Raw genomic sequence first — 115,343 nt, 5'->3', positions numbered from 1 at the left:
GAGGAGACTACGGAATAACGACAACTGCACAGGTTGAAAAGGCTCAGGCTCTTCTTGCTGAGGCTGGATATCCAAACGGAGAGGGATTCCCAAAAATCAAGTTCGTATACAACACTAACGAAAACCACAAGAAGGTGGCGGAAGCTATAAGCGAAATGTGGAAGCAAAACCTTGGCGTGGAAGTAGAGCTTGTAAATCAGGAGTGGCAGGTATTCCAGAACACAAGAAACGAAGGAGATTTTGTAATAGCAAGGGATGGATGGGTAGGAGACTATGTTGACCCAATGACATTCATAGACATGTTCATATCTACAAGCGGAAACAACCACCCTCACTGGAACAGCGAAGAATTCGACAACATTGTAAGGGAAGCGAAGCTTACTTCAGATGAGACAAAGAGATTTGAAATGATGCACAAGGCTGAGGACATGATTATGGCAGACATGATAGTAATGCCTGTATACTACTACACAAATCCAAAGATGTTCAAAGAGTATGTCAAGGGTGCAAGAGTATCTCCTCTTGGATTTGTTTACTTTGACAACGCTTATATAGAGCAATAAGAATACAATTTAAAATTATAGACTTTAATAAAAATCCCGCAAAACCACAAGCTTTGCGGGATTTTTTTATTTTTTAATTTAAATTTTTATTTTAAATTTGAATAAATTTCAGGGGAATGGGGACATAAATAATAGGGAGAATCGTATTATTTAGTGTAAGACAGGAATCAAGCGGTTCAAAAATCAAAAACACAAAAGAGAAAGCCAATAGGGAGGTATTTAGAATGAAAAAGAGAAAAATGCTGGCGGTGGCAGTGGCGGGTTTTATGATGGCAGGAAGTTTTAATGCAGGGGCTTATGCTGCAAAGCCGTTTAAAAACAACAGGAACAATTTCAAGGGAAACGGAAAGCTTGTAGTGCAGATTCAAAACAACATTGAAATTGACGACTTTGACGACATCGACGAATATCCATGGGCGAAAGGCGCAATAAACAAAATGGCGAAAAAAGGAATAGTAAAGGGATATGGAAACAGAGTATTTCAGCCTAACAAGCCTGTGACAAATGTCGAGGCCATAGTCATGGCTCTTAGGGTGCTTGGGGAAGAAGACGAGGCAAAAGAGCAAATGGAGCTTATAAGCAAGGGCCTTAAAAATGGGAAGATAAAGGGCAATGTGCAAAGCTGGGCCTATGGATACGTGTCAATTGCAGAGGATGAGGGAATAATAGAAGAGGGCGACTTTATAAACCTAAAGGCACCTGCAAAGAGACAGGATGTTGCAAAATATATTGTAAGGGCCCTTGGATACGAAGACGAGGCGCAAAAGCACATGGACGAAGACCTCGACTATTTGGATGCTGAAAACATAGGCGACGGGTATGTAGGATATGTATACATGGCCGGAGAGCTTGGCATAATGAAGGGCTCTGCAAATGGACTGTTCCAGCCTAACAAGCCTATAACAAGGGCGGAAATGGCCGTATTGATATACAGAGTGGACGAAGACATTGAAATAGACGAAGATATTGTTAAGGGAGAAGTAACGGATATAGATACAGAAGACGAAGACGACATGAGAATAAAAATCGACGGAAAGTGGTATGACGTAGACGAAGACGAAGTAGACAAAGACGAAATAGAAGACGCAGAAGGTAAAGAAGTAAAGGTGGAATTGAATGAAGATGAAGAGGTAATAGACATAGATGTTGTAGAAGATGATGAGAAGGACGAGTACAGAGGAGAAGTAGTACGTATAGATGTAGATGACAGTGAAAATATGGAAATAAGGATAAGAGAGAACGATGGAAGCAGGCATACGTTTGACATTGATGAGGATGTCGAAGTGGAAAAAGAAGACAAGGAAATTGATGTAGACGATATCGAAGAGGGAGATATTGTGGAGATCGAGCTGGACAATGACGGAAAAGTAATAAAAATAGAGGTTGAGGAAGACCAAGATAGGGAATATGAAGGAACAGTAGTCAGCATAAAAACTGACGACAAGCAGATTACAATAGAAGAAGAGGATGGAGACAGATACACACTAGACATAGACCGTGATGTTGAAGTAGAAATAGACGGAGAGGACGCAGAGCTTGAAGATGTTGAAGAAGGAGACTATGTAGAGCTAAAGGTAGACGAGGACGAGGATGTAATAGAGATAGATGTTGAAGAGAAATAAATGCAGTTGAATTTGAATACGTGTCAATAAGAAGCAGAGCCTGATTCTCATGGCTCAAATCAGGACAATTAACTCTGAAATACAAAAAAGCCACTGGTTAATGATATATAAAAACCAGTGGCTTTTTGGGTTATACAAATGTTACGGTTGCAGTTTATATTATTTTAAATTTAGAGACAGCTTTTTCAAGACCGAGAGACAGGTTTTCTAGATTTTGAGAGTGAGATGAAAGTTCTTCCATGGACGCAAGCTGCTCCTCGGTAGCTGCGGAAACCTGTTGTGAGGCCGCAGAAGTTTGCTGGGTTGCGGAAGCTATATTTTCTACGATAATAACCATTTCATCTTTTGAACTAAGCATTTCATTGCTGTCATTTTGTATGTCGGCAATATTTTCGCCCAATATATCTATTGAACTGGATATCTCCTTAAATATAGAGTTGGTTTCTTCTACCGCTCTACTTTGTTCTTGCACGACTTCATTTGATTTTTCCATGGCATTTACAGCTGAGACTGTCTTGCTTTGAACCTCGTCTATTATTTTTTTTATAGTTCCAGCTGATTTTGCAGATTCTTCAGCAAGCTTTCTCACTTCATCCGCTACTACGGCAAACCCTTTTCCATGCTCTCCGGCTCTTGCAGCTTCAATGTTTGCATTTAGTGCAAGCAGGTTTGTTTGATCCGATATAGCCATTATCGTCTCGAGTATAGTTCCTATACCATTTACGCTTTCAGCAACTTCGGTTACTATGGAACTTACTTTTTGAGACATTTCCCTATTCTCAATGCTTTTTTCATCCAGCTTTTTAACTATGCCAAAGCCTTTTTCTGCAAGTGCGTTAGTTTCGTCAGAAACCGACTTCATGCATTTTGAGTCGCTCGAAACTTTTTCGATTATTAGTGCGATATCATCCATTTTAGATGTCCCGTTTTTTGTATCGGCGGCCTGCGACTCTGCTCCCTTAGAAACGTCTTCGATTGCCCTTGCAACTTCACTGGCTGCTTCCGTGGACTGCACTGATATCTCTGAGAGAGTAACTGCCGATGCATTTACAGTATGTGCGGATATTTGGATCTCTTTTAGTAAGCTATTCAAATTTGTTTGGAGCACTCCAATCGCTTTTGCAAGCTTTCCGAATTCATCTTTTCTTTCAAGATATGCTTCTGGTATTGGATTTGTGAAGTCCCCCGTAGATATGGTTTCAAGGTGACTCACACCTGCATCAAGCGGCTTGGATATCATTTTAGCTATAAAAAGAGCCAGTATTACAGCTATTGCAGACCCGATTAAAATACTTATGATTACAGACTTCTTTATGACATTCGTATCTTCCAGCAGCTCTTCTTTTTCCATGGTCGCAAGCAGCTTCCATCCAGTTTTTTCATTTGTTACGAATGTAAGAAATTTCTCGTGGCCATCATATACATACCTGGAAAATCCACTTTCATTTGACTTTACATCTTCCCAAAAGCCTAGATTTGTAGCCATGTCCGTACCGATCAGAGAAGAATCCCTATGCGCCAATGTGATTCCGTTGGAATCAAGTACATTTATAGTTCCCTGCCTGCCCACGGTAGTTTGTGATAGTTGACCTGATAGTGATGTCAGGTCTATGTCCACGGCCACAACACCTACTATATTTCCGCTACTGCCGACCACAGCCTTTGCTGCTGTAACTATCAACTTGCCACTAAATGCATCATGGTAGGCATCTGTCCATACCACGCCGCTTGAATTAGAAACGGCATCTTTATACCAAGGCCTTTGAGTAGGGTCGTATCCTTCTGGGATTTCTTCTTCCGGGGACAGGTACATTCTTCCATCTGCCAAGCCCACATATGTAGATATAAAATTTGAATTGCTATTTTGAATGCTTTTTATAATTTCAGCTGCTGAATGCTCATCGAAATTTTTCAGACTTGAGTTTTCAGCAGTTGAGGCAAGTTGAACTTCAGCTGTGTAAAAAAACTGGTCTATATATTTTTCGGTCTCAGATATGGTTTGCAAAGATGTCATGGACAGTTTATCTTCCAATATATTAAACGATGCCTTATGTGAAAAATAGCCGAACGAACACAGCTGGAGGACTATTGAAGCCAGTATTGCTGCCATGATTTTGTTTTTTATGCTTTGCATACCCGTTTTAGTTTTAAATTTTTTTGTCATAATTCCTCCCGGTTTTTAGATATAGGTGTCTTGATATTGAAAACTTTTAAATGATACAGGCTATGCTTAATTCACTACGATTTATTATATATCCAGCATTGCACCTCCTTTTTGACATATAGTTTTGAATCTATTGATTTTATGATTTGTATTCAAGCCTGCGCACAGTTAAATATAGGTTTAATAACAAAGCGTTATTTATTTTAATGAATAAGCGTAGTACGAAAACAAGTGTAGTCTTTAAAAATACAGTCAATACACATGTACAGGCATGTCTATCACAAAATATCACATTCGACAAATTCGGTCAATGGGTCGCGTGAATGTATTTTGTGATAAAATTAAAATATATTTTCCGGACATTCAATGGGCTGTAAAGAGCAGATATATACAATGTACATTTCAATAGGAAATTTTGAATGCACAAATCATATAAAATATGTTATTGTGGGGTAATAAAAATATTAAACTCTACGTATTATTTAGCATAAAGGTGGTGAAACCTTGAAGAAGTTTTTAAATATTTTCAATAAGGACAAAAGGACTCTGGAGGAGAGGGTTCTTGAAATAAAGTCCGGGGATGCTAGAGGCAGGGAAGACCTCATAGAAGAGTATATACCGTTTGTAATAAAGTCAATATCACAAATTACAAACAGGTATATTGAAACTGAAAATGATGAGGAATACAGCATAGGGCTTGAAGCGTTCAATGAGGCTATAGACAGGTATGAACAAAAGCGCGGGGCGTTCATAAGCTTTGCGAGGCTGATAATAAAAAGCAGGCTTATAGACAACGGCCGAAAGAGGAAACTGGATACGGTAGCTATTGAAAGCGAAGATGGAGACGACAATATAATTGACAATGTAGCAAGGGTTGAGGACTTTACAAATGATATAGAGGCAAGAGAAGAGATAGACGGATTTGAAAAAAAGCTTTTGGAGTTTGGAGTGAGTCTTCAGGATCTTGTAGAGCAGTCGCCAAAGCATTTGGACGCAAGGCTCAGGGCTATAGAAGCAGCGAGGTTTATAGTGGAAAATGAAGCGCTGAAAAATGATTTCTACAGGAAAAAAGCCATCCCGGCAAACAGGATTTCAGCCCATATGAAAATAAGCACACGGACACTAAAGCGAAACCGCAAATTCATAATTGCAGCGGCGATAGCACTGGACAGCGATGAAGGTATAATAAGAAACTATGTGGTTTTGGTAGAAGGAGGTGTCAATATTGGTATACAAGGGGAAAGTGCTCAAGGTTGAAAAAGACCATGTCATGGTAGTTACTGAAGACATGATGTATCTCAAGCTGCATCCTAGGAAATGCAAGCAGGGCAAATCCATAATGTTTGTGGAAGACGACATATTGAATGAAAAAAATATGACTATTCATAAAAGCAGGCTTATGGCCGCGGCTATTGCCATTTTGATTTTGTCGGTTTCTATAATATCGGGAGTGGCTGTGTGGGACAATTACTCGTATGCTGCAATAGTTGGCCTTGATATAAATCCGGGCATAGAATTCATGGTTGACGAAAATGACATCGTAAAAAGGGTAAGGCCCACAAGCGAATATGGGAACGAGATAATACGCAGTGAAATGAAGGGCATGAAAATAGAAGAGGCAATCCCAGTGGCGCTCGATATCGCGGCAAAAAAGGACTATATAACAATGGATACTGAAAAAATAGTGGTTTCAAGGGTGGAAAAAGATGGAACGGCAGGAAATGTAGACGAAATAATAAAAAGCATTGAAGAGTGGACTAGTGAGAACGAAATACTAAAGGGCAAGGATGCAATATATATACAGCAGGGTGTTGAAAAGCACAATAAATCCAATGGAAAAGACTCTAAAACTGCGGGTTCTGAAAATGAAAGCGCAGATGATTCTTTAAAACAAGAAAACAAAACTGAGCAAAAACAAGAATCCAAAGGGGAAATGCAAAGCACAGGTGAAGCCAAAGAGCAAAAAAAAGAGTCTGCTCCAGCTAAAAATAAAGAAATCAATAAAAATAATAAGCCTGGCGGCAATGAGCCCAAAAATGAAAATATAGATAAAAATGCGGCTAAGAAAAATACGGAAAAAACAAAAGAGGAAAAGCTGGAAAATTCAGAATCCCAAGCACTTCAAAATAGAGCGGATAAAAGCTTTAATGGAAGCGAAGAGGATTCAAAAATGAATATAAAAGAAGCAACAGAAAAGGAAAAAGAGAAAAAAGAAAGTAGCAACAGTAAAACGAAGAACAAATAAGTTAAAGGCAGGGAATCATACCCTGTCTTTTTCTTATTTATTGGCACTATTAAAACAGGGTATATATGTTAAAATAAATCATATGAATAAGTATTGTCATATGAGACAGAAACGGAGGAACAGGTATTGAAAAAAAACGATAAGAATATAGAGATTTGCAGCGTGAGCTGCATTCACGAGGATATAGTAAGGCATGTGGACGAAAGCATGCCCGCGGATGAAACCTTTTATGACCTTGCAGAATTTTTCAAAGTTTTTGGAGACACAACCAGGATAAAAATACTCTATGCACTCTCAAGCGCGGAGATGTGCGTATGCGATATGGCCGCCCTTTTAGGGATGAGCCACTCTGCAATATCGCATCAGCTCAGGATATTAAAGCAGACAAGGCTTGTGAAGTACAGAAAAGAGGGCAAGGTGGTTTATTATTCATTGGATGACGACCATATAAAGAGCATATTCGACTGCGGGATAGCTCATGTAAATGAATAGATTTTAATACTGACATTGTAGGGGGTAGTGACCGTGGAAATAGGAAAGCTAACATCGCAGCAGCTCAAAGAGATAATATTCGATAAACTCAAAAACAACAGAAAAGAAGTGATTGCAAGGCCTGGAATAGGGGAAGACTGCGCTGTTATAGACTACGGGGAGAATGTGTGCGTAATGAGCAGCGACCCAATAACAGGAACGGCAAAGAATATAGGAAAGCTTGCCGTGCACATAACCTGTAACGACATAGCCTCTGAAGGGGTTGCGCCGCTTGGTATAATGCTTACAATAATGCTTCCGCCCCATTCAACTGAAGAGGATATAAAAAGTATAATGGAAGATGCGATAGAAGAGGCTCAAAAGCTCGATGTCGACATACTCGGAGGACATACAGAGGTTACAGACGCCGTAAACAGGATAGTCATATCGTCTACGGGAATAGGCTTAAAGCCCAAAGCGGATGTATACAAGGCTGAAAAGATTATGGAGGGTGACCTTTTGATTCTTACAAAGGGAGCGGGAATAGAAGGCACAGGAATAATATGCTTTGAAAGGGAAGATGAGCTTAAAAAGGCATTCGGAGAGGAAACCGTTGAAGAGGGAAAGGCTCTCATGGATTATATAAGCGTAATAACTGAAGGTGTCATAGGGGGGCAAAGCGGCGCAAAGGTGATGCACGATGTCACGGAGGGCGGAGTGCTTGGAGGCGTGTGGGAGCTTTGCGAGCTTGCAGGTCTTGGCTGCAGCATCTGGATGGATAAGATACACATTCACAGATCAACAAGCCTTGTATGCAAACACTACAACATAGACCCTCTGAGGCTAATATCAAGCGGCTCAATGCTAATGGTGGCAGGCAAAGACAAGGCGCAGGAAATAATAGGAAGGCTTGAAGAGAAGGGGATAGGCTGCAGCATAATAGGAAGGCTTGAAAAATGCTGCGACAAAAAACTTGTTGACGGCGGTAAGGTGATTGACATAGACCCGCCTGCAAGCGATGAGCTCTACAAGGTGGTATAGAGTCGTAATATAAAAGCTTTAAATTTATGATACAAAAGCTTTTCATTTAAGTCACAAAAATTTTGCATTAAATTAAGATTACAAAACAGCTACATGCATTGACTTCATGTTTTTGTTGATGATATGCTATATTTATATAAATCAGAGGCGTATGAGCCTGATAGGGGGGATATAATGACCAGATGTAAATTGAGTTTTATATTTGTTTTACTGACTGCAATAATGATATCATTTGGAATATCATATGCAGCAGAAGATGTCGAAATGAAGACATTCATAATAGACGAGAAGGAAAAGAGGGTTCCAATTGTCAATGTAGAGCTTGAAGGTAAAAAGGTAAAATCCGATGTCCCGCCTATAATATTAAATGACAGGACGCTTCTTCCCGTAAGGGCCGTAGCAGAGAGCATGGGATGCAATGTAAGGTGGAATCCCGATACATATGAAGTCACACTGGAAAAGGAATACAAGGTTATAAAGCTCAAAATAGACAGCGCAAAGGTTGAGGTGAACGGCGAGATAAAGACTCTTCCGGACAATGTGCCTGCAAAGATAGTTACATATGAGGATGCAGGAAGAACTATGGTTCCGGCAAGGTTCATACTTGAAGAGCTAGGAGCACAGGTTGATTGGGATGCAGGCAGAAGGACCGTGATGCTCAAAAAGCCTAAGAGTTATTTTGTTAAAGAGCAAGAGGCGTGTGTAACACTTGAAGACATAATCTGGACAAACAACAGCATAAAGATAAAAACTTCCGCAGAGCCTAAGTTTAATGACAAGATGATCTCTGGACCTGACAGGCTTGTTGTAGACCTTGAAAATACGAGATTCGATCTTTTGTATGAGACGCTTGAAGTGGGCAGCGACAGCGTATCGAAGATAAGGGCTTCACAGTTTGAGACGGAGCCCATGGTTTCAAGGGTCGTATTCGACCTTGAAGACTATGTGGACTACGACATATCTACTGAAGAGGATGGGATTCTCGTAAGCTTTGCAAGTGAAGACAAACAGGATGAAATCTCTCAAGCTCAGGAGGAGATGGACATTTTGGAGGCATACAAAAAATCGTACGGAGACTTCAGCTCATCCGATGATGGAGACGGTGAGAATGAAAATGCCCAGACAGACAGCAAGGAAGAGGCACATGACAATCCTTTAGGTGTCGAAATTGAAGGAACTCAGAGTGACCAGACGTTCCTGCTTTCGGCTACAAATGACATAAAGACAAATGTAATATTCCTTGATTCGCCCGAGAGGATAGCAATTGATATCGTAGGAGCGAAAATAGCAGACAAGCAGTACGAGGACAAGCAATTGAGCGGCAGCTATGTAAAGGGCATAAGGTCTTACTACTACAAAGATGAGGACAGGACAAGAATAGTGTTTACAATGGCTGAAGGCATATACAACAGCGAACTTCTGGTTCTTAAGGACTCGTCAGAGGTAAAACTATTGAAGGTGAAGCCCCCTGTAAAAGAAGGAGCTGGAAATGGCGTGAAGACCATAGTGCTGGATGCAGGGCATGGAGGGCATGACCCTGGAGCTACAGGAATGGACACCAAGGTTACTGAAAAGAGCATCGCTCTTGACATGGTGAAAAGGCTAAGGCCAATGCTTCAGGCGGAAGGCTACAATGTTGTGCTCACAAGGGACAGCGACGAATTCATAGATCTTTACAGAAGGCCTGCAATCGCAAATGAAATAGGGGCGGACCTGTTTATAAGCGTACATGTAAACGCAACAGACAGCAGGCAGGCTTCCGGAATTGAGGTGCTGTATTACCCGGAGACAAAAAGAGTCAGCAGGGAGATAGACGTCCAGGGCATGAGCGCCGAACAAGTGCAAAAGGCCATAAGCGCCCAGCAGTCCCAAACGACTAGAAACAACAAGCAGCTTGCCCAGATAATGCAAAAGAGCCTTGTTGATGCGACGGGGGCGGTAAGCCGGGGCATTGTGGAAAGACCTCGCCTTGTGGTAATAAGGGAGACGGCGATGCCGGCAATACTTGCCGAGATAGGATTTGCATCAAACCCGAATGAGGAAAGGCTTCTTCAGACTGATGAATACAAGGACAAGCTTGCAAGGGCTATGGTAAATGGAGTAAAAGGATATTTTGAAAAACAATAAAACATGGAGATATAACGAGAACCCCAAAACAGAATTTTGGGGTTCTTGAAATTTTTGAAAGCAAAACAACAAATTAACATTTCAGTAATAGTGGTGTATAATCTATTCTGAGGGATAAATTAATGGCGGCATTAAGCGGGGTAGATAGCATGAAAAATTTCAAGGCAAGTTTTTGCAGGTACATAGGAACTGTTTATATACCCAAACACCTCAGGGAACTGGATGAAGACATAATACTGCATGTATCTGACACCACGACGAACTTCTTTCCGGACATGAAAAAGCTTTTAAAGGTTTTAAAGCCAAAGTATATAGTTCATACCGGAGATCTGGTGGACAATATAAAGCTCCAGTTTGTAAAGGCATCTGCGGCAAGATATGAAATGAGGGTTAGAACTCTCATTGAAATGATGGAAGGTTCAAGCGCTAAGGAAATATATATATCGGTGGGAAACCACGACAGTTATCCTATAATTAAAAAGATTGCAAAAAGAAGCACCATAATAAAAGACATAAACTGCATAGACATAGAGGGGATGGACATTGTAATAAGCCATTTCCCCAAAAAGATAATTGACTACGAGGGAGACTGCAGGTATTTTCTCTTTGGGCACAGTCTCGATCTTCATACTCAAAAGATAGACGAGAAGATTTATCTAAACGGCATATCGAGCATAAACATAATAACTTTAAAAAGCAAAAAAATATATAAGCTGCCTTATCCGTATGTTGTCGACGACTGGAGACAGAGAAGGGGAAAGCTGGGGCTGTAGCAGGGGGAGAATAGATATGATTTCGATAGTGAGGAAGGGACCCAAGCTGCTCTTGTTTGAAACGGACAAGAAGCAGGAGCTTAAAGAATATCTTTGTGAAAGGTTTTCTGCAAGGGAGAGCAGATTCAACGATGCGTTTGAAAAGACGGAAGAGGGCTATACAATAGCGTTTTTTACAGACAAGCACAATGAAAACATAAAAAACATAGGGAGCATATCTGACTCGATACTCGTAGTGAGATCCGATACAGATTCCATACTTGCCGGCATTATAAACGACGGCAAGTGCGAACTTGTAAAGTCCCTGAAATCCGGCCCAAAGATAATAATAATGAGGGTGTTTGGGAATGTAGAAAAGGTAGTGGACCTTATACAGGGAGAATATAGCGCATCCAGATCGAAAATATGCAAATTGCTTGTAGACTTTGAAAAATCGGAACCGGTAGTAGTATTTACAAAACAGCCCCTGAATGAAAAGGTGACATTTGAGGACCTTTTCAAATACGGACTCAGCATAGACGAGAACTATTTTACACTTTATAAAAGGTTTAGGATAGATGCCCTTAAATATATAAACGAAGGCCTTGAAAAAAGAGACTGGTATGAAATGGAAATAAGGATATACGACAGGTATAGCGCATATGAATTCCACTATCAAAAGCTTTTGAATGTGCTTGAGAACCTCGAACTTGGTCTTATACTGGGAGAAGCCTGGGCGAAGGACTATCCGAGGCTGTTCATGGCTGTAGGAGTATACAGGCTCAGGTTCTTTTCGTTCTATGAGCCGAAATACATCAAAAAGATACTGATGGGCCTTGAGTATTCAAGTGAAGGCAAGAGGATAGTCGACTATGACCTTTACTACAAGAGAAGGCACATACACTGGTCAGACGTCATAGAGGATAACATAAGGGTCAGGGACAGGCTGGGCGCAAGGTTCAGGGAATATGTGTTTTCGAGTCTCAAGCCATTTGCAAAGAATAAAGTGGAAGAGCTTGACGCAAAGATACTGCAAACCAGGATTGATGACATTTAAAGCGAACTGTATATCACAGGCATGTGAGGTATGAACTTTTCGAACGTTCATACCTGCACATGCCTATTGTTAAATTTACATACTATACTGAAGCTATACAATTGCCGCAATATCTATTTTGTTTTGGAAGGTGTATAATGTAGTGTGAGGGGTTTTGACAATATTAACATTGGATGGGGGATGGGTATGGAGTCAGTAAAAAAGAGGGCGCAGGCCCCACAGGGCGACGTTGGAGCCATAAAATATCTAATGGTGATGGCTGCTGTATTTTGGGCGGGGGCTTTCATAGCAGGCAAGTTTTCAGTTGCGGAGTTTCCTCCGTTTTCGCTTACATTTTTCAGATTTGCAATTGCAAGTGCAATAATATTTACAATGCTTGTGAAAAAAGAGGCTGACTGGAGTATAAAAAGAGAGGATTGGGGAGTGTTCCTGGCACTTGGAGTGGTGGGAATGATAGGATACCACATATTCTTTTTTATAGCACTAAAGTACACTTCGCCTGTAAATGCAGCTCTTATAGCGGCTACTAATCCAATAATAACCACTATACTTTCGGTGACATTCCTCAAAGAGAAGATAAAGCCCGTAAACATAATGGCCATAGGGATTTCATTTTTCGGAGTCGTGCTCATAGTGACAAACGGAAGTTTTTCTGTTCTCATGGACATGAAATTCAACATGGGGGACCTGCTGATGATAATTGCGGTGGCATGTTGGGCTTCATATGCCATAATATCAAAAAAAGTCCTTGTAAAATATAGTCCGCTAAAAGTCACAAGCTATGCGTTTTTGGTGTGCGCTGTGCTTTTGGTGCCGTTTGTAATACTTGAAAATCCAGCTTCGTACATGCCGCTTACGACTTCAAGAGGATGGATTTCGGTTGTGTACATGGCCATATTTCCTTCGGTTGTAGGATACTTGATACAGCAGATGGCCATAAAGAAGATAGGGGCTAGCAGGTCAGCTCTTTATGTGAACCTTGTGCCTGTGTTTTCAATGGTTCTGGCGTTCTTGATACTTCACGAGGCAATAAGCCCCGTAAAGGTCATTGCGGCATGCTTTATAATAACAGGGGTGTACGTAAACATGAAATTCAGATAGACTGAAATAGAACATTAAAAAAGCAGAGTGAAAGAGTTTTATGAGGTGATTTTTTGACTAAAAGATACAGGGTCTATTCAGACTTTTTAAAGGAAAAATACGGAGAAAAGGTGTACAGGATTCCAATAAGCCTTCCGCTTACATGCCCTAACAGGGACGGGGAGATAGGAAGCGGAGGCTGCACATTTTGCGCGGATGTAGGAGCGGGCTTTGAGTCGTTTGAGGGCTGCGTGCCCATAAAAGACCAGATAGGCAGCAACAAGGAGTATATAGGAAGACGCTTCAACGCCAAAAAGTTCATAGCGTATTTTCAAAACTACACAAACACATACACATCGCCGGAGAGTCTGAGGGAGTATTTGAGCGAGGCTTTAGGCGACGACATAGTGGAAATAGCAATATCGACAAGGCCGGACGCCATAAGCGATGAATACCTTCAGATAATAGACGAGGTCAGGAAAAAGGGAGTTCAAATATCTATAGAGCTGGGCCTTCAGACTGTGAACTACCACACTCTAAAAAGGGTGAACAGGGGCCATAGCCTTGCGGAGTTCATAGATGCGGTTCTCAGGATTAAAAGGTACGGATTTGAAGTGTGCGCCCACATGATACTAAACCTCCCTGGAGATGACATGGATGATGTCTTAGAGGGAGCAAAGATACTTTCAGCTCTTGGAGTGGACGGGGTAAAGCTTCACTCGCTATATATAGCCACGGGAAGCATAATGGCGGATGAATACGAAAAGGGCGATGTGGACATAGTTGGTCTTGAAGAGTACGTAAAACGTGTATGTGAATTCTTGAGGCACGCATCAAAGGACATGGTAGTGCAAAGGATAATAGGCAGGGCGCCTGAGGAAAACACCCTGTTTTGCAACTGGAACACATCATGGTGGAAGATAAAAGACATGATAGAGAGCTACCTTGAAGAAAACGACATACACCAGGGTGACAAGTGCGACTATTTGAACGGCAAGGCCCTTGGAAAATGGAAATAAAAAAGCAGCGCGAAATTCGCGCTGCTTTTTTATTTCAGATAATCTTCGCCGAGATACCTCTTTATAAGTTCTCTGTCGCTGTCGGGCGTTATAAGCACTTCTCTGCCGGTCTCCTCGAAGTGGACAAGTATCTCACAGTCTCCCTCAAGAAAAAATTTTTTTATTGTAAAATCCTTTACCTGTCTTACCTTGTTTGAGTGCTTTTTCTTTTTTTCAAATTCCTTTATGAAATAGTGGCCCCCAAAGTTGACCATTTTTACATATCTGTTCAATTTAAATCCTCCAATAGAAATTATTTTTACTTACTTTTTAGAGCCAGCCTTCTTTATAAGGAACATTACCAGAAGAGCAAGGAAATAAACAAGAACCATAATGAATATGGCGTTTACTATTATGCTTGAGAGAGGGCTTCCCCAAAACTCCCTTGAAAGCATTTTTGAAATGTCTTTGAGAAAGCCAATGTCGAACTTTTCGCCAAAATAATTGGCGGCATATACAAAAGGAATAAAAAGTATGGCAAACCATATGAGAGGCATCATGGGCGATATTATCGCAAGAAGAGCCTTTTCGGTTTGTCCCTCTTTTTTAAGCTTTTCCGTTTTTTTTCTTTTTTCAAGCCTTTCCTTTCTGCGGGCTTCCTTGTCTGCAGAGCCTTTTTTCATGTGGATCTCCCCTTTAAACAGTATTTATTAGTGCATATACAATATATCCATTTTAAGCAGGTGAAAATCTCTAATAATTTGCCTGTATATCATTATACCAAAAATTATGCCTTTTATAAACGATTCGCATACTCTAAAGGTGAAGCGGCAAATAAGATTCTGTTAAATGTGTAAATTTTTGAGCAGCAGAGTGAAATCACAAGGGATTTTCGATATAATATATCTTGGAAGACATGCTTGCAAAATACATAGTATAAGGGGTGGGATCTTTGAATATGGAAAAAATAGCGGGACACAGCTATTACATACGGGGCGGGACCAACACGGGAGTCTATCTTTTCAAGGACAAGTACGCCCTCATAGTGGATCCTGGGCTTACAAACTCAAAAGGGCACAGGATAATAAAGCATTTTGAGGAAAATGGAATAAGGGCAAGGGCAATAGTGCTAACACACGAGCATTACGACCACTACGGCGCAAGCTGTGTAATAACAGACCATTTTACGGGTGCGCTTACATATTCGTCAAATCAGGCGAAGATTTTCATAGAAAACCCCCATATATTTTCAAGCTATGTATACGGAGGAAGGACCAACAATGTGCTTGAAAAGAGCTTCAGCCAAAAGGGGGCAGGGATGCTTGTGGACGATACCCTCAGCGAGGGGCAGCTTAAAATAGGGGAAAAGAAATTTGAAATACACTCCCTTCCAGGTCACAGCCCGGGCCATATAGGCATAAGCACTGAGGACAAGGTGCTTTATCTGGGGGATTCGCTTTTCAACGAGAGCATACTGAGAAAATACAAGCTGCCATTCCTGTTTGACATAGGAGCACAGCTGGAGTCGCTTGAAAAGATGAAAACTATTGACTTCGAGCACTGCGTGCTGGCGCATGAAAAGGCGCTACTGCAAAGAGAAGAGGCGCTAAAGCTCATCGACATAAATAAAAGTGAAATACTCTCATACCTTGGCCAGGCAGTCGAGTTTTTAAATTCCCCCATGACGAGGGAAGACCTTGTAAAGGACATCATAGAATACAACGACATGGAAATTGAATATAAGCAGTACTATTTCACAAGCGCCACAGTGGGCTCGATGATATCATACCTTCTTGACAGGGATGTTATAGGATATGAAATTGAAGGCGGAGGAATGTACTACTACAAAAAGTAAAATTTGCGCATAAAGTTCACAAAAATTTATCAAAAGACACATTTTAGTGATAAAATATATTTGTATGCGTTTTATGAGGAGGGGGAGCAATGGAGCTTAGAGAATGGAAAACTATACTTACACCGTATGAGTTTGCTGTTGAAGAGCTTAAGGTTAAGTTCAAAAATATAAGAAAAGAGCTTAAGGCAAACGGGGAGTATTCTCCTATAGAATTTGTAACCGGAAGGGTAAAAAAGATATCTTCCATAATATCAAAGGCGGAAAAGCTGGGTGTAAGCCTTGATGAAGTTGAAGAGAAGATAGAGGACATAGCCGGCATAAGGATAATGTGCCAGTTTGTAGAAGACATATACACTGTTGTAAGCCTTATAAAGAGCAGGGAGGACATGAAAATAGTCTATGAAAAGGACTACATAAAAAACTACAAGGCAAGTGGATACAGAAGCTACCATGTAATACTGGAATATCCTTTTCAAACTGCAAAGGGGCTCAAGACTGTAATTGCCGAAGTACAGATAAGAACTCTTGCCATGAACTTTTGGGCTACAATAGAGCATTCCCTAAAGTACAAATATGACCAGGGCGTTCCAAAGGACCTTGCATCGAGGCTTTCAAGGGCAGGCGATGCGGCTTTCCTTCTGGACCAGGAGATGAGCGAGATAAGGGACATAATTGTAAGGGCACAGGTAATGTTTGAGATGAAGTCCATAGCGATAAAGGACATACTAGACGGCATACAGGAACTCAACAGCCTGGGATACTCACATGAGGCGGTTACATTCCAGGAAAAGTTCGATAAAATAAGTGACTTTGAGGACATAGACAAGATGTTCCTTTTCAAAAGGGAGCTTGACGAATTGCTGAACAAGTATAGAAAAAACAGCTGTTAAAACAAAATGCTCCTGTAAAAAGGAGCATTTCCTATTGTTTTGGAGGTATTTATGAAAAAGTATTTAAACAGGCTGATTCTCAACGACATGAGAAGGGCCATAGAGGATTTTAGGCTTATAGAAGACGGAGACAGAGTGGCTGTCGGCCTTTCAGGGGGGAAGGATTCGATAACGCTGCTTTACGCCCTCAGGCTTCTTAGAGACTATTCAAACATGAAATTCACCCTTTTGGGGATTCACATAGATAATGGAATGGCAAACGGATTTGACGAAATAGAGAAGTTCTGCGGTGAGCAAAACATAGACATTCACATAGAAAAGACAAACATAAGGGAGCAGCTTGACTTTGAAAGTTCAAAGAGCGCATGCTACATGTGCGCAAGGCTTAGAAAAGGGGCTCTCAAAAGAGTTTGCAAAGACAAGGGATACAACAAGATAGCCCTTGGGCACCATATGGACGATGCGGTAGAGACGTTTTTTATGAATATGGTGTATACTGGAAAGCTGGGATCTTTCGCGCCTATAATAACAGAAGGAACCACTAGCCTCATAAGACCCATGGTATATGTCAAAGAAGAAAGCATAATAAAGATATCAGAAATAGAAAAGCTTCCGGTAGCCGGCTCGAGCTGCCCACTAAACGGAGAGACTAAAAGGGACGAGGTATCGGATCTTATAATGGACATTCAGAAAAAATACCCGGACATAAAGGAAAAGGTTATATCAAGCCTTTCAAATGTTAGAAAAGAAGGGATTTGGGAAAACTTGAAAGGTGAGTGGTAAAATGGCGCTTTACGCTATAGGGGATTTACATTTTGGAAAGGCCGTGGACAAGCCAATGGACATATTCGGTCCTGACTGGGAAAACCATAGGGAAAGGACTATTGAAAACTGGAAAAATACAGTATCCGAAGAAGACACTGTCATAGTCGCAGGTGATATTTCCTGGGCAATAGACATGGACGAGGCCATGCCTGATCTTGAAGACATAAGCGCATTGCCGGGAAGAAAGATACTTGTAAGGGGGAACCATGACTACTGGTGGAGCGCAATAGGAAGGCTCAACAAGTTGTTTGAAAACATGGATTTCATACAAAACAACCACTTCGAATACGACGGCTGGGCGGTATGCGGAAGCAGGGGCTGGCTTTGCCCAAACGACTACTATTTTGGGGAAAAGGACGAGCGGATATACAAAAGGGAGATACACAGGCTCAGACTTTCCATAGAAAGCGCTCTTAAAAAGGGACATGAGGACATAATAGTCGCAACACACTACCCTCCCACGAACGACAAGCTGGAAGGTTCTGATTTTACAAGGCTGTATGAAAAATACGGCGTAAAAAAGGTGGTGTACGGCCATCTCCACGGCAAAGAGGCTTTCAAGGGGGCGCTGAGGGGAGAGCGAAACGGGGTTGAGTATATATTTGCATCGTGCGACTACACAGGATTTATGCCTGTAAAAATAAAATGATTAAATGCATATCAAAATGGATTTATATAAAAGGAGAATAATTTTAAATGAAAAAACAAAACCTTACAAAGCTTGAATTCCTTGTAACAGGACTAAAGCAGAGAAACATTGAAAACGAGAATTTCTTCATGGGAATGAACATAAATTTCAAGTCGGGAAGAAAGGACTTTCCAGCCCAGGTTGTATACAAGAAGGAAGAATACCAGCTCAGATACAAGGGAAGAAAGGACAGCCTGGATTTTGACGGCATATGCAGCCTCATAGTAAAGGAAGCTGCGGAGTACGACTCTCTTACAATAGAATATGTAGAGAGGGGAACAATAATAATGATAGATGCCGACAACAAGGGCGTGAACATAAAATATGCCGACAACATAGACCAGAAGGAGCCGGCATTTGAAAAATACAACACATCCCAGCTTAAAAACAGGGAGTACCTCATAAAGGTGGGCCCGGCATCAAAGCTTTTAAAGGAAATAGGCATACTGACCGCTGATGGCAAGCTTAAAAACGACAAGATAAGAAAGTACAACCAGATAGACCATTTCGTGGAGCTTGTGGACGGAATAATAAAGGACATGATGCATAAGGACAGCATTACAGTTGTAGACTGCGCATGCGGAAAATCATACCTGAGCTTCGTTTTGAACTACTATATAAAGGACGTACTGAAGAAAAACTGCCACTTCATAGGGATAGACAATGCACAAGGCGTTATAGACTCTTCAAGGAAAATGGCCAAAAGCCTTGGATACAACAACATGGAATTTGTAAACGAGGACCTTGCGTCATACGAGCCAGAGGTTCACGCAGACATTGTTATGAGCCTTCATGCCTGCGACATAGCAACTGACATGGCGATAGCCCTTGGGATAAGGGCAAAGGCCGATGCCATAGTAGCGGTTCCCTGCTGCCACAAGGAGCTTTTGGACCAGTACTCGTTCGAGGAAATGGCGCCGGTTCTAAAGCACGGTGTTTTCAAGGCGAGATTTGCTGACCTTCTGACTGACGGCCTCAGGTCGGCGCTGCTTGAAGGATACGGGTACGACGTTTCAGCCATAGAGTATATATCTCCCCTTGACACGCCTAAAAACCTCATGATAAGGGCCATAAAAAAAGAAGATGGCGAGCAGAACCTTGAAAGCTACAACAGCCTCAAGAGGATGTTCAAAGTGGACCCTATTATCGACAAGCTTGTGTATTAACGGCGGGACTTTATAACCATCATTGTTGGTTTTTAAAAAATGCAATTTAAAATATTGTTGATTTTTGACATTAAGTATACAATAATAATATAGGGAGAGGGGAAAGGTCATGAAAAAACTCAACATATGCGTGGACATAGATGGAACTGTAACCGACCCTTACTGTTATCTCGGTCATTTCAACACTTACTTCGAAAAAGAGGTTATGCCGGAGGATTTTATGCACTACAGGCTTGATTTAGTGTATAATGTATCGAGGGACGAGATGGTTGAGTTTTATAAGACCAACGGGAGGCAGATGCATCTTGACGCCACGGTTCAAAAGGATGCGCACGACATACTTTGGGAGTTTTATAAAAAGCACAACGTATATTTCGTAACTGCGAGATACAAGGAAATGGAGGATACCACAATCGAGTGGATGGAGAGCAACTCCCTTCCGCCTGTGAAGGTATACTCACTTGGAAGTCACTACAAGGTGGATGCAGCAAAAGAACTGGAATGCGACGTGTTTCTCGAGGACAATCCCCAAAACGCCATGCAGCTTGCAGGCGAAGGGATAAATGTGCTGCTTGTGGACACCAATTACAATAGAGGTGTCGATATGGAGAATATAATAAGGGTGCACAGCTGGGAAGAGATAAAAAGCGTGGTCAATACACTAGCAAACAGTTGAATTTTAGGAGGATATAGATGATAGAAGTCACTTTTGTCAACAAAAAGGGTCAAAAAGTGCTTAACAGCGTAGAGGTTGAACACGACCTTAAAATAAATGCCGATTTTGAATATGTAAACGACATATCGAGCTCAATAACCCAAAAGAACATAATGGTCTTTGACTGCAAGCTTGACCACAGGGTTTTCAATTTTGAAGACATTGAAGAGGAGTTTTACGAAGAGCTTGGGATTGACGAGGAATACCTTCAGGTTTTCTTTGAGGACATAACAAATTATGTCAAAGACATAAGCGAAGATGTGGAGCAGGAGCTAAGGGATGAATACAAGTTTGACGGCATAAAGGTGCATGCACAGGTCTATGACCTTGATGAAAACTTTACTGACGTTAAATTCGTTTTTATAATATCGTTCAAGGACATACCAAGAAAGCAGCTTGTCGACCTTACAAGGGTAGTTGCAAAGAGGCAGCTTGAAGGCTCGTCAAAGTATTTCAATTAAAACTAAGAAGTATGCAATATAGTGCATAAAAAGGAATCTTTTACTTGTGAAAAGGTTCTTTTTTTATTTTTTGAAATAAAAAATCCAGAGTGGGTATAAAAAAAATGAGGAATGTTAAAAAAAAATTTAAAAACGGGTTATATTTCGAAGGGCTGGAAAAGTAATTGGGAGGCAGACGCGTGCCGGCTTAAGCATACGAATCCAGTATGCCAATGTGCTTAAAAGCGACAATCCGCATATTGAATCGAAGGGAGTGGTAATAATGTCTAGAAAAACAAGAGAGTTATTCATATTTACACTGATTGCCATTATGGTTTTTACAGCATGCGCAGCATCCCCATGGGAATACGAGATGCTAATAGAAGAGCCCATAACGGTAAAGTCGGACCAGGAAAAGGTCAAAATGGGAGACCTTGAAAAAGACAAGACTGAAGTGGTGCTTGATGCTGGAGCTTTCGATAAAGCAACAGAAGTCACTCTAAAGACGCCTGAAGGCGTGCCGGACTATGCCAGCGAGGTGATGACACCACTGGGAAGTCCCATAGAAATAGTTGCGGACAGCGGCACTCAAAGACTCAACAAGCCTGCTGTAATAACAATGAAGCTTGAAGACGATGAAATACAAGGGCTTAAAAAAGGTGACGCATATGCAATATACCACGATGGAGGAAACTGGCAGCCCATAAAGCCTCATGTGGATTTGGATAAAAAGACTTTGACATTTAAAACATATCATGTAAGCATATTTGGAAAGGCAAAGGTTACTTTGGACGGAATGATAATGATGTATGCATCAGACAAGGCGATTGAATCATGGCTGCAGGAGCAGTATGGCGAAACAGAGGATCCAGCCCAGATAGCAAAGTGGGTTTCACTCTGGAAAAATGAAGAGGTCAAGGGCGCGTATAACGCCTATAAAAACGGAGCAAGCGGCGAATGGGGATATAATGTTAAAAAAGGGGATTTTGAAGAGGTTTGGAAGCAGATGAAAGGCGCTGCAAGGCAGCTTGAGCTTCAGGAGATAAAAGCCCAGGAAAAAGCCGAATTTGGCATAGGCTTTGGAGATTTTACGGGAACTCTTGCAGACGAACAAAAAGAGGACATAAGGGCACTTGTAAAACCGGACCTGCAGAGCCAATTCGAACAGAGGCTTAATTCGGAAGAGTCTATACAAAAGAATGAAGATCAAATCAAAATGGTGCTTGGAATGTACAAGGATGCAGGCTTTATTGAAAAAGGCCAGCTTGGTTGGGGCGAATCCCATGAACTTGAGCAAAGGCTTGACCAGCTAGTAGCCTTTTCGCAAAAAGTCCTAAGGGATACTGGACGAGAAGAATTCGTTGACGGAAGCATGCACAGCAAAGAAAAAGTCTCACTTGAAGAGCTGAAGATTATTTCACTAGATTGGTTTGCAGATGAACAGGCTCAGGAAAGATGGAAAAAATACACCGCAAAAGTGGAAGAAATATACGGACTAAAGATTATGCCGCAGATGAGTGATATTGTCGGGGATTGGAACACATGCACTCTTTATATAACTGAATTTATTCTTCCGGAGTTTACACCGGAAGAGCTTGAAGCGCAAGGGTGCGATCTTGAAGGTGTGGATATAGAGCAGGTAATAGAAGAGGCGCTTGCAGAAATTAAAAGAACTCCAACCATGGGAACAATGACAATAACTCTTGATGAAAACGGCCAGGGGACAATGAATGTAATTACAGAAGGGGATGAACTCCCAATGAACGCAGTCTATAAGGATGGAACAATAAGGGCTGAGCATAGTAGTGAGGAAGACGGGGACGTGCTGTTTATGGGTGATTTCTCAAAGAGAGGCGATAAAATAGCTGCAGAGGGAACATGGCAAATAACGGTTCCGGAAGAAAAAGAAATGGTAATAAAGGGAACCTGGTTTGCAGTAAAATAGCAGAGAGCATATTAATTTCATAGGACAGATAGCTTGGAAGTGTTAAAGCCTGCACGGATATCTTTTCCGTGCAGGCTTTTTGGAGGGATGCATATGAGGCCTATGCTGTTTGAGCGGCAGATATGGAATAGTCACATTACAATAAGGGCATATTCGTTTTTTTTCGCATTGGGGGTTTTGGCGGCGGCATTAATCTTCATTATCATTGCAAATAGGAGAAATTTGCCTGCTGCAAAAGTTTTTAAATTCTTTATTGCAGTTGCTATGCTTTTTATAGTGGGCGCAAGGATTATGAACGTACTCACAAACTGGAAATTTTACGCATACGACATGTCGAAAGCATTCCAGATGAAGGCGGCGGGATTTTCGCTCATGGGGGGAATAATTGCAGCCTCAATAGGCGGGTTATTGATGTCCAGAAAAATGAATCTGCCGCCTTGGGAAATGGCCGACATTTCAGTGCTGCCGCTTGGAATGGGAATAGCACTTATGAGGATGGGCTGCTTTTTAAACGGGTGCTGCTTTGGGAAACAGACCGAAATGGCCTGGGGGGTGAGCTTTCCGCGGGAAAGCCCAGCATTTCGCTACTACTGCAAGCCGCAGGAGATAAAGGAGCTGAAAGACCTGTTTGTAATGATGGGTTCTCCAACCGTCCATCCCACACAGATTTACGAAATGGCAGCCGCTGTAATATGCACTGCACTGGCGATTTCAATATTCAGGAAGTCATTTGGAAAAGGGCATGCATTTTTGGTTTTCATAATCACATTTTCTGCGGCCAGGCTTTTGAATGGGGAACTCAGGGCAATGCCTTCAACGTTTGGAGTGGGGGATTTGTTTTACAGGGGGCTATACATTATAATAATTGTAGTTTCGACAGAAGTGATCCTTTATAAGAGGAGAGAGCATAAAAAATGGAGCAGATGAGAATTTCCCGTCTGCTCCATTTTTATGTTTCTATAAGAATGTATTATATGCTGTCTGAAGAACCGAATACGTCTTTTATCTTGTGCTGAACAACTTCCTTTATGGCATCTCTTGCAGGTCCAAGGTATTTTCTTGGGTCGAAAACAGAAGGGTTTTCTATAAGGAACTTTCTAACTGCGGCAGTCATTGCAAGTCTAAGGTCAGTGTCCACGTTTATCTTGCAAACTCCAAGCTTTGCAGCCCTTGCAAGCATTTCCTCTGGGACTCCCTTTGCACCAGGTATGCTTCCGCCGTATTCGTTGCACATTTGAACATACTCCTGCATAACAGAAGATGCTCCGTGAAGAACTAGAGGATATCCTGGAAGAAGGCTGCTTATCTTTTCAAGTCTTTCGAAGTCAAGCTGTGGCTCCCCCTTGAACTTGTATGCTCCGTGGCTTGTGCCTATAGCTATTGCAAGAGAGTCAACCCCAGTTCTTTCAACGAATTCAACCGCCTGGGCAGGGTCTGTGTATGTAGCGTCCTCGGCTTTCACGTTAACGTCGTCTTCAACGCCTGCAAGCTTTCCAAGCTCTGCTTCGACAGTCACGTTTCTTGCGTGTGCGTATTCTACAACCTGCTTAGTTATCCTTATATTCTCCTCGAAAGAAAGGGCAGATCCGTCGAACATTACAGAAGTGAACCCGTCGTCTATGCACTGCTTGCATATCTCGAAGCTTTCGCCATGGTCAAGGTGAAGTGCTATATCAATGTCCTTGTCCTCGATTGCAGCCTCGACAAGCTTTCTAAGGTATATAGGGTTTGCATATTTTCTGGCTCCTGCAGAAACCTGAAGTATAAGTCCGGACTTTTCCTCAGCTGCTGCGTCAACTATTCCCTGTATTATCTCCATGTTGTTTACGTTGAATGCTCCTATGGCGTATTTTCCTTCATATGCCTTCTTGAACATTTCTCTTGTGTTAACTAATGGCATTGTACGACCTCCTTGATATTTTATATGTAATTCCTACTTGTAATTTATACCCATGCAAAGGGGATATATAGAGTGGGCATAAACACGAGTTTAAATTTTATTTACTGTATAAACTCCAAATATAACACAACATTTAACTGTTTCCCTAATATATTATATATCATTGAGTGTATTTTGCATACTATTAAAATGGTTTAATATTTCACTTTGCAAGCCTTCTTGTAAACCAGCCTGAATATAAAGTATAATAGTAGTTGCAAAAGGAGCGGAATGATGGGAGGTAGAGATATGCCGCAGATAATAGTAAGGGGAATAAAGCCGGAGGACATGTGCAAAGTAAGCCAGGACATGATAGACAGGCTTGTGGAAAAGGTGAAGTGCCCGAGAGATTATTTTGAAATAGAGTGCGTAAACTCCGTGAAGGTTACAAACGGAGTCTTAGAGCAGCCATATCCGTTTGTTGAGGTTGCCTGGTTTGACAGGGGCCAGGAGGTTCAGGACGATGTTGCGAGAATAATAACAGATTCAATAAGGGAAGGGCTCGGGGTGCGAGACATGGACCTTGCATTCACTCTTTTTGAAAAAAACAGGTACTATGAAAACGGGGAGCATTTTTAATGGCCAACAAAATGAGACTAGACAAGATGCTTTCGAACATAGGATACGGAAGCAGAAGGGACATAAAGGAAGCCCTCAAAAGGGGACTTGTGAAAGTCAACGGGAGTGTTGAAAAAAGCAATTCAAGGCATGTGGATACCGACTCGGATGTCGTGGAGTTTGACGGCGAAAAGGTAAGCTACAGGGAATTCGTGTATATAATGCTAAACAAGCCTGACGGGTATATAAGCGCCACTGAGGACAACCGGGACAGGACAGTTCTTGAACTGATAGACCCTGTATACCTTGCGTTCAAGCCGTTTCCCGTAGGAAGGCTTGACAAGGATACGGAAGGCCTTTTAGTGCTTACGAATGACGGGGCGCTTGCGCACAGGGTGCTATCGCCTAAAAAGCACGTAAAGAAGAGGTACTACGCCAAGATAGACGGCAGGGTGACAAAAGAGGACATAGAGGCTTTCAAGACAGGAGTACAGCTTGACGACGGATACAACACTCTGCCGGCAGAGCTTGAGATACTCCAAAGCGGAGAATGCTCGGAGATAGAGCTTACAATAGTCGAGGGTAAATTCCACCAGGTAAAGAGGATGTTTGAAGCAGTTGGCAAAAAGGTAACATATCTTAAAAGGCTTTCAATGGGAGAGCTGAGACTCGACAATGCACTTGAGCTTGGAGAGTACAGGGAGCTTACAGACGAGGAGCTTTTAATGCTGGAGGAAAGGTAGGCGTATAATATGAAATTTGTTTTGGACGTTCACTGCCACACAATAGCAAGCGGCCACTCATACAGCACTGTCCACGACATTGCCAGAGAGGCAAAAAACAACGGAATAGATCTTTTTGCGCTGACTGATCACGGGCCTGAGATGCCCGGCGCGCCGCATCTATACCACATAAAAAACCAAAGGGTCATACCGAGGGTAATAGACGGGGTGATAGTGCTAAGGGGTGTAGAGGTAAACATAATGGACTACGAAGGAGAGCTCGACATGAGGGATGCGGACCTTGCAGAGCTTGACATTGTAATAGCGAGCCTTCACCACGTGTGCATAAACCCGGGAACAATGGAGCAAAACACAAACGCCCTCATAAAGGCCATGGAGAACAAGCATGTGGACATAGTGGGACACATAGGAAACCCGCTTTTTCCGATAGACAGCGAAAAAGTTGTAAAGGCGGCAAAGGAGCACAACGTGCTGATAGAGATAAACAACAGCTCGTTCAGCGTTTCAAGAGATGGGAGCAAGGAAAACTGCTCGCACATAGCAAGGCTTGCCAAGGAAAACGGGAACATGGTAGTGCTTGGAAGCGACTGCCACATAGCCTTTGACGTTGGAAACTTCGAAAGTGCGGGAAAGCTGCTTGAAGTCGTTGGAATACCTGAGGAAAACATAATGAACACCAGCGTTCAAAAGCTGATAGACTTTTTGGAGAGCAAGGGCAAGACAGGTCTTGAAGAGATACGGGAAATAATCAAAAAGAGTTTCATATAATTAATTAATAAAATAAGACAAAGTGCAATTGCCGCCGTAATGGCGGCATATTCACGGTTTGGGAGGAAAATTTTAAGTGAGAAAAAAAGAAGTTTTGGAAATCAAGATAGAGGGAATGGAGTTTGGCGGAAAGTCATACTCGTTTGTTGAAGACAAAAAGGTGGAAATGAAGGGCGGAATAACAGGCCAAAGCGTAAAGGCAAGGGTTAAAAAAAGCAGGAAAAACAAGGCCCAGGCTAACATAATCGAAGTGGTTGAAAAGTCGCCTATTGAAACGGCGCAGGTTTGTCCTCACTTTGGAATGTGTGGAGGATGCATGTACCTTTCTGTGCCTTACAAGGAGCAGTTAAAGCTTAAGGAGGATATGGTCTATGAGCTGTTTGAAAAGGCGGGGCTTAAAGGGTTTGAAAAGCTTCCTATAAAGGGAAGTCCGGTAGAATACGGATATAGGAACAAAATGGAATATACATTCGGAGACTGCGAAAAGGACGGCCCTACAATGCTTGGAATGCACAAAAAGGGCAGATCGTTCGACATAGTGACTGTCGACCACTGCAAGATAGTCCATGACGATTTCAACAAGATACTTTCGCTTACGCTTGAATACTTCAAGGGAAAAGGGATTCCTCACTACAACAAGAAAAACCACGAGGGGTACTTGAGGCATTTCGTGGTGAGAAGGGGAGTCCACACAGGGGAGCTCATGGTAAACCTTGTTACGTCTTCGCAGATGGACATTGACCTTGCAAATTACAAGGAAATGCTGCTTTCGCTTGAACTTGAAAGTGAGATTGTAAGCATTCTTCATACTTTAAACGACAACCTAGCGGACGCGGTCAAGTGCGACGAACTGAGGGTTCTTCACGGAAGGGACCACATATTCGAGGAAGTTCTTGGGCTTAGATTCAAGATATCTCCTTTCTCGTTCTTCCAGACGAATACAAAGGGAGCTGAAGAGCTCTACTCTGTCACAAGGGAGTTTGCGGGAGAGTCTGACGGAAAGACTATATTCGACCTTTACAGCGGAACCGGGACGATAGGCCAGATACTTTCCAGGAACGCCAAGAAGATAATAGGAATAGAGCTTATAGAAGAGGCGGTTGACGCCGCAAATGAAAACACAGGGCTTAACGGAATAGAAAACTGCACATTCATAGCGGGAGACGTTTCGCAAAAGGTCTCTGAGATTGAAGAAAAGCCCGACACTATAGTTATAGACCCGCCAAGATCGGGAGTGATGCCAAAGGCGGTTTCAGACATAATATCATTCGGGGCGAAGGAGCTTGTGTACGTTTCATGCAATCCTAAGAGCCTTGTTGAAAACCTTCAGGACTTCCGGGAGGCGGGATACGTGATTGAAAAGGTCATGCCTGTTGACATGTTTCCTCATACTCCTCACTGCGAGACGGTAGTTTCGCTTAAAAGAAAACTTGAAAAATAAATAGAACAATCGGGGGAAGAATCCTGGGTAAAACCATGAATCTTCCCCCTTTTTTCTTTCGAGATTTAAGGGGAATGGGATTAGGGATTAAGAACAGAAATCCATTGAAACCTTGGAAATAGAGAAGCTTAAATAGAAAAAGAGAATAGAAAAAGAGAGAGCTTGAAGAGGGAAGATGATATAATGATTTTAAATATTGTGTTAGGATGGAATTGATCTTCGTGGAATTTTGTTGCAAACAAAAGGCAATTACTTTATTAGATAAGGAGTGTATCGGGTTATGGTAAATGAAAAAATGAAAAAAACATCACCATCTATCGATGAATGGCTCAAAGAAGCAAAAGCGGATCCAATGGCTTTGCAGGAAGGAATGTTTTTAGTCCATAATGGTGTTGTGCGCCAAACGCCAAAAGCCAAGGTCCGTCAAGGACTTGATGACGGTTCTTTGGTAAAAGGGATGGAATTTGCGTATGATGCAGTAAAAGTTGATGCGGCGGTTGCTGAAACCTATAAGAAGGAAGGTATATTCCATGTCAGGGTTTGGCTTAATGAAGGTCAGCTTGAGGTTGGCGATGACATAATGTATGTTCTGATAGGCGGCGACATCAGATCACATGTTATAGATGCACTGCAATCCCTGGTTGAAAAGATTAAAAGCGAATGTGTTATTGAAATCGAACAAAAGATGTAATAAACATTAGCTTGTCTATCGGATATGCAAATTAAGATGAAATATTTTTTGTCAGAAGCAACAGTTACAGATAGGCACGGAAAATTGAAAATTAAAAATAAAACATTGGGATAAATTAACAATAACAAGATATCAATTTAAAGTTTTGTAAGATAAATAGACTAAGGAATGGGAATAAAAACTGAAAAGTAGATAGAACAATCGGGGGAAGAATCATGGGTAAAACCATGAATCTTCCCCCGTTTTATTTATCTATCACCGAAATTGAAATAAAAAAAAACAGATTAAGGATAGATATCATGAAAGACTTGAAAATAGCAAAATTCAGAATGAAGGAACTTGAAAGGAATTGATGCAAAACTTTATTTTCAGGATGCATTTATTTTGTAAACGCATCTTCTACCTTCAGGAGGTGTGAGAACTCCAAATCCCTGGACTATGCCATCGGGGTCTATAAGAAAGCGTCCTCTTGTATCGACGCCTGCCTCGTTGTCATATATTCCATAAAGGGTTCCAAGCCTTACGCCGGCATCTGTAAGCATTGGGAAAGGAACGCCTCCGTTTTTTGACATAAACGGTATGCTTTAAGTTCAATGTTTTATGCATTCCATGCGGCATTCTCGGGTTTTATTTTTGAAGATGTTGACAATCGTATTTTCGGCATATAGAATATATTATGAAATCGAATAATTCGGTTTCGAAATAAAAAGGAGGCCGCTATGAACAGTATAGATGAAAGGGATTTGGATGTAAGGAGCAGGGCAATAAGACAGATTTTCAATATTCGTAAAAACATGATGAAAAAAATGGTAGATGCCATGGGGAAAGACAACTTCTCAAAAACCGAGATAATGATTATTATAATGGTAAAAACACAGCCCTATAAGGCTACGGACTTGGCAAAGGAAATAGGCATTCCGGCCAGCACGCTTACAGGCGTTGTCGACAGGTTGGTAGAAAAGGGATATGTAGAGAGAGTCAGGGACGAAAATGACAGAAGGATTGTGCTTGTAAAGCCGGGCAGGGCAGTTATTGAAAAAGCTAAAGCAGCCCGGGAAATATCGAAGGAGGTATTTGAAAATTCGAAAGAGCTTTCATCTGAAAAGTGGTGGGAGGAGCTAAGCGAAAGACTGGAAGAGCTGGAAAAAGCTTTAGAAGAAAAAAGTCAAGAATAGAGGTAGAAAAGAATGATAGGAAACGGGAGAATTTTGATGTTGGGAATGAGCGCCATATTGCTGTTTACAGGCTGTACCGCAAATGAGTATCCGAAAGCAGAATACAAAAAAGAAGAGGGCAAGCCTGCATACATAATGGCTGGGAGGGTAAGTTCAACAGCGGACTCGGACATATCCACAAAGATTTCAGGAAAAGTGGCGAAAGTCTTTGTAAAGGAAGGTGATACAGTAGAGAAAGGCACGCCGCTTTTAAGGCTTGAGACTGCAGAACTGTATGCCCAGCTGGCTCAGGCGCAGGCAGGAGTCGCTTTGGCGCAGGCAAACTACGAAAAGATGAAAACAGGGGCGAGACCGGAGCAAAAAGTCCAGGCACAGGCGGCGCTGGACAATGCAAAGAAGTCGAAGGAAATAGCAGAGGCAAACTATTATAGAAATAACGAATTGTATAAATCAGGGGCACTCTCAAAGCAACAGCTGGAAGCCGTGGAGGTCCAACTTCAAGCTGCAGTGTCCCAGGAAACATCGGCTAGTGCTCAGGTGGAACTGCTGAGGGGCGAATCCGGTGAAAACTTGAAAATTGCACAGTTGCAAGTGGCACAAGCACAAGCCGTATTGGAAAGCGTAAAGGCGCAGGTGGACAATGGCGTAATTGCCGCACCTTATGAAGGGACAATTGTCGGCAGCTACGTGGAGGCTGGTGAATTGGCAAGCCCGGGAATTAAGCTGTTTACTATACAAGGAGTAGGAAGTCTGAAAATAGAGGGACTCTATTGGGCAAAATTAAAGAGGGAGACGAGGTCATTGTGAAAATCCCTGATATTTCAAATGAAGCCTGCGAAGGTGTTGTTACACTGATAGGCCCGAGTCTGGATGAAAGTGGCAATGGAACGAATGTAGAAATAGCAGTAATTTCAGATAACAAGAGCATAAAACCGGGATTGTTTGCCGAAATAGGACTGAAGAAATAGGAGAGATATAAATCTATGAAGGAAAAGAGAAAACAGATACTTATAGGGCTGCTGTGCATAATAGCGGCTTCGATATAAATGTACCGATAGGAATAGTAGGGGTGGTTTTGGCGTGGATTCTCCTGAAGGACTCGCCTGTGAAAAAGATAAAGAATTTTGACTACCTTGGATTTTTGTCGTCAGCTCTGGGGATAGTGGCGATTTTATATGTTTTAGGAGAAGGATCGACCATAGACTGGTCTGATCCTAAAAACGCAATATTGATGACTACGGGGATACTGTCACTAGTGTTTTTCGTAGTCAATGAGCTTACGCATGAAAACCCTCTTTTAGACCTGCGAGTGCTAAAAATACCTGAGTTTTCATTAAGCCAGGGGATTTCCTGCGTACTTACATTTGCCCTCATGGGGGGGACTTATGTGCTTCCGCTGTTTCTTCAAAACCTGAGGGGGTACACTCCCATGGAAACCGGGCTGATTCTGTTTCCTTCAGCCATTGCAGTGGGATTTATGATGCCGGTGAGCGGAGCGCTGTTTGACAGGATAGGGGCAAAGCCCGTGGTGCTTCCAGGTATGGCATTGCTCGGGATAGCGTCATATCTTCTGGTAGGCAAGATAAACATGGACGCCAGCGCTGACTCCATAACGTGGCTTTTGAGCATAAGGGGAATAGGGCTGGGGTTGGCCATGATGCCTATAAGCACGGCGGGAATGAATGCGGTGCCTGCGATTCTGGTGAGCAGGGCATCGGCCTTGTCGAACACAATAAGGCAGATTTCTGGAGCTCTAAGCATAACCATTATGACAACGCTGATTCAAAACCAGCTGAATTTTGGATACGCCTACAAGGCGGAGCAGATAACGCCTTTTAACAGTATGGTTGGGGACAACCTGAGCACTATACTGGGAATAATACAAAAAGATGCATACATGGAAGCAATGAGACATGCCATAGAGGTTTCTATAATTGCAGTAGTGATATCTTCGCTGATGATATTTTTTATGAGAGATAAAAGGCGAAGCAAGACGTGTTAAATTGTGGATATAAAAAGAAAGGCACAGAGTTTCTTACCAAAATTAAGGTTAAGAAACTCTGTGCCTTTCTTTTTGAACATGCCACAAGATCAGAATGCTAAAAGGGATTGCTAAAATCGGAAACAGCGTTTTGTAAAAATAAATTTCTGAATGCTAAAAATTACTTGCTAAAAATATTTGGCATAGTAAAATCGAGGTATATATAAGATAAAATGCGGACCTATTACTCATTTTCACATTCAAACACTGCATTATAATAAAAAACTGTAATAGGCAAAATACTAATTAATAAAAACGGAGAGTTGAATATGTCGAATAAAATTGGATTAAAGACTTTTGAGGGGGTTTATACTCCAACGCTTCTAACAATTTTGGGAGTTGTTTTGTATTTAAGACTAGGATGGGTTGTTGGAAATGTTGGATTAGTAGGGACAATTATAATTATTGCTCTGGCACATGCAATTACGATTTCAACAGCATTGTCAATGTCATCCATGCTGACAAATATTAGAATAGGATCAGGAGGAGCGTATGCAATTATCACCCGATCTTTAGGTCATGAGATGGGAGGTGCTATTGGCCTGCCTTTGTACATATCTCAAGCAATTTCAATTGCATTTTATATTACTGGATTCAGCGAGTTATGGGTTTCTTTTTTTTCAAACCATTCAATTACAGCGGTTGGCGTAATAACGTGGCTTGTTTTGTCGGGTATTTCATTAGCAAGCGCTAAACTGGCATTTAGATTGCAATATGGAATTCTTGCGGCAGTCGCATTATCACTGGTATCATTTCTTACCGGCCCCAATTTAAACAGCGAAGGAATTATTATGAGCAGAGCGCTTCAAAACGGCAGTTTTTGGACCACATTTGCAATTTTTTTCCCTGCTGTAACGGGTGTCCTTACAGGTGCGACGATGTCTGGTGATTTGGAGAATCCAAGGGAGAGTATTATTAAAGGCACATTAGCAGCCATATTTACGGGACTTGCCGTTTATATATTTGTAGCTTACTGGTTTGCCCATCAAGCTACACAGGAAATTCTGATATCTGACATGTCTATCATTTTCAAGCTTTCCAGCATAAAGATTTTTGTGATAGCAGGAGTTATGGGAGCTGTGTTATCTTCAGCATTGTCGACTTTAGTGAGCGCGCCTAGAACGCTTTTGGCACTTGCTGAAAATAGAGTAGTTCCTTTTGGAAAAATAATTGCCAGACAAAATGAAAAAGGAGAGCCGATTTTTGCAATTTTTGTCTCGTCGGCAATTTCATTGATTGTAATACTAGCGGGCAATCTTAATAGCTTGGCTGAACTATTAACAATGTTTTTTCTAACAACTTATGGGATGATTAATTTAGTGGTTTTTCTTGAACAGGTTACTGGAATTATAAGTTATAGGCCAAGTATGAAAATGACAATATTTGTGCCGATTTTTGGAGCGTTAGGCTGCTTGTCTGTCATGGTACTTATTAATATAGTATTTACAGCTGTAACATTTGTAACTATTGCTATAATTTATTCTGTCCTCAAAAAGCGCAACTTGACTTCTCCGTGGGGGGATGTCAGAGGTGGAGTATTTGTTTCTATAGCGGAATGGGCAGCTCAAAAATCAGCATCCATTCCCTACCATCCAAGGCTATGGAAACCGTCTGTGGCAATACCAGTTGAAAAGCCGGAAGATTTTAAACGAGTTTCAAGATTCATTCAAAATCTAGTTTATCCGTCAGGTAGGATTTATTACCTGACTTCCGGTGAAGGAATACCGGCTGAAAACGAAAAGCAAATTGACGAGGTTTTAAAACCGCTGCAGGAGCTTCAGATTTTCACCCAGAAGACCACTGTTACTTCACCAAGTTTCGAGTCCATTCTCCTGCCGGCTATGCAGTGCTTGAACAGTACTTTCTTGCCGCCGAATATTATTCTTTTCACCGTCAGTGATGAGGAAGAAAAAAGAGAAAAGCTCAAAGGCATTCTTAAGTCTGTAAGACCGCTTAAAATATCTGTTGGGTGCTTATGGATGCATTCGAAATACGGATTGGGGCTTGAAAGGAGAATCAACCTCTGGCTAAGGGATCAGAGCCCTAATAACGATTTGGCAAGTTTGTGCGCGCTTCAATTTTCAAGAAATTTCGGAGCGGAACTCAATTTGTGCAGAGTGGTTGACGATGAGAATATTAAAAAGCAGACGGTCAAAGACATGATGGATTTTATTGAAGAGGCCAGGCTTCCGGCAAACACTAAAGTGAGAATATTTTCCGGAGATTTTAAGGATTGCCTGCACGAAAATAATGCAGACTTGAACATCATTGGCATGCCTATGGAATATGAAGCGATGATTGAAATGATTGACAACTCGCCGAGCAGCATTTTGTTTGTCGCATCAGGCGGGCTTGAGAACGCACTTATTTAGATCCAGTTAATATAGAAAAGCTCATTTGAGCGAGGAGAAAAACGCCAAATATTCTTAAAAAAGATTTATGAAGAAGATTCTGTGACTGGCCTTAGCACAAGGAAGTATATTATCAAGAAACTAAACGCCAAAGCAAACGACCCAAACTCGGGTGCAAACATGCTTCTAATAAAGCTAGAGAACTCAGGCGGAATCGAAGCCGAGCATGGAGAACAGGTTTTGGACTCAATAATAAAACAATATAGCAGAATTTTAAAGCGTTTGTTTTCAGGTAAGGCAGACCTATGCCATTCAGGGAAAGGAAACTTTATTCTGTTGTTCAACCGCATGGAAGACGACATAGAAAATATAATCAAAAGGCATTTGGATGAACTTGCTTTTTTTGAATTTTCACTTGAAGGCGAACACATACAAGCCCATCTATTTTTGACTTTAGCAGCGACGACATTAGGGACATTGACAAAACTTTTCCGGACGTAGAAGAAACGGTCAGAAACCTAAAGCGGGACAAAGAAAAATTTATCCATCAGAGTGAAAATATAACCCATTTCTTATTGTTTTTCTCTGCATTGATTGTCTGCTAGCATGAAGATAATAGGTAGAATATAATAATAGCGAGAACTGTGATAAGTATACGCCACAATGAATTTTGACGGATATCCATATTAGCACCTCCGATGAAGTAGATTTGAAAATTATTGTATATTGTATATATAATATATACCAAATAGGGTCTAAATATTAACATGAAAATCGAAATGAACATGTAAAAATATCATTTGATTTCGGTTGATTTCTACTTTAGAGCTGTGCTAATATTGATGATAATTATTTTTATTTTGATTTTTGTATCAACGGATGTGGAGGGAAGCAGTTGCTATATTACAGAAAGAAGGATAATGGAAATAAAGACTGGATTGTATTTATACATCCGCTGGGTGGAAGCTCTATAACCTACTATAAGCAAATAAAGGACATGCAGAAGAGATTCAACCTTCTGCTTGTTGATTTGCACGGGCACGGCAAATCGGACAAGGGCATAGGCGGCCTGACAATAAGAGATATTCCAAAGGATATTTTGGCGGTTATGGACCAAGAAAACATACAGTCCGCTCATTTTGTAGGAATGTGCCTTGGGAATGTCATGGTGGACCTTATTTATGAGTACTATCCCCACCGGATAAAATCAATTGTATATGGAGCTGCTGCAAAACAGATCAATTTCATTAACAGCATGCTGCTGAAAATTGGAAACATATTCAAACACATTATGCCGCACTCCACGCTTTATAATTTGTTTGCTTTAATTATGATGCCAAATAAAAATCACAAGGAGTCCAGAAGGCTTTTTGTGAGGGAAGCTAAGAAAATGAAAAGGAATGATTTTATGGACTGGTATAATTTGATAATTAGGAATCAGAAATTTTATGCCAATAGAGAGGTTAAAAATGACGCCATCAAGAAACTCTATATATTCGGAAGTGAAGACCATCTGTTCATTTCAAAGGCGAAGGGATATGTGGAAAAGGACAGTAATTCAAGACTTCACATTATAGCTGGAGCAGGACATATGTGCAATATCGATGGACATAGAGCGTTTAACAAAACGGCTATGCAATTCTTCACACATACAAACAGGGGATGGATTCATGAATAAAAAAATGAATCCATCCCCTGTTTGTATGTGTGAAGAACTAATTGAAACAATATGTATTGAGGATGGAGTGCATTTATGTGCATGCATTGGCATTGGAATAAAACACCTGGTTATTGCCGCTCTGCTTTGCCCTGTAAAGTGCGATGTCGGCCTCCTTAAGCCTTGCCGCTTTGACAATGACAACGAGAAGGTAAACAAAACAGGTTAGCAGCACAAGTTCAAAAGGCACAAGTAATATGTCGAATACACGTGAGGAAGAATTACTGTGGAAACTACTGCGATGGAAGTACTTGCCACCATAAGTTTTTTGACGTATGTATGATTGAATGTAGAAAACGTGCGCTGTACGAAAAGCACAATTGAAACGGCAGTTATGTAAAATGTAATATAAGCAAGTTTCATAAACAATTCCCATGGAATATCCGGAAATATTTCATATACAAAGCGGTCGCCAACCATCAGGGTTCGTCCGGCATAAGAGAAGCACAGCAGGCTGAAAAACAAAGAAGCGCTGTCGCGGCGCCTGAGAATGTAAATCATAAAATGATAGAGCCCCATTATGAAAATACTGCCAAATGCTATCAGGTCCATGGCAAGCCTGTTGTTTTTATGATTTGAAATGGCGGATTCACTGCCGATATAGAAGTCTTTTATGACGAAGCGCCTGTGGTTGAAATTTGAAAAGTGAATAACCAACTGAATTTTCCCGTTATTCTCGCCTATTGTTCCCACCACAGGATGCCACATGGCCCTCACGCTGTTGGGGGTCTCGCCTATATTGCCGTTTGACGCAATGAGTGTGCCATTGGCATACATGTCGAATGCGGATGTTATGTATGTGCTTTTAACGGCTAGTGATACAGGCTCTATCCCCGTATCTATATCTAGCACCAGCGTTCCAAATCCCTGATTTCCAATGGAAGTATCATCAAGCTGAAGCCTAGACCAAGTATGAGGTACAACGACGCAGGTATCAAGGTCTTTTATTTTCTGGAGGTCCTTGACTGGGTCGAGAAACTGGTTCCATGCTATCTTCCATTCTCCGCGCATCTTATATACCGTGTTGTCATCGAAAGTTTGGCCTGACAAATCAAGAGTCCCGTCGTGGGCATTATATATATTCACTTTTGTGCATCCCGTCATTAGAATAATAATGTAAAAGGTGATATACAGAAATAAGCGTTTCATAGTCTATTGGACCTCTAAGTGGATAATAAACTCAGTCAATTCACTTGATGAAATATGTCCGTTAAAAAGGATCAGGCCATAAGTTTTCAGCGGTGTATGTATTTCACTATAGCTTGTTTTTTAAAATTCCATAATATCCCTCCGGTTCAAATTTGTTTATTTTATGTAATAAAAAGTAGAAAGGCTATAATTGTCATTATACCCCAAAATATATTGGAAAAGTCGGTTTGACTGATAAAAAGGGCATATTAAAAGGGTATGAAATACCTCTGGCATGTGAAGAAATAATAAAAGTGATGACATCGCGCAGGCAAAGTGCGATGTCATCACTTATTTAACAAGAATTTTGCAAAAATCCCCCACATCTAAACTGCCTTGGTCGCCATACTCCCCAAATCCCCTCTTTAGACCTAAATGGGAGCGAAGCTCAGCTGGCGTCATGACCTGCCTGCCGTTGGCCTTTCCGATAGAATGCACTCTTTGTACAAGGTCGATGTTAGAGGCGAGCCTTGTCCTTGAGCTGTCGTACCATATGTTGTCTTCGAGCCCCACCCTCACTCCGTATCCCATTGAAATTGCAAGAGAGTTCATGGGAAGCTGGAAGCCGCCTATCCCGCCTATTGAAAACACCGACTGCTCGGGAAGGTCTCTGACCATAAGGCCCACATGGGCCAGGTCGGCCTGGGCGCATGCTATGTTTCCAATTATGAGATTGAAATAATACGGCGGTTTGATCAAATTCTTTTTCATAATGTATTTGGCGTAGTTGATCATACCAGCGTCGAAGGCTTCAAGTTCGGGCTTTATGCCTCGATGCAGCATCTCCTGAGCAAGGCGGATTATCATTGGAGGTTCGTTTATGCTTGCCTGAGTGTTGAAGTTTAGAGAGCTGAGCGTAAGGCTTGCCATGTCAGGCCTTAAATCGCCATCAAGCTGCAGGACATCGGCTCTTTTCTCAAATTCATTGAAGCTGCGTCCGCTGGTTGAAACGCATATTACCAGATCGGGAGCGAATTCCCTTATGCCGCTTATTATCTCTTTGTATGTCTCCTTCTTGTAGCACGGTTTGTGCGTGATCTGGTCTCTTACATGAAGGTGTACCGATGTTATGCCTATTTGACAGGCTTTTTTCACATCCGCTATGATTTCGCGGCAGTATATGGGCACGTGGGGAGTTTGGCTCTTTTGAGGCAGCATGCCCGTAGGCGTGAAATTGACAACGAATTTACTATTCATGTACGCTCATCACCATCCCTTCCTCTTTGTGATATGCTATTATGCGGCCCGGGTTTCCAACGTTTTTAGAATACGGCTCTGTGTTCCTTATTACGACGCAGCCGGCACCTACAAGAGTCTCCTCTTCAATTCTTGTGTTGTTCACTATTGTGCTTCCGAGGCCTATGTAGCAGTTGTTTTTAAACTCACAATCGCCGCCTATTGAGCAGCCTGCGGTGATGACGTTGTTGTCTCCAAGTTTGAAGCCATGCCCTAGGTATACGTTTTGCCTTATGAGGTTGTTGTTTCCCATGACACCTTCAATTCCAATGTGAGACTGGCCTATTACTATGTTGTTGTCGCCCATGGAGATATTGGGAGGCGCGTCGGCCTTTGAGCTTATGTAGTTTCTCAGGGTATATCCCTTGTTTTTTGCATCCAGGTACTTTTTCTCCCTGTCCCTAATGCAGTCGTAGCCGTCGAAAAGGGCCACCATGTCATATTTGTCGGGAGGGTAAAGTACTTGAATTTCATCCATACATACAAGGGGCAGTCCCAGCATTTGACTTCTTCCACGCATATGGTCTGCATCAACAGCAAAGCAGGCGATCTCAAAATTCTCATTGCCCAGTGAGTCGTAGTAGAGCATCTTGCTAAGTATATTCATTCCATACACTACAACCTTTTTCATTCTATGCCATCCTTTCGTCTCAATGCCGATATTTATATTCATATTTTCAATGCCTAATTCTCCTTGGATAATTATTACCCTGTCATAGAAAGTTAAACACAAACATGTGGAATTTTGACTTGCCGTATATTAAATCGCTAAGGCTCGCAGTCTGATTACATTTTGGTTGAGGTGCATGTAAACAGGTAAATATATAATATATTAAAATGTCATTTGATAAAAATCATAAAGTGCTGAAAATTTAAGATACTCATGGGAGGAAGCCATGGATAATAGCGACTACGACAAACTTGTATTCAGGAAGCAGTTCCTTATGACTGCTAAAAAAATAGAAGGGCTGTTGGGCTGGAAAAGATACAATGTGTGCTTTGGGCAAAAAATGCTTTATGTCCATCCCGATCTTGAAGTCACAGTTGAAGAGGAGCAAGGGAAAAGGGTGATGCTCCTTGGATATATGCTAGACTGGAAAAGGCCTCAGCAGGGCAATGGCGACATTATAAGGCGGATGCTGGCGCAGAGCAATAGTTTCATGGATTTTGTGGAATCGACATATGATATAGGCGGAAGGTTTGCCTTAATGTATGAGGACGAGAATGAGTGCAATATGTTCCATGATGCTGGCGGGCAGCGGGAGGTATATTACCACATTGGAGAGCACGGGGTTTCGTGCGCAGCGCAGCTGCCAATACTGGCAAGCTTTTTGGATGTCGCAGAGAATACCGACATAGGCATACAGGAGCTCTACCATTCTGATATTTTTTTGGATTTCAAGAAGCAGTGGGTTGGAGAAGATACGATATACAAGGCCACTAAAAGCCTCAAGCCCAACCACTATATAAGCATGGAAACCGGGGCTGTTAAGAGGTACTGGCCTTTAAAGCCCCTTGAAAGAGTTGGGATTGAATATGCTGTAGACACCGCATCGGAAATGCTGAAGGGGTTTTTGAAGGCGGCGGCCCTGCGAGGGGAGCTGCTGATTCCTGTGACAGCTGGCTGGGACAGTAGGATACTGCTTGCAGCCTCGAGGGAAATCTGTGACAAGGTGATGTACTACGTCATAAAATTCCCGCACATGGAATATTCACACATGGACATAGAGATACCGCGAAAGCTGCTTGGAAAGCTGGGAGTGGAGTTTCATGTGATTGAAGCTCCCGAACATGTGGACGAAAGGTTTGCTGAAATATTCCGGGCAAATACGGCGTACTTCAAGGAAGACAACCTTGCCGGGATATACAACGTGTTTTTCAAGAAGTTTCCAGAAAAGGTCAACGTGTCGAGCCATGTGAGCGAAGTAATAAGAAGCTACAGGGGAAACACCAAAAAGTACAGGGATGAATTTTACAGCACATGCGTAGCATACGGCGGAAGGGATGAATACTACAATAACGAATATGTGAAAAGAACTAGCGGCAAATGGATAGAAAACAACATGGGGTTTTCGCAGGACATGAATGTGGATCCGTTCTCACTCTTCTGCTGGGAGGAGTGGCTTGGATGGGAGGCTTCGCAAAGGAGCGAGACTGATATTGCAATAGAGGAATATACGCCTTTTAGCTGCAGGAGCCTTATGGCGATACTGCTATCGGTAAGGCCTTCATACAGGAACAAGTACAGCTGCAGCCTCTACAAAAGGCTTATGGAGAAAATGTGGCCGCAGGTTCTCTCGGAGCCCATAAACCCATCGTTCAAGAGAAACATAAAGGGAATGCTTGTTGCTCTGGACATGCTGTACCCGACAAGAAAGGCGTTTAGGAGAATGAAAAGGTGAGCAATTTATTTTGTTCAAAACATATAGGAACGCTAATGCATAGAACTGATTTTGCAGTCACAGCATAATAAGTGTGATATAATCAGAAGGTGCGCAGTGCACAGAAGAAGTATGGATAATTGAATGGAGGAGTAATATGATTACAGCTTATTTAGCAGGAATTTCAAGTTGTTTCGAGGGCGAGGACATAGAAATCAGATATAGCATATATGAAAATGAGGATCAGGTTTGCAGGGAGAGCATATTTAAGGAGTACAAGAAACCAGCGGTTGTAGGGCTTGTTGCACTTATGGATTTGCTCAAAGAGCTTGAAAAATACGAGGGCCGTGACATAACTATCCTTATCAACGATGCGGCTTTAAACGAGCAAATAAGAGGGACTACGACGACTAAGAATGGGCATGTCCTTAAAATGGCGGAAAAGGCCAGAGCGATGATAGACGAATTCAAAAGCCCTGTTACAATAAGAGATACAAGCGGTGACAGCGTGGAAAGAGAGCAATGGAATGAGGTATTAAAGCGTTAATAATACATGAGAGAACGTCGGAATTACAGAGTTGTAGTATAAATGCATATTAATAAATGGAGAAAAAATGCGCATGCGAACCGGACATTCCGGCCCGCATGCGCATTTTCGATTATAATCAATTGGAATTATATAGCTGAAATATATAGTAAGGATGAATTTGAACATTATATTCAACAGAGTCAGTAAGTATGGTGTATTCTGTTTCGCGTTTTGTGAAACTGGTATAATTCTAATGTGAAGGCATATTGGATTTGTTAAACATATCGTATATGTTATAGAATTGTTTATTATAAGGAATATGGCGGAGGACATGTGATGGATAAGAATAAAATTAAAGATTTTAAGAATATATTGAAAATGTACATAGCAATTGCTGTTCCTGTGATTATACTGCTCACTAGCTTTTACAACTATGTTTATGAAAATGAAGTTGAAAAGACTGCAGAGCTAATAATGGTAGAAGAAAAGAAAAAGGCAAGCATAATAAAATATGTCATTGAAGACATTTATGAAAATATGATTGATGACTTATTTGTAGTGGAAAATTCAAATGAAATGAAAGCATATTCGAGCAAACCGGACGAATATACGGAAAAAGAATTAGAGAAGATGTTTTCGAGGTTTTTATCAAATAAAACAGAGATTGATCAAATACGTTTTTTGGATGCAACAGGCAGGGAGATCGTCAGGGCTGAAAATGACAACGGGGAAGTTGTATTGATTCCCAAGGGAGAACTGCAGGATAAAAGCGACAGGTACTATTTTAAATACGCCTGCGGCTTAAATGATGGGCAGGTCTATATATCGCCTATGGATTTAAATGTTGAAAATGGAAAGGTCCAAGTTCCTTATGAACCCATGATAAGATTCGCTACCCCCTTATATTCTAAAAATGGTGAATGTAAAGGCGTACTGGTGATTAATTACAAAGGGCAGGATTTTCTAAATGTTTTCAAAGAGCACTTTGCAAAAGATGAAGAGGGTATTGTGGAGGCGATGCTGTCAGATAGCAAGGGATATTACCTTTTTAATAAACAGGAGGATAAGAATTTCGGATTTATGTTTAAAGGCAGGGAAAGAGTTTCCTTGGCGCATGAAAATAAAGAATTATGGCAAGAAATCATAAAAAATGAAAATGGAGTTTTTGAGTCAGGCAGCGAAATATACTACTATAGCCATATTCACCCTGAATCAAACATAAGCAGGGGCCATAATGACAATAACTGGGTAATAGTGTCCTCGTTTGATTTTGCAAATATACCACTAATAAATGGAGAATCCGTTTTTAATATTAAAAGGACATGGATTATTTCATTAATACTGATGGGTTTGTTTATACTGGTAATTGTTATAGTGACTTACTATTTCAAAAAAGATAAAAATCAATTGAAACTTACAAAAGATATTGCAGACAGCACTAATGATGCAGTGATTATTACAGATTCCAATACGAACATCCTCTATGCGAACAAGGCATTTGAAAAATATACAGGATACAGACGTGAAGAAGTCATGGGTTTAAAGCCGAGCAATTTCAAATCAGACAAGCAGAGCCGGGACTTTTACAAAAAAATGTGGAAAGAAATAAATGAAAAAGGACTGTGGCAAGGAAACCTTTGGGATAGGAAGAAAAATGGAGTAATATATCCCAAGCATCTAACCATAATTGCAGTGAAAAACAAATCCAAAGGCAGGACTGTAAATTATATCGGAATATTTAAGGATTTAACGAATGAAAAGGAAACAGAAAGATATGTTTCAAAATTAAAGAACTATAACTTAAGTACAAATCTGCCCAATGAGAATCTGTTGGTCGAGCTCGTAGAAAACAGCATAAAAAGCGACAAGGATTTGTTTGCAATTATATATTTTTCGATTGAGAATTATAATAAAATGATTGTAAAATTCGGAAGTGGTCATTACAAGCAGTTGATCAGGGAAATGACAAACAGCATTGAAAGTATAATGGAAAAAGAGGATTTTGTAGCCCAAACCAGTGCAAGTGAATTTGTAATAGTATTGAAGTCAAAAGAGAGTCTTCATATGATCAAAGACTTTATGGATGAATTTGTTGAAAGAACAAAAAGATCTGTTAGATTAAATGAAAAAGAGATATGCTTAGACATTAAAAGCGGCATAGCGGTTTATCCTAATGACGGGGAAAATGCAAACGAACTTATTTCAAATGCAAATATAGCTCTGGAGATACTGCTTGGAGAGAAAGGAGAGAACTATAAATTCTACAAGCAGGAATTCAAGGAGCATCTGAGCAAGGAAAGTGAACTGGAACTGCTTTTAAGCAAGGCGATTTTCAACAACGAGCTAGATATTCATTATCAGCCACAAATTGAAACCTGCGAAGAAAAAATTGTAGGTGCAGAGGCCTTATTAAGATGGAAAAATGAAAAACTGGGTTATGTATCACCGGCAAAATTTATTCCAATAGCTGAAAAGACAGGTCTTATAGTTGAAATTGGAAATTGGATAATAGACAGGGTGTGTGGCGATGTTAAATTATTTGAAGATTTACAATGTGACGATTTTAAGATAGCAATTAATATATCAGCGGTGCAGTTTAAGGATAGCGATGTATTGAACCAGCTGAGAAAATCGATTGAAAAGCATGGGGTCAATCCCAAAAACATTGAAATAGAAATAACGGAAAGCCTATTGATAGAAGACTTGGACAGCATAAATGAAAAATTAAAAATGTTTAAGTCTTTGGGCACATCTGTAGCTATAGATGATTTTGGAACAGGGTTTTCATCACTGAGCTATTTGAAAAAACTAAATATCGACAAGCTTAAAATTGATAGAATCTTTATAAAAGATTATCCTGAGGACGATAACGGAGAGATGGCAGAGATTATAACGGAAATGGGAAAAAAATTAAATTTGAAGGTGATAACAGAAGGAGCGGAAACAAAAGAACAGGTAGAATATTTAAAAAGTATAGGTTGTAACCTTATTCAAGGTTATTACTACAGCAAACCTTTGCCGAAGGAAAGTTTTGAAGAATTTTATAGAAGCCAAAATCAGAGAAAGGTCTCTGAATAATAAATGAAATGCGGCAGAGTAGTCAAAATTTATTTATAAGTAATATTTTTAGTGAAAAATTGCAGGATTCTTGTATGAGTATTGCTGTCTCCACAGATCAAGACAGGCGTATAGGAAAAGGTTGAAAATGAGCATTTGATGTTTAATTATACAATCTTATTGCTTTCAACAAAAAACTTGTTTTGATTTGCAGCCGGCTCGCTGTCTGAATTTTTATCAACCAGAAGGTTGTAGCCTAGCCCTACAAGAACAAGGATTCCTCCGATTATTTTACCTGATGATATCTCGCCCAGAGTAAAATAGTCTATGGCCATGCCGGTGAAAAGCTGGCCTATGAATACGAGCAGAGTAAGGTAGAATGCGGATATTTTAGGAGTGATATAGTTTGAAAGAACAATCGTCAATACTCCTGCAGCTCCTCCTGAAAATACCCATAGAGGCACCGATTCCATTTTTGACATTGGCAGGGCCACGCTGCTGCCGCTTAAAAACAGGAAAACATATGAGCATATTAGCCCTAATATAAAATTGAAAAAGGTTCCCTGTAGAATGCCTATTTTCTCGGCAAGGTTGGAGTTTATTATCCTGGAAACCACAACAGACACGCCGGCAAGTATTGATATTAATATATAAACAAAAAGCATTGTAGTCCTCCTTTAATAAGCGGCCATTACAAATATCCCGAGTGATATTAGAAGCAGACCGATGTATTTTTTACTTTTGAATTTCACAGTATCCATTCCAAGAAGCCCGAAGTGGTCTATTACAATCGAAGATATGGACTGTCCAAGCAGTCCTAGTGCAAGGGTGAGAGATACTCCAAGTTGCGTAAAGCTCAAATTGCTGAAAAGGACAGTGAAAACGCCAAGAGCTCCTGCGCTGTACATATATAGAGGGATTCCCTTTTGAATACTTATTTTAGATCTGCATGCTGCAAGCACTATTAATACTGAAACCAGCCCTACAAGGTGGATTATAACACTTGAAGAGTAGTTTCCTATGCTGTCTGAGAGTATGCCATTTACCAGAATCATGAAAGATATCAAAGCACCTATAAAGGTTGAAATCAAATTATTCATAATGTTGCCTCCTTAAAGACTTAATCCTTGAGTATAAGATACCATGTAAAAGTTGAAAATGGTTATGACATATGTCATACTGAGAGGAAATAAATTATATGGAGATGGAATGCAAAGCCATGGTGAAAATAAATGATATCAAGAGAATGGAAAAATATATTTTAAAATATGGAATAGATGAGATTTTTTCGAAAGACATGAGGCCTTTTATGGAGCTCTTCTCGTTTAAAAAGGGGGAGTATATCTGCATGGATGGCGAAAATGTAGGGCATCTTCTTTTTCTGGTAGAAGGGAAGGCGAAGGTGTATGTAACTCTTAGCAATGGAAAATCTCTTCTGCTCTGTTTTTACAAGGGATTCAAGGTGCTTGGGGATCTTGAGATAATCAACGGGCAAAGCGCGTCTACGAATGTGCAGGCAATAGAGGATGTATACTGCATAGGGATTTCAATTGAAAATGCAATAAAACATCTTCTGGGCGATGCCAAATTTTTGAGGTTTGTATGCAGTTCACTAGGTGAAAAGCTTAGCATGTGTTCTAAAAACAGCTCCATAAACCTGCTTTACCCGCTTGAAAACAGGCTTGCAAGCTATATAATTGCCACTGAGGAAATAATGGACTATGGCGGCAGAAAGGTGATTGTATTTAATGAAAACCTGACAGAAATAGCAGAGCTTTTGGGATCAAGCTATAGGCATCTTCTGAGGACTTTAAACTCACTTTGTGAAAAGGGGGTGCTTATAAAGAAGGACAGGCATTTTGAAGTGACTGACGAGAAGAGCCTCAAAGAGTTTGCAGCAGACCTATATAGATAGTTTTGGATTTGGGACGAAAAACACATTCAATGCAAAATGAGTAAAACTTGTAAGTGTTTTGCATTGAGCGTTTGGGATAGTGAGGCAATAGTGCAAAGTTGAATAGTGACTGTCATAAGTGAGAGCAGGTGCCTTTGGCACCTGCTTTTTAAAATATAAGGCTTAAATTCACGCCGATTTTCACTGTTTTAAAACCCATGAAAAATAGCATTATATAAAGTGTTTGATTGTAAAACTGTAGACTAGGGGAATATATTAAATAGTTGAATAAAAGCTTGTGAAGTTGCTGGACATAAATGGCAGATGGAAGGGGTGGTCAATAGTGAATGAAAGAGAAAAGCTTTTGGAAACAGTGAGGGAGTCGGAAGTGGAGTTTATACATCTTCAGTTTACTGATATTCTTGGAGTAATGAAAAACATATCAATTACAGTGGATCAGCTGGACAAGGCGCTTAACAACGAAATAATGTTTGACGGTTCGTCTATAGACGGTTTTGTCAGGATAGAGGAGTCTGACATGTATTTAAGGCCTGACCTGTCCACATTTGTGGTACTGCCCTGGAGCAGCTATCCAAAAGAGGCGAGGCTGATATGCGATGTGTTCATGGCAGACGGCACGCCTTTTGAAGGCTGTCCTAGGAACACGTTAAAAAAGGTGCTAAAGGAAGCTTACGATATGGGATACATATTAAATGTGGGACCGGAATGTGAATTTTTCCTGTTCCACACAAATGAAAGGGGACAGCCTACCATAGAAACCCATGACGATGCGGGGTATTTTGACCTGGCGCCTGCCGATTTGGGGGGGAGTGCGCGCAAGGAGATGACATTGGTGTTAAAGCAGATGGGCTTTGAGATAGAGGCGTCGCACCATGAATGTGCACCCGGCCAGCATGAAATAGACTTCAAATATGCCGATGCGCTGACTACTGCCGACAACATAATGACTTTCAAAATGGCCGTAAGGATTATCGCCCAAAGACACGGACTGCATGCAACGTTCATGCCAAAACCAAAATTCGGACTCAGCGGATCAGGGATGCACGTAAACATGTCGCTACAGACACTGGATGGAAAAAATGCGTTCTACGATGAGACAGATGAAATGCAGCTTTCAAAGACGGCGTATCATTTCCTTGGCGGAGTCATGGAGCATGCAAAGGGATTTACTGCAATCACCAATCCAACAGTGAATTCATACAAGAGGCTGACACCGGGATATGAAGCTCCTACTATCATTGCGTGGTCGTCAGGCAACAGGAGTCCGCTTATAAGGGTGCCTTCGAAAAGAGAAAAGTCAACCAGGATAGAACTTAGAAGCCCAGATCCATCGGCAAATCCATATATAGGGCTGGCAGCTGTGTTAAAGTCGGGACTAGACGGAATTAAAAACAATATAGAACCCCCAAAACCGGTAAACAGAAATGTCTATAAAATGGATGAAAGCGAAATGGCGGAGAGGGGGATTGAAAGGCTTCCGGCAAACTTATATGAAGCAGTCCAAGAGCTGCTAAAGGACAGCGTTGTGCAGGAGGCCCTTGGCAGGCATGCCCTGAAAAAGTTCATTGACGCGGCGCTGTACGAGTGGGGGGAATATTCAAAATACGTATCCCAGTGGGAGCTGGACAGATACTTGAGAAAATTTTAGGCCGGCTGGAAATGCGAGAAGTATGCCAACAATTACCGCAGCAAATGGACTTGTAATGAATTTTCAAGTGAGTATAAATGAGAAAACAGGTATCAACCACTTGAATTTATGGTATATTATTTATGAGGAAATTTTCAAATTGCCAACAGGCAGTTGATTTCAAAACAAGAGCGGGTGGACTTCACCTGCTTTTATATTGCAAACGATTATTGTATTAAAAGGAGCTAAAATCAACAGGCATGGAGCCAAAGGCAGTGCCTGTGAATAATTATTATGGAGAGGTAGTTATGATAAAAAGAGCGATAGTTATAATTATGGACAGCGTGGGAGTAGGGGCGCTGCCAGACAGTGACAAGTATGGAGATGTAGGCGTAAATACGCTGAACAATATTGCAAAAAACCATGAAGGATTCAACATCCCGAACCTTAAAAAGCTCGGAATAGGAAACATAGAGGGAACAGGTGCGGTCGGAGGAGAGAAATCCGCCTTTGGAGCCTATGCGAGAATGGCAGAGGTTTCAAGCGGAAAAGACACTACGATAGGCCACTGGGAGCTTACGGGCATTCATACGTTCGAGCCGTTCAACACCTATCCTGAAGGCTTCCCGCCGGAGGTGGTAGAAGCGTTTGAAGAGGCCGTTGGAAGAAATATTATTTGCAACAAGCCGGCTTCCGGAACTGCGGTTATTGAAGAGCTTGGCGAGGAGCATATGGAAACTGGAAAGCCTATAGTATACACGTCTGCGGACAGCGTATTCCAGATAGCTGCGCACGAAGATATAATACCTCTTGAGGAGCTTTACAGAATGTGCGAGGCTGCAAGAAATATATGCACGGGAAAGCATTCCGTTGCCAGGGTAATAGCGAGGCCTTTCACAGGGCAGCCGGGAAGCTTTGAAAGAACTTCGAACAGAAGGGATTATTCTGTAAGCCCGCCTTCAGATACACTTTTAGACTACATCAAATCGGCAGGCAAGGACGTAATAGCGGTAGGGAAAATTGTGGACATATTCAACGGGCAGGGTATAACGGAGGACATCCACACTAAAAGCAACATGGACGGAGTGGACCAGACCATAAGATACATCAAGTCTCAAAACGAGGGAATAATAATGACAAACCTTGTTGACTTTGATGCGAAGTACGGACACAGAAGAAATGCCACGGGCTATGCTAAGGCTCTCGAGGAGTTTGACGAGAGAATACCTGAAATACTGGCCGCCATGAGTGAAGACGACGTAGTATTCTTCACAGCAGACCACGGAAACGACCCGACGTACAAGGGTACTGACCACACGAGGGAGTATGTTCCACTTATTGTGTACGGAAAAGGAATACAGCCTAATGTGGACATGGGAACCAGAAAAAGCTTTGCCGACATGGCTGCAACCATTGCTGACATGCTAGGAGTGGAGTATGGTGGCAATGGAGAGAGCTTTTACAGCAGCATAAAAAGATAATATTAAATTTTTTTGAGGTGATATTATTTCAGTAATGTGTAAAATTTGTGGGGGGAGTACCCGCATTATTAAAGATGATCAGTTTGACATATCATATTACCACTGTCAAACTTGTGAATTCATTCAAAAGGATGATTCAAAGAGAGTGTCTTTCGACAAGGAAAAAGAGATTTACGATTTGCATGAAAACTCAATTGAATGCGAAGGCTATGTGAAAATGTTTCAAAATTTTTTAAGCTCAGCCGTAATGCCATTCAAGAGCAGCGGACTGGCGCTTGATTTTGGAAGCGGGCCTGAACCGGTTTTGACCCAGCTCATAAAAAGGGACTATGACTTTCAAATAGACAATTATGATCTCCACTATCAGCCGGAAAAAGTGTATATTGGCAAGAAGTACGATGTCATAGTGTCTACGGAGGTCGTGGAGCACATTCCAAATCCAATGGAGGTATTCAGGCTTTTTCACGAGCAGCTCAAAGACAGCGGTATTTTAGCCTTCATGACGCTTTTTCATGAAAACGACGAGGATGCATTTCTCGAGTGGTGGTACAGAAGGGATAAAACCCACATATCGTTTTTTACGATTAAGACGCTTGAGCATATTGCAAAATCAATAGGATTTGAAGTCGTATATACAGATGACAAGAGAATGTGCACTTTCAGGAAACTAGGCATATAAATTTATATGGCTGAATTATAGCTTTTAAGCTTCGTTAGAGGCTGAATGCAGGAGATTTATAAGCACTTAAAACTAATCATATGATCAAAAAAGTATAATTTATGACTGTAAGAGGATATGTAGTAAAGACTATGTATCCTTTTTTTTCAAAATTCAGCGAAAATTCCCCATGATTCCCAAAAAGCTTAAGTGGACATGAATTCATGCTAACTATGACATCAGGCGACAGGGCATCAGTAAGGCAGATTCACATTATATTAGTGCTTGACTAAAACCCCGAAAGGGTATAATATTAAAATGACATATGAACAACTATTCATGTATTGTGAAAATAGAAATGCACGGGAGGACTAATTATGGGTGAAAAACATACGCACAGCCAAGGTTGCTGCTGTCATGGACAGGAAGTCAAACTTACAACATCTGTGATTTCAGCGGCAAAGGGATACGAGGTGAAGGAATTTTTAATAAATGGACTTCACTGCGCTTCTTGTGCAGCAAAAATAGAGAGCAATGTGGCAGACTTAAGTTTTATAAAGGGTTCAGTCATGAATTTTGCAACGTCTACGCTTACAGTAGAGGTAAGCGAAAGTAATGCGGATACAGTAATTGATGCGGTTCAAAAAATAGCGGACCAGGTGGAACCTGGCGCTATAGTTGAGGAGAAAAGCAAATCATCTAAAAAAAATCCAGACAAAGAGGCAAAAAAGAGGCGGCTCGACAGGTCAAGACTCCACAGGATAGGCGCAGGGATAGCTGTATTCCTGGGCGCATTATACTTAAAGGAGCAGCCTTTTGGCATATTCCTTTTTTTGATCAGTTATTTTGCCATAGGGAAAGACATAATAATAAAGTCAGCAAGAAATATACTGCGTGGAGAACTTTTTGACGAGAATTTCCTTATGACCATAGCCACTATGGCCGCATTTGGAATAGGGGAGTATCCGGAAGCTATAATGGTAGTTCTGCTTTATGAAATAGGGGAGTATTTCCAGGGGAGGGCGGTTGAATCGTCTAGAAAGTCAATAGCGGAGCTTATGGACATAAGGCCCGAATATGCAAACCTCAAAGTCGGAGACGATTTCAAAAGGGTTTCTCCGGGTGACGTAAGCAGGGGGGACGTAATAATTGTAAAGCCGGGAGAAAAAGTTCCTCTAGACGGCAAGATAATAGAAGGCGCGTCTTCTGTGGACACGGCAGCCCTTACAGGGGAATCGGCTCTTAGGGACGTATCCAAGGGAGATGAAATAACAAGCGGATTCATAAACATAAACGGAGTATTGACTATAGAAGTGACAAAGAGCTTCAATGAGTCTGCAGTGTCGAAGATACTACATCTCGTTGAAAATGCAAGCAGCAAAAAAGCCGAAACGGAGAAAAGGATAACCAAATTCGCAAAGTATTACACGCCAGCTGTAGTTGCTGCGGCTGTGATGACCGCACTGATTCCGCCACTTATAATGGAAGGGCAGAGCTTTGAAACCTGGATTTACAAGGCGGCGATATTCCTTGTAATATCTTGTCCATGCGCGCTTGTAATATCGGTGCCTATGGGATATTTTGCGGGGCTTGGAGCAGCTTCCAAAAACGGAATACTTGTAAAGGGAGGCAATTATCTTGAGGCACTTACCCAGATAGACACAGTGGTTTTCGACAAGACGGGGACTCTTACAAAGGGGAGCTTCAAGGTGGACGACATAAAGGGCATGGGAGGGATATCGGACAATGTGCTCTTAAGATATACCGCCTTTGCTGAAAGCTTTTCAAACCATCCCATAGCACTTTCAATAACTGAAGAATACGACGGGCATTTAGACAAAAAGCTGGTAAAGGAGTACAGGGACATAGCGGGAAAAGGCGTAACGGCCCTTGTCGATGGAGTTTCTGTCGCAAGCGGAAACAAAAAACTCATGGATCAATTCGGGATAAAGTGCGAACCAGTAGAAGCTGTTGGAACAGTAATATACACTGCACTGGACGGAAAATACGCAGGCCATATGATAATAAAAGACGAAGTGAAGATAGATTCCAAAGACGCAATAAGAAGTCTCAAAGATGTTGGAATACAAAATATAGCAATGCTTACCGGAGACAAAAAGGAAGTTGCAGACATTGTTGGAAAAGACCTTGGAATAGACAGGGTGTATTCTGAGCTTCTTCCGCAGGACAAGGTTGAAAAAGTCGAAGAGCTTTACAATGAAAACATCAGAGGGCTTGCGTTTGTGGGAGACGGAATAAATGACGCTCCGGTGCTTGCAAGGGCAAATGTAGGAGTGGCGATGGGAGGAGTCGGCTCTGACGCGGCTATAGAGGCAGCGGACGTTGTCATAATGAGCGACGAGCCTTCAAAGCTGGCCAAGGCCATAGAAATAGCAAAAAGAACCAAGAGCATAGTCAATATGAACATAGGAATGTCTGTGGGCATAAAGGGGATGGTTTTCGTGCTTGCATTCATGAACCTTGGAAGCATGTGGCTTGCGATATTTGCAGATGTGGGAGTGTCCATAATAGCCGTTATGAACTCCATGAGAATACTCAAAAAATAAATTGAAAGCTTAAAATGTCAAACCTCATTTTTAAAATATGAACGCTCCCCATGGATGAATAGACTTTATTAAAAGTTTACACATCCATGGGGAGCGTTCATATTTGTTGTGGTTACGGGTGCGTTGGAAATGAGTTTATGAATTGGAATAAAAAATTTTGATATCATTAAAGTTATAGTATAATATGTGAATAAAGATTTGGAAAATTGCAAAGTCAAAGGTAAACTTTTGCAAAAGGTTTACAAATCAGACTGTTTGAGAGGTGAATAATGTCGAGTATATTCATAGTTGAAGACGACGAGAAGATAAGAAAAGAGCTGGCCATATTTCTTGAAAGATATGGATATGAATGCGATTTTAGCGATGACTTTAAAAACATAATAGACATAGCGCTTGATTCCAAGCCGGATATAATACTTCTGGACATAAACCTTCCCTATTTTGACGGGCATCACATATGCAGGGAGATAAGGAAGGTTTCTAACGTCCCGATAATTGTAGTGACAAGCAGGGACACTGACATGGACGAGCTTATGAGCATAAACCTGGGTGCTGACGACTTCGTGACGAAGCCCTACAATTCTCAGATACTTCTTGCAAGGATAAACTCGGTGCTGGGCAGGTGTAGCGAGAGTTCAGGATCACAAAAACTTGAGCACGTGGGAGTTGCTCTTGACAGGTCAAAGGGCACTGTAGGCTTTGAAGGCAGGGAGGAGGAGCTCACTAAAAACGAACTGAGGATACTCAATGTGCTGATAAAAAACAAAGGGAGCATTGTATCGAGAAATGACATAATGGACGAGCTTTGGCAAAGCGACCAGTTTGTGGACGACAACACTCTCACTGTAAACATATCGAGGCTCAGGGAAAAGCTAAAGTCAATAGGGGTGGACGATTTCATAAAGACCAAAAGAGGGCAGGGGTACATAGTGATATGAAGACAACTGATTTTTTAAGGGACAAAGCCTTTTTTACAGTGATTATGCTATTCACGGTTATTTTTGAATCAGCAGTGCTTTTGGCTTTTAATATAAGCACTTATTTGGTGTCAATGCTCTTTTCACTGCATGTTATGGGTATGTGCGGCGCGCTGGCATACGAGTACATGAAAAAATGCCGTTTTTACAGCAATGTGGTTGAAAGGAGCGAGGCCATTGACAAGAAACACCTTATATCCGAGATGGTATTTAGACCCACTTTCATGGAGGGAGAGATATTTTATGATGTGCTTCAGATGGCAAACAAGTCCATGAACGACGAGATATCAAGATACAAGACATTGTCGGAGGAATACAAGGAGTACATAGAGACATGGGTGCACGAGGTGAAGACCCCCATATCTTCGAGCAGGCTCATAATTGAAAACAATAGGAATGATGTAACGTCGAGCCTGCTTGAGGAGCTGGACAGGATAGACCGGTTTGTGGAACAGGCCCTTTACTACTCAAAGATAAGCAATATGGAAAACGACTACATAATAAAGAGGCTGAATCTTGAGCAGATGGTTAACGACTCGATAAGGAGGCACTCAAAGGTTCTCATTGAAAACAGGGCGGGGATTTCGAAGGAGAATCTAAGCGGCTTACATGTGTATGCAGACATAAAATGGATAAGGTTTGTACTGGGTCAGATCATAGAAAATGCCGTAAAATACAAGGGAGAGGATTTTAAAATCCGCTTCTGTGCAAGAGAGGAAGAGGCGGGGACGGTCCTTTCAATAAAGGACAACGGAATGGGGATAACTCAAAAGGACATCGGCAAGGTGTTTGAGAAGGGTTTTACGGGAGAAAACGGAAGGATTTCCCGAAAGTCGACTGGAATAGGGCTGTATCTTTGCAGGAAGCTGTGCAGGAAGATGGGGCTTAAAATAGACATAGAGTCGAGCGTGGGCGAGGGGACTACGGTAGACATATATTTTCCACAAAATAAAATGCTGCAATTTGAAGAATCGTAACTATGCGGTTCTTTTTGCTTTTCAGGCAAAACAGACTGAAACCTTTCAAAACCGTAAGAAAGCGTAAGGCAAATCGATGTAAAAAAACATATTGGGGCTGTATAATGGATTCATAAGAACGTAAAAACAATGAAGGTAGCGGGAGGTTTTATGATGGGAAATCTGCTTAATGTTGAAAATATAGAAAAATACTATGGCAGTAAAAAGTATGTGACAAGGGCGCTGAACAACGTAAGCTTTTCTGTATGCTCGGGAGAATATGTCGCTATAATGGGGGCGAGTGGAAGCGGAAAGACCACGCTCTTAAACTGCATATCCACTATAGACAGCGTGACCTCGGGGAGAATATATATAGACGGGGACGAGATAACAGGACTCAAGGGCAAAAAGCTTTCAAAATTCAGAAGGGAGCAGCTGGGATTCATATTCCAGGACTACAACCTTTTGGACACGCTCACCGCATATGAAAATATAGCGATAGCCCTTACGATAATGAACCACCTGGCAAAAGACATAGATTCAAGCATCAGGGAAATTGCAAGAAAGCTTTGTATAGAGGATGTCCTTGAAAAGTACCCCTACCAGATGTCAGGGGGGCAAAAGCAAAGGGTAGCATCGGCAAGGGCGATAATAACGAGTCCAAAGCTCATATTCGCAGACGAGCCGACCGGCGCGCTCGACTCGAAGTCATCGAAGGTGCTTCTTGAAAGCATTGGAAAGCTCAACGCAGAGGATGGAGCCACAATCCTCATGGTAACCCACGATGCATTTGCGGCGAGCTATTCAAAGCGGATACTCTTTTTGAAGGACGGCAAAATATTCACGGAGCTTATTCGCGGAGAGGATTCCAGAAAGGAATTTTTCGACAGGATAATTGACGTGGTGACTCTTCTTGGAGGCGATAACGATGATGCTTTTTAAAATTGCCGCTGGAAACGTAAAAAAGAGCATAAGAGATTTTGCAATATATTTCATGACGCTTGCTTTTGCGGTGTGCATATTCTACATGTTCAATTCCATAGAGGCACAGGAGGAGCTCATGAGTGTCACAAAGATGAAGCACGCCGCAATGCAGACCCTTTCAAGTACTCTTGGGTACATGTCGGTGTTCGTTTCCGTAGTGCTGGGACTTTTGATTGTATATGCCAACAATTTTCTTGTAAGGCGAAGGAAGAAAGAGCTTGGAATATACATGACCCTGGGAATGGAAAAGGGAAAAATATCGCTCATACTAATGATGGAAACTCTTATGATAGGAATATTCGCGCTTATTACAGGGCTTGTGGCGGGAATTTTCATGTCCCAGCTAATGTCCATATTCACGGCCAAGCTGTTTGAGGCTGACATGACTAGCTTCAAGTTCATATTCTCGCCAAAAGCGGCCGCGAAGTCCATAATGTATTTCGGGCTCATATTCGCAGTTGTAATGTCGTTCAATTTTGTGTCCATAGCAAAGTGTAGTCTGATAAAGCTTTTGTATGCGGATAGCAAAAATGAGGAGTTCAAGACAAGAAGCGTTAAGCTTTCAATTGCACTGTTTGCTATGTCCATAATAAGCCTGGGGTTTTCGTACTATTTCATAATAAAAAACGGAATGATGGACTTGAACATGGACTTTACTATGAGCATAGTGCTTGGAAGTCTTGGAACGCTGCTGTTTTTCATGTCTCTTTCGGGCATTGCCCTGAGGCTTTTACAAAAGAATAAATCTGTTTACTTCAGAGGCCTCAACATTTTTGTGATGAGGCAGATAGCCAGCAAGGTCAACACCGCATACGTGTCCATGAGCATAATATGCATAATACTTCTTCTCGCCATAGGGACATTTTCGAGCGGAATGAGCGTCAATGAAGTGGCGAACCAAAAGCTGGAAAAAGGGACGGTGTTTGACAACAGCTTCATACACTTCAATTCTGACGGAGAATTGCAGGGTGAAAATGACATCTACGCTCAAATAGACGGGATATATCCTTTGGACGGCAAGACTGAAGAGTACGAGCAGTATACGGTATACAAAGCCAATGTCTGGCTAAGGGACATCCTTTCGCCTGAATACAGTGAAGGCGTATACAAATGGATGGGAGACAGGGAGATAAGCATAATTTCGCTTTCGGATTACAATAATGCCCTTTATCTTCAGGGAAAAAAGGGAATAGGCCTTGCAAAAGGCGAATTTGCAATAAACTGCACGAAAGAGGAAGTCGTAAACTACGTAAAGTACATTGCAGAATCGGGAAAAGCTTTTTCAATCGGCGGGAAAGAGTTGAGGCCTGGATTCAATATGATTTTCAATGAGAGCATAGTCAATGACGAAGACTTTTTTGTCGAGCCGATGTTCATTGTAAATGACGAGCTTGTCAAAGGGCTTGACATGGAGTATATTGTGCTCAATGTAAAATACAATGAATTTGCAGATGGAGTGAAAATCGATGAAGATATTGACATGATTCTGAATGAATACCGGGGTGAAAGCGAAGCATCGAATACACCTTTCGACATAGCCCTTTCAAAAACGAGAATTCATATGGAGTCCATATCCGCAAGTACAATAGCTACATTTCTTGCAATATACCTTGGATTCGTTTTCCTTGTGGCATGCGTTGCGATACTGGCGCTCCAGCAGCTTTCGGAGGCGGCTGACAACAAGAAAAGGTATGACCTTCTCCAAAAAATAGGGGCTGAAAAAGACCTGGTCAAAAGGGCTCTTTTCGTACAGGTCCTCGTGTACTTCATGATGCCCCTTTTACTTGCGATAGTACATTCCATAGTGGGACTTTCAGTTGCAAACAATGTGATTGCAAGCATAGGTAAAATAAACGCTGGGAAGAGCATTTTCATAACGGCCGCATTCTTTACGGCAATATACGGAGGCTATTTTGCGGCGACATGTGCAGGCTGCAAAAGCATAATACTTAGGGATTAATATCACTGCCGATTGGCATGGATAACCAGAAGACTGAGCGGTAAATGCCTAGAGGTGATATGAAAGTAAATATGATTCAGATGGAAACAGGCGTCTGCTGTGTTGTGGTAGACGCTTTTTTAGCTTCATTATAACCTTTCGAAACCGTAAGGAAGCGTAATGTAAATCGATTTTTAAAATTCAGTAAAGGCTATAAAATAGTATTTAGAAGAAGGGCAAGGTTCTACATGAATATTCTAAATAAAAACAGGAGGACGATTAATATGAAAAAAAGGATAATATCGATGATTATGGCGGTGGTTCTCATGGCAATGACTGCGGGATGCACTGCGGCGGTAAAGATCGACGAGTACAACGAGGTGAAAAAGCTTGAGGATAGCCTTGGCAAAAAGGTGAAAGAGTATGCAAGATCCGGTTTTGGAACTGAAATAAACCTGAAGGATTTTGACACTGCGATGGGAGTGGAATTTTTACAGCCGGGATGTATCGGCATGGGATTTTGAAAGGGGACAAGATTGTGAACAGTTTTCAGCTTAAAATATTTGCAATGATACTTATGGCTTTTGATCACTTGGCGTCGTATATTCCGGGAATGCCGATCTGGTTTAATTTTATTGGAAGGATAGTCGCACCTATATTTTTCTTCTTTTTGGTGGAGGGATTTTTCAATACAAGGAGCAAGAAAAAGTACGCACTTAGGCTTTTTGCATGGTCTCTAGTGATGTTTGCGGGAAGCAAGTTTGTAATGATGGCTTTCAGCAGAGATTACGGGATACACAACAACATATTCCTCTCGCTTGCAATGTCGGTGCTGATAATGGCAATGATGGATTGGACAAGGGACAATAGCAGGAGCAAGGCCGCAATGGCAGGCGGGATCGTAGGAGTGATTGTACTTGTTATTGCATCCGTGTTTACAGAGGCGACAATATACGGTATGTCAATGACTTTGGTATTTTACTTCCTAAGGGGCAGTAAAGCGAAGATGGCTGCAGTATACATAGCGGTGTCGCTCATCACTACGATGGGCTTTTCAATCCCGGGCTTCATAACAAATCCGGATTTCGGATGGTATGGGCTGCTGATGTTCGACGTCCAGTGGATGCAGGTTTTCGCCGTACCGTTCATACTTATGTACAACGGCGAGCGCGGAGCAAGTTCCAAGCCTGCAAAGTACATGTTTTACGTGTTCTACCCGGTTCACATATGGATAATATATGCGATAGGATACTATGTGGAAAGGGACAATTCAGCTACTGTAGAGACTATAAGCTGGGTTTTGAAAGAATATTTTAGCAGGCTTATTTAATCAAGTGCTTGCATATTATTTGCAGGTGTTTTTGAGTGATGTGCTTGGAGGACTATGCCTGATGCATTAAACTTGTAAGATCTCGCAAATGGCATAAAAAGGAATATTAAGGGAAAGACTGGAGGGAGCGCCTATTCTTTCCTTTGTTTTTTTTGGAATGCTTATTTTCCTTTCTTTTATTCCCTTCGGCTAAAACCCGTGGTGAAAAAAACATCAAAGTACAAACAAAAAATAAGATTACTTTCTTTTTCATTGTTATTCTCCTTTTCTATATAATCAGCTCAACATATAATACGAGAAAGTACTGAAATTTAAGGGCATAAAAATAAAAGAATAAATCTTTTACATCTTACCTGTCGCATCGGCGGGTGTTTTTTTTTAAAAAAATGCAAATGAAAATCCAAAATTCAAGGGATAAGAGTGAATTCAAGCTATAAATTAGCAGATTGAGCGAAATCGAATGGATAATTTGGTATAATATTGGTAAAACTGGTCTTTTGTGAAAGCATACGTATTTTAGACATGGACATTATACATCGGCCGATTTAGTTAAAAAATTTTGAGAAGGAGGATTTTATGAAAAGACTATTTGCGATCATAGTGATGCTGGTACTGGCTGTAAGCATCTCTACAGGATGTGGTTCGAAAGAAGAGAGCAATGCTGGAAATGAGCAGACAGTCCAAAATGAGGAAGCTGAAAAGGATAAGGGTGAGCAGGTAAAAGAAGAAGACTCTGAAAAAGACAGCAAAGAAGAGAAAATAGAAAAGCTTTCTCAAAAACAACTCAAAGAGAGATTCAATGAGTATGAGGGCGAGCTGTATGAAATTCAAAAGAAGTACTTCAAGGGGGGATTTTACACAGCTGATCCGAAAGAATCCGAGTTTTACAAGGACATTCCGGAGTTCAGAAAGTACGTGGACAAAGTGCTTGGAATGGGATATGGAATAAGTCAAGGTGAGGGCATGTATTATCTGTATATGGGGGAAGAGCCACAGTATACTGACGGAGAAGTCGAAGAGCCTTCTGCTGAAAAAGGAGAAGATAAAACTTTTTCAGGCCTGATATATACAAACGACAAAAACTACTGGGAATACAAGCCGGATTCAACAGTTTATTCAGACCTTGACGGCGACGGCAAAGATGAGGAGATACTGTTTGACAGCAGCACGGGCAAGCTGCTTGTAAACGGATACTTCAGGGAAGCTGGCAACATGCAAAGCACTGACTACTCAAGCTTTGCTATAATTGCATTCAATGACAAGTTCGGAGCTGATATTGGAAAGATCATAGGCATAAAGGATTTCGGGCCAAGCATGGACTATACTACGACATTTTATGTGTACTGGACCGAAGTGAACGGGCAAAAGTCAAAAAACCCAATAATCTCAGTGGGGACAACGGGCGGGCTCATATCGAGGAGCGACACTTTCGACAGAAGCAATTCAGAGGACTTCAACACAAAGGCGATACTTACTGACGAAGGAATAGAGGCTCCAGTAAGGCTCGAGAAAATACACACTTGGTGGGGCAGAAACATTTTTACATACTATGGAACCTATAAAAGCCTTATAAACAACATACACAAATACGACCAGGACTATGATACAAGCCTTGGGAACAACGTGCTATACCAAAAGGAAAGCAGCACATACTACAGTGAGAAGGACGAGAATTCGCCGTCTGTAATATCAAGCGGCGGCCAGAACATAAGGATGACAAAGACTGACGACAATGAATGGGTTTACATGGTGGCTGACGATGGAACCCAGGGATGGGCCAGGATTGAAACCGTAAAATCTTCGGGATATGATGGATTCCAGTTTTACGACTAAATTAAGTTACGTATAATAAAAGGACTCCACTTTAAAGTGGAGTCCTTTTATTATACGTAACTTCCAAAATCTATTGCAGCTTTAAGCATGGCATAAAGATTCAGTGGAGGAGTCTGGACAGGCAAGTCGCAGGAGGGCATTAGAATAAATCCTCCAGCGTGATATTTCATTTTTTGCACTATATTTTTTGAGGCATTAAAAACTTCCCTTTGGGTTCCGCAAATAAGCAGGTTGGTTGGGATGTTTCCTCCGATAATATAATTGTTTCCGAATATTTTTGCTGCATGTTCTATATCCATTTTCTCACTTACACTTATAATACTTTTTTCTGGAAGTGAAATTTCCTTGAAATATTCCAAATTCAACTTGTGGTCTCCGCATAGGTGTATCCCGAAACTTTCAACTCCCTTTTGTTTGAGTTTTTCATGGATTTCAAATATGTAAGGAAAGCTGAAGTCTTTAAAGATACGGGGTGAGACTACGGTGTTTGATTCCAAAGGATAGCATGAAAATGCCGAGCAGTTTTGAGCACCGAATTCAATTATATAGCAATCAGCAATACTTAATATATAGTTGGTTGCAAGTCTCAGCAGCCTGTGAACAAGTTCGGGTTTTTTATAAAACCAGCGCATTAATGTGGAAGTATCCATTATATGGCCCACCACCTCAAGGGGAGAACCTGCGGGTATGGATGCGGAAAGGCCATTTTCCCTGGAAATTCGTTGAAATTCAAGCCTTTTTTGAAAGCCGGCGCATTTGCTTAAATCCGGCATATCCAGGGTTTCTGCATCATAAATGCTTTCTACTGCTTTTTTTTTGAATTTTGGAATTTCAATTTTTCCATTGCCTGAAAATGAAAGCTCTCCCCCGAAATCCCATCCCGTCCATCCAGGAAGGTCAAAGCTAGGAGAGCCATCGCAGACATGAAGCTGTGCGCAAAGGACTTGTGCGTCGAAAGAAGCCTGTGGGCTTAGAAAAAAATTTTCAGAGGACAATCCAGCCAAATGACCTGCATACATTGTTGCCAATGACATAAATGGAACTCTGTCCAAATAGGTACCGTTTAAAAGCCCTTTCATTCTCTCGTAAGATGTCAATTGATATTTGTCCATTATTACCTCCATTTGATAAACATGTCAGAAATTATAGCATCAAATGAAGCAGTTGTGAATCTGATTGCATAAATATAAAAAAACCCAATAGACTGCCATAGTAGTATAAGATTTATCAATTTAACAAAATAAAGTTATATATGTATAATCATATAGGGCATACAAAGCTTTACAAAATAATTATGGAAGGAGGAACCAGTATAAAAAATACATTTGCAAATGGAGAGATGGACAGGCTGTATTCCTGTCTTAATATGGATAGAAGAATAGTAGGCGTTAAGTTTCTATTTTCAGAGGAGGAATTCAACTCATTTGATGTAAATACGGCTAAAGCTAAGCTTTCATACTGCATGATGGTGAAAATTGCATCGAGCGGGAAGGGAATAAAGGTCAGAAGCGAACACTTCAAGTGCAATTCATCTGCAAGGGCTTTGGGAATAAAAGAGAGCGACTCCAGTGTCAAATCAGGCAGGAAATACTACTCATACGGCCTTTATGACAGCTTGGGGACGGCCAAGAATGTGCAAAGCGCAGTTACATATGTGGAAGATCCTATTTACGGGGCAGTGCTTCAGCCTGTCGAGATGTTTAAGGTTGATCCGGACGTGGCAATAATAGTCTCTAATCCCTACAATATCATGAGGGTTGTCCAGGGATATACATACAAATATGGAATGGCTGAAAACATAAAATTTGCGGGCAATCAGGGAGTGTGCTCCGAGCTTACCGCAAGGCCTTATGAGAATAACGATATCAATATTTCACTGCTCTGTTCAAACACCAGGTTTTCGTGCAAATGGGAAGACGGCGAAATGGGAGTCGGAATGCCATATAAGATATTCAAAAATGTCTTGAAAGGCGTATTAAATACGCTCAACCCTGCTGAGCCCGACTATAAAAAGGAAGGCATAATAAAAAGGGCGGGGAAAAGAAATGTAGAAATTGATGTTGTAAAAGGCGAGAATTATTATAATTCTTCTATTGGAGTGGCAAAATTATATAAATAAAGTGGAGGATTTTTTATGAAAAGATTAAATAAGGTTTTTGTTGCAGTTATGATAGGACTTGTTTCAATGCTTGCAGCGGCATGCGGAAGCACTCAGGATGCGGCAGAGTCAAAAAAAGACATGTCATGGGAAAATGTTAAAAACAACGGAGAACTTGTGGTTGCATTTTGCGCGCAATATCCTCCTTTTGAATCTAGAAATGAAAACACTGGCGAGTTTGAAGGGTTCGATGTCGATATGGCAAACGCTCTTGGAGAAGAACTGGGTGTAAATGTAAAATTCGTAGATGCCGAATGGCCGTCTCTACTGGGCGGAGTCATAAAGGGCGACTACGATGTAATAATATCGTGCATGAACAAAAAGGAAGCTTCGAAGGAAAATGTAAACATGAGTGATACATACTATGACTTCCCATCGAGCATAAATGTGAGAAAGGATAACACTGACATCAATTCAGTAGAAGACCTTAAGGGAAAGATAGTAGGAGTTCAGATGGGATCTGGAAGTGAAATAGAGGCGGAGAAAATCGAAGGCATAAAGGAAATAAAAAGATACGACTACACTCCTGCAGCTTTTTCAGACCTGAATGCAGGAAGAATAGATGCTGTTGTTGAAGGATATGCACGTTCTATAATTCACTTCAAGGAAAGCGGGGAGACAAGAATACTCAAAGAAGCTTTGGCGTATTCTGAAAACATAATGGTATTGAGTCCTGAATCGGATGAGCTGACTGGAAAGCTTAATGAAGCGCTTGCCGCAATAAAGGAAAATGGGAAATATGACGCCGCGCTTGAAAAATGGCTTACAGCGGAAGAAAACTAGAAGTTTTCTAAAAAGTCAAACATCAATAGTTTGTATGGGAATGATGATGCAATAAAGGGGTTTTTGATATGAATTTTGACATAGTGCTTAAAAATATGCCTTTCATACTTGAGGCGACGCTTGTTACACTGAAGATAACAATGACATCCTTTGTATTTGCGGTGATTATAGCCTTCATAGTGGGCATTGCAAGGTCTTACAACACGCCAATGCCCATAAAGAAGTTTCTTGCGGCATATGTGGAGGTGTTCAGGGGCTCGCCACTGCTTATACAGCTGTTTTTGATATACTACGGACTGCCCAAGGTAAACATAGTCATGGACTGCTTTACGGCTGCAATAATAGGGCTCAGCCTTAACTGCGGGGCCTACATGTCTGAAATAGTAAGGGCTTCGATATTGGCGGTGGACAAGGGACAGGACGAGGCGGCCTTTTCGCTGGGATACAACAAATTGCAAACAATATTCCACATAATACTGCCTCAGATGTTTCGGGTTTCGATTCCAAACCTTGTGAACTGTTTTTCGGCGCTGCTGAAGGACAGTTCGCTGGTTTCGGTAATATCAATTACGGAGCTGACGAGAATAGGGCAGCTCATATACAGCAGGACAGCCAGGCCTTTTGAAATATACACAACGCTGGCCCTGTTTTATTTTGTAATGACATATGTGGTTTCGCTTACATCGAAATCCATTGAAAAAAGGTTTAATGCGATATACTAGCATGAGGGGAATGTAAAAATGGATGACGCAATAATAAGGATGAAGAACATACACAAGGCTTTTGGAGACACACATGTACTCAAGGGCATTTCAATGTCTGTAAGGCGTGGGGAGATAGTTTCAATTATAGGGCCGAGCGGTTCCGGCAAAAGCACTCTGCTCAGATGCATAAACCAGCTTGAAGAGATCAACTCCGGAGAGATTTATGTGAATGATTGCTCCATGCATTTAAAGTCTAAAAGCCAGAATGAAATGAGAAAGAAAATAGGCATGGTTTTTCAAAACTTCAACTTGTTTCCGCACTACAAAGTCATAGAAAACATATCAAAGCCATTGAATGTGGTGAAAAAGTTAAACAAGGACGAGGCGCATGAAATAGCGGTAGACATATTGAAAAAAGTAAAGCTTGAAGATAAATTGGACGAATATCCTGCGCAGCTTTCGGGAGGGCAAAAGCAAAGGGTTGGAATAGCAAGAACCATTGCGATGGGCTCTGAAATTATATTGTTCGACGAACCGACGTCTGCTCTAGACCCTGAAATTGCAGCGGAAGTGCTCAGTGCAATAAAAAGCCTTGCGGACGAAGGGTTTACAATGGTGATAGTGACTCACCAGATAAATTTTGCAAGTGAAATCTCGGACAGGATAATTTTCATAGATGAAGGCAAGATATGTGAGCAGGGAGAGCCTGAGGAGATAATAATAAATCCGAAAAACGAAAGGACAAAAAGATTCCTGAATGCGATAAAGGGAATCGTATAGGCGTTGTAGAGCCAATAGACGCTTACATATACAGGTGACTATATTATTGAGTTTGAGTGCGGCCCGAGGACAGAGTCCAAGGGCCGCTTTCTTTATAGAAAAGACGTAATACCCTTTTATGTTTAAGTGGAAAGTGAAATATAATTATTTGAGAGGTGAGTGTAATGAAAAGAAGCAAGGAGATAGTGGTAGTTTCACACTGCGTACTCAATTCAAATGCAAAGGTAGAGGGACTCAGCGAGTATTCGGGGGTACTGTCAGAAGTGGTGGATATGATAGTACAAAGGGGAGCGGGGATAATCCAGCTTCCGTGCCCTGAAATGTTTATATACGGAATAAAAAGATGGGGTCATGTAAAGGAGCAGTTTGACACTCCGTATTTCAGGCAGCAGTGCAGGGAGCTTATAAGTCCAATAGTACAGCAGCTTGTAAACTACAAGAACAATGGATACGATATAATCGGACTGATAGGAATAGACGGAAGCCCTAGCTGCGGCGTGAGCAAGACCTGCTCCGGAGACTGGGGAGGAGAATTCATGGAAAATGGTGGAATGAGCTACAAGGCCATAGAAAAAATTCGAAATTTCAAATTCGTAGACGGTCAGGGTGTGCTCATGGAAGAAATAAAGGATGAGTTCTGTGAAAATGGTATTGACGTTCCGTTCATTGCAATAGATGAAATGGACATAGATAAAAATATTGCCCAGATAAGAGAGTTTTTTGAATCGAAATAAAGAGCATTATAAAATAAAGAGTTGTATAAAGTAAAAATGCATGTTGTAAATACTGCTAATAGATTTGTCTATCAAGTTGAAAAATTGATATTCAGGATTTTAGTAGTATTTTTATATTGTAAAACAGTTTGGAAATCCCTCACATTGGGAAAAAATTTAATAGCGCTAAAAAATGACATTGCATTATGAATTTTCAGTTTTGAGATTGAAATTTCACAGCAGAGCGCGCTGTTAAAATATATTCATTGGGGGGATGACTATGAAAATAGCAGTTATACACGGATACTTACTAAATGGAACGGGGAGCAACCTGTATGTGCAGAATCTTTGCAGGCAGCTTTGTATTTCTGGCCACGATGTAATGCTGTTTTGCCAGGACGTTGAGCTTGAGAATTATGATTTCATAGAGTCTGCATATAGATTCGACAAGGATAATGAAAATATGGAGCGGTTTCATGAAAAGAGGACTCCGTTTGAGGGGAAGTGCAGGTGCTTTGTTCCAAACATAGGGAAGCAGCTTCCTGTCTATGTAAAAGACATGTACGACAGGTTTGAAGCCGTTGAGATTACAAAGATATCGAGGCATGATATGGAGAGCTATATAAATGCAAATAAAAAGGCCCTAAGAGCCTGTTTTATGGATGAAAAGCCGGATGTAGCCATAAGCAACCATATTGTAATGCAGCCGGTATATACAAACAGGGCCCTTGAGGGACTTGAAGGCACTGTAAAACTTACCGTTGCCCACGGCAGTTCGTTCAATTTTTCAGTGAGAAAAAGCAACATGGCGCTGAATTATGCGCTTGAGGGGCTTAATGCGGCGGATGGACTGGTATTTTTGACGGATTACTCCCAAAGGGAATTTGAAGACTATTTTGACGAGATAGCCGAAATCAAGGCGAGAAAGATGCTCATACCGGCAGGCGTGGATATTGAAGGTTTTTTCCCTTTGGAAATAGGAGAGAGCAAGAGCGAGCGTATAAAAAGGCTCATGGAGAGCATAGAATCCGAAAAGGGACTGCTTAAAAACAACATGGAATCTGGAGCAAGTAGGGAATTTGAAAGCCTTATAAAAAATGCTACGGGGGAGGAACTGTCTGAGAAAAAGGCAATGCTCATGGCCAAGGGGGACGGAAAGGCAATAGATCCGGACATAATGGAAAAACTCCTTAAAATAGACTGGGAAAATGAAAACATACTCCTTTACTATGGTAAGTACCTTTGGACAAAGGGCATACACAATATAATCATATCGCTCCCATTCATACTAAAGGAAAATCCAAATACGAGGCTTGTGCTTGTGGGATTTGGAACGTCGCGTGGATATCTGGAGACTCTCGTAAATGCACTGGATATGGGTGATTTGGATAAGCTGAAATATCTTTTGAAATATCCGGAGCAGTTCCAAAGCCATGTCGAAAGAGGAACAGGGCATTATTCAAAATGGGTTCTCGATATTCTAAGAGATAGTGAAAAGGCTAAAGACTATATGAAAACGGCCCGGGGAAATGTGAAGGATAGGGTTGTATTCACGGGATTCATGGATCACGGACTTTTGAGGGACATAATACCTTGTGCGGATGTAGTAATAGCTCCGTCAATATTTCCAGAGGCTTTCGGGCTTGTAGGAGTCGAGGCGCTTGCCTGCGGAGTATTACCTCTTCAGACATACCATTCCGGATTCAAATGCGTAGTTGACAGCTATGAAGGGCTTTTTGAATTGGACGGGAATTTGAAAGGTATTCAAAAGCTATGCCTTGACGAAAACCTTGTAAGAAATATCTCATGCGGCATAAATGCGGTGCTGCAGGCATACAGGAGCAGGGGCGAAGAGCTTGTACTGAGAATAAGGAAGGATGCAAGAAATATATGCGTGGATAGCTACTCTTGGAGGTCGGTCGCAGACAGGTTTTTGGATGAGGCCCAGTCTGAAATGGAGAATTTGGAAAAGGTTAAGCTGGAGGTATAAGTGGCATTAAAAAATAAACATAACAAAAAATAAAAGGCTTTTGAAAGCCTTTTATTTTTTGTCCCGTCTATTTGTGCTTTCTATGCACGCTATCAATGAAAGCACTCCTATAAGAATAGCTCCATCGTCCATTTTTTCAATATCCATAAACTCCGATCCGCAGGTCAATCCCGAATGAAGAACCCAAAGGTCATATGCAGTTCCCATGCTCAACTGAATATCAAGTGCGTTTAAAACCAGCTCGGATATTCTTTTGCATGATTTTCGATGTTTCTTGGGAACCTTTTTATCTGAGGTAGGGGATAAATGAGTTATATCTATCTTTTTTCTATGAATCATTAGGCCTATGTTATTTTTCTTGCTGCAATTGTTCAACAAATACACTCCCACCTATACACTTTATTTTATATCCATTCCAATGAAAATGGTTTGTTTTGGATATGTCAAGCACCTCTATTGATAAGGCAAGGAAGCTTATGGGGCCTGCAGCTGTATAGGTTATGTCATATATGACTTTACTATTCGGCAACCTGGCAATCATAGAATATATTCCTTAGACCCATAGCTTTGCGTCTTTACCTTTCGGTAAATTTGCTATTATCGTAATTTGGTTTTAACTCCGCCATATTTTATTGTGGCTTAACAAGCACCTATTGAATTATATCACAATTTCTATTTGTTTTATTCTATAATTTGCACATGATATTAAAAACTGTTGACTACATACAATGGGTCCCGTGTACTTATGAAAATGAGTGAAAGCAATGAACAGGAGCTTAAAAACATGGCTTGTGGATATGCTTTTGTTAAAGTAAAATTAGTGTATGTCCATTTGGAGCAAGGGCATATGGGATTGAATTAGTTTAAATTACAATGAAGGGCCTGCAGCGTTCATGTGGGCGCTGTGAGATTATTGATAGAGAGGGAGATTTTCAATTGGCAAAAAAGTATTATGCGGTAAGGTCGGGAAGAAAAACAGGAGTGTTTGAAAACTGGAACGCGTGCAAGGAGCAGATTCACGGCTACAGCGGAGCTGTATACAAGAGCTTTGAAAGCTATGAGGACGCATGCGCTTTTGTGGAGGGCCAAAAGAAAAAGAAAATTGAAATAGACGGTTCAAGCACAGTAAGGGCATATGTCGACGGAAGCTATTTCAAGGAAGAGGGCAAATATTCATACGGGTGCGTAATAATTCACGATGGCAAGGAGGTAAGGCTTAAAGGCGTTGGTACAAATGAGGACTATGCAGCCATGAGAAATGTAGCTGGAGAGCTGCTTGGAGCCATGGAAGCTGTAAAGTGGGCTCATGGAAATGGCCATGAGTCAATAATAATATACCACGACTACGAAGGCATTGAAAGGTGGGCCAATGGATCATGGAAGGCGAACAAGGAAGGCACTATGGAGTATGTGGAGTTCATAAAGAAGTACAGGAAACACATTGACATAGACTTTGAAAAAGTTGCGGCTCACAGCGGAGACTTTTACAATGACGAGGCGGACAGGCTGGCAAAACAGGCACTTATTGAATGCGTCAACGGAGCAGTCTGTGAGGAGAAAAAGTCCCAGCGAAAAATAGATGTGTTCAACAAGATAATGGATGCGGCTGACAGGACCAAAAATCACATAAGCTTCACATTCAAGGATTACACGATTTCAGAGAGCAAGCTTAAAAAATTTGTAAAAGAGTCATGGGTAATGGATGGAAACGACAAGGATAGCATAGACATAATAAACCTAAATGTGGACATTGAAAGCTCCAAGCTTGAATGGAGCGTAAAGGATACTTCAGGAGAAATGCACAGCTTTGAGATGGAAATATAAAAAATACTGCATATATGTGATGCGCATGCAGCAAATGAAACATTTATAAATATGCTAAGGCATGTAAGATGAGATGGTGAATATGAGAGTTGAAATTGAAAATGAAATAATAGAATTTCATGTTGAATTTGGAAAGAGAAAGAAAACAGTCATCCAAATGGATGTTTTGGGGTTCGTAAGAGTCAAGGCGCCCAAAGGAACCAGCGAAGAGACTATCAAGGATATAGTCAGGCGGAATTCGAAGCTGATTTTGGAAAAAAGAAATGAAAGGCTCAGTGCACTGAAAAAAAGCGAGCCAAAGAGTTACTGTGATGACGAAACATTCCTTTTCATGGGAAGGGAATGTCCCCTGGAAGAACTGGTCGAAACGGAAGGACTGGATGAATGCGACTTAAAGAAAAATCTTAAAAAATTTTATTTTGCCCAGTGCAAAAAGGTCACTTTAGAGAGGGTGAAGCTATATAAAAGCCAGCTGGGAGTGAACCCCAAAAGCATAGAGATAGTCGAATCCATAAAAAAGTGGGGAAGCTGCAATTCAAATAAAAAGATTACTTTCAACTACAGCCTTGTTATGGCGCCCATTGAGCTCATAGACTACGTTGTAGTGCACGAGCTTTGCCATTTGGTCCACATGAACCACGACAGGTCGTTTTGGAGGCTTGTGGGAAGCATTGTGCCGGATTACAAGGAAAAGATAGACCAGCTGGCAATATACACAAGGCGAATATCAGAGCAGGAAGTATAATTCTGTAAAGGGCATAAAAAAGGGATGACTGCGTCATCCCTTTTTTTACCGGTAGCTACACTGTATAAGCCCACTACTGCTCAAAAGGAGCCATTGAATCGCTCAAATAGTCGTTTATAACGTTTTGTATGTTCTCATCCTTTAGTATTATTGAAATCTCTATTCTCCGGTTTTTGGCCTGGGAAGAGGAAGAAGCCCCATTGCTTATGGGCCTGAACTCGGAATAGCCGCTTGCTGCAAAATACTTTCCGTACTTCAGCTCAAGGTCAGGATTTGACTCCATAAGGTAGTTTAGAACGTTTGTCGCACGCTCGGCTGAAAGATTCCTGTTGTACTGGGAGCTTCCTACGCTGTCGGTGTGCCCCTGTATGCTTATGGCGTCTATGCTTTCCCTTGTGGCGGGATCGTCGAGAACCTTTTCAAACGAACGCGAAAGCTCAGCCAGAAGGCGCTTTCCGTCAGATTTCACCTTTGAAGAGTTGTAGTCGAACACAAGCCCTTCGTTTATCACTATGTTTCCGTTATCGCCTATGGTTACGAGCCTTTCACCGGAGCTGTTCTTGCTTCCGATTTCGCTTTCTATGGAACCCTTGACCTTTTTAAGAACGTCAAGCCTTAAAAGGGCTATGCCCTGAAGCTTGCTTCTGAGTTCCCCAAGCTCCTTGTTGCTCTCCGCTATTATCTCCCTTTGGTCCTCTATCTTGTCTTCTGAAAGCTTTAGGGCAAGCTCTCCTCTTTCGACTTCGGCTTTTATCTCGTCAATCCTGTCCCTTAAAAGCATAAGCTTTTTCTTGCTCTTGCTTATCTGGGCCTTTGAGTCCGTAAGCTGTGCAGTTGCAGAAGCAAGGTTTTGGCTTGTTATTATGTTTTGGACATATGAAAGCAGCATAAGAAAGAAGAGTATAAGCGCTATTGTGGAAATCATGTCTGTAAATGCAGGCCAGAAATTTTCTTCATGATTTTCATTGATGAAGCTTTTTTTTCTCATCTTCATAATTTCTCACCCCATTATTGAATGTCGGAGCCATCGTCATAGCCCCTTATTCTTTCGGACAGCCTTTCTATTGAATACGAAAGCTGCTCGAGGTTTTTATATCCAGTTGTAATATCCTTGCTGTTTCCACTTATATTGTCGGCAAGGTCTGAAAAACTTACATTCATTCTTTGTATGTTTGTCTTAAGGTGGTGGTTGAACTCTGAAAAATCCCTTGTGTTTTCAGCAAATACATTCAGTGAATTGTCGAACTTGCTTATGCTGGATGAAAGGCTCTTGGTTGAAAATTCAATGCTCGAGGCTACATTTGTAAGCTGCGAGCCAAGAGATGATATGAGTTTTTCGATTTCAGCACTGCCGGATGCAGATTCAAGTCCTATGGTTCTTTGTACAGGATTGTAGGTAGTCGAAGCTTTTGCATCTCCCGAAGACAGTGTGTTGTCGAGGTATTCCTCTATGGCAGTCATTAGAGAATTTCTCTTTTCCCCTATTTCGAAAATTGTAGACATGAAAGTCAGCACTATCGAAGACGCTATACCAAAGAGGGAGGTTGAAAACGCTATTGACATTCCCTGCACTGAATTGATAAGGCCGTCTATTACAGAATCCATTCCTGTGAAAACCTGAGAGCTGCTTGAACCCGTCAAAAGGGTCACGAGCTTTCCTATAGAAAGCGTAAGGCCGTAAAATGTGCCAAGAAGTCCAAATATTATCATAAGAGATGTGGCCTTCTTTACGAAACGCTCCTTTGTCAGAAGTGAAGAAAGCTGCTTTGAAAAATGCTTTTCGATTATTGCCTGTGTGTTTATGTTGACTATTCCCTTGGAAAGGGCTTGCTCGTAATCTTGACATATCAGGCCCAAAACCCCGTGTGAAAAACTCGAATTCTTTTTTCCCCTTTCAAGGTCCGAATAGAGTGAGTCATATTTTCTTGAAGCACTTACCATTGAAGCTACTGCACAAATTAATATCGTAAGAATTATGCCCACTATTATTACTGAAAGAGGGTTTAGATTCCCTAAAATATTGTATACAAATGCCATTGCATGTCCTCCTTTTAATTTACTGTGAACTTGTTTTAAATGCGACATAACATCCTGCAAAAAACACTGCCTACTAAATAGTTTAAAGCATTTAAAGGGAAAAATAAAATGTTTTTTGAAAAAACGATTTAAATCACGGCCTGATTGCCATGGAAAATGGCAGGTTTTGAGCTTGAAAATGGATTGCAACTCCAACAATGATAACATCGTTATATAAAAATTAAATTAAAATATTCTTATTTTTACATTAAAAATTAAAAGGCACATATTTCAAAAGCCGTAATGCAGAATCGCAGGGTTCTCAAAATCACAGTTTGAAAGCTGATTTCATTAATAATATATGTGGTATATATGAGGAGATGGAAAAGAGAATACAGGAGAGGACAAGGGCGCTTGCAGAAAGTGAAAATAGGTACAAATAGCTTTTTGACGCCCCATTCGAGGGTATAGTTGTCATTGACGAAAAAGGGGTCGCAATAGAGGTCAACAAAGAATTGTGCAATATGACTGGATATGATAAATCAGAAGTTATCGGGAAGCATGCACTTGAATTCATATAATTGATGTGGAAGTCCTTTCGAAACATTTTGTATTTAACGACAGGAACGTAAGGGTCGGAGCAATAAGGGACCTTACAGAGAGAAAAATGGCCGAAAAGGCTGCGAAGGACAGCCTAAGATTCCTGCAGGCGCTTATGGACACAATTCCAAATCCCATATTCTACAAGGGGACTGACGGAATATTGCTTTAAAAAGATATACTGTAGCTGGTGAAAGCCCGCACATGCTCTGCTAAGGTTTTATATTATTTTGGAGCTGTATAGAATGAAAATAGAATACATTGATTGAAAAAACACTTCGTTTTTGTCCGCGCCCATGGCTTTGGACTAAAGAGAGGTGTTTTTTGCTTTAAAATAACAACATTAGTCTATTCTGTAATGAAAAGGGTATATAGAGATATAATGGCTGTAAATTGCATGAATGCTGAGAGGAAGTGAAATTGGCGGATGAAAAAAGAGCATTACAAAGACGCTACAGCAAATGACCTTGTAAGAAATTTAAAGATATTAAACGCCCGGATGAGATTAAAGATAATAACGCTCATATTTGCGGCAGTATTAATACCGATTGCCGGCTCTTTTGCATATTCGAGCTTTTTTGGAAAAAAGCTTATTGTCAGTGAAACGCAAAGCGCCATGAGCGCTGCAAGAATAGAAAAGGCAAACAGGGTCAGGTCATATTATAAAGGGCTTGAAAACATAATTGTTGATTTTGCAAACAGGCAGAGCCTGGAGAAATTTCAAAGCGGGGATATAGATTTGGATGTTGAAAGCATCAGAGATTATAATATCAAAAATATTTATATTATGGATGAATTGTACAAGAATATATATGTAATGGACGAGCAGAATAGAAGCGGTGGAGTTGAAAATGAGGTTTCAGAGACTTTTTTTGAAATGCCAGTACAGATTACAGGATTAAAAGTGGACGAGGAGGAAATATTCCAGTACATGATATATAAAAATACTCATGGAAGCAGCGGCATATACTATGTGGTGTTTGAGCTGTCAAATGAATACTTGAACAGCATAATGGAGTCGGGGGGAGATGCAGAGACTACTATTGTAAACGGTGATTTTTTTGTTGTGGCATCAAGCCGCAATGATGAGATTTCAAATGCCATGATAAATCCCATAACAAAAGAGCTTTTAAACGGGGCATACGGGTTTGATGAGTATGAAGGATATTTTTGGGACTATGGATATTTTGAAGTGATGGGGGAGTATTTCTATATGCAAATAGCATTGCCGGTTAAAAGTGTCATGGGGAAAAATATCGGCATACAGGGATTTTTTATGGTCATGTTTGTGGCAGGGCTCTTTCTATCGGGATTCGTGATTGTGGTCATAAAAAAGATTTTTGAAAGGTATTTGGAGAGTGAAAAGAGGATAAGCATAGAGAGAGAGTCGGACAAGCTGTACCCATACCTCAAAAGTGAGCTTATAGAAATATTTGAAAGCAGCCATGAGCTGACCCGGTCAATAGACAATATGCAAAGGTTCAACGAGTCAATATTGGTTCTAAAAGACAGGATAGAAAGGCAAAATGAGGGCCTTGATGAGTTTATAAGGGACAGAAGGGATTTGAAAAGGCGCATCGACCAGGATGAAGAATTAAAAAGGGAAATAGCTGGCGAGTTTTTAGAGTCCGAAGGCAAAAGGGAATAGTCTACGCAGGAAGGTGTTGCAAGTGAAGGGGATAATTGGGAGCACAAGGGAAAAAATATATTATTACAGGCATGACATTGCGGCGCTGTCAGCCCTTACGGCGTTCATAGCGCTTGTGACACTGCCCATGTACAAGGAGGGCCATATAGTTTTCAGCGATTTGGACTTTGGCCTTTTTTCGGATGACTATATGGGAGAAGTGTTTGGGGTTTGGAATGAAAGGTGGTCCACATCTACGCTTTTCAACACACCGAGGCTTTTATACCTGGCGCCGGCATGGATGATCTCAGTTTTGCTGGGCGGGCGGGGCGACATACTGATAAAGGTATTCATATTTACACTGCTGAACGTAAGCGGATACTCAATGTACCTTTTTTCAAAAAGGCTTTTCAAAGTATATTTCGGCACTGAGTTCAATTTCTTTAACATATTTGCATTTACAAGCGGGGCTGTATTTTATGCCCTAAATCCGTGGGTGATATTCAGAATACAGCACGTATACCTGCTTTGCGGATACAGTCTGTTTCCAATGGTTTTGAGGGTTTTTTTCGACCTTTTCGACCCGAAATTCCAATCGGCCAGGATAAGAGGGCATGACAGGTTCAGTGCAAGGCTACACCGGGAAAACGTAAAGGATGCATTTCTTCTGGCAATTATTTTAACTCTCAGCAGCGCGGCCATACACTATTTTTTCTATGCGGGCATATATCTTTCGGTGCTTGCAACGCTGCTGCTTGCAAAGACGCTATATGAAGGCAAAAGTGAGGGGAGCGCAAAGCTAAGGGCCTACATGCTCAATTTTTTTAAAAAGTCACTGCTGTTTGGCGTTTTCTTTTCAATGATGAGTTTTTACTGGCTGAGCCTTTATATACTTGGAATGGTTTTTGGGGTTCAGGCGTCCCAAAACAATATAAACGTCGTGGACACACTGCTTCTTTTCAGCAGGAATTCATCGGTCAAAAACGTGCTCTATTTCATAAGTTACTGGTGGCCCATGTTCAGCATAGAGAAAATAGGAGCAGGCTTTTACTCGGGCGGGGCAGTGCTTTTGGGACTTATGGCGTATGGAGCCGTTTCAAGGGCGTACAAAGATACCATAGTCGCAATATTCACCATCATTTCAATGGCGTTTATAGTTTTGGCTACAGGGGTGAAATATGTCGGCATGGCGCCTCTGTTTGCATTCATTGTGACAAACGTACCCGTAATAGGTTCGATATTCAGAGACCCAAACAAGTTCATAGGGCTTATTGCGGTAGGGTTTTCAATACTTCTTACATTTGGAGTGGAAAGCTTTTTCGAGATTTTGGGAGAAAGCTTCCTCCACTTTTTAATAAGGGGGTTTGTACTGACAGTGGTGATTGCGTCCATGATACTTTATGTACAGCCTCTTCGCGAAAACTTCATAAAGGGGTTTTACAGCCCAGTGGAAGTTCCAAAGGATATGAAGGATGCATATGAAAACATATCTGGTGAAGGGGATGGATTCAAGAGGGTGCTGCACATGCCAATTGCAGACGAGATGGTGCAGCCACATACAGGGGTAGCCACACCGTTTTGGAACAAAAACGGCAACAAGGAGGGGTTTGTGAAGGCCACAGGAGATTTCCAGGTCTATTCCTCGAAGGAGAGGGCTATATTCCACCATGAGGGCAGCAAGATGAGCGTGGGCTACTATATGGTTTTTCTTCAGGAGCTGATTGACAGGGGGCTTTCATCAAATATAGGGGAGCTCTTTTCAGCGTTCGCCGTTCAGGACGTGCTGTACAGGGATGAATACATAGGGCAGGAAAAAAGGCAGGACTTCAACAGGGACGTTCTGGACATACAAAATGGCATCCAAAAATATTATGAAAACGGCATATACAGCAACTACAGTATTAAAAATAATCCAAAATACATATATGCCCTTGCGCAAAAGATACTCACGCCCTATGGATTTACAAGGCTTGAATCCTATATGGATATGGATGGCTTTACTTTTGACAAATCGGGTGTTGTTTTTTCAAATATGGATTCAAGGCAAAGTGATGTAATTTCACAGCTGGGCGACGGAGATCTTGTAGAGGCCATTGAATATGACGACATGTTCCTTTCGTCCGTACCCGATTCGTACTATGCATATCCTTTTGACCATGTGGATTCTGCAAATGCGTTTTTGAACTGGTCAAAGGCTTTTGTCAAAAATTCAGACTGGCTCTGGTATTTGAAGTCACAGGGAATTGACAATTCCAACTTTGAATTCGACAGGGAAAGGGGCGTCGCGGTGACCTTCGCAAGCGCAAAGCTTGATGTGCAGCCCTACATGATGGACCATATCAGCGGAAACATTGTGGCGGATTTCAATTCGCTTTTGAAGCGGAATAAGTTTTTTGTTCCAGACAACCCTCAGTTTTTTTCGGTGCAGGCAAATCCTAAGAAAGAGCTCAGCAATGTAAAGCTGCTAAGGGGCCAGATTGTAAAGGGGGATCCAAAGGACATCTGGCAGGTTGCAAAGTCGGGACTGATAGAGGCTAAGGAGAACAACCCATACAGGTTCAATGTAGTTGTATCTGGAAGGGGAGTGAACAAAATGCACGTGAAGATGAGATTTTTTGACGAAGAAATGGATGAAATAGGAGTGAGCTATGTCGTGGCTCCGGGTGAGGAGACCGACTACAGCGAGGTGAATTTTTACGGCGAATACGTGTCGCCAAAGGGTGCGAAGTATATGAGAATGGACATACTGTCATTCCAAAACACAAGGCAGAGGTCATATTGGTGGATACATGATATTAAAATAGAAGATTTGCATGAGTACAGGGCTCCAAACAGCTTCAATGTGCATAAGGGAATAGAAAAGGGCGCAAAGCAAAGCGTATACATGAAGGCATTTGAGTCAAAGGCCGGTGGACAGCTCCAGCTTGAATTGGCGGGGCAAAAAATAGATGTGGACATGAAAGGCAAAAGCATGTCGAGATTCAAGTGGATAAGGCTTGGAGATTTCGAGTTTGAGGGGGAGTCTGCAGACATAAAGGTCACCAACGTCTCGGGATTCAACTCGGTGGCGTCATTTGTGGTCATACCGAAAAGGGACGAGGAGATTCTAAAGGGAAGATTTGAAATACCACTTCAAAAGTCAAAACTGTTTTTCGTGCTTGAGGCCGAAAATGACATGGACTACTCGGGAAACATGCAAAGCAGCCGATCATACCCCATGTTCAGCGGAGGAAAGGGGGTAAGGAGCCAAAGTGGAAGTCTTTGCAGAAGATTTGACATACTCAAAAGCGGAATGTATTCCATGCAGCTGAATGTAGACTCGCCGGGGCTTGAAGGTTCAAGCATTGAAGTTGCAGTAAATGACAGTGATGGCGCATTGGCATTTAAACGGGAAATAGAGCTTGACAGGCTTGAAGGGGGAGAAGCGGGGGATGAAATAGTTGTGGACTATGACGAAAATTCAGGAGGGTTTCCATACTCTCTTATAGATATTAAAAGAGAAGGGCTTTATTACAAAGTCGAAATAAGTGATATGAGGATGAAAAAGGGCAGCTATGAAATGACTGTCACCTTCAACTCGAATGCAAAGAGCCTATCGACATTTGAAGACGTGCACAAATTCAACCCGGACGAGCTTCAGGCCCCTGAGTTTTTGGAGGACATATTCCAGGAAAACTGCAGTGACTGCGAAAAAATCGACCCGTCTATGATGAAAAAGGGAATATCAAAAGACAAACAGACAATGAGGCTTGACTATGAAGCCACGTGTTCTTGCGACTGGTATGTGTATGCATCTCGAATGATGGATATCCAGGAGAGTGAAGAGTATCTCGTAAGTTTCAAGGCCAGGTCAGAGAACATAACAAAGAGGCATCTTAAGGTATATTTCATGGACGGGCAAAAAAAAGTCATAGGAACCCAGTTCATAAACGAGGTGGAGGAAAATGAAAAAAACAGATGGAATGACTACCAGCAGATAGTAAAGGCGCCTGAAGGCTCGAAATACATGCAACTGCACATATGGTGCAGGGGGGATAAAACAGAGGCGGGATACTTTGAGATGAAAGACTACAGCACAATTAAATTCACTGACATGACTCTTTTAGACAGCATAGTCGTTTTCGAAGGGAAAAGCATAAGTGACTTGTTTAAAGTAGAGGATGCTCCGGTGATTTCATGGTCGAGGGTGGACAGCATGAAAAGGGACATTCATATGGACAATCCGACTAAAAAGGCGGTTTTAATATCGTTTGGCGAGTCTCCTAGCAAGCTTTGGATAAATACATTCGACGGCAAAAAGCTCGATATAGCAGTAAATGGAGTCAGGGGAGGATTTATAAGCACAGGAAACGGGAAGGCGAGCATAAGCATAATATTCAGGAGGGTGTACTACGTTGGCATACTGATGATTGGGCTTTCATTCGTGCTTTATTTTGCGATTATGCGAATATGGTTTAGAAGAGGAAAAAGGGGTGAATCCATTGAAAAAAAACATACTCGTATTTTCAAATACAGATAGGAGCAGGGTTTATTTCAGATACTTGAACCTTTACAATGTCGAGTTTTACAGTGAAGGCATGGATATTTCCGGTTTTGGAATGGCCGTAATAGATTTTGGATCAAAGGGGGAGGCGATTGCCGGGGCAAATACTATAAGAAGTCAAAAAAGCAATATGCCGCTCCTTGTGGTTTGGGATTTTGAAAAAAAACTCCCTTTGAATTTATTTAAAAATATGGAAGGATATGGGGTTGTAAACATACACCATTACAGCGAAAACTCCATAGAAAGGCTTATAGATGATGTGGAGGCCACGCTACATCCTCAGTATCCTCAAAGGAAAAATGAAATGGCCATAGTCATACCAGTATACAATGAAAAGGCCAGGATGATCCATGTGAAAAATTTTCTTGAAAAGACCTATTCTCTTGTCCAGGAGGAATTTATAAATGCGTGCATATATTTTGTGAATGACGGAAGTAGTGATGGAACTGAAAAGCTGATAGATGATATGGTTGAAGAGAAGATCAGCCAAAGCGCATATGTTTTCAAAAAATTGATTCTGTCTTCGAAAAGCCTCGGTAGAAACACAAAAAAGGCGGGAACTTATATAGAGGCCATAAAAAGCATAAATTCAGATGTGATACTGTTTGTGGACGCAGACGATTCATTTTCCACATCGGACATATCCAGACTATTGAATATCGTAAATGAGGGATATTATGATATGGCCATAGGGACCAAAGATGAAACGGCTAAGGGAAGGCCGCTTTTGAGAAGGGGCATTTCAAGCGCAAAGAGGGCCTTGACGGCACCGCTTCTTCCAAGAGGGGTATATGATTCTCAGACGGGGCTTAAGGCCGTAAGCGGAAATGCGGCGAGATACATATACCCATATCTAAACGAGGATAGCGGGCTTGCCATAGACCTTGAAATACTCTATGTTGCAAAGAAACTGGGGCTCAGGGTTGCCCAGGTGCCGGTGGATTGCGAGGACCGGGACGGGTCTCATATAAATCTGGTAAGGGATTCAATGCAGTTTTTAAAGTCAATGCTCAAAATATATGTCAGAAACAGAAGAATATAGGGACGAGAAGGTGACGGGATGGATTATAAGGACTATCTTTTCAAAAGCTTCAACCATGTGGAAAGCGGTGTTGTAATAGCCGATGCAAGCAGCGAAGAGCTGCCGATAATATACGGAAATGAAAGCATAAGGGACATGTCGCATGATATTAGCAAAAGGAAGAGTCTTCACTGCCTTATTGAAAACTATTTCGAAAAAATTGATGAAGTATATGAGGCCCTCGGCAGGGGATTGGATTATTCGGCGGATGTTGAGATAGGCATGGAGTGGTATAGGATTTACATTTTTCCACTTGTTTCAGACGAAAAAAAGCTCTATATAGCCATAATTAAAAAGATCAATACAGACAGTGGATTTAAAAAAGAGGTCTTCATAAAAAGCTCACTTTTGGAAAATGTCTCGAATGCAATGAATGAGCTAATAGTTGAAACTGATATCGATATGGGCATAAAAAAATGCATAGGAGTTTTGGGGAGCAGCACAGGGGTTGACAGGGTGTATATTTTCAAGAACCATCCATTTGAGATTGACGGGAAGGCAACTGACAAGATAGCCATATCCCAGATTTACGAATGGGTAGGGGAGGGAATAGAACCCCAGATAGAAAATGACGACCTTAAAAACATTCCGTATGTCGACGCAGGTTATGGACGCTGGTATGAGGTGCTTAGCTCGGGAAGACCTATAGTGGGCCTCATAAGGGAGTTTCCTGAGGAAGAAAAGCCTCTTTTGGAGATGCAAAACATAAAGTCGATACTGGTCATTCCAATAAGAGTAGAAGGGGAATTATGGGGGGTTATAGGGTTTGACGACTGCTCGAATTACAGGCTTTGGAATGAAGTGCAAAAGGACATTCTAAAGACTGTTGCCGCAAACATAGGCAACATGATAAAAAGGCACGAAGGGGAGAATGAGCTTATAAGGGCTAGGGACCAGGCAAAAAAGGCGCTTCAGGCGAAATCGGAGTTTTTGTCGAATGTATCCCATGAAATAAGAACGCCTCTCAACTCAATAATAGGCATGACCGAAGTGCTCGCCGAAATGATAAGAGAAAAAGAAGGATTAAAATATGTAAACATAATAAAAAATGCCGGCGAGAATCTGCTATATCTGATAAACGACATATTGGACATATCGAAGATAGAGTCTGGAAAGATGAGTGTAAACAACAGTCCGTTCTCGTTGGAATCCATTTTCAGGAAAATATCTTCAATACTAGGTGAAAAGGCTAGTGAAAAGGGAATAAATATAATGCATAACGTTGACTATGAAATCCCGGACATACTTGAAGGCGACGAGGGCAAGATATACCAGGTGATTATGAACCTGGCGGGGAATTCAGTGAAGTTCACTGACAGGGGAAGCGTATACATGTCTGCAGAGCTGCTCTACCGGAAAAAGGACTGCTGCATTATAAGGTTTTCGGTTGAGGATACTGGAATAGGAATATCGAAAGAGGAAAGAGGACGCATATTTGAAAACTTCATTCAGGTGGATTCGTCATCGAATAAAAAGCATAAGGGCACAGGCCTTGGACTTTCAATATCGAAAAGCCTTGTTGAGCTCATGGGGGGAAAACTTCTTCTGGAAAGTGAAAAGGGAGTTGGAAGCACGTTTTATTTTGACATAGAGCTTTGCGAGGACAACAATAATTTTTGCAGCGTAAGCTTTGACGAGCTTGAAGTTTTGAAAAAAAATGATGAAGGCAGGATACTTCTTGTGGACGATTCGATGGACAATAGGCTTTTGATAGAAGTGTTTCTAAAAAAGGGCAAGTATGAGCTGGACATGGCTGAAAACGGTCTTGAGGCGTTTGAAAAATATAGAAGTGGAAGATACAATCTCATACTCATGGACATGCAAATGCCTGTCATGGATGGCTATGAGGCAACAAGAAGCATAAGGAAGTTTGAAAGCGAAAACAACTTGGTAAGGACTCCTATAATAGCGCTTACAGCATATGCGTTTAAGGAGGATGTACAAAAAAGCATTGATGCGGGATGTCAGGAGCATATCACAAAACCTGTCAAAAAGGCTGTCCTTTTGGAAGCGGTAAAAAAATATATAGAGAGGTGATAGAATGCATAAAGTGATTATAGAAAAGGATCTTGAGGACATAGTTCCAATATTCATACAGTCGAGGCGTGAAGACATTAAAAATATAGAAGCGCTTTTGGAAAATGGGGATTTCGGAGCCATAAAAAAAATAGGGCACAGCATGAAGGGTGTAGGTGGAGGATATGGATTTGATTTTATAAGCGAAATAGGATTTAGACTTGAGCAAAAAAGCGACCAAAATGACAGATCTTCAGTTCAAATTCTTACAAAAATGCTTGAGGAGTATCTGGACCATATTCAGATAGAATACGAATAAAAATATATTGTAAATGGAGCTGATTATATGGGCCTGGGGAAGATTTTGTTTTTAGATGATCAGACGGAAGTGCTATATCTGATTGAAAAAATGCTCAAAGACGAGTCGTACGATGTGCTTATAGCTCAAAATGTGGAAAGTGCATTTGAAATACTGCAGAATAATGACATAAATGTGGTTGTAAGCGATATGATAATGCCTGATATGAATGGATTTGATTTTTTGGAAAAGGTTAAGGAGGACTATCCCCATGTGGTCAGGGTGATACTCTCGGGAAATGCACAAACCGCAACAATACTCGAGGCGCTCAACAGCGGTCAGGTTTACAGGTATATAACGAAGCCGTGGAGGGTGGATGCGGTGGGAAAGAAGACAATAATGGATGCGCTGGGTTATTCGTTTTACCTCAGGGAAAGGAGGGACATGAGAAGCTTTTATTTTGACAATTCAAAAATACTCAGCATGCTTGAAAAACTGAACCAGGAATATGCGGTATACTGTGAAGACTGTATGCACACCAATGTGGACTGGATAAAAGAAAATGACCTCAGTGAGTACCAGCTGGTCAAAGAGGGATTTGAAGTATACAATATATCTTCAAAACTAAGCATATGCATAAGAGACAAAACAGAATAGGCGCCGCAAAAAAAGCTAGGCTTTTTTTGCGGCGCTTTTTGCCATTTCAAATGCGCCCACTGCGCTAAGACACATATACATCCACAGCATGCCCATGAATAAGAGCGGGTGCCTTATGTATTTTTTAATGTTGATCCACCTATAGAGAACGGGTCTGAAAAAATACCATCTCGAAAGAGCCTTTAAAAAGCCCCTTTCCTCATTTTCAATGGTCTTGTCCATGTGGGAAAAATAATACCTTTTTTTTGAAATTATATTTTGGAAAGTAACCTTTTTTTCATCGTGGTATACTCCAGTGAACAATGCCCTTTTTATAATTCCTCCAGATTCCATGTATCTTATGGTGGGCTGGGTCTCCTCGAATGATATCTGGCTGGAGTCTATGCCGCCGGAACGTATATATTCATCTGTCCTCCAAAAACGTGCGGCTTCTATGGAGTTTTTACCTATGTCGCTGCCGGCATTATTTATTATCGATCGTTCGAAAACCTTGACCTTTGAAAAGTAGTTTTTATGAAGGCTAAATGGGATTTCAGGTATCACAAGGGCTCCCACATTAGGCTTTTTTTCGAAAAATGCCAGTACGTCGGTAAGTAGGTTTTCCTTTAAGACCATGTCGGAATCGATTATGAAAATAAAATCGGGGCTTTTATCAAGAGCATTGTCTATAGAAGTCTTTCTGGCTATACCCCTTTCGCCGTGGTCAAGCTTTGAGATGCTGAATCGGTCAAAAGACGAAAGGCTCTCGTAAATGTCGTTGACTGTATTGTCATGGGAGCCGTCATCGGCTATTGATACATATATATTACTATGGTTTTGGCTGAGTATGCTGTCTATGGTGTTTTTTACATGAGGGGAGTTGTTATACGTTGAAAATGCTATTGCCACGCTGTATCTACCGAACGGATTTTTATTTGAGCTGTCCATGTATATTCACATCCTTTACTAGGGTTTCCATGAAGACTTCAAATTCTTTTGCCGTATTGTCCCAGTGGAAATTCAGTGAGTACTCGTATGCGTTTCGGCGCATTTTCTCATATGACATTTTATCGCCTATAACTGCATTCATGGCAGACAGTATGCCTGCTACTGAGTTTTCACTGCACAAAAATCCAGCGTTCCCATAGTCAACGGCATCCACTATCCCTGGAGAATCGTATGCTATAGATGGAGTGCCAACTGCGGCAGATTCCGTAACTATGAGCCCCCAACCTTCCCTTATGGACGGAAAAACCAGCGCATGGGACTTGCTCATGAGCTCAAGTTTTTTCTCGTCGGATACGAATCCCCAAAACACTATGTCGCTGCCGCTTGAAGGGTCCCCATATGAAAGCCCATATTTTGAAATTATGGGGGAAAGTGAATTTTTGATATATGAATCGTCCTTTTTGCCCACGATCCAAAGCTTTGCGTCTTTAAAGACCATCTTGAGTCTGCAAAAGGCCTCTATTGTATCGTCTATGCCCTTGTATTTTGCAAATCTGCCAACATATATGAATGTTGGAACATTCTCCTTTTGAAGAAATTCATCACTTTTGAAATGGCGAAAATTTATCCCTTCCGGAAGTATTGACACTCTTTCTGGCATGAATCCGAGGCTCACAAGATCTTTTCGTGTTGAATTTGAAACTGTAATGGTGAAGTCGTTTTTATAAAGCCTCAACAGGCTGTTTTCGCTGGCATGGCCTATTATGTTCACCGGAAACTTTGAATGCCGAAACCATATCTCCCTTGTCAGCTGGTGTATGAAAAATATCCGCTTTTCCCTTTCAACCCAAAGCGGGGAGAAGAACCTGTGTGTGTTGCACTGGTCGACTACAAAGTCTATATCAGATCTATATTTTCTGTAAAAATCCATGGCGCGGGGTATTACTGAAAACATGGATCCGCTTCTGATATACAGCACTCCGTCTATAGACTCACTCCTTTTGCAGCCTTCGAATTCAGGTGAAAAATGGACTATTTCAAACCTTCCATGGTCTATATTCTTGAGCATTTCATGGGTGAAAACTTCAGCTCCGCCCCTTTTAGGATTTTTTATATCCCTCCATGAAAGAAACAATATCTTAATCTTTTGGCTCACTTGTATTCAACTCCTTTGAAAGATTTATGGACAACAATATTAGCATTCCAGAGTATGTCAGTATGCTTACGCGGAGTATTTGGTATATGTTTTTGTGCATCAGAGCATAAAGCAGTGTTATTGATATGGATGATGCAAACAGTATTGAGACATGGTTTTTTCTTTCAAGCACTATGAACACATTCACCAGGTAAAATGAAAATGCCAGAAGAGAATACGCAGCTCCTCCCAATGGAAGCATTGACGAAGCCATCAAGTAATCCTGTCCGAATACAGCAGCCACAGTGTAAGGAAATGTGAATGTGTAGTTTAAAAGCATGAAAACGGCTATCGCCGATATGAAAAACAGATGCCTTTTTACTTTAGCTTTAAAAAAATCCATGTCGCTTGAGGCCTGGCTCAGATAAGGTATGAAAACTGTTATTACGCTGAATATTATGAAATGTGTTATCTGCGAATACCTCAGCATTACGGCATATGGGCCGGAGTGCTGTGGCAGTAGATAATTCACTGTTATCATGTCTATTGATGTGAAATAGTACAAAAAAAAGTTTGATGCAAATATTTTCGAAGCCGAAGAATACGTGTTTTTCAGGCTGTTTTTTGAAAACTGGAGTTTTTTGAATTCAAAACCATCAATCCTTTTCAAATTCAAATACGCATGCAAAAGAGATGCAGTCATTCCAATCAGTATTGAAATCAGCGCGGTGTTCAAATCCGGGAAAAAACCCATGAATGACGTCAAAAAAACTATTTTTACAAAGACTTCGACATAAAAGCTTTTGTTCAGGAGAAAAAAACGCGTACTTCCCTGGAAGTATCCCCTGAAAATGCTAAGGGCCGCGTTTACCGCAAATATTAAAAAAAGTGTAGCGAGAGAAAACAGCGAGCTGCGGGTTATGCGCAAAAGCATTGGCAACATTATAAAATAGACTGACCCGACCGCTGCGGCCATTACTGCAGAGTCGGATAGTACGCAGTATATGCAGCCGTCTTGCTTTTTTTGCGACGCCGTAATCTTTGCGGTGTATGTCTGCATTGATATTCCAAATACAAATAGTATTGCGGATATGGAAAGCAGAGAATTTAGTATCCCGTAGCTTTGGGGAGATATGTACCATGACACGAAAATGTGGAAAAAATAGTTGAGACCGTTGAGTGCCACGTCCAAAACCGGAAAGAGTATGTCTTCCTTGCTTTTAAAAAATTTTAAAATGCGGGATTGATTTTTCATATTGATTCCCCTTTTGGCAGATATAGTCAATGATATAATACCCATATATTGCAAGTGGAAACCGCATCGTAAATGAGATATACATTTGAATTTCATGTGTTATAATTATATAAATTCTGATAAAATCCAGACCTGCCAAGCTATATATCACAGGCATGTGTCACAATGTTTTGAAAGGAGGAAGCCGCTGGAAATGCTGCGGCGGCATTGCCATATGTTTGAATTCAAGAATGTAAAATACAAGGATATACTGGACATACCATGGCTTAAAATTGAAAAGGGCAAAATAACGACATTTGTAGGTCAAAGCGGCGGAGGAAAGACCACTGTGCTGAGGCTCCTGAACAAGATGATATCCCCGACAGAGGGAGAGATATTCTTTGAAGGCGAAAATCTTGGTGAAATAGACAGCGTGCAGCACAGGAGGAATGTCACTATGCTGTCCCAAAGTGCCGTGATATTCGAGGGATCCATAAGGGACAACCTGACAATAGGCATGAAATATCAAGACAGGTCTATTCCACCAGATGACATTTTAAAGAAGCTGCTAGAGCAGGTGCACTTGAAAAAGGAGCTTGAAGATCCGGCTGAAAACCTGTCGGGGGGTGAGCGGCAAAGGCTCTCGCTTGCAAGGGTGCTGCTTCTTGACTCGCCTGTATACCTTTTGGACGAGCCGTCTTCTGCCTTGGACGAAGGCACTGAAAGGCTCATAATTGAAATGATTGTAAACCAGGTGAGGGACAAGGGCAAGACTCTTGTGATGGTGACCCATTCCCAAAGGGTCGCAAGGGAATATTCCGATGTCATTGTCAGGATACAAAATGGCAGCTGCAGCGAGGAGGAAAAGTGATGAACGGTATAATAGACCTTTCCGTTACGCAGTTAATGCTTGCATATGTATTTGTGGCATTTGTGCTGTTTATCGTAAGGATAAGGGGGATAAAAAGGGAAAGGGAGATTTTGCTGTCTTCAGTAAGGATGACACTGCAGCTCATGCTTACGGGATATTTGCTCCTTTACATATTCAGCAACCCAAGTCCTCTGCTTACGCTTGTTATAATAGGCATAATGGAATCATTTGCCGTATGCACCGTGTTTATAAAGTTCAAGGGAAAGCTTTCGAATGGGCTTAAAAGGGTGATTGCAGCTTCAATGAGCATCGGGACAATTTCGTGCCTTTTGTACTTTTTGCTTGTAGTGGTGAGGATATATCCTTGGTATGACCCGCAGTATTTCATACCAATTGCCGGCATGATGATAGGAAATTCAATGACTGGAATATCAATAGGAGTTAATTCCCTTGTGGAAAGCATGACTGTAAGAAGGGCTGTTGTGGAAGAGGCTCTAATGCTCGGAGCTTCGCCGCAGGAGGCATCCAGGGACATTGTAAACAGAGCATTTGACGCAGCAATTTTGCCGACCATAAATTCAATGCTCGGAATGGGTATAGTGTTTTTGCCTGGAATGATGACAGGACAAATACTCTCAGGAACCATTCCGACTACGGCAATAACATACCAAATTGCCATAATGCTTGGAATACTGGGGGCTGTTTCGTCTACAGTCCTGATAATGCTCCAGTTTGGATACAGGACTTTTTTCAACAGACAGAGCCAGCTTTTGAGGTAGAAACTCTGCCGGGACAAACAGCGCTGCATTGAGATTTTATATATGGTATCATGAAGAATAAAAACCAGTGAAAGCCTGCAAGAAGGTCTTTTACTGGTTTTTATTTTGAATATTTGAGATTAAAAAGACGGAGGGGTTATGGCGAATACGACCTGTGTTTCTTCACCGTAGTCATTTTTCCATCTGTGCTTCATGTGTGGAACAAGCTTTATGCTGTCGCCTTTTTCTAGTGTAATCACACTATTTTCGATATGTATGTCGACCGTGCCGCTGAGTACATATGCAACTTCTTCTCCATCGTGCGACATAAGCTCGTCTGAAGACTGTGAGCCGGGAGTGAGCTTCATGAGTACGAATTCTATGGCGCCGCTCAAGTCGGGCGAGAGCAGTTCGTATGAAAAATCATTATTTTCGGCAAATGTGATTTTTTTTCTCCTGTTTGACCTCACCACAAGGTCATCTGTATTGGCGTCTATTGTAAACAGGGTGAAAAGTGGAATGTCAAGAGCCTTTGCTATCGACTTGAGAGTGTTTAGAGAAGGGTTTGCTAGGCCCCTTTCGATCTGGCTGAGCATTGAAGGCGTTACATTTGTAAGCCCTGAAAGCTGTTTCATGCTCAAATCCTTTGATTTCCTGAATTCAGATATTTTTTTCCCTACATCTATGTCATTCATATATTCTGGCCAATCGCAAAATTATAACTAAGTTAATTATGCGAAACCGCCGTATTCACATCCTTTCTATTTGAAGCTCTTTTAAACCTGAAGACAATTTTAATGGATTTTCCGATTATAAAATAAATATTACTTATTATAACACGTCATATTATTTTTAGTACAGGAAGGGAAGAATGGGTATTTTATTAAGAGTATCTCTGATTAAGGGGAAGTAGTGCCTGGAGCATATATAAATATCAAGCAGTTAGTTGGGTAATATGATTGACTAAAATGAGATGCGATGTTAAAATCTACTTAATTAAAATTAATCACATTTAATCCGGTTGGAGTGTACTTAGAATTGACTCTTGTTTTACTAAAATTTCAAAGGGAGAGGTGCATGTAATGAACGATAGAATTTTTGAAGGAAAGCCCCTGAAGCAGTGGATGGATGAATATCCCATGCTGAGAAGCATGGTTGAAACCGATGAAGTTTTTTGGACAAACCACAAATACGAGAAATTTGAAGATGCCATAAAGAAGATAGGCCTCACTGAAGACGATGTAAGAGAGGCAGAGGAAAGACTTGAAAGATTTGCGCCGTATATAGCAAAGGTGTTCCCCCAGACGAGAGAGACCAACGGGATAATAGAATCTCCGGTAGTATTTATAGATAATATGAAAAAAGAGCTTGAGAAGATGTACGGCCAGGATATGCCTGGAAAACTCATGCTCAAATGCGACAGCCACCTTCCAATATCGGGTTCGATAAAGGCAAGGGGTGGAATATATGAGGTTCTAAAGCACGCTGAAGACCTGGCACTCGAAAAAAACATGCTTTCGAAAGACGACGACTATTCTGTAATGGACGGTGAAAAATTCAAGGAGTTTTATTCGGGATATTCAATTGCTGTCGGGTCTACAGGAAACCTTGGCCTCAGCATAGGGATAATGAGCGCCCAGCTTGGATTCAAGGTGTATGTTCACATGTCGTCAGATGCAAAGCAGTGGAAAAAGGACATGCTAAGAAGCAAGGGAGCCGTAGTTGTAGAATATGATTCGGATTACAGCAAGGCTGTTGAAGAGGGAAGAAAACAGGCCGAATCAGACCCGAATATGTATTTTATAGATGATGAAAATTCAAAAAATCTGTTTTTGGGATACTGTGTGGCAGCCGGAAGACTTAAAAAGCAGTTTGATGAAATGAACATAGCTGTTGATTCTGACAATCAGCTGTTTGTATATCTTCCATGCGGAGTCGGAGGAGGCCCGGGAGGGGTTGCGTTTGGATTGAAGCTGATATTCAAGGACAACGTCCACTGCTTTTTTGCCGAGCCTACCCATTCGCCTTGCATGACCATGGGGCTTATGACGGGGCTTCACGAAAAGGTATCTGTCCAGGATTTTGGAATAGACAATATAACCGATGCCGATGGGCTCGCGGTTGGAAGGCCTTCGGGTTTTGTTGGAAAGACGCTCGAAAACCTTATAAGCGGTTCTTACACGGTGAGTGACGAGAAGATGTATGCAATGCTTAAGAAGATGATTGATTCAGAAAAAATTGAACTTGAGCCTTCAGCGCTTGCGGGAGTTATAGGACCTGTAAAGCTCCTATCAGAAGAGGCAGGAAAGGATTACATTAAAAAGAAAGGTCTCGATGGCAAGATGGAAAATGCAATTCACATGGCCTGGGCTACAGGAGGAAGCATGGTTCCAAAGGAAATCATGAAAGAATACTACAAAAAGGGGCTTGAAATCCTAGAAAGACAATAGCTGTTGAATTAACTCCGGCTTGAAATACACGAAATGAATTTAAAGTATAATTTGAAAATATATTTTAAAAAATGAAAGATCAGGGTATATATAATATATCAGGTGACGTGTATATGTTTTGAACGGAGGTGTCTGGAATGACTCAAAAGGTTTTAGGTCTTGAGGAAAAAGTAAAAGAGCTCGAAGCTAAAATGAAAGAAAAAGACATGATTATAGAAAACTTGAAAAAAGAGCTCCACAGAAAAGAGATACAATGTAAGAAGTTAGAGCATCCTTTCGATAAGGACTAATGGAAAAGCTAAAATGAAACGGGAGAATACCCGTTTCATTTTATTTTTTGGAACAAAAATAGAGAATAGTTATTAAATAGCATATTTGATTCAAGTTATAGGGCTTGATGCGTAAATAGGGCGATTAAAGCCGGCCAAGTACACATTTGGCATACAAGACATTTAACAATATCATCTAACTATCATCACAAAACCATAACATTTGGGGGGTATTATAAGAGCGTAAGGTGGATGAACCCCAAAGACCCATATTGAACTAAAAAGGAGTGTTGAAAATGAAAAGGAATAGCATATTAAAAAACAGGCTTGTAGGCGCAATGTTGGCAGCCGGAATGATACTCTCGTCAGGAGCTATGGCGTTTGCTGACGGCAGTGCGGCAAATGTCCAGGACACAGGAAAGCCGGCTGTGGTTAGAAAGGTAGACGATTCAAAAAGAGCATTTAAACTTGGAGAGAAACTAAAAGACAATAAAGTAAATGTTGAACAAAAGGCTGAAAGGCTTGAGGCAATGCTGTATGAGCTTGTGGATGCAGGTGTAATAACTCAAAGCGAAGCAGACGACATAATAGAGTATGCAAAGCAGATGCACGAAGAGAGAGAGCAGGAAAGACAAGAAGAGCTTGAAAAGATAAATAATATGACAAAAGAAGAGGCAAAGGAATATATCGCTGAGAAAAAAGAGGCGAGAAAGTCTACAGAGAAAAAGGGAATATTCGAGCAGATGGTTGAAGACGGCGATATGAGCCAGGACACACTTGATTCGATTAAGGCTTACCATCAAGAGAAAATGGAGGAAAGAATAAAGAATGACCTTCAGGGGCTTGTAGACGATGGAACTCTTTCTGAAGATGACGTGGATGCATTAATTGAATACATGCATGAAAACAAGGATGAAAGAAAAGAGGAAATGGAAAAGGTTAAGGAAATGACTCCAGAAGAGAGAAAGGCCTATTTCGAGGAAAAAAGGGAGTCTGGAGAAAAATTTGGAATATTTGAGGAAATGGTCGAAGATGAAGTGCTGACTCAGGAACAAGCCTATGCAGTGAAAGAATTGCTAAAGCCGGCAAAGCCTGTAAAGCCAGCCAAGAAAGATTTTGGAAAGAATATAGAAGGACTTAGAAGATAACAGATTCTAAAAAACTGAAATTACTACCGCTTATCAATAGAAATACCCCCTGAAAGTATTCCTGTTGACAAACACCCGGCCGTCAAGGCCGGGTGTTTATTTATGTCTGGGAGGGTCTAAAATAGACGCCACATGAAGAAAGCCCCTGATTTCTGAGTGATCAGGGGCTTTCTTCATGTGAATATTAATTATTTCAAATCTTCAACATCAGAAGTTATAAGCTTTAAATCTCCACCTTTGACAGACCATGTGGATTTTACAAGGGCTATGGTGTCTGCGTTGCATGTTCCCTTTATGCTCTGCTGCGCGGCAAATTCATATGTGCCGTCACTGTCAGTGTCAACAGGTTCAAGGTAAAGAGCTCCTTGCATTATAGGCACCTCCCTTTGAAGCTTGTTGTCCTTGTATTCGTATCCTTCATAAACATCCTTCCTTTCAGAAAGGTCAATGTCATATGTCTTTCCGGTTTGAGACACTGTCACGGACGCCTTGTAGCCGTCTTTGAAAGAGCCCTCGAAGTCAAGTTCCATATTATATCCAGAATATATGTCGTAGCTTACAAGTATAATGGGTTTTGAATCCTTTATGGTTACGAGATTGTAATTGGTATATCCGCCGCTTCCGCCTGTTGCTGCGCTTATGAATATGTCTGAGGTATTGTCGCCGTCAAAGTCGAGAAGCTCCATGTCAGGCTGGTATCCTCCATCTGAGCTTTCAGAAGGCTTCACTATTATTTCTTTTCCTGTTGAGGAATCTTCGACTACAGCCACAACATGCTCCATGAAAATGGATTTACCGAAGTCGTCCTGGAAGTTTTGCCCCATAAGAGTGACCGTATCGGCCTTTCCGTCCCCTGTCACGTCTGCTGTCTTTTTAGACATTACAGTGGAGTTTTGAGAAAGTCCGTATTTTGAAGGATTTTCAACTTTTGCAAGTGATATTGAAAGCGTCTTTGAATCAGAATAAGCATCAAGCGAGTAAAGCACCCCGTACTTAAGCCATGAAGCCTTAATTTCAGACGCTTTGTAATCCGATACATTTGACTGAAGCGGGGCTCCAAGCTCTTTTGTAATGGATGAGAGTATGTCCTCGTTTGTAAGTTCCAAAGGCATATCGACTTTTATTCCGCTGACATTTTCACCTTCAACAATATAGCTTGTATTAAGTTTCTTTTCAATTCCGAACCAGTTTTGTGAGTAGTCTATTGAAGAGAGCTTTTCGCCAGTGTTACTTTTAGTATATGATTTTTGACCTTCGCCTATAACTGATTCAAGGTTTTTATATGGAGCATCTAGAAACACGAAAGCTGTAACCGGCATAGGTGCTATGTACTGTGTATCTGAAGCGGCCTGTCCGGAGTCGGATTGAACCGTTTGGGCCTCAGTTGCAAAAGAGGCGTATCCCGATGCAACTGAGCATATAAGAGAAAGAGAAAGTATTGAAGCTGCTATTTTTTTGCCTTTACTAATCATTTTAATTCCTCCTGTATAATAATCATTATCTGAAACATTATTGTTTTTCTAAATAGAGTATAAACCTTTTACATTTGAAAATAGTTACAAAGAGGTTACAATTACATTAGATTTTTCTTAAAAAGCGTAGGAGTAGTAAAAACTGAATTTTTTATAATGAATAGGGAACTTTTTTAACAGTCCAGCGGTCTAAACTTTGAAGGGATTTAATGAAATGAAAATCCATATGTGGTATTATTTTTGTACGTATGGAAATAATGCATGTGGAGGAGAATGGAAATCATAATGGATAATCTGGATGAGATATTTCTTATAAAGTCTTCCCAAAAAGGCGACATAGATTCTTTTGAAAAGCTTATAGAAAGTCACAAGCAAAGAGTCTATGGCATAGCCCTTAAAATGACTAAAAACCGGGAAGACGCACTTGATGCGTCGCAGGACGCACTTATAAAGGTGTACAGGTCGATAGGGAAATTCAGCTTCAAGTCGTCATTTTCGACTTGGCTGTACAGGATAGTGGTCAACTGCTGTATAGACCACATGAAAAAGCAAAAAAAGCTAGTGCTTATTGAGCGCAGGGACGAAGAGGGCAGGGAAAATGCAATCGACAGGATAGAGGCAGAGGATACTCCAGAGAGCATATTTGAAAAGAAGATAAAAAAGCAGGAGATAAGAAGGGCATTTGACGAGCTGGAGGATGAGTTTAAAACGGTAGTCATACTAAGGGACATAGAGGGATTTAGCTATGAGGAGATAGCAAAGATCAATGACATATCCCTTGGAACTGTGAAGTCAAGGATAAGCCGGGGGCGGAAAAAGCTTCGGGATATACTCATAAGAAACAGGGCAGGAGGTGATGGCGGTGAGATGTAGTGAATGCATTGAAAATATAGACCTTTATATAGACAATATGCTTGATGAAGTTGAACATGAAGAGATGAGAGCGCACATGGAGTCTTGTGAAAACTGCAAAAGGGAATACGAAGAAATAAGAAGCATTGTCGAGGGCCTTGGAGAGCTTCGTGTTGAGCCGCTTCCAAAGGAGTTTGATAAGATGCTCAGGGAAAGGCTTGAAAGTGAAGTGGCTTTGACAGAAAAGGGGCCGAAAGAAAAATGCAATAACAATGCAGTCGCATTTTCAAAAATTGCAAAGAGATTTTCATATATAGCGGCGAGCATAATGATAATAGCAGGAGGATATTCGCTGTACAAGCAGATCGAAAATGCAGACATATACACGGGCGGAGAAATTGCAATTACGGAGAATTCCAATCCGGAAAAGGAAGGAGATTTGAATATAGCACTGGATGAAACACAACATAACAGCCAGCCATATAATGAAAATGAAAGCTATTTGGCTCTTGAAAATGAAGAGATTCAAACTGAAGGCGCAGGCAAAACCGGTGAAATCGACGAGAAAAAAATGGTTGAAACGGCACAATCAAAATATCCTCTGGAAGTTCAAACAAGGGAAATTCAAAGGAGCATAGATGAAAAGCAAAAAGATTTGCAGTCTGAAGTTCAAGATGCAGAGGTTGAAAATCTGAATTCTGCTGATATAGATATAAAAGAGGGTGAAAACAGCTGGCAGATGGCAGTTGAATCAGCAGAGGCTAAAGAACAGATTGAAAGTACCAATGATGGTCCAAATATCATGTCACTTGCAAATGAGCCGGAAGCCGATTCATTTAACAATACAGAGCAAAACCGCAAAGGATTTGAAACGGAAAGTAAAAGCGGCGTAATGTCCATGGATTTTGACATGGGCGTAGGTGTTACGTTGGATATGGAAAATTATGACGGGAAAACTGTTGAAACAGGAACTGAAGTGACAATAACTGTAATTTCAGAGAGAACCGTTGAAGATTCGAATATTGATTATGATGAAGAGCTGCTTGAAATGGCAAAAGGCGAGACTGTCGACGGAAAAGTTGCACTTCACTTCATACCTAAAAAGCCGGGGCAGTCACAAATTGATATTTCGGTTGGAAATGAATCAGGAGAGCTTATAAAGACGAGCATAAAAATAATAGTTAAAGAATAGATTGAAGTGATTTTGTTAAAAATGGAATAGTACTGATTACAGGAAGGTGCCTTGCATTAAATTTTACGGGGCGCCTTTTTGCATATAAAACATCTGCATTACTTTATATTTGTTGGGTAAAATGTTGTAAAATAGACTGTAGTACAAAAGAATGGGGGTATTTTCATGAAGAAGATATTTATAACGAGGAAGATTCCGCAAAAGGCTGTTGATTTCTTGAGTGAAAGATTCGATGTTGAATATAACGACTCTGACATCATGCTGCCAAAGGAGGAGCTAATTGGAAGAGTCAAAGACAAGGACGGGGTGCTTTGCCTTCTCACTGACAATATAGATTCAGATGTGATTTCGGCTGCGTCAGGCAAGTGCAGGATATTTGCAAACTACGCAGTCGGATACAACAACATAGACGTAAAGGCCGCAAGCTCTAAGGGCATAATAGTGACAAACACCCCGGGAGTGCTTGACGATGCGACTGCAGACCTTGCATGGGCGCTTTTATTTGCCGGCGCAAGGAGGGTCGTGGAGGCTGACAGATATGTAAGGGATGGAAAGTTTGACTCTTGGAAGGCCACCCTTTTTCTGGGGATGGACATAAGCGGCAAGACAATGGGGGTTGTAGGCTCGGGAAGAATAGGAACTAATTTTGCAAAAAAGGCAAAGGCATTTGGAATGGACATAATATACACAAGCAGACACAGAAGTGAAAGGTTCGAAGAGGAGACGGGCGGAAGGCATGTGTCTAAGGAGGAGCTTTTCAGGGAGTCTGATTTCGTATCTCTTCATATTCCGCTTACGGAAGGGACAATGCATTATGTATCTGAAAGGGAACTTGACATGATGAAAAACTCATCAGTCCTCATAAACACGGCAAGAGGGCCTGTGGTCGATGAAAAGGCGCTTGTGAAGGCCCTTCAAAGTGGACAGATATGGGGAGCCGGGCTTGACGTGTTTGAAAACGAGCCCCAGATAGAAAAAGAACTGTACTCAATGGACAATGTCGTGCTTCTTCCTCACATAGGCTCGGCGACCGTGGGCACCAGGGAGGAAATGGGAATGATTGCAGCAAGGAACATAGCAGATGTACTTGGGGGAAAAGCTCCAGAAAACTGTGTGAACCCTCAGGTTCTGGGATAAGCGGAGAAAATGGGCTAGAGAAGGATTTGCGACTGGGAACGAAAGCTGCGCATAGTGATATCAAAACAAGGCTAAATCCATATGAAAGGACGGGTTTATAATTGAAAATAGTTGTTTCGCCTGACTCATTCAAGGGATCGCTCTCGTCATCGGAGATAATAAGCATATGCGAGAAAGTAATAATAAGGCATGTTAAAGGCGCGGATATAATCCACATGCCCATTGCGGACGGAGGAGAGGGGACTCTCGACGTGTTTGCGGGCATATCTGGAGGAAAAGTGGAAAACATAAGGGTGACAGGCCCGCTCGGGAGCGGAGTAAATGCACAGTTTGGCCATAGAGATGACACTTTCATAGTAGAGATGGCAAAGGCAAGCGGCATAACACTGATTTCCCAATATGAGAAAAACCCGCTGAAAGCCACCAGCATTGGTACGGGCGAGATCATAAGGTGCGGGCTTGATAGGGGGTACAGAAAATTCATAATAGGAATAGGCGGAAGCGCCACAAACGACGGTGGAACAGGCATGCTTTACGCCCTTGGAGCGAGGTTTTACGACGGCGGGGGAAAAGAGCTTTATCCAAATGGTGAAAGCCTTGCGGAGATAGAGAAAATAGACATGGATGGATTCGACAGCAGGATATGGGAGTCTGAAATCCAGGTCATGTGCGATGTGGACAATCCACTTACGGGTGAGCGAGGAGCCACATATACATACGGGGTACAAAAGGGTGCGGATGAAGACATGCTCGTGCTTCTTGAAAAGGGAATGAAAAATTTTAGGGAAAAGGTCATAGAGGAGTTTGGCGTGGACATGGACACCATAAGTGGAGCGGGGGCCGCTGGAGGAATGGGCGGTGCACTGAGCGTATTTTGCGGGGCGCGTTTGCTTTTGGGGATAGACGCAATACTTGAATTTGCAGATTTTCCGAGCATTATAGAAGATGCCGACTTTGTTATAACTGGAGAGGGCAGGATAGATTCGCAGTCCATGCACGGAAAGGCAGTCTTTGGCATAGCAAAGATGTGCAGAGAAAAAGGAGTCCCGGTTTATGCGCTTTGCGGAGGTATTGAAGGGGATGTTAAGGGCATATATGAAATGGGAGTGAAGAGTATAATGCCCTTAACAAACAGGCCAATGAGCATTGAAGAGGCTATTGAAAATTCAACCGAGCTATTGGAGGATGCCGTGGACAGGATGCTAAGATTTATACTGTAGGCCGGCAAAAAAGCTGAAGCATTACAGCTACTTCAGCTTTTGCAGCTGGCTTAAGCTTGTGGTGCGAGGTTTTTTCTGAAAAGGTGTGGCCGCTTGGTTTACAGCTTGTCTGTTTTCATTGCCATTATGAAGTCGTTTTCACTGAGGCCGTGAATTTTGTGGGTTGTAAACGAAACCACAACTTTTCCCCATGAGAGCATTATGTCCGGATGGTGGCCCTCGTTTTCAGCAAGATTTCCAAGATTGTTTGTGAATTCAAGAGCATCCTTGAAATTTTTGAACTTAAAAGTCCTTTGGAGCTTTACATCGTTTATGACCTCCCACTCGTCGCTTACAATGTCCATAAAAGACATTATGTCGTTGTGGTTTAAGGGTGTGTCTCCAATAGAGCATGGAACGCATTTTTTATTTTCAAGTTCTACAGCCATTTTCATATCCCCTTTCAAATTATGAATTTATAGACTACAAAAAGCATCATACTGAAATATTACCCTTAATGATGAACTGTAAAAGAAAAATATTGTAAACAAAAATATAAAAAATGTATAATATTAAGAGAGCATTGATTTGACAACTTGACATTTTGAGTATTCAATAAATTCAGTCCAAGTGGAAAACAATAAGAAGTGGAAAAGCCAAGCCTGCGGCATATGGCTGTAAGGAGGATGTAATGGGGCGCAGATCAGATGAAAAATCAGTAAAATTAAAAACGGGAGCGCTTGCACTATTTGGGGCAGTGCTCCTTTCGACATATCCTTTCGATCCGGCTTACGAGGCTTCAAGCACGGATATTTTCAATATATTTGAGGACATGTATATAATGGACATCATGGATTTGGATTTACAGAAGGAAAAGCAGGAAGAGGTGTTTGAGGAAGTGTTCAAGTCTGAGGATATACCAAAGCACATAGAAGAAAAGATAACCGGGGTGTCGTGGAATGAAAATGCGCCTGTAGGCATTAAGGACCTGAAATACTTGACTGTTACATATGTGGGATTTGACCAAAAGAGGCATACGGGAGAACTTGTAGTCCATGAAAAGGTGGCGGACGAAGTTATTGACATATTCAATGAGCTTTACCAAGCTGGATTTGAGATAGAAAAAATCAGGCTTATTGACGAGTATGGCGCTGATGACGACCTGTCCATGGCTGACAACAATTCATCTGCCTTTTGCTTTAGGAATGTAGATGGAACAAAATCGCTTTCAAAGCACAGCTATGGCATTGCAATAGACATAAATCCCGTCCAGAATCCGTATATAAGGAATTCGATAATATCCCCGCAGCGGGGAGCGGAGTACGAGGACAGGAAAAATATGAGACCAGGAATGATAGTGCCGGGAGATACCTGCTATAATGCATTTAAAAGCAGAGGCTGGACATGGGGCGGAGAGTGGAATACCATGAAGGACTACCAGCACTTCCAAAAGAAAATAGATATGTAACAGGAAAGAATCCCCTGGAACTTTAAAGTCCTAGGGGATTTTTAAAACTCCGACAATTAAGTATGTCAGCAAAGGTATTGAAATAACATATAGATAAATATTAAAATGTAATGGCGGATAATTTATTGGAAAAGGTGATTTGATGAAACTTGACAAGAACAAGGTGGCAATAGGTCTTAGCGGAGGAGTTGACAGCACTACGGCCGCATACATGCTAAAGGAGCAGGGATATGAGGTTGTCGGAGTCACAATGCTGTTGTTTGACGAATATGACGATATGGGAAGAGCCGTAGAGCCTTCATTTGTAGCGGATGCCGCAAGGGTTGCGAAAAAGCTTCAAATAGAGCATAGAGTTCTTGACTTGAGAACTTTTTTCGAAGAAAACATAAAGGACTATTTCATAGAGGAGTATTCAAGGGGGAGGACGCCAAACCCGTGTGTAATATGCAACAGGAAAATAAAATTTGGGAAATTCATGGAATATGCGCATGAAATCGGAGCGTATTATATAGCAACAGGACACTATGCCGATGTCGTATATGACGATAATACTTCAAGGTACAGGCTTATGAGGGGAAAGGCGAACAGGAAAGATCAGGCCTATGTTATGCACTCACTGAGCCAGGAACAGCTCAGGCACATAATATTCCCTCTTTCGGGCATTGAAGACAAATCACAGGTTAGGAAAATTGCATTGAATGTAGATCCTCAAATAGCCAAAAAGAAGGACAGCACGGGCATATGCTTCATACCGGACGGGAATCACAAAAGGTATATGAAAGAAAATGCGCCGGAAAAGGTAAAGGAAGGTATATTCAGGCACAAAGACGGAAAGATACTCGGTATGCACAGCGGGATATCAAACTATACAATAGGCCAAAAAAGGGGGCTTGGTATAGACATCGCAAAGGGACTGTTTGTAATTGGCATAGACTCTGAAAAAAGCGAGGTCATACTTGGAGACGACAAGGATACCTACTCAAATGGATTTATTGCAAGCAGACCGAATTTCATACCTTTTGAAAGGCCACGGGGAGACATAAGGGCGAAGGTCAAGGTGTGCCACTGGGGGCTTTTTTTGGATGCTACAATAAGTATTACCGACGAAGGGCTTGCAAGGGTGGAATTTGACAGGCCTGAAAGGGCGGTTACTCCGGGTCAGGCCGCCGTGTTTTACAGCGATGACGAGGTCATAGGGGGAGGCATAATCGAAAGTGTAATAAAATAAGCCGAACTGTAAGTGATATTCATGTTAAAAATTGCAATGCAAAACAAGTGTAGTAATTTTGTAACCAAATGACATCCCTTGTTGAATATAATGATAGTATAAAACATATGGAGGGGATAATATGAAATACAATAAGAGGATTTCACGTTTTACTGCGGGAATAATGGTGGCTGCAGCGCTGGCTCTATTTTCAGGATGCGTTCAGGGCGAAGCGGAAAGCAGTGGCTCAAGTGCTCAGGCGAGTGAGGTTCAAAACATTCAGATTACGAGCAAGGCAATAAATATCGATGAGGGCATTTTCAAGGGAGAAGGAAATGTTCCAGTAGTAGAGGGGATAAGCGACAAAAAGGTACAGGAGAGGATAAACCGCCGGTTTCAAGAGGAAGCTGATGAATTCATTGATATGCAGGCGCAGTCAGCAAGGCTCATCATTGAAGACGCGTATGAAGACGACTATAGCAAGACTGCTTCGGTAGACTATGAAGTTAAACATAGCGACGGGAAAATAGTCAGCATACTGATGAGTAAAACTGTCAAAGAAGGGGAATACGGTTACTCGATAAACAAAGTATACAATATAGACGTTAACACGGGAAAGGACATAGAGATTGGAAAGCTGTTCAAAGATGGCAGCTACAAGGAAACCATGGAAAAATACATCACGGAAAACCTTGATATGAACGGCAAGAAGTATGCTGTAAAGATAGACAATGAGCAGGCCTACTATATAGATGGTTCAAGCGTAGTGCTTTCATTCGAGCCCTATGAGATAGGTTCCGACCAGGATAAGTATTTTGAATTCAACATTCCTTTTGAAGTTTTTGGAGACTCGATAGACACAAATGTCAAATTAAAGCCCTATGCTGTGGATGTTGTGGCTAAAAAGGTAAGCCTTCAAGAGGCGTGGATAGACGAGGACATAAGCATGCCTGTGATTGCAGGTCTTTCAGATAGTGCAGTCCAGGAAAAGATAAATTCGATGATTGAAAAGGAAATCACGGACTTTAAGAATGAATTTGAAGTGACGGCCAAAGAAGATTATGAGGACATGAAGACTTTTGAGCCAAATCCAAGGCCATATGTAGCTTCTATAAGTTTTGAAGAAAAATGCAACCAGGAAGGAATACTTAGCCTTTATGTTGTCTATTATGAATACACAGGCGGAGCGCATGGAATGCACACTGACGTATCATACAATATAGACCTTGAAACAGGAGAGCTTATAACTTATGACAAGCTTTTCAAAGAGGATTTCAACTACAAGTCTGTAATAGACAAGAACATATACAGGCAGATAGACGGGATAAAGCAGCAGTATATAAACGAGGCTTTAAGCAGGGGTGAAAGCGTTGAAGACGCATATATCCCATACCAGGGTTTTGAGGGGATAGCTGATGACCAGCCTTTCTATATAAATGACGACAGGATAGGAGTTTATTTTGGCCTTTATGAAATAGCTTCGTATGCAGACGGGATACCGACATTTGAAATACCTATATCGGAGCTTAATGAAGGACTCAATCCAAAATACGCAAAAAATTTCGAGTAGGTGAATTTACTGTTGATTAAATACATTATTTTTATCGGGATTGTATAGACGTGCAAGAGTTTATACGAAAAGCCCCGAGTGCAGAAATTTCTGCACTCGGGGCTTTTCTATTTGTTGGATTGATTAGAAAATTGTAAAAGCATTAATGGCTATATAACCTACGAATACTGCATAGAGACTGAACATTGCAAGCGCATGTCTTTTGCCGACATCTTTTTGACCTGTAATAAGAAATCCTGTAAGGGCCACTGATCCGAATACGAATCCTAAGACGCCAACGTTTTGAGAAAAATTAGCAGGCAGGTTTTGTCCGGCCAGCATCATAGGAACTCCAAGGCATATGCATATATCGAATATGTTTGAGCCTATTGCGTTTGATATTGCAGCATCGGCATCGCCTTTTGAAGCTGATTTTATGGAAAGCAGCATGTCTGGAATTGAAGTACATCCAGAAAGTATTATTACGGATACTATATATGCAGGTATTCCAAGTCCGGCTGAAACGACAATTGCAGATTGAACAAGAGCGTCTATACTCACCCATATGGCAAGCATTGATGCCGCAGATATCATAAGTATTTTAGAATAGCTCATATCTTCGCAAGGCTCGTCTTCATCGGAAGCTTCAGATCCTGTGTTTTCAAGTATGTGCTTTTTAGCCTGAGCATAAAGAACTGCCAGATAAGCTACATAAATTGATATTAAAACCATTCCTGACACCATTCCATAAGATCCGCTGTATGTGAAAAGTGTAAGGGCGATAACGGAAACGATGTAAAAGCCCATGTCCCTTAGTGCAACCTTTTTGTCGACATTCAGTGCGATTTTTGCACCCTTGAAAGCGAATATGCTGGCCATAGGTATTATAAGTATGTTGAATATGGCAGAGCCTGCAACTGTTGGAATTCCAACGTCATTAAAATTCTTGTACACAAGTACTGCAACCATTGCAGTTGTGAATTCGGGAAATGAAGAACTTACAGCGTCAAATGTGGCTCCACGTATCGATGTAGGTATGTTAAGCTTTTTGCCCAGAATGTGAAGGGCGTCTCCAAGCCAGTCCGAGGCCTTGCTTATTACATACGACATCACAATGAAAACTATCACTGCTACGGGGATGCTTTGAATCCAATGAAACATAAAATCTCCTCCTGATAAGCTGCCGTGAACATGCAGGGTCAGCTGAATGTTAAAAACCCAAAATATCATTACATTAAATACATAATGTAGTTTTTAAAACTATGTAATGCATATGTATATAATATATCGATGTATGAATGATTTCAAATAGCATTTAAGGTTAAAAAAAGAGATTAAAAGCGATTATGACGTTAATTCTAAATTTATATAGCTTAATCTAAGTTTTGGTATAAATGTTGTGTTTTTATATTACTGTAATGCTGAAACGTAGTTTTCAATACTATATATTTGATGTAATATATATAATATAGATGATATTAAGGGGTGAAAATATGAAAACAGATGAAATCAACAAAGTGGTTGATGAGATGTCGCTTTCAGAAAACATAGAGCTTGCCGACATACCGGACATTGAACTCTATATGGAACAGGTTACAGGTTTTATTGACGACAGGCTAAAAAATCTCAAGAGGGACAGCAGCGAGAAGACACTTACAAAGACAATGATCAACAATTATACAAAACTGGGCATACTAATGCCTCCCAAAAACAAGAAGTACTCCAAAGACCACATGATACTGATGCTTCTGGTATACTATTTAAAGCAGGTGCTATCGCTTGACGACATAAAAGCTCTTATAGCGCCAATACTAAATGACATGAGCACAACAGAAGACGACGTGATACCGCTTGAGGACATATACTCAATATTCCTTGAACTCAAATCACTTGAATTCGAAGACTTCAAACAGGATATAGAAGAAAAATACAATGTCATAAGGGCAAAGACAAACGAGGTGAGCCAAGAGGAAGCAGACATAAAGGAAAAAGCCGAGCTATTTTTGACTGTAATAATGTTAATAGCAAAAGCCCATGCGAACAAGAGGCTTGCAGAGAAGATAATAGACAAGTTTTTTAAATAGGACTATATAGATCAAGTAAAATTTCGTAAAAAATCACAACCAATTGGTTGTGATTTTTTACGAAATAACTAGGTTTTATCCATTTGAATTTTAGTGCTTTAAAATTATGTTCATAAAAAGAGATGTTTTATTGAACTCCATTCCATATAGTAAAAATCTATTCATACTATCCTTAACACGATAATTTTTTATTGAAATTATTTCAAAGGGGTTGCAATTTATAACATTGTTACTTATACACCTCCATTAAACATTTAACTAAATAGTTAAATGTTTAATGGAGGTGTATATGGTTAAAGTATTTAAAGCATTAAGTGATGAAACTCGGAGAGAAATTTTAAAATTACTTAATGAGCGAGATATGAATGCAGGAGAAATTTCTAGTCATTTTAAAATGTCTAAGCCGGCCATATCTAAGCATTTAGACATTTTAAAAGCGGCAGAACTTATAAGCTCAGAGAAAAAAGGACAATTTTTAATTTACTCTATAAATACCTCCGTTATTCAAGAGGTTCTCGGAAACTTTTTAGATATTTTTACAAATAAATAGGAGGATAATATGGGAAGAATAGGATTGATTTTACTTGTTATATGGATACTTGGAGCATATATAAAAGCTCCCGAAATTTTAGGACTATCAAAAGAGAATCCTAAAGTTAAAACGGCTAGATGTATACAGATATTATTTTTAATAGTTATTTTAGGTCGAGAGCTATCACCTGTGTTAGGTTTAGATGAGTTATTTTCAAATGAAATTAATGATAAGATAATTATTGGTATAAACGCTATAGTGATTATGTACTTTGGAAATCTACTACCTAAAATACAAATTTATAAAAATATGGAAACAACAAATCCTTGGGCTATAGGTGATGAAAAAGTCTGGAGAAAAGCAACTAAGATTTTTGCTTATTTATCATTTCTTATAGCGATATCAATGTTTGTTTTAAGTTTTTATTTTGATTCAGCTATCGTTGTTCAAATATGCCAATTTATATGGTTTGCAATCCCTTTATTATATTTATTAATTCACTATAATAAAAAATTCAAAGGAATTAAAACTAGATAAGCAGCAAGAATTATAAGTATTTGCTTTAAACATATATAATTAGTTATGAGGTGAATATTATTTTGTGTTTCAGAAATATGATATTTGGCGGTTTTGTAGTCTATTTTAATTTGAAGGGATAGGATCTTATATATAATCACATAAAAAAGAGTGTGATTTCATTTCGAAACCCACTCTTTTTTATGTGATTTACTATGAGATTTTCATTTTTGCCCCTCTAAGGTAAACCCGTTAGTTTTAAGCGCTACAGTGGCTGTGAGGCTTTAGAGCCTATTATTGTGATGACATCACCGTAGCTTTTCATCTCTTTAAGCCAGCGTTTTGGAATGGCACTTTCCCCCTTATAAGCGCCTAAAACGGCGCCTATAATAAGAGCTCGCGCAGCTGAATCTCCACCGGACATCACATTTTGTACAAGGGCTTTCTCAAAATCATCATGGTATTTTATTATTATGTGCAAAGCTGAAGGAAAGGCGCCTTTTGCAGAGCACTCCTGCCCGAAACGCCTTATTGTATCTATTGAATTGTCATCGCAGCTTTCGAATGCCATGTTTACATATTGATTTATGATGTATTCCCTGTCAAATATGTCTGAAGCCTTTTTTATGGCGGCCTGAGGGTTGTCTCCTCGCAACACATAAAACAACATATAGGCGAAGAATTTACTTATGTCAACTACAAGCTTGTTGTTGTGAGTGGTTTTTGTCTGCTGGATTGAAAATTCAACGACTTTTTCAATATTGGAATAATAATACAGCATTATTGGAGCTATTCGAGATGCTCCCGCCATGTCATCAGAGTCTGAGCCAGAAGGGTTTTTATTTGAATTCATATTTTCAAGAGTTTTTTCAGTAGCACTGTCTATATATCCGTTGTATGAGTTCATGAACAACAGCCAGTTGTTTTTAAAGTGTTCAGAGTCAAAACCGGCGTTTTCGTATATGTTTTTGAGTAAAAACAAAGTTTGATCTCCGTAGTGAGTGTGCTCTCCGGCGGTTTTGTTTTTGTGGAAAGAGTCTTTTGGCGGAGCAGTAATATCCTTTATTGTTCCAAATTCATGCTTGATTCTATCAGTATCGTATATCCCGTGAGCTCCAAGAGAAAGAGAGTCTCCGACGAGCGATCCCAGAATCATTCCATTCAGTCTATCTTCCATTTCAACGCACCTCCAGCGGTTATCATAGTGATTAGATTTGATCTTTACAGTGCTCCAGTCAAAGGAGCATTTAAAATTTTATGATATATCCTATATTAATACCCAATGCAATCTATTTGATATTCAAAAAAAGACGCCCGGTAAAGGCGTCTTTTTTTGAATATTTTGAAATTTTACGGCGCAATGGCAATTCACTTAAGAGCTTTAACCTTCGAAATTGACTTTTACCGGTTTGCCCTTTTCGTTTAGAGTTACTTTGGTTATTTTTGCAACATGTTTCACATCATTTGTCTTTGCACATTCTACGACCTGATAGACTTTTGATGTATCTGCATTTGACTTGAAGACATGTCCAAGAAGCTTAAATAGTGAATATGGGTGGTCAGGATCCTTTATAGTTATTATGGAAGAATTGGGTATTGCGATTGTATCAGATATTAGTTTTGCAAAATCTATATCCTTAAGGTCTGCGATTATATAGTACTCAGCCTCATCGGACAGGTCTTCAAAGCTTTTAACCTGCTTTATTTTAAACTGGCTTTTTGCAGTAGCGCTCAAAGTGGCCATTGCAGGAAGAATCCCCCATCCCTTGTGACCGGAAACTATAATCGATTCTTTTCTTCCGACGGCTTCTTCAAGATATACCCCTTGAGATTCTGTCATGAATCCTTGATCAACCAGTTTTTTTAGCATAGCGTTCATAGAATCAATCCCCCTTGTATTTAATTGAGTTATGAAGACTTTTAAATTGGCTTCTATAGCCTTGAACAATATGATAGCATTTTTTAAAGGTTTCAAATACAGCATATAAGCAAGTTCTATGAATATTTAGACATCTATTAAAATAAGGCATAGTGAAAAGTGCACAACATATGAACATATATTGCCTATTTGTCCATGCTAAGGGATGTCATATGCTTCCGTGAACGGCATGAAAATTTATTTGTTAAAATTTCATAATGGTTTTTGGTTTTTTTGATTTTTTTTGAAACTCGCAGATACAATAAATTTACAGAACTTTTACAACATTCAGTAAAATGACACAAACATTCATTCATAGAAGCGCATATGGTAATAGACGTGGCTGAAAATTTTTATAAGCATGATTTGAATTATAGTCTGTAAGGAGGTGAAGGGATATGGAAACTATGGGAATTTTTATTTCTATGTACTTGGTTATTGGTATAACTGCTACTGCAGGAGCAATACTCATAAAAAACAGGCCGGAAAAAAGTGGTGTTAGGGCAGGTAAAAGAGCGGCATAATTAGATGGGGTGTGGCTGTGATATTTCATTTTCATTTTGGATTGGCTGCATTATGAAAAGGGAATATCAAATACATTTTTTATATTTTTAAAGTTTCGACCTGAGTTTTTTACTCAGGTCTTTTTTTATGATTGAAAGTATTTTAAAGCTGCAATTGCGCTGAGTCCGTTTTACCGTGTAATACGCTTTTATTCAGGAAAAAATTTTCCCTGGAAGCTGTCCCTCCTTTTGAGCTCAATGTCTATTCCGTTTAGAACGCTTCTCTTGTCAAGGCTCCATAGTGGGGCTATTAGAAGGTCTTTTGAGCCGTCTCCTGTAACCCTGTGAACTGTTATGTCCGGGTTTAGAATTTCAAGAGAATCGCATACAAGACCTATATATTCGTCCTTAGAAAGCATGTGAAACGGACTTTCAGTGTAATAGGATTCAAGGTCCGTATTTTTGAGCACGTGCATGAGGTGAAGTTTCACCCCGTATGGGTTCAAGCTGGATACATACCTTACGGATTGTAAAATCTTCGCTCTGTATTCTCCTGGAAGGCCGAGTATGAGGTGCACAACAGTCCTTATTCCAAGTTTTTTAAGTTTTGAAAAAGTCTTTTCGAATACTTCTATATCATATCCCCTTCTTATCACCTTGGCTGTATCCTCGTGCATTGTCTGAAGGCCCAGCTCGACCCAAAGGTAGGTCTTTTTGTTCAAGCTGTCCAAAAGAGAAAGAACGTCGTCTGGAATGCAGTCGGGGCGGGTTGCTATTGCAAGACCTATGACTCCTGGATGCGAAATTGCAGATTCGTATTTTTTTTCAAGATCCGTCACATCTGAATAGGTGTTTGTGAAGTTTTGAAAATATGCTATATATTTGCCTGACGGCCATTTTTCCATTAAAAGATCCACCTGCTGCTCAAGCTGAGAGTGAATGTCTAAATTTCTGTTTGAGGCAAACTCTCCTGAGCCTGATTCACTGCAGAATATGCAGCCACTGCTTCCGACCTTGCCGTCCCTGTTTGGGCATGTAAATCCCCCGTCAATTGAAAGCTTGAAGACCTTGCATCCAAAAGTGCTTTTAAGCTCGTAGTTCAATGTATGGTATCTCTTGTCAATCCATCTCATATATATCCTCCAAATCTGTTTGCCTAATCATAATATGATTAAAATTTATATGTACATTAAAATCTATATGGATTTTGTATTTTAATTATAGCAAAAATAGTGATTTGATGCGAACTGCAGGGGTATATTTAGCTGTGAAAAGAAAATGATATGGCCAAATAGGAAGGAGACGTCTATGGAAAAATCGAATGTACATGAGCAGACAACGAGTGTAAAGGATTTGTCTAATGATTTATTTGATGAACTCAAAGGGTATATTGAGGGGCTAGAGGATAAGCAGGGATCTCTTATAAACATACTCCACAAGGCTCAGGAACTCTTTGGATTTCTTCCAAGGGAAGTGCAGCTTTTCATAGCAAGAGAGCTTAAAATCCCAGCGGCCCAAGTATTTGGGGTAGTGAGCTTCTATTCGTATTTTACAACAAAGCCTACGGGAAAACACACCATAAGCGTATGCATGGGAACTGCATGTTTCGTAAAAGGTGCCGACAAGGTAGTTGCCAAATTCCAGGAAAAGCTTGGTATAGATGTTGGAGAGACATCGGAGGATGGCAATTTTACGCTCAGGGATGTAAGGTGCGTTGGAGCCTGCGGACTTGCGCCTGTTGTGCTTGTAGACGAGAAGGTCTATGGGAATGTGACAGAAAACGATGTGGAGCGCATTCTTGCGGAATATGAGTAGCAGTATGATTTCAACTGACGGAGGCTTTTAGAATTCTTGGGGAGGGGTCAAATGAGCATGGAGAGAAAAATACTGGTTTGCGGTGGAACGGGATGTATATCTTCAGACAGCGAAAAGATAATAAAAAATCTTGAGATACTCCTTAAACACCACGGACAAGATGAAAACGTAAAGGTTGTAAAAACAGGATGCTTTGGATTTTGCGGTCAGGGTCCTATAGTGAAGATAGAGCCTGACAATGTATTTTATGTAAAGGTCGGCCCAAAGGATGCAAAAGACATAGTGGAAATGCACATAATGAAAAACGAGCAGGTGGACAGGATACTTTATGAGGATCCAAAGACCGGAGAAAAAATACATGAACACAAGGACATGTCGTTTTATGCAAAGCAGCACCGTATAGCGCTTAGAAACTGCGGAGAGATAGATCCAGAAGACATAAGCGACTATCTTGCAAACAAGGGATATGAGGCGCTTAAAAAGGCTCTAAAGCAGCTGTCGAGGGACGAAGTCATAGATACTATAAAAAAGAGCGGCCTCAGGGGACGTGGAGGAGGAGGTTTCCCTACAGGTCTCAAATGGGAAATTACTAAAAATTCCAGGGACGGTGAGCAAAAATATGTAATATGCAACGCCGACGAGGGAGACCCGGGTGCATTCATGGACAGGTCCATACTTGAAGGGGATGCCCATAGCGTTATAGAGGCCATGGCGATAGGTGGATATGCAATGGGAGCCCAAAACGGAGTAGTGTATATAAGGGCGGAATACCCTCTTGCCATAAACAGGCTTAAAATAGCGCTCAACCAGGCCAGGGAGAAGGGATTCCTTGGGAAAGACATATTTGGAAGCGGATTCAATTTTGACATAGAGATAAGATACGGGGCGGGGGCATTCGTATGCGGCGAAGAAACAGCTCTAATTCACTCTGTTGAGGGAAGCCGTGGAGAGCCTACTGTAAAGCCGCCTTATCCTTCTGAATGCGGACTCAACGGACAGCCTACATGCGTAAACAACGTCGAAACATTTGCAAACATTCCTCCCATAATACTCAACGGTTCGGAGTGGTTTGCGTCAATAGGTACTGAAAAGAGCAAGGGGACAAAGGTTTTTGCGCTCGCAGGAAAGATAAACAACATAGGGCTTGTAGAGGTTCCAATGGGGACAACTCTTAGGGAAATAGTTTATGAAATAGGCGGAGGCATAATGGACGGGCATAAATTCAAGGCCGTTCAGACGGGAGGTCCTTCAGGCGGGGTTATAACCGAAGCGGATCTTGATACGCCTATAGACTATGAGAGTCTAAAGGAAATAGGTTCAATGATGGGATCGGGAGGAATGATAGTAATGGACGAGAACGACTGCATGGTCAATATCGCCAAATTCTACCTCGACTTCACTCAGGACGAATCATGCGGAAAATGTACTCCTTGCAGGGTGGGAACTAAGAGGATGTATGAGATACTCGACAGGATAACAAAGGGAAAAGGGGTCCCCGAGGATTTAGACAATCTAGTGCAGATAGGCAACATGATAAAGGATTCCGCTCTTTGTGGGCTTGGGCAGACTGCCCCGAATCCGGTTCTTTCGACTCTTAAATATTTCAGGGACGAATACGAAGATCATATAAACAAAAAGTACTGCAAGACCGGAAAATGCAAGACTCTTGTAAAGTACTCGATAGACCCTGAAAAATGCGTGGGATGCACTGCGTGTGCGAGGGTATGTCCGGTAGAGTGCATAGAAGGCGCGCCGAAGAAGGTGCATGTGATAGACCATGAAAAATGTATCAAATGCGGAGCTTGCTATGACGCATGCAAGTTTGACGCGGTTATAAGACCATAGGGAGGGATTGTATGTCAGCAGAAAAGGTTAATTTGACTATAAACGGGCAAAATGTAACTGTGGACGAGGGAACCACTATACTTGATGCGGCAAAAGAGGTCAATGTCCACATACCTACTCTTTGCTACATGGATTTGGGAGAGCTCAAATTCATAAACAGGTCGGCTTCATGCCGCGTGTGCATGGTTGAAGTTGAAGGAAGGCCCAACCTTGTCCCTTCATGTTCCGCGAAGGCTGAGGAAGGGATGGTAGTAAGGACGGATACCATGAGGGCTATAAGGGGAAGAAGGATGGCTGTTGAGCTTCTTCTTTCAAATCACCCTAATGAATGTTTTACATGTCCAAAGAACATGGAGTGCGACCTTCAGTCGCTGGCGCATGAGCTGGGCGTCAGGGAGATAAAATGGGAAGGTGTCAAGATGGACTATGAAAAGGACAAGTCCTCGGACGCCATAGTAAAGGACCCCAATAAGTGCATAATGTGCAGAAGGTGCGAGACAATGTGCAACGAGATTCAAACCTGCGGGATACTTTCGGGAATAAGCAGGGGATTCGACTCGTTCGTGGGTCCCGCGTTCAACATACCAATGGTTGAATCGTCATGCACATACTGCGGGCAGTGCGTTGCTGTATGTCCTACAGCGTCGCTTACGGAGGTCAACAATACTGACAAGGTATGGAGCGCACTCCACAATCCCAAAAAGCATGTAATAGTTCAGGTTGCACCTGCTATACGTGTGGCCATAGGTGAAATGTTTGGAATGGAGCCTGGAAGCATTGTCACTGGAAAGCTTGCGGCTGCGCTTCGAAGGATGGGGTTTGACGCCGTATACGATACGGACTTTGCTGCAGATCTTACAATAATGGAGGAGGCTTCAGAACTTGTACACAGAATAAAGCACGGCGGAGTTCTTCCTATGCTCACAAGCTGCTGCCCGGCATGGGTTCAATTCATAGAGCACCAGTTCCCGGATATGCTGGACATTCCTTCTTCTTGCAAATCTCCTCACATAATGTTTGGAGCCATAGTAAAGACGCATTATGCACAAAAGAACGGACTGGACCCTAAAGATATAGAGGTTGTGTCTGTAATGCCTTGCATAGCTAAAAAGGCTGAGGCGAGAAGGCCTGAGCTTTCAGAGGGTGAACATGCAGATGTAGACATAGTTGTGACTACGCGTGAGATATCTGCAATGATGAAAGAGGCTGGAATAGACTTCCCGAATCTTGAGGATGAGGATTTTGATAAGATGATGGGAGAGAGTACGGGAGCATCTGTAATATTCGGTACAACAGGAGGTGTGATAGAGGCCGCTGTAAGGACGGCATACGACTGGCTTACGGGAGAAGAGCTTGAGGATGTAGAGTTTACTCAGCTCAGAGGTATGGAAGGAATAAGGGAAGGGACAGTGAAAATAGGCGACATGGATATTAAAATAGGCATAGCACATGGACTTGGAAATGCAAGAAAGCTGCTTGAATGCATAAGAGCAGGAAACTGTAGCTTCCATGCAATAGAGATAATGGCATGCCCTGGAGGATGCGTAGGCGGAGGCGGACAGCCTTACCACCACGGACACATGGAGATAATCAAAAAGCGCCAGGAAGCCATATACGAAGAAGATAGAAACAAGTCAAAGAGAAAATCGCATGAAAACGAAGAGGTGCTGAAACTGTATGAAGAATTCCTTGGAGAGCCTTACGGTAAAAAGGCGCATGAGCTTCTTCACACCACATACTCGAGAAAAGACAGGATATAAAACTGCAAAAAGTGTAAAGACTGTTGCCAGAAGTTTTGGTGATTTGTGCGACCCAAAGCCCCCTATATAGGGGGCTCTTTGATTGGCAGGTTTATATCGCTGCAAGCTTTATTCAATTGGCAGAGTATTCTAAATGAAATTGATCAATTTTAGTACAATAGGTACCAAAAGCACAGTGAATATTCCAGCAAGGCCTATTGAAAGCCCGCTCATCGCACCCTCGACCTCACCAAGTTCCATTGCCCTTGTGGTTCCGAGGGCGTGTGATGAGGTTCCTATTGAAACTCCCACGGCAACCTTGTCTTTTATGCCAAACAGCCTGCATACGAATGGAGCAATGGCATAGCCTATATTGCCCACAAGTATTATTGTGACCACCGTAAGCGCTGGAATCCCGCCGATTTGTTTTGAAAGCTCTATTCCTATGGGTGTGGTTATAGCCTTTGGAACCACTGAAAGGCCTATAATGGAATCGAGTCCCATTATGTTTGAAAGGGCTGCGACGCTTACTATGGATGTTATGCATCCAACAGTTATCCCGCTTATTATGGCCACTGAATTGGCTTTTAAAAGGTGAAGCTGCTTGTAGAGCGGAACGGCAAGAACTATAGTCGCGGGGCCCAGAAGAAACGATATGAAGTCTGCGCCTTTGTTATAGTCTTCTATGCTTATGTCGAATTTCAAAAGAAATAGTATTATAATTGATGTTGACACTATTATAGGGTTGAAAATAGGAAGCTTGGCTTTTTTATATACAATGCAGCCAATGTCAAAAGCCAAAAGCGAAAGGGCTATCCCAAACAAGGGGGTGCTTATTATGCTATCCATTTTTGCTCCTCCTTTGTACCGTCTGTATGGTAATCCCAGTTGATACTATCACAAATATTGTCGATATGAGTGATATCACGACTATTTTAATCCAGCTGTACCTTAAAACAGAAAGGCACGATATAAGCCCTGCCCCTGCAGGTATGAAGAAGAAAGCCAGATGTGAGAGCAAAAAGTCTGAAACTTCATTTATGGAGTCAAGCTTTACCCACTTCAGGCAAAGAGAAGTAAACAGCAGAACCATGCCTATTACATTTCCAGGAATGGGGATGCCGGAAAATTCCCTTATTATCTCCCCCATAAGCCAAAAAGAAATTATTATTGCAGATTGTCTTAAAAGCTTCAAAAAATCACCTTCCATTCCTTGTATAGAGTATATATGACGCCCTGTGTGAAAATACACTGACAGTATCGCCGCTGAAAATCTGTACAGTATTCTATTATACTCTTTGCAAATAAAAATTCAATAAAAACGACAAAAACAGCAAGGCAAGTATATACATAGTATTAATGGGTAAAATAATAATAAAGGATGGGGGTGACGTATGGATATCAGCATATGGACTTTGGCTGTAACTCCAGGAATAATACTTGCAGTTATAATATATCTTGTTGACAGATATGACAGGGAGCCATTGCCTTTGCTTTTTAAGATATTTGCCCTGGGTGCATTTTCAGTTTTCCCGGTGATAGTAGTTGAAAATATACTTTTAAGTCTGAATATTTTTTCGGGGGCGCTTTCCGGGCTGTATGTATCGTTTATAGTTGCGGGGTTTACAGAAGAGTATTTTAAAAGGCTTGTGGTTTTAAGGTGGGCTTTTAACGATACACATTTCAACGAAAAGCTTGATGGAATAGTGTTTTCCGTTTTTTCGGCACTTGGATTTGCGACAATAGAAAACATAAGCTATGTGGTGTTCAGATATTCAAACGTATATGTAGGATTACTGAGAGGGATCCTCTCTGTTCCTGCGCATATGCTTTTTGCCATAACAATGGGATACTATCTTTCACTTGTGAAATACTGTAAAAGCTGCGGATACGAGGACAAGGAAAACTATTTCAAAAAGTCTTTATATGTGCCAATGGTGCTTCACGGAACATTCAATTTCATATTGATGCTGGGATTTGAAAGATATCTTGTGGTGTTTCTGGTGTATATAGGATACCTTTGGACCGTGAATATTAAAAGGCTCAGAGAGTACGCCAGGGAATCTAGAATACGGCACAGGGAAGACGGGGATGAATATTGAATTTAACTAAAAAATAAAAAAAAATTTAAAAAATATTTAAAATGCGTTTAATGCTTGATGAAATAGGTATAAATAAAATAAGAAGAATGTTACATTATTCTTCTTGAAAGAAGAGGCTGGCGGCAAGCAACAACTGCAACAACTGCAACAACTGCAACAA

Annotated in this window: 110 protein-coding genes, 1 pseudogene and 1 riboswitch (1 of these 112 running past the window's edge); of the genes and pseudogenes, 85 read left to right on the top strand and 26 right to left on the bottom strand. The window is 41.1% G+C overall.

The window, feature by feature from the left end; genetic code table 11:
- Positions 1–563, top strand: the final stretch of a protein-coding gene (locus BUQ87_RS07505; protein ID WP_038264122.1) for a peptide ABC transporter substrate-binding protein. 1,051 nt of this gene lie to the left of the window's left edge; only the last 563 of its 1,614 coding nucleotides appear in the window; its start codon lies off the left edge, out of view; its stop codon occupies positions 561–563.
- A gap of 224 nt (positions 564–787) precedes the next feature.
- Positions 788–2,185 (top strand): S-layer homology domain-containing protein, encoded by a 1,398-nt coding sequence (locus BUQ87_RS07500; protein WP_052636073.1) that lies wholly within the window; start codon positions 788–790, stop codon positions 2,183–2,185.
- A 154-nt stretch (positions 2,186–2,339) separates the two neighbouring features.
- Here BUQ87_RS07500 and BUQ87_RS07495 read toward each other — a convergent pair whose 3' ends face one another.
- Complete coding sequence (locus tag BUQ87_RS07495; protein ID WP_038264119.1) at positions 2,340–4,349, bottom strand: methyl-accepting chemotaxis protein; 2,010 nt, start codon at positions 4,347–4,349, stop codon at positions 2,340–2,342.
- Between the two features lie 504 nt (positions 4,350–4,853).
- On the opposite strand from BUQ87_RS07495, the gene sigI reads away from it, so the two are divergent.
- The 9 genes from sigI (at position 4,854) to mnmL (BUQ87_RS07450) (ending at position 14,141) form a co-directional block, all read left to right on the top strand.
- Positions 4,854–5,606 (top strand): RNA polymerase sigma-I factor, encoded by a 753-nt coding sequence (gene sigI / locus BUQ87_RS07490; RefSeq protein WP_052636072.1) that lies wholly within the window; start codon positions 4,854–4,856, stop codon positions 5,604–5,606.
- Positions 5,575–6,594, top strand: coding sequence for an anti-sigma-I factor RsgI family protein (locus BUQ87_RS07485; protein WP_038264116.1), 1,020 nt, complete (start codon positions 5,575–5,577; stop codon positions 6,592–6,594). Before sigI ends, BUQ87_RS07485 begins: the two co-directional genes overlap by 32 nt.
- A 126-nt stretch (positions 6,595–6,720) precedes the next feature.
- Positions 6,721–7,086: an ArsR/SmtB family transcription factor gene (locus tag BUQ87_RS07480; RefSeq protein ID WP_038264113.1), complete on the top strand. Its 366-nt coding sequence runs from the start codon at positions 6,721–6,723 to the stop codon at positions 7,084–7,086.
- A 33-nt stretch (positions 7,087–7,119) separates the two neighbouring features.
- A complete protein-coding gene (locus BUQ87_RS07475; protein WP_038264110.1) occupies positions 7,120–8,106 on the top strand; it encodes an AIR synthase family protein in 987 nt (328 codons plus the stop codon).
- A gap of 174 nt (positions 8,107–8,280) precedes the next feature.
- Positions 8,281–10,233: an N-acetylmuramoyl-L-alanine amidase gene (locus tag BUQ87_RS07470; RefSeq protein WP_038264107.1), complete on the top strand. Its 1,953-nt coding sequence runs from the start codon at positions 8,281–8,283 to the stop codon at positions 10,231–10,233.
- Positions 10,234–10,382: 149 nt separating this feature from the next.
- Positions 10,383–11,006: a metallophosphoesterase gene (locus tag BUQ87_RS07465; protein ID WP_159434288.1), complete on the top strand. Its 624-nt coding sequence runs from the start codon at positions 10,383–10,385 to the stop codon at positions 11,004–11,006.
- Positions 11,007–11,022: 16 nt separating this feature from the next.
- On the top strand, positions 11,023–12,042 hold the full coding sequence (locus tag BUQ87_RS07460; RefSeq protein ID WP_038264103.1) for a hypothetical protein: 1,020 nt from the start codon (positions 11,023–11,025) through the stop codon (positions 12,040–12,042).
- Positions 12,043–12,228: 186 nt separating this feature from the next.
- Entirely contained in the window at positions 12,229–13,143 is a 915-nt protein-coding gene (locus BUQ87_RS07455; RefSeq protein WP_052636070.1) for a DMT family transporter, read from the top strand.
- A gap of 53 nt (positions 13,144–13,196) precedes the next feature.
- Positions 13,197–14,141 carry a tRNA modification radical SAM protein MnmL/YtqA gene (gene mnmL / locus BUQ87_RS07450; RefSeq protein ID WP_038264100.1) on the top strand — a complete coding sequence of 315 codons (945 nt, stop codon included), beginning with the start codon at positions 13,197–13,199 and terminating at the stop codon, positions 14,139–14,141.
- A 29-nt stretch (positions 14,142–14,170) separates the two neighbouring features.
- Here the strand turns inward: mnmL (BUQ87_RS07450) and BUQ87_RS07445 are convergent, their stop codons facing one another.
- Complete coding sequence (locus tag BUQ87_RS07445) at positions 14,171–14,413, bottom strand: hypothetical protein (RefSeq protein ID WP_038264097.1); 243 nt, start codon at positions 14,411–14,413, stop codon at positions 14,171–14,173.
- 30 nt (positions 14,414–14,443) lie between these two features.
- Positions 14,444–14,803 (bottom strand): hypothetical protein, encoded by a 360-nt coding sequence (locus BUQ87_RS07440; RefSeq protein WP_038264094.1) that lies wholly within the window; start codon positions 14,801–14,803, stop codon positions 14,444–14,446.
- A 275-nt stretch (positions 14,804–15,078) separates the two neighbouring features.
- On the opposite strand from BUQ87_RS07440, the gene BUQ87_RS07435 reads away from it, so the two are divergent.
- The 9 genes from BUQ87_RS07435 to BUQ87_RS07395 all read left to right on the top strand — a co-directional run bounded on the left by BUQ87_RS07435 (position 15,079) and on the right by BUQ87_RS07395 (position 23,571).
- Positions 15,079–15,975 carry an MBL fold metallo-hydrolase gene (locus BUQ87_RS07435; RefSeq protein WP_242943808.1) on the top strand — a complete coding sequence of 299 codons (897 nt, stop codon included), beginning with the start codon at positions 15,079–15,081 and terminating at the stop codon, positions 15,973–15,975.
- An 89-nt stretch (positions 15,976–16,064) separates the two neighbouring features.
- The gene (locus tag BUQ87_RS07430) at positions 16,065–16,865 is read left to right on the top strand and encodes a GTP pyrophosphokinase (RefSeq protein ID WP_038264090.1); all 801 of its coding nucleotides are present in this window, start codon (positions 16,065–16,067) and stop codon (positions 16,863–16,865) included.
- A 51-nt stretch (positions 16,866–16,916) separates the two neighbouring features.
- Positions 16,917–17,648, top strand: a complete 732-nt coding sequence (locus BUQ87_RS07425; protein WP_038264087.1) for a tRNA lysidine(34) synthetase — start codon at positions 16,917–16,919, stop codon at positions 17,646–17,648.
- A gap of 1 nt (position 17,649) precedes the next feature.
- Positions 17,650–18,339, top strand: coding sequence for a metallophosphoesterase (locus BUQ87_RS07420; RefSeq protein ID WP_038264084.1), 690 nt, complete (start codon positions 17,650–17,652; stop codon positions 18,337–18,339).
- A gap of 47 nt (positions 18,340–18,386) precedes the next feature.
- Positions 18,387–19,544 (top strand): class I SAM-dependent methyltransferase, encoded by a 1,158-nt coding sequence (locus BUQ87_RS07415; protein ID WP_038264081.1) that lies wholly within the window; start codon positions 18,387–18,389, stop codon positions 19,542–19,544.
- Positions 19,545–19,653: 109 nt separating this feature from the next.
- The gene (locus tag BUQ87_RS07410; protein ID WP_038264079.1) at positions 19,654–20,220 is read left to right on the top strand and encodes a 5' nucleotidase, NT5C type; all 567 of its coding nucleotides are present in this window, start codon (positions 19,654–19,656) and stop codon (positions 20,218–20,220) included.
- Positions 20,221–20,237: 17 nt separating this feature from the next.
- On the top strand, positions 20,238–20,720 hold the full coding sequence (locus tag BUQ87_RS07405) for a hypothetical protein (RefSeq protein ID WP_038264076.1): 483 nt from the start codon (positions 20,238–20,240) through the stop codon (positions 20,718–20,720).
- Between the two features lie 262 nt (positions 20,721–20,982).
- Positions 20,983–22,644, top strand: a complete 1,662-nt coding sequence (locus BUQ87_RS07400) for a hypothetical protein (RefSeq protein WP_038264075.1) — start codon at positions 20,983–20,985, stop codon at positions 22,642–22,644.
- Between the two features lie 87 nt (positions 22,645–22,731).
- Positions 22,732–23,571, top strand: coding sequence for a prolipoprotein diacylglyceryl transferase (locus BUQ87_RS07395; protein WP_083603799.1), 840 nt, complete (start codon positions 22,732–22,734; stop codon positions 23,569–23,571).
- A gap of 43 nt (positions 23,572–23,614) precedes the next feature.
- Here the strand turns inward: BUQ87_RS07395 and fba are convergent, their stop codons facing one another.
- Positions 23,615–24,544 carry a class II fructose-1,6-bisphosphate aldolase gene (gene fba, locus BUQ87_RS07390; protein ID WP_038264070.1) on the bottom strand — a complete coding sequence of 310 codons (930 nt, stop codon included), beginning with the start codon at positions 24,542–24,544 and terminating at the stop codon, positions 23,615–23,617.
- 288 nt (positions 24,545–24,832) lie between these two features.
- Here fba and BUQ87_RS07385 point away from each other — a divergent pair, with 288 nt between their 5' ends.
- The 6 genes from BUQ87_RS07385 (at position 24,833) to BUQ87_RS15165 (ending at position 29,137) form a co-directional block, all read left to right on the top strand.
- Positions 24,833–25,162: a DUF1904 domain-containing protein gene (locus BUQ87_RS07385; protein WP_038264067.1), complete on the top strand. Its 330-nt coding sequence runs from the start codon at positions 24,833–24,835 to the stop codon at positions 25,160–25,162.
- Positions 25,162–25,884 (top strand): pseudouridine synthase, encoded by a 723-nt coding sequence (locus BUQ87_RS07380; protein ID WP_038264064.1) that lies wholly within the window; start codon positions 25,162–25,164, stop codon positions 25,882–25,884. Before BUQ87_RS07385 ends, BUQ87_RS07380 begins: the two co-directional genes overlap by 1 nt.
- 9 nt (positions 25,885–25,893) lie before the next feature.
- Positions 25,894–26,652 carry a phosphatase gene (locus BUQ87_RS07375; protein ID WP_038264062.1) on the top strand — a complete coding sequence of 253 codons (759 nt, stop codon included), beginning with the start codon at positions 25,894–25,896 and terminating at the stop codon, positions 26,650–26,652.
- A 76-nt stretch (positions 26,653–26,728) separates the two neighbouring features.
- Positions 26,729–28,093 (top strand): 23S rRNA (uracil(1939)-C(5))-methyltransferase RlmD, encoded by a 1,365-nt coding sequence (gene rlmD, locus BUQ87_RS07370; protein ID WP_038264059.1) that lies wholly within the window; start codon positions 26,729–26,731, stop codon positions 28,091–28,093.
- A 280-nt stretch (positions 28,094–28,373) separates the two neighbouring features.
- Positions 28,374–28,784 carry a molybdenum cofactor biosynthesis protein MoaE gene (locus BUQ87_RS07365; protein WP_038264056.1) on the top strand — a complete coding sequence of 137 codons (411 nt, stop codon included), beginning with the start codon at positions 28,374–28,376 and terminating at the stop codon, positions 28,782–28,784.
- A gap of 215 nt (positions 28,785–28,999) precedes the next feature.
- Positions 29,000–29,137 carry a hypothetical protein gene (locus BUQ87_RS15165; RefSeq protein ID WP_159434286.1) on the top strand — a complete coding sequence of 46 codons (138 nt, stop codon included), beginning with the start codon at positions 29,000–29,002 and terminating at the stop codon, positions 29,135–29,137.
- Between the two features lie 45 nt (positions 29,138–29,182).
- Here BUQ87_RS15165 and BUQ87_RS07360 read toward each other — a convergent pair.
- Positions 29,183–29,347 (bottom strand): annotated as a pseudogene (locus tag BUQ87_RS07360) (redoxin domain-containing protein); the annotation flags it as partial.
- Positions 29,348–29,503: 156 nt separating this feature from the next.
- Here BUQ87_RS07360 and BUQ87_RS07355 point away from each other — a divergent pair.
- The 8 genes from BUQ87_RS07355 (at position 29,504) to BUQ87_RS07320 (ending at position 36,237) form a co-directional block, all read left to right on the top strand.
- Positions 29,504–29,959 carry a MarR family winged helix-turn-helix transcriptional regulator gene (locus tag BUQ87_RS07355; RefSeq protein ID WP_052636069.1) on the top strand — a complete coding sequence of 152 codons (456 nt, stop codon included), beginning with the start codon at positions 29,504–29,506 and terminating at the stop codon, positions 29,957–29,959.
- A 12-nt stretch (positions 29,960–29,971) separates the two neighbouring features.
- On the top strand, positions 29,972–30,766 hold the full coding sequence (locus tag BUQ87_RS07350; protein ID WP_038264052.1) for an efflux RND transporter periplasmic adaptor subunit: 795 nt from the start codon (positions 29,972–29,974) through the stop codon (positions 30,764–30,766).
- Positions 30,730–30,927, top strand: a complete 198-nt coding sequence (locus BUQ87_RS07345; protein ID WP_038264050.1) for an HlyD family efflux transporter periplasmic adaptor subunit — start codon at positions 30,730–30,732, stop codon at positions 30,925–30,927. Before BUQ87_RS07350 ends, BUQ87_RS07345 begins: the two co-directional genes overlap by 37 nt.
- Before the next feature lie 53 nt (positions 30,928–30,980).
- Entirely contained in the window at positions 30,981–31,961 is a 981-nt protein-coding gene (locus BUQ87_RS07340; RefSeq protein ID WP_052636068.1) for a DHA2 family efflux MFS transporter permease subunit, read from the top strand.
- Positions 31,962–32,269: 308 nt separating this feature from the next.
- Entirely contained in the window at positions 32,270–34,372 is a 2,103-nt protein-coding gene (locus BUQ87_RS07335; RefSeq protein ID WP_038264047.1) for an amino acid permease, read from the top strand.
- A gap of 81 nt (positions 34,373–34,453) precedes the next feature.
- Entirely contained in the window at positions 34,454–34,852 is a 399-nt protein-coding gene (locus tag BUQ87_RS07330) for a diguanylate cyclase domain-containing protein (protein ID WP_038264045.1), read from the top strand.
- Between the two features lie 394 nt (positions 34,853–35,246).
- Complete coding sequence (locus tag BUQ87_RS07325; protein ID WP_052636067.1) at positions 35,247–36,029, top strand: alpha/beta fold hydrolase; 783 nt, start codon at positions 35,247–35,249, stop codon at positions 36,027–36,029.
- Entirely contained in the window at positions 36,022–36,237 is a 216-nt protein-coding gene (locus BUQ87_RS07320; RefSeq protein ID WP_038264043.1) for a hypothetical protein, read from the top strand. Before BUQ87_RS07325 ends, BUQ87_RS07320 begins: the two co-directional genes overlap by 8 nt.
- Here BUQ87_RS07320 and BUQ87_RS07315 read toward each other — a convergent pair.
- The 3 genes from BUQ87_RS07315 to BUQ87_RS07305 form a co-directional block, all read right to left on the bottom strand.
- Positions 36,234–37,154, bottom strand: a complete 921-nt coding sequence (locus BUQ87_RS07315; RefSeq protein ID WP_038264040.1) for a 7TM-DISM domain-containing protein — start codon at positions 37,152–37,154, stop codon at positions 36,234–36,236. The genes BUQ87_RS07320 and BUQ87_RS07315 overlap by 4 nt on opposite strands.
- Before the next feature lie 393 nt (positions 37,155–37,547).
- The gene (locus BUQ87_RS07310) at positions 37,548–38,453 is read right to left on the bottom strand and encodes a beta-keto acid cleavage family enzyme (protein WP_052636066.1); all 906 of its coding nucleotides are present in this window, start codon (positions 38,451–38,453) and stop codon (positions 37,548–37,550) included.
- Positions 38,446–39,123: an LbetaH domain-containing protein gene (locus tag BUQ87_RS07305; RefSeq protein WP_038264037.1), complete on the bottom strand. Its 678-nt coding sequence runs from the start codon at positions 39,121–39,123 to the stop codon at positions 38,446–38,448. Before BUQ87_RS07305 ends, BUQ87_RS07310 begins: the two co-directional genes overlap by 8 nt.
- 265 nt (positions 39,124–39,388) lie before the next feature.
- Between BUQ87_RS07305 and BUQ87_RS07300 the strand changes: the two genes are divergently transcribed.
- From BUQ87_RS07300 to BUQ87_RS07290, 3 genes are all read left to right on the top strand, one after another.
- Complete coding sequence (locus tag BUQ87_RS07300) at positions 39,389–40,894, top strand: asparagine synthetase B family protein (protein WP_038264035.1); 1,506 nt, start codon at positions 39,389–39,391, stop codon at positions 40,892–40,894.
- A gap of 136 nt (positions 40,895–41,030) precedes the next feature.
- Entirely contained in the window at positions 41,031–41,420 is a 390-nt protein-coding gene (locus BUQ87_RS07295) for a hypothetical protein (RefSeq protein WP_038264033.1), read from the top strand.
- 318 nt (positions 41,421–41,738) lie between these two features.
- Positions 41,739–44,480 (top strand): bifunctional diguanylate cyclase/phosphodiesterase, encoded by a 2,742-nt coding sequence (locus BUQ87_RS07290; RefSeq protein WP_038264031.1) that lies wholly within the window; start codon positions 41,739–41,741, stop codon positions 44,478–44,480.
- 146 nt (positions 44,481–44,626) lie between these two features.
- Here BUQ87_RS07290 and BUQ87_RS07285 read toward each other — a convergent pair whose 3' ends face one another.
- Together BUQ87_RS07285 and BUQ87_RS07280 are read right to left on the bottom strand one after the other, a co-directional pair.
- A complete protein-coding gene (locus BUQ87_RS07285) occupies positions 44,627–45,124 on the bottom strand; it encodes a DMT family transporter (RefSeq protein WP_052636065.1) in 498 nt (165 codons plus the stop codon).
- A 12-nt stretch (positions 45,125–45,136) separates the two neighbouring features.
- Entirely contained in the window at positions 45,137–45,559 is a 423-nt protein-coding gene (locus BUQ87_RS07280) for a DMT family transporter (RefSeq protein WP_038264028.1), read from the bottom strand.
- Positions 45,560–45,678: 119 nt separating this feature from the next.
- On the opposite strand from BUQ87_RS07280, the gene yeiL reads away from it, so the two are divergent.
- The 12 genes from yeiL (at position 45,679) to BUQ87_RS07220 (ending at position 60,726) form a co-directional block, all read left to right on the top strand.
- Positions 45,679–46,374, top strand: a complete 696-nt coding sequence (gene yeiL, locus BUQ87_RS07275; RefSeq protein WP_038264616.1) for a transcriptional regulator YeiL — start codon at positions 45,679–45,681, stop codon at positions 46,372–46,374.
- 277 nt (positions 46,375–46,651) lie between these two features.
- Positions 46,652–48,022 carry a type I glutamate--ammonia ligase gene (gene glnA / locus BUQ87_RS07270; RefSeq protein ID WP_242943803.1) on the top strand — a complete coding sequence of 457 codons (1,371 nt, stop codon included), beginning with the start codon at positions 46,652–46,654 and terminating at the stop codon, positions 48,020–48,022.
- Between the two features lie 287 nt (positions 48,023–48,309).
- A complete protein-coding gene (locus BUQ87_RS07265) occupies positions 48,310–49,482 on the top strand; it encodes a phosphopentomutase (RefSeq protein WP_038264026.1) in 1,173 nt (390 codons plus the stop codon).
- Positions 49,483–49,627: 145 nt separating this feature from the next.
- Positions 49,628–50,161, top strand: coding sequence for a class I SAM-dependent methyltransferase (locus tag BUQ87_RS07260; protein ID WP_038264023.1), 534 nt, complete (start codon positions 49,628–49,630; stop codon positions 50,159–50,161).
- A gap of 356 nt (positions 50,162–50,517) precedes the next feature.
- Positions 50,518–52,707 (top strand): heavy metal translocating P-type ATPase, encoded by a 2,190-nt coding sequence (locus BUQ87_RS07255; RefSeq protein ID WP_077216517.1) that lies wholly within the window; start codon positions 50,518–50,520, stop codon positions 52,705–52,707.
- Positions 52,708–52,976: 269 nt separating this feature from the next.
- The gene (locus BUQ87_RS07250) at positions 52,977–53,645 is read left to right on the top strand and encodes a response regulator transcription factor (RefSeq protein WP_038264020.1); all 669 of its coding nucleotides are present in this window, start codon (positions 52,977–52,979) and stop codon (positions 53,643–53,645) included.
- The gene (locus BUQ87_RS07245) at positions 53,642–54,661 is read left to right on the top strand and encodes a sensor histidine kinase (protein WP_038264019.1); all 1,020 of its coding nucleotides are present in this window, start codon (positions 53,642–53,644) and stop codon (positions 54,659–54,661) included. The genes BUQ87_RS07250 and BUQ87_RS07245 overlap by 4 nt, the downstream gene beginning before the upstream one ends.
- Positions 54,662–54,814: 153 nt before the next feature.
- Positions 54,815–55,582 (top strand): ABC transporter ATP-binding protein, encoded by a 768-nt coding sequence (locus tag BUQ87_RS07240; protein ID WP_038264017.1) that lies wholly within the window; start codon positions 54,815–54,817, stop codon positions 55,580–55,582.
- The gene (locus BUQ87_RS07235; RefSeq protein WP_052636064.1) at positions 55,569–57,584 is read left to right on the top strand and encodes an FtsX-like permease family protein; all 2,016 of its coding nucleotides are present in this window, start codon (positions 55,569–55,571) and stop codon (positions 57,582–57,584) included. The genes BUQ87_RS07240 and BUQ87_RS07235 overlap by 14 nt, the downstream gene beginning before the upstream one ends.
- Before the next feature lie 263 nt (positions 57,585–57,847).
- On the top strand, positions 57,848–58,087 hold the full coding sequence (locus tag BUQ87_RS07230; protein WP_038264014.1) for a hypothetical protein: 240 nt from the start codon (positions 57,848–57,850) through the stop codon (positions 58,085–58,087).
- Between the two features lie 14 nt (positions 58,088–58,101).
- Complete coding sequence (locus BUQ87_RS07225; RefSeq protein WP_200774450.1) at positions 58,102–58,893, top strand: TraX family protein; 792 nt, start codon at positions 58,102–58,104, stop codon at positions 58,891–58,893.
- Positions 58,894–59,469: 576 nt separating this feature from the next.
- Entirely contained in the window at positions 59,470–60,726 is a 1,257-nt protein-coding gene (locus BUQ87_RS07220; RefSeq protein ID WP_038264013.1) for a hypothetical protein, read from the top strand.
- A gap of 50 nt (positions 60,727–60,776) precedes the next feature.
- Here BUQ87_RS07220 and BUQ87_RS07215 read toward each other — a convergent pair whose 3' ends face one another.
- Positions 60,777–61,838 carry a uroporphyrinogen decarboxylase family protein gene (locus tag BUQ87_RS07215; protein WP_038264011.1) on the bottom strand — a complete coding sequence of 354 codons (1,062 nt, stop codon included), beginning with the start codon at positions 61,836–61,838 and terminating at the stop codon, positions 60,777–60,779.
- 182 nt (positions 61,839–62,020) lie between these two features.
- Between BUQ87_RS07215 and BUQ87_RS07210 the strand changes: the two genes are divergently transcribed.
- The 6 genes from BUQ87_RS07210 to BUQ87_RS07185 all read left to right on the top strand — a co-directional run bounded on the left by BUQ87_RS07210 (position 62,021) and on the right by BUQ87_RS07185 (position 67,854).
- Positions 62,021–62,845 (top strand): DUF169 domain-containing protein, encoded by an 825-nt coding sequence (locus BUQ87_RS07210; protein WP_159434284.1) that lies wholly within the window; start codon positions 62,021–62,023, stop codon positions 62,843–62,845.
- 15 nt (positions 62,846–62,860) lie between these two features.
- Positions 62,861–63,667: an ABC transporter substrate-binding protein gene (locus BUQ87_RS07205; RefSeq protein WP_038264008.1), complete on the top strand. Its 807-nt coding sequence runs from the start codon at positions 62,861–62,863 to the stop codon at positions 63,665–63,667.
- 68 nt (positions 63,668–63,735) lie between these two features.
- A complete protein-coding gene (locus BUQ87_RS07200) occupies positions 63,736–64,389 on the top strand; it encodes an amino acid ABC transporter permease (protein ID WP_038264005.1) in 654 nt (217 codons plus the stop codon).
- Positions 64,390–64,419: 30 nt separating this feature from the next.
- A complete protein-coding gene (locus tag BUQ87_RS07195) occupies positions 64,420–65,151 on the top strand; it encodes an amino acid ABC transporter ATP-binding protein (protein WP_038264603.1) in 732 nt (243 codons plus the stop codon).
- Positions 65,152–65,315: 164 nt separating this feature from the next.
- Positions 65,316–65,885: a CD3072 family TudS-related putative desulfidase gene (locus BUQ87_RS07190; protein WP_038264002.1), complete on the top strand. Its 570-nt coding sequence runs from the start codon at positions 65,316–65,318 to the stop codon at positions 65,883–65,885.
- A gap of 259 nt (positions 65,886–66,144) precedes the next feature.
- A complete protein-coding gene (locus tag BUQ87_RS07185) occupies positions 66,145–67,854 on the top strand; it encodes a glycosyltransferase family 4 protein (RefSeq protein ID WP_038264000.1) in 1,710 nt (569 codons plus the stop codon).
- Positions 67,855–67,905: 51 nt separating this feature from the next.
- Here the strand turns inward: BUQ87_RS07185 and BUQ87_RS07180 are convergent, their stop codons facing one another.
- A complete protein-coding gene (locus BUQ87_RS07180; RefSeq protein WP_159434283.1) occupies positions 67,906–68,193 on the bottom strand; it encodes a hypothetical protein in 288 nt (95 codons plus the stop codon).
- A 182-nt stretch (positions 68,194–68,375) separates the two neighbouring features.
- Positions 68,376–68,460: riboswitch (cyclic di-GMP riboswitch) on the bottom strand.
- Positions 68,461–68,790: 330 nt separating this feature from the next.
- Here BUQ87_RS07180 and BUQ87_RS07170 point away from each other — a divergent pair.
- Together BUQ87_RS07170 and BUQ87_RS07165 are read left to right on the top strand one after the other, a co-directional pair.
- The gene (locus BUQ87_RS07170) at positions 68,791–69,678 is read left to right on the top strand and encodes a ribonuclease H1 domain-containing protein (RefSeq protein ID WP_074210065.1); all 888 of its coding nucleotides are present in this window, start codon (positions 68,791–68,793) and stop codon (positions 69,676–69,678) included.
- 82 nt (positions 69,679–69,760) lie between these two features.
- Entirely contained in the window at positions 69,761–70,423 is a 663-nt protein-coding gene (locus BUQ87_RS07165; protein ID WP_038263995.1) for a M48 family metallopeptidase, read from the top strand.
- A 73-nt stretch (positions 70,424–70,496) separates the two neighbouring features.
- Here BUQ87_RS07165 and BUQ87_RS07160 read toward each other — a convergent pair whose 3' ends face one another.
- Together BUQ87_RS07160 and BUQ87_RS07155 are read right to left on the bottom strand one after the other, a co-directional pair.
- Complete coding sequence (locus BUQ87_RS07160) at positions 70,497–71,417, bottom strand: OmpA family protein (protein WP_038263994.1); 921 nt, start codon at positions 71,415–71,417, stop codon at positions 70,497–70,499.
- Positions 71,418–71,431: 14 nt separating this feature from the next.
- Positions 71,432–72,460 carry a hypothetical protein gene (locus BUQ87_RS07155; RefSeq protein WP_038263992.1) on the bottom strand — a complete coding sequence of 343 codons (1,029 nt, stop codon included), beginning with the start codon at positions 72,458–72,460 and terminating at the stop codon, positions 71,432–71,434.
- Positions 72,461–72,906: 446 nt separating this feature from the next.
- Here BUQ87_RS07155 and BUQ87_RS15820 point away from each other — a divergent pair, with 446 nt between their 5' ends.
- From BUQ87_RS15820 to BUQ87_RS07115, 8 genes are all read left to right on the top strand, one after another.
- Positions 72,907–73,020 carry a PAS domain S-box protein gene (locus BUQ87_RS15820; RefSeq protein ID WP_074210071.1) on the top strand — a complete coding sequence of 38 codons (114 nt, stop codon included), beginning with the start codon at positions 72,907–72,909 and terminating at the stop codon, positions 73,018–73,020.
- A 5-nt stretch (positions 73,021–73,025) separates the two neighbouring features.
- On the top strand, positions 73,026–73,211 hold the full coding sequence (locus BUQ87_RS07145; protein WP_038263989.1) for a hypothetical protein: 186 nt from the start codon (positions 73,026–73,028) through the stop codon (positions 73,209–73,211).
- 255 nt (positions 73,212–73,466) lie between these two features.
- Positions 73,467–74,687, top strand: a complete 1,221-nt coding sequence (locus tag BUQ87_RS07140) for a hypothetical protein (protein WP_038263986.1) — start codon at positions 73,467–73,469, stop codon at positions 74,685–74,687.
- A gap of 22 nt (positions 74,688–74,709) precedes the next feature.
- Positions 74,710–79,185, top strand: a complete 4,476-nt coding sequence (locus BUQ87_RS07135; RefSeq protein ID WP_052636063.1) for a hypothetical protein — start codon at positions 74,710–74,712, stop codon at positions 79,183–79,185.
- Entirely contained in the window at positions 79,148–80,251 is a 1,104-nt protein-coding gene (locus BUQ87_RS07130) for a glycosyltransferase (protein ID WP_052636062.1), read from the top strand. Before BUQ87_RS07135 ends, BUQ87_RS07130 begins: the two co-directional genes overlap by 38 nt.
- 18 nt (positions 80,252–80,269) lie before the next feature.
- Entirely contained in the window at positions 80,270–82,327 is a 2,058-nt protein-coding gene (locus BUQ87_RS07125; protein WP_052636061.1) for a GAF domain-containing hybrid sensor histidine kinase/response regulator, read from the top strand.
- A 4-nt stretch (positions 82,328–82,331) separates the two neighbouring features.
- Positions 82,332–82,625 (top strand): Hpt domain-containing protein, encoded by a 294-nt coding sequence (locus BUQ87_RS07120; protein ID WP_038263984.1) that lies wholly within the window; start codon positions 82,332–82,334, stop codon positions 82,623–82,625.
- 45 nt (positions 82,626–82,670) lie between these two features.
- Positions 82,671–83,261, top strand: coding sequence for a response regulator (locus BUQ87_RS07115; RefSeq protein WP_159434282.1), 591 nt, complete (start codon positions 82,671–82,673; stop codon positions 83,259–83,261).
- Between the two features lie 15 nt (positions 83,262–83,276).
- On the opposite strand, the gene BUQ87_RS07110 is transcribed toward BUQ87_RS07115, so the two are convergent.
- The 3 genes from BUQ87_RS07110 to BUQ87_RS07100 are packed head-to-tail and all read right to left on the bottom strand — an operon-like array spanning position 83,277 to position 86,578.
- Positions 83,277–84,188, bottom strand: coding sequence for a glycosyltransferase family 2 protein (locus BUQ87_RS07110; RefSeq protein WP_052636059.1), 912 nt, complete (start codon positions 84,186–84,188; stop codon positions 83,277–83,279).
- On the bottom strand, positions 84,172–85,344 hold the full coding sequence (locus tag BUQ87_RS07105; RefSeq protein WP_242943802.1) for a glycosyltransferase family 4 protein: 1,173 nt from the start codon (positions 85,342–85,344) through the stop codon (positions 84,172–84,174). Before BUQ87_RS07105 ends, BUQ87_RS07110 begins: the two co-directional genes overlap by 17 nt.
- Entirely contained in the window at positions 85,328–86,578 is a 1,251-nt protein-coding gene (locus BUQ87_RS07100; RefSeq protein WP_038263980.1) for an MATE family efflux transporter, read from the bottom strand. Before BUQ87_RS07100 ends, BUQ87_RS07105 begins: the two co-directional genes overlap by 17 nt.
- A 214-nt stretch (positions 86,579–86,792) precedes the next feature.
- Between BUQ87_RS07100 and BUQ87_RS07095 the strand changes: the two genes are divergently transcribed.
- Positions 86,793–87,428 (top strand): ABC transporter ATP-binding protein, encoded by a 636-nt coding sequence (locus BUQ87_RS07095; RefSeq protein ID WP_038263978.1) that lies wholly within the window; start codon positions 86,793–86,795, stop codon positions 87,426–87,428.
- A complete protein-coding gene (locus BUQ87_RS07090; protein ID WP_038263975.1) occupies positions 87,428–88,207 on the top strand; it encodes an ABC transporter permease in 780 nt (259 codons plus the stop codon). The genes BUQ87_RS07095 and BUQ87_RS07090 overlap by 1 nt, the downstream gene beginning before the upstream one ends.
- Positions 88,208–88,326: 119 nt before the next feature.
- On the opposite strand, the gene BUQ87_RS07085 is transcribed toward BUQ87_RS07090, so the two are convergent.
- Entirely contained in the window at positions 88,327–88,881 is a 555-nt protein-coding gene (locus BUQ87_RS07085) for a helix-turn-helix domain-containing protein (RefSeq protein WP_038263974.1), read from the bottom strand.
- Between the two features lie 387 nt (positions 88,882–89,268).
- On the opposite strand from BUQ87_RS07085, the gene dsdA reads away from it, so the two are divergent.
- The 3 genes from dsdA (at position 89,269) to BUQ87_RS07075 (ending at position 92,053) form a co-directional block, all read left to right on the top strand.
- Positions 89,269–90,636: a D-serine ammonia-lyase gene (dsdA, locus tag BUQ87_RS07080; protein WP_038263970.1), complete on the top strand. Its 1,368-nt coding sequence runs from the start codon at positions 89,269–89,271 to the stop codon at positions 90,634–90,636.
- 137 nt (positions 90,637–90,773) lie between these two features.
- Complete coding sequence (locus BUQ87_RS15160; protein ID WP_159434281.1) at positions 90,774–90,926, top strand: hypothetical protein; 153 nt, start codon at positions 90,774–90,776, stop codon at positions 90,924–90,926.
- Between the two features lie 275 nt (positions 90,927–91,201).
- On the top strand, positions 91,202–92,053 hold the full coding sequence (locus tag BUQ87_RS07075; RefSeq protein WP_038263967.1) for a hypothetical protein: 852 nt from the start codon (positions 91,202–91,204) through the stop codon (positions 92,051–92,053).
- A 188-nt stretch (positions 92,054–92,241) separates the two neighbouring features.
- On the opposite strand, the gene BUQ87_RS07070 is transcribed toward BUQ87_RS07075, so the two are convergent.
- Positions 92,242–93,525 carry a hypothetical protein gene (locus BUQ87_RS07070; protein WP_038263965.1) on the bottom strand — a complete coding sequence of 428 codons (1,284 nt, stop codon included), beginning with the start codon at positions 93,523–93,525 and terminating at the stop codon, positions 92,242–92,244.
- A 273-nt stretch (positions 93,526–93,798) separates the two neighbouring features.
- Between BUQ87_RS07070 and BUQ87_RS07065 the strand changes: the two genes are divergently transcribed.
- The 4 genes from BUQ87_RS07065 to BUQ87_RS07050 all read left to right on the top strand — a co-directional run bounded on the left by BUQ87_RS07065 (position 93,799) and on the right by BUQ87_RS07050 (position 97,926).
- Positions 93,799–94,398, top strand: a complete 600-nt coding sequence (locus tag BUQ87_RS07065; protein WP_242943801.1) for an RNA polymerase sigma factor — start codon at positions 93,799–93,801, stop codon at positions 94,396–94,398.
- Positions 94,388–95,569 (top strand): anti-sigma factor family protein, encoded by a 1,182-nt coding sequence (locus BUQ87_RS07060; RefSeq protein ID WP_038263963.1) that lies wholly within the window; start codon positions 94,388–94,390, stop codon positions 95,567–95,569. Before BUQ87_RS07065 ends, BUQ87_RS07060 begins: the two co-directional genes overlap by 11 nt.
- A 165-nt stretch (positions 95,570–95,734) precedes the next feature.
- Positions 95,735–96,706 (top strand): 2-hydroxyacid dehydrogenase, encoded by a 972-nt coding sequence (locus BUQ87_RS07055; RefSeq protein ID WP_038263960.1) that lies wholly within the window; start codon positions 95,735–95,737, stop codon positions 96,704–96,706.
- Between the two features lie 101 nt (positions 96,707–96,807).
- Positions 96,808–97,926, top strand: a complete 1,119-nt coding sequence (locus tag BUQ87_RS07050; protein ID WP_038263957.1) for a glycerate kinase family protein — start codon at positions 96,808–96,810, stop codon at positions 97,924–97,926.
- A 98-nt stretch (positions 97,927–98,024) separates the two neighbouring features.
- Here BUQ87_RS07050 and BUQ87_RS07045 read toward each other — a convergent pair whose 3' ends face one another.
- A complete protein-coding gene (locus tag BUQ87_RS07045; RefSeq protein WP_038263955.1) occupies positions 98,025–98,354 on the bottom strand; it encodes a 4a-hydroxytetrahydrobiopterin dehydratase in 330 nt (109 codons plus the stop codon).
- 242 nt (positions 98,355–98,596) lie between these two features.
- Between BUQ87_RS07045 and BUQ87_RS07040 the strand changes: the two genes are divergently transcribed.
- The 3 genes from BUQ87_RS07040 to BUQ87_RS07030 all read left to right on the top strand — a co-directional run bounded on the left by BUQ87_RS07040 (position 98,597) and on the right by BUQ87_RS07030 (position 102,150).
- Positions 98,597–99,373, top strand: a complete 777-nt coding sequence (locus BUQ87_RS07040; RefSeq protein WP_242943800.1) for a M15 family metallopeptidase — start codon at positions 98,597–98,599, stop codon at positions 99,371–99,373.
- Between the two features lie 142 nt (positions 99,374–99,515).
- A complete protein-coding gene (gene mnmA / locus BUQ87_RS07035) occupies positions 99,516–100,601 on the top strand; it encodes a tRNA 2-thiouridine(34) synthase MnmA (protein ID WP_038263953.1) in 1,086 nt (361 codons plus the stop codon).
- Between the two features lie 121 nt (positions 100,602–100,722).
- Entirely contained in the window at positions 100,723–102,150 is a 1,428-nt protein-coding gene (locus tag BUQ87_RS07030) for a PdaC/SigV domain-containing protein (protein ID WP_052636057.1), read from the top strand.
- Between the two features lie 123 nt (positions 102,151–102,273).
- Here the strand turns inward: BUQ87_RS07030 and BUQ87_RS07025 are convergent, their stop codons facing one another.
- Positions 102,274–103,290: a calcium/sodium antiporter gene (locus tag BUQ87_RS07025; protein ID WP_038263950.1), complete on the bottom strand. Its 1,017-nt coding sequence runs from the start codon at positions 103,288–103,290 to the stop codon at positions 102,274–102,276.
- Positions 103,291–103,622: 332 nt separating this feature from the next.
- On the opposite strand from BUQ87_RS07025, the gene BUQ87_RS07020 reads away from it, so the two are divergent.
- From BUQ87_RS07020 to BUQ87_RS07010, 3 genes are all read left to right on the top strand, one after another.
- The gene (locus BUQ87_RS07020; RefSeq protein ID WP_038263947.1) at positions 103,623–104,213 is read left to right on the top strand and encodes a DUF1836 domain-containing protein; all 591 of its coding nucleotides are present in this window, start codon (positions 103,623–103,625) and stop codon (positions 104,211–104,213) included.
- A gap of 289 nt (positions 104,214–104,502) precedes the next feature.
- On the top strand, positions 104,503–104,763 hold the full coding sequence (locus tag BUQ87_RS07015; RefSeq protein WP_038263944.1) for an autorepressor SdpR family transcription factor: 261 nt from the start codon (positions 104,503–104,505) through the stop codon (positions 104,761–104,763).
- Positions 104,764–104,772: 9 nt separating this feature from the next.
- Positions 104,773–105,282 carry an SdpI family protein gene (locus tag BUQ87_RS07010; protein WP_038263941.1) on the top strand — a complete coding sequence of 170 codons (510 nt, stop codon included), beginning with the start codon at positions 104,773–104,775 and terminating at the stop codon, positions 105,280–105,282.
- 244 nt (positions 105,283–105,526) lie between these two features.
- Here BUQ87_RS07010 and BUQ87_RS07005 read toward each other — a convergent pair whose 3' ends face one another.
- Positions 105,527–106,438 (bottom strand): ADP-ribosylglycohydrolase family protein, encoded by a 912-nt coding sequence (locus tag BUQ87_RS07005; protein WP_052636055.1) that lies wholly within the window; start codon positions 106,436–106,438, stop codon positions 105,527–105,529.
- Positions 106,439–106,642: 204 nt separating this feature from the next.
- Positions 106,643–107,140 carry a hypothetical protein gene (locus BUQ87_RS07000; protein WP_038263939.1) on the bottom strand — a complete coding sequence of 166 codons (498 nt, stop codon included), beginning with the start codon at positions 107,138–107,140 and terminating at the stop codon, positions 106,643–106,645.
- Between the two features lie 437 nt (positions 107,141–107,577).
- Here BUQ87_RS07000 and BUQ87_RS15665 point away from each other — a divergent pair, with 437 nt between their 5' ends.
- Entirely contained in the window at positions 107,578–107,703 is a 126-nt protein-coding gene (locus tag BUQ87_RS15665) for a hypothetical protein (protein WP_278309041.1), read from the top strand.
- A gap of 188 nt (positions 107,704–107,891) precedes the next feature.
- On the opposite strand, the gene mnmL (BUQ87_RS06995) is transcribed toward BUQ87_RS15665, so the two are convergent.
- Positions 107,892–108,815 carry a tRNA modification radical SAM protein MnmL/YtqA gene (mnmL, locus tag BUQ87_RS06995; RefSeq protein WP_038263936.1) on the bottom strand — a complete coding sequence of 308 codons (924 nt, stop codon included), beginning with the start codon at positions 108,813–108,815 and terminating at the stop codon, positions 107,892–107,894.
- 175 nt (positions 108,816–108,990) lie between these two features.
- Here mnmL (BUQ87_RS06995) and nuoE point away from each other — a divergent pair, with 175 nt between their 5' ends.
- Genes nuoE through BUQ87_RS06980 form a run of 3 tightly spaced genes read left to right on the top strand, consistent with a single transcriptional unit; the run spans position 108,991 to position 113,102 of the window.
- On the top strand, positions 108,991–109,497 hold the full coding sequence (nuoE, locus tag BUQ87_RS06990) for an NADH-quinone oxidoreductase subunit NuoE (RefSeq protein ID WP_052636054.1): 507 nt from the start codon (positions 108,991–108,993) through the stop codon (positions 109,495–109,497).
- 51 nt (positions 109,498–109,548) lie between these two features.
- Complete coding sequence (gene nuoF / locus BUQ87_RS06985; RefSeq protein WP_038263933.1) at positions 109,549–111,342, top strand: NADH-quinone oxidoreductase subunit NuoF; 1,794 nt, start codon at positions 109,549–109,551, stop codon at positions 111,340–111,342.
- An 11-nt stretch (positions 111,343–111,353) separates the two neighbouring features.
- Positions 111,354–113,102 (top strand): NADH-dependent [FeFe] hydrogenase, group A6, encoded by a 1,749-nt coding sequence (locus tag BUQ87_RS06980; RefSeq protein ID WP_038263930.1) that lies wholly within the window; start codon positions 111,354–111,356, stop codon positions 113,100–113,102.
- Between the two features lie 129 nt (positions 113,103–113,231).
- Here BUQ87_RS06980 and BUQ87_RS06975 read toward each other — a convergent pair whose 3' ends face one another.
- Complete coding sequence (locus BUQ87_RS06975) at positions 113,232–113,930, bottom strand: LrgB family protein (protein ID WP_038263929.1); 699 nt, start codon at positions 113,928–113,930, stop codon at positions 113,232–113,234.
- Positions 113,923–114,276 carry a CidA/LrgA family protein gene (locus tag BUQ87_RS06970; protein WP_038263927.1) on the bottom strand — a complete coding sequence of 118 codons (354 nt, stop codon included), beginning with the start codon at positions 114,274–114,276 and terminating at the stop codon, positions 113,923–113,925. The genes BUQ87_RS06975 and BUQ87_RS06970 overlap by 8 nt, the downstream gene beginning before the upstream one ends.
- Positions 114,277–114,475: 199 nt before the next feature.
- Between BUQ87_RS06970 and BUQ87_RS06965 the strand changes: the two genes are divergently transcribed.
- Complete coding sequence (locus tag BUQ87_RS06965) at positions 114,476–115,183, top strand: PrsW family intramembrane metalloprotease (protein ID WP_038263925.1); 708 nt, start codon at positions 114,476–114,478, stop codon at positions 115,181–115,183.
- The last annotated feature ends 160 nt before the right edge of the window (positions 115,184–115,343 follow it).

It is taken from the genome of Peptoclostridium litorale DSM 5388 (assembly GCF_900141635.1).
Classification (GTDB): Bacteria; Bacillota; Clostridia; order Peptostreptococcales; family Peptostreptococcaceae; genus Peptoclostridium; species Peptoclostridium litorale.
The sequence above is the reverse complement of the archived record's forward strand: the minus strand, read 5'-3'. Positions and strand labels throughout refer to the sequence as shown.

Bases quoted from the DNA above. Each gene is read 5' to 3' on its own strand.
- BUQ87_RS07125 (WP_052636061.1), top strand. From the start codon at position 80,270: ATGGATTATAAGGACTATCTTTTCAAAAGCTTCAACCATGTGGAAAGC.
- BUQ87_RS07255 (WP_077216517.1), top strand. From the start codon at position 50,518: ATGGGTGAAAAACATACGCACAGCCAAGGTTGCTGCTGTCATGGACAG.
- BUQ87_RS07055 (WP_038263960.1), top strand. From the start codon at position 95,735: ATGAAGAAGATATTTATAACGAGGAAGATTCCGCAAAAGGCTGTTGAT.
- BUQ87_RS07290 (WP_038264031.1), top strand. From the start codon at position 41,739: ATGGATAAGAATAAAATTAAAGATTTTAAGAATATATTGAAAATGTAC.
- yeiL (WP_038264616.1), top strand. From the start codon at position 45,679: ATGGTGAAAATAAATGATATCAAGAGAATGGAAAAATATATTTTAAAA.
- BUQ87_RS07375 (WP_038264062.1), top strand. From the start codon at position 25,894: ATGAAATTTGTTTTGGACGTTCACTGCCACACAATAGCAAGCGGCCAC.
- BUQ87_RS07415 (WP_038264081.1), top strand. From the start codon at position 18,387: ATGAAAAAACAAAACCTTACAAAGCTTGAATTCCTTGTAACAGGACTA.
- BUQ87_RS07380 (WP_038264064.1), top strand. From the start codon at position 25,162: ATGGCCAACAAAATGAGACTAGACAAGATGCTTTCGAACATAGGATAC.
- BUQ87_RS06975 (WP_038263929.1), bottom strand. From the start codon at position 113,930: ATGGATAGCATAATAAGCACCCCCTTGTTTGGGATAGCCCTTTCGCTT.
- BUQ87_RS07245 (WP_038264019.1), top strand. From the start codon at position 53,642: ATGAAGACAACTGATTTTTTAAGGGACAAAGCCTTTTTTACAGTGATT.
- BUQ87_RS07040 (WP_242943800.1), top strand. From the start codon at position 98,597: ATGGGGCGCAGATCAGATGAAAAATCAGTAAAATTAAAAACGGGAGCG.
- BUQ87_RS07180 (WP_159434283.1), bottom strand. From the start codon at position 68,193: ATGATTCATAGAAAAAAGATAGATATAACTCATTTATCCCCTACCTCA.
- BUQ87_RS07465 (WP_159434288.1), top strand. From the start codon at position 10,383: ATGAAAAATTTCAAGGCAAGTTTTTGCAGGTACATAGGAACTGTTTAT.
- BUQ87_RS07310 (WP_052636066.1), bottom strand. From the start codon at position 38,453: ATGAATAGTAAATTCGTTGTCAATTTCACGCCTACGGGCATGCTGCCT.
- BUQ87_RS15160 (WP_159434281.1), top strand. From the start codon at position 90,774: ATGACTCAAAAGGTTTTAGGTCTTGAGGAAAAAGTAAAAGAGCTCGAA.
- BUQ87_RS07030 (WP_052636057.1), top strand. From the start codon at position 100,723: ATGAAATACAATAAGAGGATTTCACGTTTTACTGCGGGAATAATGGTG.
- BUQ87_RS07230 (WP_038264014.1), top strand. From the start codon at position 57,848: ATGAAAAAAAGGATAATATCGATGATTATGGCGGTGGTTCTCATGGCA.
- BUQ87_RS07410 (WP_038264079.1), top strand. From the start codon at position 19,654: ATGAAAAAACTCAACATATGCGTGGACATAGATGGAACTGTAACCGAC.
- BUQ87_RS07250 (WP_038264020.1), top strand. From the start codon at position 52,977: ATGTCGAGTATATTCATAGTTGAAGACGACGAGAAGATAAGAAAAGAG.
- BUQ87_RS07205 (WP_038264008.1), top strand. From the start codon at position 62,861: ATGAAAAGATTAAATAAGGTTTTTGTTGCAGTTATGATAGGACTTGTT.
- BUQ87_RS06965 (WP_038263925.1), top strand. From the start codon at position 114,476: ATGGATATCAGCATATGGACTTTGGCTGTAACTCCAGGAATAATACTT.
- BUQ87_RS07220 (WP_038264013.1), top strand. From the start codon at position 59,470: ATGAAAAGACTATTTGCGATCATAGTGATGCTGGTACTGGCTGTAAGC.
- BUQ87_RS07085 (WP_038263974.1), bottom strand. From the start codon at position 88,881: ATGAATGACATAGATGTAGGGAAAAAAATATCTGAATTCAGGAAATCA.
- BUQ87_RS07110 (WP_052636059.1), bottom strand. From the start codon at position 84,188: ATGGACAGCTCAAATAAAAATCCGTTCGGTAGATACAGCGTGGCAATA.
- BUQ87_RS07395 (WP_083603799.1), top strand. From the start codon at position 22,732: ATGCATATGAGGCCTATGCTGTTTGAGCGGCAGATATGGAATAGTCAC.
- BUQ87_RS07420 (WP_038264084.1), top strand. From the start codon at position 17,650: ATGGCGCTTTACGCTATAGGGGATTTACATTTTGGAAAGGCCGTGGAC.
- BUQ87_RS07005 (WP_052636055.1), bottom strand. From the start codon at position 106,438: ATGGAAGATAGACTGAATGGAATGATTCTGGGATCGCTCGTCGGAGAC.
- BUQ87_RS07160 (WP_038263994.1), bottom strand. From the start codon at position 71,417: ATGAAGATGAGAAAAAAAAGCTTCATCAATGAAAATCATGAAGAAAAT.
- BUQ87_RS07440 (WP_038264094.1), bottom strand. From the start codon at position 14,803: ATGAAAAAAGGCTCTGCAGACAAGGAAGCCCGCAGAAAGGAAAGGCTT.
- nuoE (WP_052636054.1), top strand. From the start codon at position 108,991: ATGGAAAAATCGAATGTACATGAGCAGACAACGAGTGTAAAGGATTTG.
- BUQ87_RS07070 (WP_038263965.1), bottom strand. From the start codon at position 93,525: ATGATTAGTAAAGGCAAAAAAATAGCAGCTTCAATACTTTCTCTTTCT.
- BUQ87_RS07215 (WP_038264011.1), bottom strand. From the start codon at position 61,838: ATGGACAAATATCAATTGACATCTTACGAGAGAATGAAAGGGCTTTTA.
- mnmL (WP_038263936.1), bottom strand. From the start codon at position 108,815: ATGAGATGGATTGACAAGAGATACCATACATTGAACTACGAGCTTAAA.
- BUQ87_RS07045 (WP_038263955.1), bottom strand. From the start codon at position 98,354: ATGGCTGTAGAACTTGAAAATAAAAAATGCGTTCCATGCTCTATTGGA.
- BUQ87_RS07280 (WP_038264028.1), bottom strand. From the start codon at position 45,559: ATGAATAATTTGATTTCAACCTTTATAGGTGCTTTGATATCTTTCATG.
- BUQ87_RS07265 (WP_038264026.1), top strand. From the start codon at position 48,310: ATGATAAAAAGAGCGATAGTTATAATTATGGACAGCGTGGGAGTAGGG.
- BUQ87_RS07295 (WP_038264033.1), top strand. From the start codon at position 41,031: ATGATTACAGCTTATTTAGCAGGAATTTCAAGTTGTTTCGAGGGCGAG.
- BUQ87_RS07240 (WP_038264017.1), top strand. From the start codon at position 54,815: ATGGGAAATCTGCTTAATGTTGAAAATATAGAAAAATACTATGGCAGT.
- BUQ87_RS07470 (WP_038264107.1), top strand. From the start codon at position 8,281: ATGACCAGATGTAAATTGAGTTTTATATTTGTTTTACTGACTGCAATA.
- BUQ87_RS07400 (WP_038264075.1), top strand. From the start codon at position 20,983: ATGTCTAGAAAAACAAGAGAGTTATTCATATTTACACTGATTGCCATT.
- BUQ87_RS07355 (WP_052636069.1), top strand. From the start codon at position 29,504: ATGAACAGTATAGATGAAAGGGATTTGGATGTAAGGAGCAGGGCAATA.
- BUQ87_RS07090 (WP_038263975.1), top strand. From the start codon at position 87,428: ATGAACGGTATAATAGACCTTTCCGTTACGCAGTTAATGCTTGCATAT.
- BUQ87_RS07455 (WP_052636070.1), top strand. From the start codon at position 12,229: ATGGAGTCAGTAAAAAAGAGGGCGCAGGCCCCACAGGGCGACGTTGGA.
- BUQ87_RS07285 (WP_052636065.1), bottom strand. From the start codon at position 45,124: ATGCTTTTTGTTTATATATTAATATCAATACTTGCCGGCGTGTCTGTT.
- BUQ87_RS07305 (WP_038264037.1), bottom strand. From the start codon at position 39,123: ATGAAAAAGGTTGTAGTGTATGGAATGAATATACTTAGCAAGATGCTC.
- BUQ87_RS07065 (WP_242943801.1), top strand. From the start codon at position 93,799: ATGGAAATCATAATGGATAATCTGGATGAGATATTTCTTATAAAGTCT.
- BUQ87_RS07190 (WP_038264002.1), top strand. From the start codon at position 65,316: ATGAAAAGAAGCAAGGAGATAGTGGTAGTTTCACACTGCGTACTCAAT.
- BUQ87_RS07430 (WP_038264090.1), top strand. From the start codon at position 16,065: ATGGAGCTTAGAGAATGGAAAACTATACTTACACCGTATGAGTTTGCT.
- BUQ87_RS07235 (WP_052636064.1), top strand. From the start codon at position 55,569: ATGATGCTTTTTAAAATTGCCGCTGGAAACGTAAAAAAGAGCATAAGA.
- BUQ87_RS07165 (WP_038263995.1), top strand. From the start codon at position 69,761: ATGAGAGTTGAAATTGAAAATGAAATAATAGAATTTCATGTTGAATTT.
- BUQ87_RS07385 (WP_038264067.1), top strand. From the start codon at position 24,833: ATGCCGCAGATAATAGTAAGGGGAATAAAGCCGGAGGACATGTGCAAA.
- BUQ87_RS07015 (WP_038263944.1), top strand. From the start codon at position 104,503: ATGGTTAAAGTATTTAAAGCATTAAGTGATGAAACTCGGAGAGAAATT.
- BUQ87_RS07025 (WP_038263950.1), bottom strand. From the start codon at position 103,290: ATGTTTCATTGGATTCAAAGCATCCCCGTAGCAGTGATAGTTTTCATT.
- BUQ87_RS07200 (WP_038264005.1), top strand. From the start codon at position 63,736: ATGAATTTTGACATAGTGCTTAAAAATATGCCTTTCATACTTGAGGCG.
- BUQ87_RS15165 (WP_159434286.1), top strand. From the start codon at position 29,000: ATGGGTAAAACCATGAATCTTCCCCCGTTTTATTTATCTATCACCGAA.
- BUQ87_RS07435 (WP_242943808.1), top strand. From the start codon at position 15,079: ATGGAAAAAATAGCGGGACACAGCTATTACATACGGGGCGGGACCAAC.
- BUQ87_RS07095 (WP_038263978.1), top strand. From the start codon at position 86,793: ATGTTTGAATTCAAGAATGTAAAATACAAGGATATACTGGACATACCA.
- BUQ87_RS07405 (WP_038264076.1), top strand. From the start codon at position 20,238: ATGATAGAAGTCACTTTTGTCAACAAAAAGGGTCAAAAAGTGCTTAAC.
- BUQ87_RS07320 (WP_038264043.1), top strand. From the start codon at position 36,022: ATGAATAAAAAAATGAATCCATCCCCTGTTTGTATGTGTGAAGAACTA.
- BUQ87_RS07425 (WP_038264087.1), top strand. From the start codon at position 16,917: ATGAAAAAGTATTTAAACAGGCTGATTCTCAACGACATGAGAAGGGCC.
- BUQ87_RS07460 (WP_038264103.1), top strand. From the start codon at position 11,023: ATGATTTCGATAGTGAGGAAGGGACCCAAGCTGCTCTTGTTTGAAACG.
- BUQ87_RS07185 (WP_038264000.1), top strand. From the start codon at position 66,145: ATGAAAATAGCAGTTATACACGGATACTTACTAAATGGAACGGGGAGC.
- BUQ87_RS07075 (WP_038263967.1), top strand. From the start codon at position 91,202: ATGAAAAGGAATAGCATATTAAAAAACAGGCTTGTAGGCGCAATGTTG.
- BUQ87_RS07020 (WP_038263947.1), top strand. From the start codon at position 103,623: ATGAAAACAGATGAAATCAACAAAGTGGTTGATGAGATGTCGCTTTCA.
- BUQ87_RS07000 (WP_038263939.1), bottom strand. From the start codon at position 107,140: ATGAACGCTATGCTAAAAAAACTGGTTGATCAAGGATTCATGACAGAA.
- mnmA (WP_038263953.1), top strand. From the start codon at position 99,516: ATGAAACTTGACAAGAACAAGGTGGCAATAGGTCTTAGCGGAGGAGTT.
- dsdA (WP_038263970.1), top strand. From the start codon at position 89,269: ATGAACGATAGAATTTTTGAAGGAAAGCCCCTGAAGCAGTGGATGGAT.
- nuoF (WP_038263933.1), top strand. From the start codon at position 109,549: ATGAGCATGGAGAGAAAAATACTGGTTTGCGGTGGAACGGGATGTATA.
- BUQ87_RS07500 (WP_052636073.1), top strand. From the start codon at position 788: ATGAAAAAGAGAAAAATGCTGGCGGTGGCAGTGGCGGGTTTTATGATG.
- BUQ87_RS07365 (WP_038264056.1), top strand. From the start codon at position 28,374: ATGGTAAATGAAAAAATGAAAAAAACATCACCATCTATCGATGAATGG.
- BUQ87_RS15665 (WP_278309041.1), top strand. From the start codon at position 107,578: ATGGAAACTATGGGAATTTTTATTTCTATGTACTTGGTTATTGGTATA.
- BUQ87_RS07495 (WP_038264119.1), bottom strand. From the start codon at position 4,349: ATGACAAAAAAATTTAAAACTAAAACGGGTATGCAAAGCATAAAAAAC.
- BUQ87_RS06980 (WP_038263930.1), top strand. From the start codon at position 111,354: ATGTCAGCAGAAAAGGTTAATTTGACTATAAACGGGCAAAATGTAACT.
- BUQ87_RS07120 (WP_038263984.1), top strand. From the start codon at position 82,332: ATGCATAAAGTGATTATAGAAAAGGATCTTGAGGACATAGTTCCAATA.
- BUQ87_RS07155 (WP_038263992.1), bottom strand. From the start codon at position 72,460: ATGGCATTTGTATACAATATTTTAGGGAATCTAAACCCTCTTTCAGTA.
- BUQ87_RS07010 (WP_038263941.1), top strand. From the start codon at position 104,773: ATGGGAAGAATAGGATTGATTTTACTTGTTATATGGATACTTGGAGCA.
- BUQ87_RS07140 (WP_038263986.1), top strand. From the start codon at position 73,467: ATGAAAAAAGAGCATTACAAAGACGCTACAGCAAATGACCTTGTAAGA.
- BUQ87_RS07210 (WP_159434284.1), top strand. From the start codon at position 62,021: ATGGAAGGAGGAACCAGTATAAAAAATACATTTGCAAATGGAGAGATG.
- fba (WP_038264070.1), bottom strand. From the start codon at position 24,544: ATGCCATTAGTTAACACAAGAGAAATGTTCAAGAAGGCATATGAAGGA.
- BUQ87_RS07100 (WP_038263980.1), bottom strand. From the start codon at position 86,578: ATGAAAAATCAATCCCGCATTTTAAAATTTTTTAAAAGCAAGGAAGAC.
- BUQ87_RS07335 (WP_038264047.1), top strand. From the start codon at position 32,270: ATGTCGAATAAAATTGGATTAAAGACTTTTGAGGGGGTTTATACTCCA.
- BUQ87_RS07350 (WP_038264052.1), top strand. From the start codon at position 29,972: ATGATAGGAAACGGGAGAATTTTGATGTTGGGAATGAGCGCCATATTG.
- BUQ87_RS07300 (WP_038264035.1), top strand. From the start codon at position 39,389: ATGGATAATAGCGACTACGACAAACTTGTATTCAGGAAGCAGTTCCTT.